The 111490-nt window shown below is 73.0% G+C and carries 100 protein-coding genes, 1 tRNA gene, 1 pseudogene and 1 riboswitch (1 of these 103 cut by a window edge); of the genes and pseudogenes, 51 read left to right on the top strand and 51 right to left on the bottom strand.

Annotated features, from left to right (window positions below):
* From ACIPXB_RS26135 to ACIPXB_RS26125, 3 genes are all read right to left on the bottom strand, one after another.
* Window positions 1–1014, bottom strand: the 5' portion of a protein-coding gene (locus ACIPXB_RS26135; RefSeq protein WP_401453811.1) for a PP2C family protein-serine/threonine phosphatase. The gene continues 312 nt to the left of window position 1, outside the view; only the first 1014 of its 1326 coding nucleotides appear in the window; its start codon is at window positions 1012–1014; its stop codon lies off the left edge, out of view.
* A 367-nt stretch (window positions 1015–1381) separates the two neighbouring features.
* Entirely contained in the window at window positions 1382–2539 is a 1158-nt protein-coding gene (locus ACIPXB_RS26130) for an NlpC/P60 family protein (RefSeq protein ID WP_401453810.1), read from the bottom strand.
* A 173-nt stretch (window positions 2540–2712) separates the two neighbouring features.
* Window positions 2713–3519 (bottom strand): class I SAM-dependent methyltransferase, encoded by an 807-nt coding sequence (locus ACIPXB_RS26125; RefSeq protein WP_401453809.1) that lies wholly within the window; start codon window positions 3517–3519, stop codon window positions 2713–2715.
* A 282-nt stretch (window positions 3520–3801) separates the two neighbouring features.
* On the opposite strand from ACIPXB_RS26125, the gene mshA reads away from it, so the two are divergent.
* Both mshA and ACIPXB_RS26115 read left to right on the top strand, forming a co-directional pair.
* Window positions 3802–5175 carry a D-inositol-3-phosphate glycosyltransferase gene (gene mshA / locus ACIPXB_RS26120; protein WP_401453808.1) on the top strand — a complete coding sequence of 458 codons (1374 nt, stop codon included), beginning with the start codon at window positions 3802–3804 and terminating at the stop codon, window positions 5173–5175.
* Window positions 5168–5674: a YbjN domain-containing protein gene (locus ACIPXB_RS26115; RefSeq protein WP_401453807.1), complete on the top strand. Its 507-nt coding sequence runs from the start codon at window positions 5168–5170 to the stop codon at window positions 5672–5674. Before mshA ends, ACIPXB_RS26115 begins: the two co-directional genes overlap by 8 nt.
* 47 nt (window positions 5675–5721) lie before the next feature.
* Here the strand turns inward: ACIPXB_RS26115 and ACIPXB_RS26110 are convergent, their stop codons facing one another.
* Window positions 5722–7080: an MDR family MFS transporter gene (locus tag ACIPXB_RS26110; protein WP_401453806.1), complete on the bottom strand. Its 1359-nt coding sequence runs from the start codon at window positions 7078–7080 to the stop codon at window positions 5722–5724.
* A 175-nt stretch (window positions 7081–7255) separates the two neighbouring features.
* Between ACIPXB_RS26110 and ACIPXB_RS26105 the strand changes: the two genes are divergently transcribed.
* Entirely contained in the window at window positions 7256–8017 is a 762-nt protein-coding gene (locus ACIPXB_RS26105) for a phosphoglyceromutase (protein ID WP_401453805.1), read from the top strand.
* A gap of 183 nt (window positions 8018–8200) precedes the next feature.
* Here the strand turns inward: ACIPXB_RS26105 and ACIPXB_RS26100 are convergent, their stop codons facing one another.
* Both ACIPXB_RS26100 and phoU read right to left on the bottom strand, forming a co-directional pair.
* Window positions 8201–8347 (bottom strand): hypothetical protein, encoded by a 147-nt coding sequence (locus tag ACIPXB_RS26100; protein ID WP_401453804.1) that lies wholly within the window; start codon window positions 8345–8347, stop codon window positions 8201–8203.
* A gap of 101 nt (window positions 8348–8448) precedes the next feature.
* Complete coding sequence (gene phoU / locus ACIPXB_RS26095; protein WP_401453803.1) at window positions 8449–9126, bottom strand: phosphate signaling complex protein PhoU; 678 nt, start codon at window positions 9124–9126, stop codon at window positions 8449–8451.
* A 199-nt stretch (window positions 9127–9325) separates the two neighbouring features.
* Between phoU and ACIPXB_RS26090 the strand changes: the two genes are divergently transcribed.
* Entirely contained in the window at window positions 9326–10549 is a 1224-nt protein-coding gene (locus ACIPXB_RS26090) for a sensor histidine kinase (protein ID WP_401453802.1), read from the top strand.
* Window positions 10546–11226: a response regulator transcription factor gene (locus ACIPXB_RS26085; RefSeq protein WP_007265514.1), complete on the top strand. Its 681-nt coding sequence runs from the start codon at window positions 10546–10548 to the stop codon at window positions 11224–11226. The genes ACIPXB_RS26090 and ACIPXB_RS26085 overlap by 4 nt, the downstream gene beginning before the upstream one ends.
* 120 nt (window positions 11227–11346) lie before the next feature.
* Here ACIPXB_RS26085 and ACIPXB_RS26080 read toward each other — a convergent pair whose 3' ends face one another.
* Window positions 11347–12045 carry a DUF461 domain-containing protein gene (locus tag ACIPXB_RS26080; protein ID WP_401453801.1) on the bottom strand — a complete coding sequence of 233 codons (699 nt, stop codon included), beginning with the start codon at window positions 12043–12045 and terminating at the stop codon, window positions 11347–11349.
* A 604-nt stretch (window positions 12046–12649) separates the two neighbouring features.
* On the opposite strand from ACIPXB_RS26080, the gene ACIPXB_RS26075 reads away from it, so the two are divergent.
* The 6 genes from ACIPXB_RS26075 to ACIPXB_RS26050 all read left to right on the top strand — a co-directional run bounded on the left by ACIPXB_RS26075 (window position 12650) and on the right by ACIPXB_RS26050 (window position 19215).
* Window positions 12650–13132: a CarD family transcriptional regulator gene (locus tag ACIPXB_RS26075; RefSeq protein WP_401453800.1), complete on the top strand. Its 483-nt coding sequence runs from the start codon at window positions 12650–12652 to the stop codon at window positions 13130–13132.
* A gap of 326 nt (window positions 13133–13458) precedes the next feature.
* Window positions 13459–14244 (top strand): 2-C-methyl-D-erythritol 4-phosphate cytidylyltransferase, encoded by a 786-nt coding sequence (ispD, locus tag ACIPXB_RS26070; RefSeq protein ID WP_401453799.1) that lies wholly within the window; start codon window positions 13459–13461, stop codon window positions 14242–14244.
* Window positions 14234–14803 carry a 2-C-methyl-D-erythritol 2,4-cyclodiphosphate synthase gene (gene ispF, locus ACIPXB_RS26065; RefSeq protein ID WP_401453798.1) on the top strand — a complete coding sequence of 190 codons (570 nt, stop codon included), beginning with the start codon at window positions 14234–14236 and terminating at the stop codon, window positions 14801–14803. Before ispD ends, ispF begins: the two co-directional genes overlap by 11 nt.
* Window positions 14804–14910: 107 nt before the next feature.
* The gene (cysS, locus tag ACIPXB_RS26060) at window positions 14911–16314 is read left to right on the top strand and encodes a cysteine--tRNA ligase (protein WP_401453797.1); all 1404 of its coding nucleotides are present in this window, start codon (window positions 14911–14913) and stop codon (window positions 16312–16314) included.
* Window positions 16315–16423: 109 nt separating this feature from the next.
* Window positions 16424–17380: a 23S rRNA (guanosine(2251)-2'-O)-methyltransferase RlmB gene (rlmB, locus tag ACIPXB_RS26055; RefSeq protein WP_401453796.1), complete on the top strand. Its 957-nt coding sequence runs from the start codon at window positions 16424–16426 to the stop codon at window positions 17378–17380.
* A gap of 245 nt (window positions 17381–17625) precedes the next feature.
* Window positions 17626–19215 (top strand): DoxX family membrane protein, encoded by a 1590-nt coding sequence (locus ACIPXB_RS26050; protein ID WP_401453795.1) that lies wholly within the window; start codon window positions 17626–17628, stop codon window positions 19213–19215.
* A 142-nt stretch (window positions 19216–19357) separates the two neighbouring features.
* Here ACIPXB_RS26050 and ACIPXB_RS26045 read toward each other — a convergent pair whose 3' ends face one another.
* From ACIPXB_RS26045 to ACIPXB_RS26030, 4 genes are all read right to left on the bottom strand, one after another.
* Entirely contained in the window at window positions 19358–20146 is a 789-nt protein-coding gene (locus ACIPXB_RS26045; protein WP_401453794.1) for an NDP-sugar synthase, read from the bottom strand.
* A gap of 112 nt (window positions 20147–20258) precedes the next feature.
* Complete coding sequence (locus ACIPXB_RS26040; RefSeq protein WP_401453793.1) at window positions 20259–20672, bottom strand: hypothetical protein; 414 nt, start codon at window positions 20670–20672, stop codon at window positions 20259–20261.
* Between the two features lie 232 nt (window positions 20673–20904).
* Window positions 20905–22593, bottom strand: a complete 1689-nt coding sequence (locus tag ACIPXB_RS26035; RefSeq protein WP_401453792.1) for a hypothetical protein — start codon at window positions 22591–22593, stop codon at window positions 20905–20907.
* A gap of 86 nt (window positions 22594–22679) precedes the next feature.
* Complete coding sequence (locus tag ACIPXB_RS26030) at window positions 22680–23768, bottom strand: ABC transporter ATP-binding protein (RefSeq protein WP_401453791.1); 1089 nt, start codon at window positions 23766–23768, stop codon at window positions 22680–22682.
* A 194-nt stretch (window positions 23769–23962) separates the two neighbouring features.
* Here ACIPXB_RS26030 and ACIPXB_RS26025 point away from each other — a divergent pair.
* Window positions 23963–24039: transfer RNA gene (locus ACIPXB_RS26025), tRNA-Thr, on the top strand.
* A 68-nt stretch (window positions 24040–24107) separates the two neighbouring features.
* Here the strand turns inward: ACIPXB_RS26025 and ACIPXB_RS26020 are convergent.
* Window positions 24108–24593, bottom strand: a pseudogene (locus ACIPXB_RS26020) (tyrosine-type recombinase/integrase); the annotation flags it as partial.
* A gap of 839 nt (window positions 24594–25432) precedes the next feature.
* Between ACIPXB_RS26020 and ACIPXB_RS26015 the strand changes: the two are divergent.
* On the top strand, window positions 25433–25903 hold the full coding sequence (locus ACIPXB_RS26015; RefSeq protein WP_401453790.1) for a hypothetical protein: 471 nt from the start codon (window positions 25433–25435) through the stop codon (window positions 25901–25903).
* A 53-nt stretch (window positions 25904–25956) separates the two neighbouring features.
* Here ACIPXB_RS26015 and ACIPXB_RS26010 read toward each other — a convergent pair whose 3' ends face one another.
* From ACIPXB_RS26010 to ACIPXB_RS26000, 3 genes are all read right to left on the bottom strand, one after another.
* Window positions 25957–27303 (bottom strand): ricin-type beta-trefoil lectin domain protein, encoded by a 1347-nt coding sequence (locus ACIPXB_RS26010; RefSeq protein ID WP_401453789.1) that lies wholly within the window; start codon window positions 27301–27303, stop codon window positions 25957–25959.
* 917 nt (window positions 27304–28220) lie between these two features.
* Complete coding sequence (locus ACIPXB_RS26005) at window positions 28221–29189, bottom strand: GntR family transcriptional regulator (protein WP_401453788.1); 969 nt, start codon at window positions 29187–29189, stop codon at window positions 28221–28223.
* A gap of 7 nt (window positions 29190–29196) precedes the next feature.
* Window positions 29197–29421: a hypothetical protein gene (locus ACIPXB_RS26000; protein WP_401453787.1), complete on the bottom strand. Its 225-nt coding sequence runs from the start codon at window positions 29419–29421 to the stop codon at window positions 29197–29199.
* A 664-nt stretch (window positions 29422–30085) separates the two neighbouring features.
* On the opposite strand from ACIPXB_RS26000, the gene ACIPXB_RS25995 reads away from it, so the two are divergent.
* Entirely contained in the window at window positions 30086–30841 is a 756-nt protein-coding gene (locus ACIPXB_RS25995) for a GntR family transcriptional regulator (RefSeq protein ID WP_401453786.1), read from the top strand.
* Between the two features lie 679 nt (window positions 30842–31520).
* Here ACIPXB_RS25995 and ACIPXB_RS25990 read toward each other — a convergent pair.
* Complete coding sequence (locus ACIPXB_RS25990; RefSeq protein ID WP_401453785.1) at window positions 31521–31985, bottom strand: hypothetical protein; 465 nt, start codon at window positions 31983–31985, stop codon at window positions 31521–31523.
* Window positions 31986–32161: 176 nt separating this feature from the next.
* Window positions 32162–33559, bottom strand: a complete 1398-nt coding sequence (locus ACIPXB_RS25985; RefSeq protein WP_401453784.1) for an NAD(P)/FAD-dependent oxidoreductase — start codon at window positions 33557–33559, stop codon at window positions 32162–32164.
* Between the two features lie 306 nt (window positions 33560–33865).
* On the opposite strand from ACIPXB_RS25985, the gene ACIPXB_RS25980 reads away from it, so the two are divergent.
* The 3 genes from ACIPXB_RS25980 to ACIPXB_RS25970 are packed head-to-tail and all read left to right on the top strand — an operon-like array spanning window position 33866 to window position 36177.
* Window positions 33866–34453, top strand: coding sequence for a DsbA family protein (locus ACIPXB_RS25980; protein ID WP_401453783.1), 588 nt, complete (start codon window positions 33866–33868; stop codon window positions 34451–34453).
* 24 nt (window positions 34454–34477) lie between these two features.
* Window positions 34478–35374 carry an aminoglycoside phosphotransferase family protein gene (locus ACIPXB_RS25975; protein ID WP_401453782.1) on the top strand — a complete coding sequence of 299 codons (897 nt, stop codon included), beginning with the start codon at window positions 34478–34480 and terminating at the stop codon, window positions 35372–35374.
* Between the two features lie 47 nt (window positions 35375–35421).
* A complete protein-coding gene (locus ACIPXB_RS25970) occupies window positions 35422–36177 on the top strand; it encodes a pentapeptide repeat-containing protein (protein ID WP_401453781.1) in 756 nt (251 codons plus the stop codon).
* A 55-nt stretch (window positions 36178–36232) separates the two neighbouring features.
* On the opposite strand, the gene ACIPXB_RS25965 is transcribed toward ACIPXB_RS25970, so the two are convergent.
* From ACIPXB_RS25965 to ACIPXB_RS25950, 4 genes are all read right to left on the bottom strand, one after another.
* The gene (locus ACIPXB_RS25965; RefSeq protein ID WP_401453780.1) at window positions 36233–36736 is read right to left on the bottom strand and encodes a hypothetical protein; all 504 of its coding nucleotides are present in this window, start codon (window positions 36734–36736) and stop codon (window positions 36233–36235) included.
* Window positions 36737–36749: 13 nt separating this feature from the next.
* Window positions 36750–36893 (bottom strand): hypothetical protein, encoded by a 144-nt coding sequence (locus ACIPXB_RS25960; RefSeq protein ID WP_401453779.1) that lies wholly within the window; start codon window positions 36891–36893, stop codon window positions 36750–36752.
* 281 nt (window positions 36894–37174) lie between these two features.
* Complete coding sequence (locus ACIPXB_RS25955; protein WP_401453778.1) at window positions 37175–37798, bottom strand: response regulator; 624 nt, start codon at window positions 37796–37798, stop codon at window positions 37175–37177.
* Window positions 37795–38955, bottom strand: a complete 1161-nt coding sequence (locus ACIPXB_RS25950) for a sensor histidine kinase (RefSeq protein WP_401453875.1) — start codon at window positions 38953–38955, stop codon at window positions 37795–37797. The genes ACIPXB_RS25955 and ACIPXB_RS25950 overlap by 4 nt, the downstream gene beginning before the upstream one ends.
* 415 nt (window positions 38956–39370) lie before the next feature.
* Here ACIPXB_RS25950 and ACIPXB_RS25945 point away from each other — a divergent pair, with 415 nt between their 5' ends.
* Window positions 39371–39895 carry a heme-binding protein gene (locus ACIPXB_RS25945; RefSeq protein WP_401453777.1) on the top strand — a complete coding sequence of 175 codons (525 nt, stop codon included), beginning with the start codon at window positions 39371–39373 and terminating at the stop codon, window positions 39893–39895.
* Between the two features lie 19 nt (window positions 39896–39914).
* Window positions 39915–41348, top strand: a complete 1434-nt coding sequence (locus tag ACIPXB_RS25940; protein WP_401453776.1) for a M1 family metallopeptidase — start codon at window positions 39915–39917, stop codon at window positions 41346–41348.
* Between the two features lie 192 nt (window positions 41349–41540).
* On the opposite strand, the gene ACIPXB_RS25935 is transcribed toward ACIPXB_RS25940, so the two are convergent.
* Entirely contained in the window at window positions 41541–42116 is a 576-nt protein-coding gene (locus ACIPXB_RS25935) for a TerD family protein (RefSeq protein ID WP_401453775.1), read from the bottom strand.
* A 143-nt stretch (window positions 42117–42259) separates the two neighbouring features.
* Between ACIPXB_RS25935 and arfB the strand changes: the two genes are divergently transcribed.
* On the top strand, window positions 42260–42688 hold the full coding sequence (arfB, locus tag ACIPXB_RS25930; RefSeq protein ID WP_401453774.1) for an alternative ribosome rescue aminoacyl-tRNA hydrolase ArfB: 429 nt from the start codon (window positions 42260–42262) through the stop codon (window positions 42686–42688).
* A gap of 102 nt (window positions 42689–42790) precedes the next feature.
* Here the strand turns inward: arfB and ACIPXB_RS25925 are convergent, their stop codons facing one another.
* Complete coding sequence (locus tag ACIPXB_RS25925) at window positions 42791–43342, bottom strand: flavin reductase family protein (protein ID WP_401453773.1); 552 nt, start codon at window positions 43340–43342, stop codon at window positions 42791–42793.
* A 299-nt stretch (window positions 43343–43641) separates the two neighbouring features.
* On the opposite strand from ACIPXB_RS25925, the gene cdgB reads away from it, so the two are divergent.
* Both cdgB and ACIPXB_RS25915 read left to right on the top strand, forming a co-directional pair.
* Complete coding sequence (gene cdgB / locus ACIPXB_RS25920) at window positions 43642–45453, top strand: diguanylate cyclase CdgB (RefSeq protein ID WP_401453772.1); 1812 nt, start codon at window positions 43642–43644, stop codon at window positions 45451–45453.
* 79 nt (window positions 45454–45532) lie between these two features.
* On the top strand, window positions 45533–46564 hold the full coding sequence (locus ACIPXB_RS25915; RefSeq protein WP_401453771.1) for a CBM35 domain-containing protein: 1032 nt from the start codon (window positions 45533–45535) through the stop codon (window positions 46562–46564).
* 72 nt (window positions 46565–46636) lie between these two features.
* Here the strand turns inward: ACIPXB_RS25915 and ACIPXB_RS25910 are convergent, their stop codons facing one another.
* From ACIPXB_RS25910 to ACIPXB_RS25900, 3 genes are all read right to left on the bottom strand, one after another.
* The gene (locus ACIPXB_RS25910) at window positions 46637–47554 is read right to left on the bottom strand and encodes a 1-phosphofructokinase family hexose kinase (RefSeq protein ID WP_401453770.1); all 918 of its coding nucleotides are present in this window, start codon (window positions 47552–47554) and stop codon (window positions 46637–46639) included.
* A 92-nt stretch (window positions 47555–47646) separates the two neighbouring features.
* Window positions 47647–48807: an N-acetylglucosamine-6-phosphate deacetylase gene (gene nagA, locus ACIPXB_RS25905; protein ID WP_401453769.1), complete on the bottom strand. Its 1161-nt coding sequence runs from the start codon at window positions 48805–48807 to the stop codon at window positions 47647–47649.
* Window positions 48807–49739 carry an ROK family protein gene (locus ACIPXB_RS25900; RefSeq protein ID WP_401453874.1) on the bottom strand — a complete coding sequence of 311 codons (933 nt, stop codon included), beginning with the start codon at window positions 49737–49739 and terminating at the stop codon, window positions 48807–48809. Before ACIPXB_RS25900 ends, nagA begins: the two co-directional genes overlap by 1 nt.
* Before the next feature lie 273 nt (window positions 49740–50012).
* Here ACIPXB_RS25900 and ACIPXB_RS25895 point away from each other — a divergent pair, with 273 nt between their 5' ends.
* The 3 genes from ACIPXB_RS25895 (at window position 50013) to otsB (ending at window position 52588) form a co-directional block, all read left to right on the top strand.
* Window positions 50013–51245: an extracellular solute-binding protein gene (locus ACIPXB_RS25895; protein ID WP_401453873.1), complete on the top strand. Its 1233-nt coding sequence runs from the start codon at window positions 50013–50015 to the stop codon at window positions 51243–51245.
* Between the two features lie 99 nt (window positions 51246–51344).
* On the top strand, window positions 51345–51581 hold the full coding sequence (locus tag ACIPXB_RS25890; RefSeq protein WP_401453768.1) for a DUF3263 domain-containing protein: 237 nt from the start codon (window positions 51345–51347) through the stop codon (window positions 51579–51581).
* A 125-nt stretch (window positions 51582–51706) separates the two neighbouring features.
* On the top strand, window positions 51707–52588 hold the full coding sequence (gene otsB / locus ACIPXB_RS25885; protein ID WP_401453767.1) for a trehalose-phosphatase: 882 nt from the start codon (window positions 51707–51709) through the stop codon (window positions 52586–52588).
* A gap of 42 nt (window positions 52589–52630) precedes the next feature.
* Here the strand turns inward: otsB and ACIPXB_RS25880 are convergent, their stop codons facing one another.
* Together ACIPXB_RS25880 and ACIPXB_RS25875 are read right to left on the bottom strand one after the other, a co-directional pair.
* Entirely contained in the window at window positions 52631–54097 is a 1467-nt protein-coding gene (locus ACIPXB_RS25880; RefSeq protein ID WP_401453766.1) for a trehalose-6-phosphate synthase, read from the bottom strand.
* Between the two features lie 143 nt (window positions 54098–54240).
* On the bottom strand, window positions 54241–55239 hold the full coding sequence (locus ACIPXB_RS25875; RefSeq protein ID WP_401453872.1) for a glucosyl-3-phosphoglycerate synthase: 999 nt from the start codon (window positions 55237–55239) through the stop codon (window positions 54241–54243).
* 165 nt (window positions 55240–55404) lie between these two features.
* Window positions 55405–55560: riboswitch (SAM riboswitch) on the top strand.
* Between ACIPXB_RS25875 and thrC the strand changes: the two genes are divergently transcribed.
* From thrC to groL, 4 genes are all read left to right on the top strand, one after another.
* Window positions 55554–56858 (top strand): threonine synthase, encoded by a 1305-nt coding sequence (thrC, locus tag ACIPXB_RS25870; protein WP_401453765.1) that lies wholly within the window; start codon window positions 55554–55556, stop codon window positions 56856–56858. Its footprint overlaps the riboswitch before it by 7 nt.
* Window positions 56859–56903: 45 nt before the next feature.
* Window positions 56904–57182: a MoaD/ThiS family protein gene (locus ACIPXB_RS25865; protein WP_401453764.1), complete on the top strand. Its 279-nt coding sequence runs from the start codon at window positions 56904–56906 to the stop codon at window positions 57180–57182.
* Between the two features lie 383 nt (window positions 57183–57565).
* Window positions 57566–57772 (top strand): cold-shock protein, encoded by a 207-nt coding sequence (locus tag ACIPXB_RS25860; RefSeq protein WP_189949539.1) that lies wholly within the window; start codon window positions 57566–57568, stop codon window positions 57770–57772.
* A 345-nt stretch (window positions 57773–58117) separates the two neighbouring features.
* Window positions 58118–59740, top strand: coding sequence for a chaperonin GroEL (gene groL / locus ACIPXB_RS25855; protein ID WP_401453763.1), 1623 nt, complete (start codon window positions 58118–58120; stop codon window positions 59738–59740).
* A gap of 86 nt (window positions 59741–59826) precedes the next feature.
* Here groL and ACIPXB_RS25850 read toward each other — a convergent pair whose 3' ends face one another.
* Complete coding sequence (locus ACIPXB_RS25850; protein ID WP_401453762.1) at window positions 59827–60399, bottom strand: Uma2 family endonuclease; 573 nt, start codon at window positions 60397–60399, stop codon at window positions 59827–59829.
* Window positions 60400–60537: 138 nt separating this feature from the next.
* Between ACIPXB_RS25850 and ACIPXB_RS25845 the strand changes: the two genes are divergently transcribed.
* Complete coding sequence (locus ACIPXB_RS25845; RefSeq protein WP_401453761.1) at window positions 60538–61137, top strand: phosphoribosylanthranilate isomerase; 600 nt, start codon at window positions 60538–60540, stop codon at window positions 61135–61137.
* Window positions 61138–61165: 28 nt separating this feature from the next.
* On the opposite strand, the gene ACIPXB_RS25840 is transcribed toward ACIPXB_RS25845, so the two are convergent.
* The 4 genes from ACIPXB_RS25840 to murQ all read right to left on the bottom strand — a co-directional run bounded on the left by ACIPXB_RS25840 (window position 61166) and on the right by murQ (window position 65457).
* Window positions 61166–61960 carry a DUF4328 domain-containing protein gene (locus ACIPXB_RS25840; RefSeq protein ID WP_401453760.1) on the bottom strand — a complete coding sequence of 265 codons (795 nt, stop codon included), beginning with the start codon at window positions 61958–61960 and terminating at the stop codon, window positions 61166–61168.
* A 225-nt stretch (window positions 61961–62185) separates the two neighbouring features.
* Window positions 62186–62683: a hypothetical protein gene (locus ACIPXB_RS25835; RefSeq protein ID WP_401453759.1), complete on the bottom strand. Its 498-nt coding sequence runs from the start codon at window positions 62681–62683 to the stop codon at window positions 62186–62188.
* Between the two features lie 171 nt (window positions 62684–62854).
* Complete coding sequence (locus ACIPXB_RS25830; RefSeq protein WP_401453758.1) at window positions 62855–64510, bottom strand: PTS transporter subunit EIIC; 1656 nt, start codon at window positions 64508–64510, stop codon at window positions 62855–62857.
* 17 nt (window positions 64511–64527) lie between these two features.
* On the bottom strand, window positions 64528–65457 hold the full coding sequence (murQ, locus tag ACIPXB_RS25825) for an N-acetylmuramic acid 6-phosphate etherase (RefSeq protein ID WP_401453757.1): 930 nt from the start codon (window positions 65455–65457) through the stop codon (window positions 64528–64530).
* Window positions 65458–65710: 253 nt separating this feature from the next.
* Between murQ and ACIPXB_RS25820 the strand changes: the two genes are divergently transcribed.
* Window positions 65711–66091: a hypothetical protein gene (locus tag ACIPXB_RS25820; RefSeq protein WP_401453756.1), complete on the top strand. Its 381-nt coding sequence runs from the start codon at window positions 65711–65713 to the stop codon at window positions 66089–66091.
* Window positions 66088–66366: a DUF4031 domain-containing protein gene (locus ACIPXB_RS25815; RefSeq protein WP_401453755.1), complete on the top strand. Its 279-nt coding sequence runs from the start codon at window positions 66088–66090 to the stop codon at window positions 66364–66366. Before ACIPXB_RS25820 ends, ACIPXB_RS25815 begins: the two co-directional genes overlap by 4 nt.
* Window positions 66367–66382: 16 nt before the next feature.
* Here ACIPXB_RS25815 and ACIPXB_RS25810 read toward each other — a convergent pair whose 3' ends face one another.
* Both ACIPXB_RS25810 and ACIPXB_RS25805 read right to left on the bottom strand, forming a co-directional pair.
* Window positions 66383–67618, bottom strand: a complete 1236-nt coding sequence (locus tag ACIPXB_RS25810; protein WP_401453871.1) for a Cmx/CmrA family chloramphenicol efflux MFS transporter — start codon at window positions 67616–67618, stop codon at window positions 66383–66385.
* 122 nt (window positions 67619–67740) lie between these two features.
* Window positions 67741–68427 carry a hypothetical protein gene (locus ACIPXB_RS25805; protein ID WP_401453754.1) on the bottom strand — a complete coding sequence of 229 codons (687 nt, stop codon included), beginning with the start codon at window positions 68425–68427 and terminating at the stop codon, window positions 67741–67743.
* A gap of 141 nt (window positions 68428–68568) precedes the next feature.
* On the opposite strand from ACIPXB_RS25805, the gene ACIPXB_RS25800 reads away from it, so the two are divergent.
* Window positions 68569–69270 carry a copper homeostasis protein CutC gene (locus ACIPXB_RS25800; protein WP_401453753.1) on the top strand — a complete coding sequence of 234 codons (702 nt, stop codon included), beginning with the start codon at window positions 68569–68571 and terminating at the stop codon, window positions 69268–69270.
* A gap of 501 nt (window positions 69271–69771) precedes the next feature.
* Here the strand turns inward: ACIPXB_RS25800 and ACIPXB_RS25795 are convergent.
* Complete coding sequence (locus ACIPXB_RS25795) at window positions 69772–71745, bottom strand: HelD family protein (protein WP_401453870.1); 1974 nt, start codon at window positions 71743–71745, stop codon at window positions 69772–69774.
* A gap of 502 nt (window positions 71746–72247) precedes the next feature.
* Here ACIPXB_RS25795 and ACIPXB_RS25790 point away from each other — a divergent pair.
* The gene (locus tag ACIPXB_RS25790; protein WP_401453752.1) at window positions 72248–72433 is read left to right on the top strand and encodes a hypothetical protein; all 186 of its coding nucleotides are present in this window, start codon (window positions 72248–72250) and stop codon (window positions 72431–72433) included.
* Window positions 72434–72494: 61 nt separating this feature from the next.
* On the opposite strand, the gene ACIPXB_RS25785 is transcribed toward ACIPXB_RS25790, so the two are convergent.
* From ACIPXB_RS25785 to ACIPXB_RS25775, 3 genes are all read right to left on the bottom strand, one after another.
* Window positions 72495–74141 carry a DNA repair helicase XPB gene (locus ACIPXB_RS25785; RefSeq protein ID WP_401453751.1) on the bottom strand — a complete coding sequence of 549 codons (1647 nt, stop codon included), beginning with the start codon at window positions 74139–74141 and terminating at the stop codon, window positions 72495–72497.
* A 115-nt stretch (window positions 74142–74256) separates the two neighbouring features.
* Window positions 74257–74724 carry an NUDIX domain-containing protein gene (locus ACIPXB_RS25780; RefSeq protein ID WP_401453750.1) on the bottom strand — a complete coding sequence of 156 codons (468 nt, stop codon included), beginning with the start codon at window positions 74722–74724 and terminating at the stop codon, window positions 74257–74259.
* Between the two features lie 78 nt (window positions 74725–74802).
* Window positions 74803–77334 carry a helicase-associated domain-containing protein gene (locus tag ACIPXB_RS25775; RefSeq protein ID WP_401453749.1) on the bottom strand — a complete coding sequence of 844 codons (2532 nt, stop codon included), beginning with the start codon at window positions 77332–77334 and terminating at the stop codon, window positions 74803–74805.
* Window positions 77335–77430: 96 nt separating this feature from the next.
* Here ACIPXB_RS25775 and ACIPXB_RS25770 point away from each other — a divergent pair, with 96 nt between their 5' ends.
* Both ACIPXB_RS25770 and ACIPXB_RS25765 read left to right on the top strand, forming a co-directional pair.
* On the top strand, window positions 77431–78396 hold the full coding sequence (locus ACIPXB_RS25770) for an HAAS signaling domain-containing protein (protein ID WP_401453748.1): 966 nt from the start codon (window positions 77431–77433) through the stop codon (window positions 78394–78396).
* Window positions 78397–78720: 324 nt separating this feature from the next.
* Complete coding sequence (locus ACIPXB_RS25765) at window positions 78721–79398, top strand: HAD family hydrolase (protein ID WP_401453747.1); 678 nt, start codon at window positions 78721–78723, stop codon at window positions 79396–79398.
* A 211-nt stretch (window positions 79399–79609) separates the two neighbouring features.
* Here the strand turns inward: ACIPXB_RS25765 and ACIPXB_RS25760 are convergent, their stop codons facing one another.
* Window positions 79610–79867: a hypothetical protein gene (locus ACIPXB_RS25760; protein WP_401453746.1), complete on the bottom strand. Its 258-nt coding sequence runs from the start codon at window positions 79865–79867 to the stop codon at window positions 79610–79612.
* 192 nt (window positions 79868–80059) lie between these two features.
* Between ACIPXB_RS25760 and ACIPXB_RS25755 the strand changes: the two genes are divergently transcribed.
* Complete coding sequence (locus tag ACIPXB_RS25755) at window positions 80060–80443, top strand: cold-shock protein (RefSeq protein WP_322975534.1); 384 nt, start codon at window positions 80060–80062, stop codon at window positions 80441–80443.
* A gap of 83 nt (window positions 80444–80526) precedes the next feature.
* Here the strand turns inward: ACIPXB_RS25755 and ACIPXB_RS25750 are convergent, their stop codons facing one another.
* The 4 genes from ACIPXB_RS25750 to ACIPXB_RS25735 form a co-directional block, all read right to left on the bottom strand.
* Entirely contained in the window at window positions 80527–81390 is an 864-nt protein-coding gene (locus ACIPXB_RS25750; RefSeq protein ID WP_401453745.1) for a 1,4-dihydroxy-6-naphthoate synthase, read from the bottom strand.
* Complete coding sequence (locus ACIPXB_RS25745) at window positions 81371–82102, bottom strand: futalosine hydrolase (RefSeq protein WP_401453744.1); 732 nt, start codon at window positions 82100–82102, stop codon at window positions 81371–81373. The genes ACIPXB_RS25750 and ACIPXB_RS25745 overlap by 20 nt, the downstream gene beginning before the upstream one ends.
* Before the next feature lie 8 nt (window positions 82103–82110).
* Window positions 82111–82611 carry a DUF2771 domain-containing protein gene (locus ACIPXB_RS25740; protein ID WP_401453743.1) on the bottom strand — a complete coding sequence of 167 codons (501 nt, stop codon included), beginning with the start codon at window positions 82609–82611 and terminating at the stop codon, window positions 82111–82113.
* A 160-nt stretch (window positions 82612–82771) separates the two neighbouring features.
* Window positions 82772–84133, bottom strand: a complete 1362-nt coding sequence (locus tag ACIPXB_RS25735; RefSeq protein ID WP_401453742.1) for an MFS transporter — start codon at window positions 84131–84133, stop codon at window positions 82772–82774.
* 375 nt (window positions 84134–84508) lie between these two features.
* Here ACIPXB_RS25735 and ACIPXB_RS25730 point away from each other — a divergent pair, with 375 nt between their 5' ends.
* From ACIPXB_RS25730 to ACIPXB_RS25710, 5 genes are all read left to right on the top strand, one after another.
* Window positions 84509–85426, top strand: coding sequence for a DUF3027 domain-containing protein (locus tag ACIPXB_RS25730; protein ID WP_401453741.1), 918 nt, complete (start codon window positions 84509–84511; stop codon window positions 85424–85426).
* 171 nt (window positions 85427–85597) lie between these two features.
* Window positions 85598–86947, top strand: coding sequence for an ATP-grasp domain-containing protein (locus ACIPXB_RS25725; protein WP_401453740.1), 1350 nt, complete (start codon window positions 85598–85600; stop codon window positions 86945–86947).
* On the top strand, window positions 86944–88206 hold the full coding sequence (locus tag ACIPXB_RS25720; protein ID WP_401453739.1) for an MFS transporter: 1263 nt from the start codon (window positions 86944–86946) through the stop codon (window positions 88204–88206). The genes ACIPXB_RS25725 and ACIPXB_RS25720 overlap by 4 nt, the downstream gene beginning before the upstream one ends.
* Window positions 88207–88363: 157 nt before the next feature.
* Window positions 88364–89560 carry an ATP-grasp domain-containing protein gene (locus ACIPXB_RS25715; protein WP_401453738.1) on the top strand — a complete coding sequence of 399 codons (1197 nt, stop codon included), beginning with the start codon at window positions 88364–88366 and terminating at the stop codon, window positions 89558–89560.
* Window positions 89561–89700: 140 nt separating this feature from the next.
* Entirely contained in the window at window positions 89701–90171 is a 471-nt protein-coding gene (locus tag ACIPXB_RS25710) for a Rieske (2Fe-2S) protein (protein ID WP_401453737.1), read from the top strand.
* 30 nt (window positions 90172–90201) lie between these two features.
* On the opposite strand, the gene ACIPXB_RS25705 is transcribed toward ACIPXB_RS25710, so the two are convergent.
* Window positions 90202–91290: a WD40 repeat domain-containing protein gene (locus tag ACIPXB_RS25705; RefSeq protein ID WP_401453736.1), complete on the bottom strand. Its 1089-nt coding sequence runs from the start codon at window positions 91288–91290 to the stop codon at window positions 90202–90204.
* An 86-nt stretch (window positions 91291–91376) separates the two neighbouring features.
* Here ACIPXB_RS25705 and ACIPXB_RS25700 point away from each other — a divergent pair, with 86 nt between their 5' ends.
* The 3 genes from ACIPXB_RS25700 (at window position 91377) to ACIPXB_RS25690 (ending at window position 93614) form a co-directional block, all read left to right on the top strand.
* Window positions 91377–92060 carry a GDSL-type esterase/lipase family protein gene (locus tag ACIPXB_RS25700; protein WP_401453735.1) on the top strand — a complete coding sequence of 228 codons (684 nt, stop codon included), beginning with the start codon at window positions 91377–91379 and terminating at the stop codon, window positions 92058–92060.
* A complete protein-coding gene (locus ACIPXB_RS25695; protein ID WP_401453869.1) occupies window positions 92003–92560 on the top strand; it encodes a Uma2 family endonuclease in 558 nt (185 codons plus the stop codon). Before ACIPXB_RS25700 ends, ACIPXB_RS25695 begins: the two co-directional genes overlap by 58 nt.
* Window positions 92561–92621: 61 nt before the next feature.
* The gene (locus tag ACIPXB_RS25690) at window positions 92622–93614 is read left to right on the top strand and encodes an aldo/keto reductase (RefSeq protein ID WP_401453734.1); all 993 of its coding nucleotides are present in this window, start codon (window positions 92622–92624) and stop codon (window positions 93612–93614) included.
* A gap of 216 nt (window positions 93615–93830) precedes the next feature.
* On the opposite strand, the gene thpR is transcribed toward ACIPXB_RS25690, so the two are convergent.
* The 3 genes from thpR to ACIPXB_RS25675 form a co-directional block, all read right to left on the bottom strand.
* On the bottom strand, window positions 93831–94409 hold the full coding sequence (gene thpR / locus ACIPXB_RS25685) for an RNA 2',3'-cyclic phosphodiesterase (protein ID WP_401453733.1): 579 nt from the start codon (window positions 94407–94409) through the stop codon (window positions 93831–93833).
* 141 nt (window positions 94410–94550) lie between these two features.
* The gene (locus ACIPXB_RS25680; protein WP_401453732.1) at window positions 94551–96032 is read right to left on the bottom strand and encodes an MFS transporter; all 1482 of its coding nucleotides are present in this window, start codon (window positions 96030–96032) and stop codon (window positions 94551–94553) included.
* 39 nt (window positions 96033–96071) lie between these two features.
* Complete coding sequence (locus ACIPXB_RS25675; protein ID WP_401453731.1) at window positions 96072–96509, bottom strand: MarR family winged helix-turn-helix transcriptional regulator; 438 nt, start codon at window positions 96507–96509, stop codon at window positions 96072–96074.
* 133 nt (window positions 96510–96642) lie between these two features.
* Here ACIPXB_RS25675 and ACIPXB_RS25670 point away from each other — a divergent pair, with 133 nt between their 5' ends.
* Window positions 96643–96825, top strand: coding sequence for a hypothetical protein (locus ACIPXB_RS25670; protein ID WP_031146958.1), 183 nt, complete (start codon window positions 96643–96645; stop codon window positions 96823–96825).
* 21 nt (window positions 96826–96846) lie between these two features.
* Here the strand turns inward: ACIPXB_RS25670 and ACIPXB_RS25665 are convergent, their stop codons facing one another.
* Window positions 96847–98301 (bottom strand): NCS2 family permease, encoded by a 1455-nt coding sequence (locus tag ACIPXB_RS25665; protein WP_401453730.1) that lies wholly within the window; start codon window positions 98299–98301, stop codon window positions 96847–96849.
* Between the two features lie 141 nt (window positions 98302–98442).
* On the opposite strand from ACIPXB_RS25665, the gene ACIPXB_RS25660 reads away from it, so the two are divergent.
* The 3 genes from ACIPXB_RS25660 (at window position 98443) to ACIPXB_RS25650 (ending at window position 102837) form a co-directional block, all read left to right on the top strand.
* The gene (locus ACIPXB_RS25660; protein WP_401453729.1) at window positions 98443–98742 is read left to right on the top strand and encodes a DUF2530 domain-containing protein; all 300 of its coding nucleotides are present in this window, start codon (window positions 98443–98445) and stop codon (window positions 98740–98742) included.
* A 144-nt stretch (window positions 98743–98886) separates the two neighbouring features.
* Window positions 98887–101370 (top strand): HAD-IC family P-type ATPase, encoded by a 2484-nt coding sequence (locus ACIPXB_RS25655; RefSeq protein ID WP_401453728.1) that lies wholly within the window; start codon window positions 98887–98889, stop codon window positions 101368–101370.
* A 15-nt stretch (window positions 101371–101385) separates the two neighbouring features.
* Window positions 101386–102837 carry an MFS transporter gene (locus tag ACIPXB_RS25650; protein WP_401453727.1) on the top strand — a complete coding sequence of 484 codons (1452 nt, stop codon included), beginning with the start codon at window positions 101386–101388 and terminating at the stop codon, window positions 102835–102837.
* 80 nt (window positions 102838–102917) lie between these two features.
* Here ACIPXB_RS25650 and ACIPXB_RS25645 read toward each other — a convergent pair whose 3' ends face one another.
* Both ACIPXB_RS25645 and serC read right to left on the bottom strand, forming a co-directional pair.
* Window positions 102918–106073 carry a sacsin N-terminal ATP-binding-like domain-containing protein gene (locus ACIPXB_RS25645; RefSeq protein WP_401453726.1) on the bottom strand — a complete coding sequence of 1052 codons (3156 nt, stop codon included), beginning with the start codon at window positions 106071–106073 and terminating at the stop codon, window positions 102918–102920.
* A gap of 196 nt (window positions 106074–106269) precedes the next feature.
* On the bottom strand, window positions 106270–107388 hold the full coding sequence (gene serC, locus ACIPXB_RS25640; RefSeq protein WP_401453725.1) for a phosphoserine transaminase: 1119 nt from the start codon (window positions 107386–107388) through the stop codon (window positions 106270–106272).
* 70 nt (window positions 107389–107458) lie between these two features.
* On the opposite strand from serC, the gene ACIPXB_RS25635 reads away from it, so the two are divergent.
* A complete protein-coding gene (locus ACIPXB_RS25635; RefSeq protein WP_401453724.1) occupies window positions 107459–110275 on the top strand; it encodes an FAD-binding and (Fe-S)-binding domain-containing protein in 2817 nt (938 codons plus the stop codon).
* 47 nt (window positions 110276–110322) lie between these two features.
* Window positions 110323–111258 carry an EamA family transporter gene (locus ACIPXB_RS25630; RefSeq protein WP_401453723.1) on the top strand — a complete coding sequence of 312 codons (936 nt, stop codon included), beginning with the start codon at window positions 110323–110325 and terminating at the stop codon, window positions 111256–111258.
* The last annotated feature ends 232 nt before the right edge of the window (window positions 111259–111490 follow it).

Raw genomic sequence — 111490 nt, 5'->3', positions numbered from 1 at the left:
GGGGAGCAGCCCGAGGGCCGGGCCGCTGTTCTCGTACGGCAGCAGCCGCGCCGGGCGCCCCGGCCGGGCTATCAGCGGGGCCGGGTGGCCGGCCAGGCACAGGCCGGCCCGGCGGCCGTCCGGGGAGATGTCGACCGTGCAGACCGTCGCGAAGATCTCCTCGCAGGGGCGCTCGGCCTCCAGCACCTGCTGGAGCGTGGACAGCAGCGCGTCGCCGCACAGGCCCGCCAGCGTCAGCGCCCGCCAGGCGATCCGCAGCTCCACGCCGAGGGCCGCCTCGTCCGGGCCGTGGCCGCAGACGTCGCCGATCATCGCGTGGACCGTGCCGTCCGGGGTGCGGACGGTGTCGTAGAAGTCCCCGCCGAGCAGGGCCCGGCTGCGGCCGGCGTGGTAGCGGGCGGCGAAGCGGAGGTCGGAGCCCTCCAGGAGGGGGTTGGGGAGCAGGCCGCGCTCCAGGCGGGCGTTCTCCTGGGCCCGGAGTTTCGATTCCGCGAGCTTGTACTGCGCGATGTCGGCCCGCTTGCGCTCGACGGCGTAGCGGATGGCGCGGCTCAGCAGCCGCTCGTCCAGCTCGTCGCGGAAGAGGAAGTCCTGCGCGCCGACCCGTACCGCCTCGGCGGCCCGCTCGGCGTCGGCCTCGGCCGTCAGGACGAGCACGGCGTGGCGCGGCGCGATACGGAGCACCTCGCGGAGGGTGGCCAGCTCGTCGACCGCGGTGTCGGCGCCCGCCGTACGGGTGCCGGGGCCGCCCGGCAGCGCCAGGTCGAGCAGGATGCAGTGGACGTCCGGCGTGAGGAGACGCGTCGCCTCGGTGAGGTTGCGGGCGTTCCGCAGCCGGATGCGGTGACCGTCGGCGTCGAGGATCTCCGGGACGGTGAGACCGCCGGCGGGGTCGTCCTCGATCACCAGCAGGGTCAGGGCCTGCGGTGCGGCTGCGGTATGCGAGGCGGACAGAACGGCCTGACCGCTCTCCACGGCCGGGGTGTCCCTCTGCCGCGGTACGGGTACGGGCATCGTTTCCGGTTCCTTCCCTCCCCCCGAGGCTGCGCTCGTGGCAGACCCTAGCGGGAGCGGACGGGCCAGCGGAATGCCATGGCCGGCCCCGGCCCCCGGCATATGCCGTTATCCGCCGCGAAGTCCCAGGTCGCGCGATGACGTACATCACGGTCCGGCAACGTCACAGGCCCACGCCACCCACGGACTCCCCGCACCCTCCGCACTCCCGCGACTCCCTTCCGTGCCCCCGGCTCCGTGGCGAGCGCCGCACGCGGTCCCGACCCCGGCTTCCCGACCCCGGCTTCCCGGCCCCGGCTGCTCGGGCCCGGCTGCTCGGGCCGGCTTCTCGGGCCGGCTTCTCGGCGGGAGGCTTTCGCCCGGCCCGCTACGCCTCCGGGCGGACGATGGCCTTGATGGGCATCGAGCCCGCGCCCGCCATCGTGATGTTGCGGCCGGGGCGGGGGGCGTGGACCATCGCGCCGTCGCCGACGTACAGGGCGACATGGCTCGCGTCGTCGAAGTAGATGATCAGGTCGCCGGGCCGCATGTCCTTGACCGCGACCTTCGGCAGCAGCCGCAGCTGCTCCTGCGAGGTCCGCGGGATGCCCTTGCCCGCCGCCCGCCACGCCTGCGAGGTCAGCCCCGAGCAGTCGAAGGACCCCGGCCCCTGCGCACCCCACGCGTACGGCTTGCCTATCTGGGCGGTGGCGAACTGCACGGCCTTCTTCCCGGCGTCCGTGGCCGTGCCGTTGATCTCCTTCAGCACGCCCGTGGACAGCCAGGCCGTCTGCGCCTTGTACTGCGCTTCCTGCTCGAGCTGGAGCAGCCGGGCCTTCTCCTCGGCCTCCAGCTTGCTCTCCAGCTCCTCCGCCGCCTTGATCTTGGTCTCGACCTGCTTCTTCGCCTCTTCCGCCTTGACCCGGTTGGCCTCCAGCGTCTGCCAGCGCATGCTCGCGTCGATGGCGTACTGCTGCAAGTCCTTCTGCGTCCGCGTCAGTTCGGTGACCGTGTCCGCCGTGGCCTTCTGGCCCTGGCGCAACAGGTCGGCGCCGATGAGGAACTGGCTCGGATTGCTGCTCAGCGCCAGCTGCGCGCTCGGCGGCATGCCGCCCGAGCGGTACTGGGCGCGCGCGGCCGCCCCCGCCTTGTTCTTCAGCGTGGCGATCCGCTCCTGCCCCTCCTGCACCTTCTTCGCGATCTCGACGATCTTCTCGGACTGCGCCTTGGCCTCGCTCTCGGCGAGGTTGTACGCGTCCGTGGCGGTGCCGGCCTGGCGGTAGAGCTCCTCTATCTCCTTGCGGACCTGCTCCAGCGACTTGCCCCCGCGCGCCCCGGGCCCGGCGGGCGTCGTGGAAGGGGTGCCGCCCGGCGACGTGGCACCCGGTGACGTGCCGCCCGGCGTCGTACGGCCGGGCGCCGGCGGGGGAGTGGGTGCGGCGTAGGCCGTCCCCGAGATCCCCGTGACGCCGGTGACCGCCACTATGGCCATGGCGCAGAGCAGTGTGAGCGCCGATGCGCCGTGCAGCCGCAGCCGTCGGTTCATGGTCCGGACCCCCCAGCAGATCTGACTATCCGTCAGTAGCTTCCATCACCCCGGGGATGGTGGCACGACTCGGCGAAATCCAACAGACGTGTGGATGTCATTCCGGATCATGTCCCGCTCCCCCACGCGGCTCAACGGGCCGCATCCGCTCCCGGTTCCCCCACCGGCCACGCTCACCCGTTCGGACGCAGCGCGTCCCATCGCACCGTCAGTTCCCCCTGCCGCCACCGCCGCGGACCGTCCGTCAGCGGCCAGTCCGCCGCCAGCGACCGCGCCGTACGGATCCACCGCTGCCGGGCGCCCAGCGACGCGTACGGCGCGGCCGCCGCCCACGCGCGGTCGAAGTCCCGCAGGAACGCGTGCACCGCTTCCCCCAGCACGTTCCGGTGGATCAGCGCCTTCGGCAACCTCTCCGCCAGGTCCGACGGGCGCTCCAAGGAGCCCAGCCGGGTCGCGAACGTCACCGTGCGCGCCCCCTCGGGCCCCAGTGCGACCCACACGTGCCGCCGCCCGATCTCGTCACAGGTCCCCTCGACCAGCAGGCCGCCCGGCGCCAGCCGTGCGCACAGCCGCCCCCAGACCTCCTCGACCTGCTGCTCGTCGTACTGCCGCAGCACGTTCGCCGCCCGGATCAGCGCCGGCCGCTCCCCGCCGTCCAGCGGCACCTCGAACCCGCCGTGCCGGAAGGTCAGCCCGTCCCGCTCGTACGGCTTGGCGCCCGTGACCCGCGCCGGTTCGATCTCGATGCCGACGACCCGCACGCGCGGGGCCGCCACCCGCAGCCGGGACAGCAGCTCGACCGCCGTCCACGGAGCCGCCCCGTACCCCAGGTCCACGGCGACCGGCGCATCCGCGCGCCGCAGCGCGGGCCCGTGCGTGACGGCGATCCAGCGGTCCATGCGGCGCAGCCGGTTCGGATTGGTCGTCCCGCGCGTCACCGTGCCCACGGGGCGGCTCGGGGGAGGGGTGCGGGGGGCCATGAGCCGAGAGTAAGCGGAGTGACCCGCCCCGATAAAAATCCGGCAAACCGCGGAGCAATCCGGTCCGGGCGGAATGCCGGGCGGGTCCGTGCTGGTTGCACCTGGCGAAAGGGCGCCGCCGGCGTTCCTTCAGCGATGCCCGTCAGTACCAGTCAGTACCAGTCAGTACCCAGTACCTGTCAGTACCCAGTACCTGTCAGTACCCAGTACTGCCGGTACCCGTCAGTGCCCGTTCCGTACCCACCAGCCGCTCCAGATGCCCCGACCGAGAGGACTGCTCCCTTGAGTCAGTACGTGTCCCGGCTCGGAGGCAGGCTCGCCGCCGGCCGCATGGCCCGCCACACCGACGGCCCCCGCCTGCGCCTGCCCGCCGTCGGGCACCACCGCAAGCCGCGCCGCGTGGCCATGCTCAGCGTCCACACCTCGCCCCTGCACCAGCCCGGTACGGGCGACGCGGGCGGCATGAACGTCTACATCGTCGAGCTCGCCCGCCGGCTGGCCGCGATCAACATCGAGGTCGAGATCTTCACGCGTGCCACGGCCGGCGGCCTCCCGCCCGCCGTCGAGCTCGCGCCCGGCGTGCTCGTACGGCACGTCGACGCCGGTCCGTACGAGGGCCTGGCCAAGGAGGAGCTGCCCGCCCAGCTGTGCGCCTTCACCCACGGCGTCATGCAGGCGTGGGCCGGCCACCGCCCCGGCTACTACGACCTCGTCCACTCCCACTACTGGCTCTCCGGCCACGTCGGCTGGCTCGCCGCCCAGCGCTGGGGCGTACCGCTCGTGCACGCCATGCACACCATGGCCAAGGTCAAGAACGCCGCGCTGGCCGCGGGCGACACGCCCGAGCCGGCCGCCCGCGTCATCGGCGAGACCCAGATCGTGGCCGCGGCCGACCGGCTGATCGCCAACACCGCCGAGGAGGCCGACGAGCTCGTACGCCACTACGACGCCGACCCCGGCAAGGTCGCCGTCGTCCACCCCGGCGTCAACCTCGACCGCTTCACCGTCGGCGACGGCCGGGCCGCGGCCCGCGCCCGCCTGGGCCTGCCGCAGGACGCCCTCATACCGCTCTTCGCGGGCCGCATCCAGCCGCTGAAGGCCCCCGACATCCTGCTGCGCGCGGTGGCGGTCCTCGTCGACCAGGACCCCTCGCTGCGCCGCCGGCTCTTCGTCCCCGTCGTCGGCGGGCCCAGCGGCAGCGGGCTCGCCAAGCCCGAGGGGCTGCAGAAGCTCGCCGCCACGCTGGGCATCGCCGACCTGGTGCACTTCCACCCGCCGGTCGGCCAGGACCGGCTCGCGGACTGGTTCCGGGCCGCGTCCGTGCTGGTCATGCCGTCGTACAACGAGTCCTTCGGGCTCGTCGCGATCGAGGCGCAGGCCACGGGCACGCCGGTGCTCGCCGCCGAGGTCGGCGGGCTGCCGGTGGCCGTCAACGACGGGGTGACCGGCCTGCTCGTACCCGGCCACGACCCGGCCGACTACGCCGCACGGCTGCGCGCCTTCGCCGACGACCCGGGGCTGGCGGAGCGGATGGGACGGGAGGCGGCGCGGCACGCGCGGTTCTTCGGCTGGGACACCGCCGCGGCCGGCACGGCGGACGTGTACACAGCGGCGATGCATGATCACCGCCGTCGCGTACGCTCCCACCATGGCTGACGTGGCTGACCCCGCCGATCGCTCGGCGATCATCGAGCGCACCCTGACCGACGCCGAGCTGGAGTGGGAATCCCCCGAGCCCGGCTCGTACGTGGTCAAGCTCCCCGGGACGCGCAAGCTGTCGACGACCTGCTCGCTGCTGGTGGGCCGGCACTCGCTGTCCATCAACGCGTTCGTGATCCGGCATCCGGACGAGAACGAGGCCGGCGTCCACCGCTGGCTGCTCGAACGCAACCTCAAGCTCTACGGCGTCTCGTACGCCGTGGACCAGCTCGGCGACGTCTACCTGGCGGGCAAGCTCCCGCTGTCCGCGGTCACCCCCGACGAGCTGGACCGTCTCTTCGGCGTCGTCCTGGAGGCGGCGGACGGCGGCTTCAACACGCTGCTGGAACTGGGCTTCGCGAGCGCGATCCGCCGCGAGTACGCCTGGCGCGTCTCGCGCGGAGAACCCACCCACAACCTCGACGCGTTCCGCCACCTGACCCAGCCGTCCCGCTGACCGGGGGCCCCTGCCCCTGACCCCGGAGCCGGCCCCTACCCCTACCCCTACCCCTGGACCCGAGCCGGCTCCGGCTCCGCCCCCGTGGCCGGTCCCGCGCCCCCGGCCGTTCCCGCGCCCCCGGCCGGTCCCGCCACCACCGCCCCCTCCGCCGCCGGTTCCGTCTCCGCCGGAAGGTCGCGCATCAGCGCCCAGTACCCCAGGCCCGCCACCGTCCCCAGCACTCCCGTGGCCGCCCACAGCCACCCCGCCCCGTACCGGTCGATCACGAAGCCCGCCATCAGCGGGGCCACCAGCGAGGCGACCGCCCACGACATCGTGTAGACGCCCTGGTAGCGGCCGCGTCCGTGGACCGGGGACATCCGGACGACCAGGCCCATCTGGGTCGGGGAGTTCACGATCTCCGCCAGCGTCCAGACGAGCACGGTCAGCGCGTACGCCCACAGCGAGCCCGCGAAGGCGGTCAGCGCGAAGCCGTAGCCGGCCAGGACCGACGAGACGACCAGCAGCTTCTGCGGGTCACGGTGCTCGATGAGGCGGGTGACCGGGAGCTGGAGGACGACGATCAGGATGCCGTTGACGGCGACGACCAGACCGTAGTCGGCCGGCGAGAAGCCCTCCTGGCCCATGGCCACGGGCAGGCCGACCGAGCCCTGCGTGAAGATCAGCGAGATCAGGAACGACAGGCCGACGATGCCCATGAACCGCCGGTCGCGCAGGACGCCGCCGAGCCGGACCTCGTCCGCGTCGCCCGCACCCCCGCCGGAACGTTCCTTCGCCGCTCCGTCCCCCGCTCCCGTCCCCGCGCGCTCCGGACGGGACTCGGGCAGCTTGACGTACACCAGGACCGCGCAGACCAGCGTCAGCGCCGCCTCGCCGAGGAAGCCTGCGAGGTAGCTGTACTCGGCCACGAACCCGGCGGCCGTCGAGCTGATCGCGAAGCCGAGGTTGATCGCCCAGTAGTTCAGCGCGAACGCCCGCACCCGGTCCTCGGGCCGGACGATGTCGGCCATCATCGCCTGCACCGCCGGGCGCGAGGCGTTGGAGGTCATGCCGACCAGCAGGGCCACCGCCGCGATCGCGGCCGGGTGCTCCATGAAGCCGAGCAGGGCCACCGAGAACGCGGTCGAGGCCTGCGCCGCCAGCAGCGTGGGCCGGCGCCCCAGCCGGTCCGTCATCACGCCCGCGACCAGCGAGGAGATGACCCCGCCCAGGCCGTGCAGGGCGACGACGAGGCCCGCGAAGAAGGCGGAGTAGCCGCGGTCCAGGGTCAGGTACATCGTCATGAAGGTGGCGACGAAGGCCCCGAGGCGGTTCACCAGGGTGCTCGTCCACAGCCACCAGAAGGTGGGCGGCAGGCCGGACACGCTCTCGCGCGCCGCCCGTCTCACAGAGGCAACGGACATACGGAAATCCCCCCGGCGGCGTCAAAGGCGGCGTGACAGGCGTAAGTGGCGCTCAACAGGGCCGCACGTTACAGACGGCCTCGTGACCCCCGCCAGTGAATTGACGCCGCCCGTCAATCCACCGGGCCCCGGCGCCGCGCGCGAGCGGTCCGGCCCGTCCATTAGGCTCGTACGCATGGCCGACGCACCGTACAAGCTGATCCTCCTCCGCCACGGCGAGAGCGAGTGGAACGCGAAGAACCTGTTCACCGGCTGGGTGGACGTCAACCTCAACGAGAAGGGCGAGAAGGAGGCGGTCCGCGGCGGTGAGCTGCTCAAGGACGCCGGCCTGCTGCCCGACGTGGTCCACACGTCCCTCCAGAAGCGCGCCATCCGCACCGCGCAGCTCGCCCTGGAGTCCGCCGACCGCCACTGGATCCCGGTCCACCGCTCCTGGCGCCTGAACGAGCGCCACTACGGTGCGCTCCAGGGCAAGGACAAGGCCCAGACCCTCGCCGAGTTCGGCGAGGAGCAGTTCATGCTGTGGCGCCGCTCCTACGACACCCCGCCGCCGGCCCTCGAGGACGGCACCGAGTTCTCGCAGTCCGAGGACCCGCGCTACGCGACGATCCCGCCGGAGCTGCGCCCGAAGACGGAGTGCCTGAAGGACGTCGTCGTCCGCATGCTCCCGTACTGGTACGACGGCATCGTCCCGGACCTCCTCGCGGGCCGCACGGTCCTGGTCGCCGCGCACGGCAACAGCCTGCGCGCCCTGGTCAAGCACCTGGACGGCATCTCGGACGCCGACATCGCGGGCCTGAACATCCCCACCGGCATCCCGCTCTCCTACGAGCTCGACGCCGACTTCAAGCCCCTCAACCCGGGCGGCACCTACCTCGACCCGGCGGCCGCCGCGGCCGCGATCGAAGCCGTCAAGAACCAGGGCAAGAAGAAGTAAGCACCGCGATCATGCCCCCGACCTGCGCACACGGCGCAGGTCGGGGGCATTCGTTTGCGTGCGGCGGTGCACATCCGCTCAAGCCGCCGGGGAGCCGTAGCCGGCTGGCGGCCGCAGGTCACACCGACGCCCCCGGCCGCGGATCGTTTCGCGGGCGGGGGCGTCGGTGGGGGGTGGGCCGGGTCAGCCGCACTGGCACGGGGCGCCGGACTGGCAGCCGCAGCCGCAGCCCGAGCCGCAGCCGCACGCCGCCAGCAGTGGCAGGCGCACGGGTTCGGTTGCGTCCTGCTGGTCATGCTCCGGGGTGATGGGGACGGGGGAATCGGGCATGGTTCCTCCTCGCAGGCGTACGGGGTCGGGTCGTACTGCCTTTCGCCTCATTCATGCCCAGCCGCACCGGCGCGTCAACGGCGCATTGGGGCTCGCACCCCTCAGACGCCCTCGACCGTGATCGGCGGCTGCAGCTCGTCCGCGTGCTCGCCCGTCACCAGGTAGACGACGCGCTTGGCCACCGACACCGCGTGGTCGGCGAAACGCTCGTAGTAGCGGCCCAGCAGCGTGACGTCCACGGCCGTCTCGATGCCGTGCTTCCAGCGGTCGTCCATCAGGTGCTGGAACAGCGTGCGGTGCAGCTGGTCCATCTCGTCGTCGTCCGTCTCCAGCTGGAGCGCCAGGTCGACGTCCTTGGTGATGATGACCTCGGCCGCCTTCGCCATCAGGCGCTGCGCGAGCTGGCCCATCTCCAGGATCGTCGCGTGCAGGTCCCGCGGCACCGCGGTGTCCGGGAAGCGCAGCCGCGCCAGCTTCGCCACGTGCTGCGCCAGGTCGCCGGAGCGCTCCAGGTCGGCGCTCATGCGCAGCGAGGTCACCACGATGCGCAGGTCGGTCGCGACCGGCTGCTGCCGGGCGAGCAGCGCGATGGCCCGCGCCTCCAGGTCGTGCTGCAGGTCGTCGACCTTCTGGTCCGCCGCGATCACGCTCTCGGCGAGCTTCAGGTCGGCGTCGAGCATGGCCGTCGTCGCCCGCCCGATCGCGGAACCGACCAGCCGTGCCATTTCGACCAGGCCTTCCCCGATCGAGTCCAGTTCCTCGTGGTAAGCGTCCCGCATGGTGGCTGTCCCTCTCTTGCCTTCTCGCCCGGGGGCCGGGGCCGGTTGCCCCACGTTGACACGTTCACCCGGAAACGCGTCCGACTCCGGCATCACAAATGAATCAACTCCGTCGCCACGGTGAACTCTGGGCGACGACTGTTCGAGACGCCACCCGAACGGCTGTGGAACTGTCGTCGTGCCTGCTTAACCTGGATGCATGGACGTGAACGCGGCGGTCGCCGCAGCGGCAGCGATCGCCGGGTTGTGCACCGGCGTGATCGCCATGCTGGCGTTCCGCTGGAGCGAGCGCGACCAGGCCCGCCCGACGCGGAGCGCCATGCGCCCCGACATCAACGCGGTGCTTCCGCCCGGCGTGGACACCGTCCTCTCCGTGCTGCGCTCCTCGGCCGTCGTGCTCGACGAGGGGGACGCGGTCGTCAAGGCCAGCTCCGCCGCGTACGCCCTCGGGCTGGTGCGCGGCGGCAAGCTCGCCGTCGAGCCGATGCTCCACATGGCCCGCGACACCCGCCGCGACGGCGAGATACGGCAGGTCGAGCTGGACCTGCCGCGCCGGGGCACCGGCCGCGGCGAGGCCCTGGCGGTCTCCGCCCGGGTGGCGCCGCTCGGCTCCCGGCTCGTGCTCCTGCTGGTCGAGGACCTCACCGAGGCCCGTCGCATCGAAGCGGTACGGCGCGACTTCGTCGCGAACGTCTCCCACGAGCTCAAGACGCCCGTGGGAGCGCTCTCCCTGCTCTCGGAGGCCGTCATGGACGCCTCCGACGACCCCGAGGCGGTCATGCGCTTCGCCGGCCGCATGCAGATCGAGGCGACCCGCCTGACCAACCTGGTCCAGGAGCTCATCGACCTCTCCCGGGTCCAGAACGACGACCCGCTGGAGGACGCGGAACCCGTACGGGTGGACACGCTGGTGGCCGAGGCCATCGACCGCTGCCGCCACACGGCGTCCTCCAAGCAGATCACCATGGCCTCGGGCGGCACCGCCGACCTGCGGGTCCGGGGCAACCGCGGCCAGCTCGCGGCGGCCCTGGGCAACCTCGTGGAGAACGCGGTGAACTACAGTCCGGCCCGCACCCGGGTCGGGATAGCCGCTCGCCGCGTCGCCGCACAGGGCGGGGACCTGATCGAGATCGCCGTGACCGACCAGGGCATCGGCATCCCCGAGAAGGACCGGGAGCGCATCTTCGAGCGCTTCTACCGCGTCGACCCGGCCCGCTCCCGTGCCACCGGCGGGACCGGCCTGGGCCTCGCGATCGTGAAGCACGTGGCCGCCTCGCACGGCGGGGAGGTCACGGTGTGGAGCTCCGAGGGTCAGGGCTCCACGTTCACCCTGCGGCTTCCGGAGGCTGCCGCACCGGCTCCGGCCAGACCCGTGCCCCAACCAGAACCTGCCACCACCCCTGCCCCGGAGGTCCTTCCGTGACCCGAGTGCTCGTCGTCGAGGATGAGGAATCCTTCAGCGACGCCCTGTCCTACATGCTCCGCAAGGAGGGCTTCGAGGTCGCCATCGCCGCGACCGGGCCCGACGGGCTGGACGAGTTCGAGCGCAACGGCGCCGACCTCGTTCTCCTGGACCTGATGCTGCCCGGGCTGCCCGGCACCGAGGTCTGCCGCCAGCTGCGCGGCCGCTCGAACGTGCCCGTCATCATGGTGACCGCCAAGGACAGCGAGATCGACAAGGTCGTCGGGCTGGAAATAGGAGCCGACGACTACGTGACCAAGCCCTTCTCCTCGCGGGAGCTGGTCGCCCGCATCCGCGCGGTGCTGCGGCGCCGTGGCGAGCCGGAGGAGGTCACCCCGGCGGCCCTGGAGGCCGGCCCGGTGCGGATGGACGTCGACCGCCACGTGGTGACGGTCGCGGGTGCGAAGGTGGACCTCCCGCTGAAGGAGTTCGACCTCCTGGAGATGCTGCTGCGCAACGCGGGCCGCGTGCTCACCCGCATGCAGCTGATCGACCGGGTCTGGGGCGCGGACTACGTCGGAGACACCAAGACCCTCGACGTCCACGTCAAGCGCCTGCGCGCCAAGATCGAGCCGGACCCGGGCGCGCCGCGCTACCTGGTCACGGTGCGCGGTCTCGGCTACAAGTTCGAGCCGTAGACCGGCCGGCCGGCCGACCGGCCGCGGAGCGGATCTGAGCCCCGACCGCACGTGTACGACGAGGAGGGCCCCACCCGGTGATCCGGGTGGGGCCCTCCTCGTATGTCCGCTTGCGGCGCGTCAGTGGCCGGCGCCGGTCGAGGCCGAGCCCGAGGGGGTGCCCGAGGGGGAGCCCGACGGGGTGCCGGTGGCACCGCCCGCCGGCTTCGACGGCGTACCCGAGGGGCTGCCCGACGGCGACGCGCCGGGGCCGGTGGACGGGGTGCCCGAGGGGTTCGCGCCCGCGGCCGGGGAGGCCGCCGGGGCCTCGGACGGGCCGTAGGCCGCGTAGTAGCCGGTGGACGGGACGACGAAGGCCTCCAGCGCGACGTCACCGGTGGAGCTCAGCTGGAAGACGACCTTCTGCGCGTCGCCGTCCTGTACGGCCTCGCGGCCGCCCTCGATCACGGCCGAGGCGTTGCCCTTGCCGCCCAGGACCACCGAGCCGCCGGCCGGGACGGTGATCTTGCCGCCGCCCGTCGCGGGCTTCAGCTCGACCTTGCCCTTGGCACCCGGGAGGGTGATCGAGTCAAGGGTCTGCGGCTTGTCGCCGGCGTTGAAGACGGTCGCCGACACGACGGCCGGGCCCTTCTTCTCCTTCTCGCCCTGGGTGATCACCAGAGCGTTCTGGATCTTGATGTCGCCCTTGGTGACCGCCGCGTTGTCCGGCTTGATCCCCAGCGTCTGTGCGTTGTTGCCCGCGGCGCAGGCGGCGAGCGATCCGATCGAGAACACGGTGGCGACGGCGGCGAGGGCGCCGCGTCGAAGGCTGCGGCTCACGGCGGCGGCAACTCCTTGGACGTACGGACGGAGGGTCGTGGAGGCGGGAGGTAAAGCCGCCCTAAGGGTGTGTCAGCGCGCTTAGGTTACCGAGCCGCCACCCCGCCCCCGCACCCGACCCTCCGGCCACGGTGACCGGGCGGTTCGCCCGGCCGTGCAGGGGGTTCGCGCGACCGCCCTTGCGGACGTGTTCGTTTATCGGCCGGCGGCCACTCCTGATCCACTGCTGATCCACTCCCGATCCACCGATGATCAATTTCCGGGATTCCTTCGAACGGTGCTTCGTGATCAATTCCGGATTGGGCCGGAACCCGATCGGTACGGTGTCCCGCCAGTCGGACGGAGTAGTTCGGTATCGCGCCTTCGAAACCGGCAAAACGGGACGTACATCACGTCGGCGGGGTCGCCCGTCAGGTGTAACGTGGTCGTTTCCCCCCGTCCGCGTAGCGCCTCCGACCTGCGAATACCCCCTTCCGGAAGCCCTCCGCAGCACGTCCCCGGCGCTGTTGTCAAGCCCTGAGATATGCCCTGACCTGCGAAAACGCCATTCAGAACAGTCAGTTCTCGTGTTACCCTGGATAGCCACGGAAGGGGTACCTGTCACATGACGTTCAAGGTTGGCGACACCGTGGTCTATCCCCATCACGGGGCCGCGCTGATCGAGGCCATCGAAACTCGCCAGATCAAAGGCGTGGACAAGACCTACTTGGTGCTCAAGGTCGCCCAGGGCGACCTGACGGTTCGTGTGCCTGCGGACAATGCGGAGTTCGTCGGCGTTCGCGATGTAGTCGGCCAGGACGGGCTGGACCGGGTCTTCAAGGTGCTTCGTGCACCGTACGCCGAAGAGCCGACGAACTGGTCCCGGCGCTACAAGGCAAATCTGGAGAAGCTCGCTTCTGGCGATGTCATCAAGGTCGCCGAAGTGGTGCGCGACCTGTGGCGTCGTGAGCGCGAGCGCGGGCTGTCCGCGGGTGAGAAGCGCATGCTCGCGAAGGCGCGTCAGATTCTGGTGAGCGAGCTCGCGCTCGCGGAGAACACCAACGAGGACAAGGCCGAGGCCCTCCTCGACGAGGTCCTCGCGTCCTGACGCGACGAACCGTTCCACACAGTGTGCCGCGGTGCCCGATGACCGTGCCTCTCATGTCCTCACCGGACTGAGGGGCCTGTCGCCGGGCGCTGCGGCATGTCTGGTTTCTTCACCCCACGCGCCTACCGCACGCCACGCGCCTGCCGCACGCCACGCGTTCCCACCCGGCGCGTCCTTCGTTCCCTGGTGTGCCGGGTCCGGGCAGCCGGCTCGACCGGTCGTCACGGAAGGGGCGAGGGCAGCGCACCCGGCACCCTTCAGGCCATACCCACGTCGGCCGAAGTCACAAACCTGGCCGAGTTCCCGGAGCTAGCGGAGCCATCCCGATGTATGACGACTCGCGCCCCGAGCGCCCCGCGCCCCCCACGCGTCCCGAGCGCCCCCACCGCACGGCCGCGGTGATCCCCGCCGCCGGCCGCGGCGTACGGCTGGGCCCCGGCGCGCCCAAGGCCCTGCGCGCCCTCGGCGGCACGCCGATGCTGATCCACGCCGTCCGCGCCATGGCCCGCTCCCGCGCCGTCTCGCTCGTGGTCGTCGTCGCGCCGTCCGACGGCGCCGCCGAGGTGAAGAACCTCCTCGACGAGCACGCGCTGCCCGACCGCACCGACATCCTGGTCGTCCCCGGCGGCGACACCCGCCAGGAATCCGTACGCGCGGGCCTGGACGCCCTCCCCGAGGACGTCACCAGCGTCCTCATCCACGACGCCGCCCGCCCGCTCGTCCCCGTCGACACCGTCGACGCGGTCGTCGAGGCCGTCCGCGAGGGCGCGCCCGCCGTCGTACCGGCCCTGCCGCTGGCCGACACCGTCAAGGAGGTCGAGCCCGCCGGCCGGCCCGGCGCGCCCGAACCGGTCGTCGCCACCCCCGAGCGGTCCCGGCTGCGCGCCGTACAGACCCCGCAGGGCTTCGACCGCGCCACCCTGGTCCGCGCCCACGAGACCATCGCCGTCAACGGCGAGGGCGCCACGGACGACGCCGGAATGGTGGAAAAGCTGGGGGTGACCGTCATGGTCGTCCCCGGCCACGAAGAGGCCTTCAAGGTCACCCGCCCGCTCGACCTGGTCCTCGCCGAGGCCGTACTCGCCCGCAGGAGGGCCACCGATGTCTACTGACCCCGCAGCCACCGCGGACGCCGCAGCCACCGCGGACGCCGCGGCTCAGGGAGCTCCGGCCGCCCCGCTCGTCCCGCGCGTCGGCATCGGCACCGACGTCCACGCCTTCGAGCAGGGCCGCGAGCTGTGGTGCGCGGGCCTGCTCTGGGACGGCCCCGAGAACGACGGGTTCGGACTGGCCGGGCACTCCGACGGCGACGTCGCCGCCCACGCCGCCTGCGACGCCCTCTTCTCCGCCGCCGGCGTCGGCGACCTCGGCGCCCACTTCGGCACCTCCCGCCCCGAGTGGTCCGGCGCCTCCGGCGTCACCCTGCTCGCGGAGGCCGCCCGTATCGTCCGCGCCGAAGGCTTCACCATCGGCAATGTGTCGGTGCAGGTCATCGGCGTACGGCCGAAGGTCGGCAAGCGCCGTGACGAGGCCCAGAAGGCGCTCAGCGAGGCGGCCGGCGCCCCCGTCTCCGTCTCCGGCACCACCACCGACGGCCTCGGACTGACCGGCCGCGCCGAAGGACTGGCCGCCATCGCGACCGCCCTGGTGTACCGCACGAGCGGAGCCTGAGCCCCGCAGGCACGGCGCCCGCGCCCCGGTGGCCCTGTGACAACAAACGCGCCCCGCGCCCCGAAAGGGTCGCGGGGCACTGCCGTACGCGCACTACCCTGGATGCCGTGACTATTCGCCTGTACGACACCAGCGCCCGGCAGATCCGCGACTTCACCCCGCTCGTGCCGGGCTGCGTCTCGATCTACCTGTGTGGTGCCACCGTTCAGGCGGCCCCGCACATCGGGCACATCCGCTCCAACCTGAACTTCGACATCATCCGCCGCTGGCTGACCTACCGCGGCTACGACGTCACGTTCGTCCGGAACGTCACCGACATCGACGACAAGATCATCGCGAAGGGCGCCGAGCAGGGCCGCCCCTGGTGGTCGATCGGCTACGAGAACGAGCGCGCCTTCAACGACGGCTACAAGGCCCTGGGTTGCCTCCCGCCGACCTACGAGCCGCGCGCCACCGGCCACGTCCCCGAGATGATCGAGATGATGCGCGGCCTCATCGAGCGCGGCCACGCGTACGAGGCCGACGGCAGCGTCTACTTCGACGTGCGGTCCTTCCCCGGCTATCTGGAGCTGTCCAACCAGGACATCGACGACCTGCGCCAGCCGAAGGAAGAGGGCATCACCGGCAAGCGCGACCCCCGCGACTTCGCCATGTGGAAGGCCTCCAAGCCCGGTGAGCCGGACTGGGAGACCCCGTGGGGCCGCGGCCGTCCCGGCTGGCACCTGGAGTGCTCGGCGATGGCCCACAAGTACCTGGGCAGCGCCTTCGACATCCACGGCGGCGGCCTGGACCTGATCTTCCCGCACCACGAGAACGAGATCGCCCAGGCCAAGGCGTTCGGCGACACGTTCGCGAACTACTGGGTGCACAACGCCTGGGTCACCATGTCCGGCGAGAAGATGTCCAAGTCCCTCGGGAACTCGGTCCTCGTCTCCGAGATGGTCAAGCAGTGGCGCCCGATCGTCCTGCGCTACTACCTCGGCACCCCGCACTACCGCTCGATGATCGAGTACAGCGAGGAGGCCCTGCGCGAGGCGGAGTCCGCCTTCGCGCGCATCGAGGGCTTCGTCCAGCGCGTCGTCGAGAAGGCCGGCGGCCCCGTCGAGCCCGCCGCCGAGGTCCCGCTCGCCTTCGCCGAGGCGATGGACGACGACCTGGGCGTCCCGCAGGCGCTCGCGATCATCCACACCGCGGTCCGGCAGGGCAACAGCGCCCTGGCCGCCGACGACAAGGACTCCGCCATCGCGCGCCTGGCCGAGGTACGGGCCATGCTCGGCGTCCTCGGCCTGGACCCGCTCGACGAGCACTGGGCCGGCGAGTCCGACCGCGGCGACGACCTCCACGGCGCCGTCGACACCCTCGTACGGCTGGTCCTGGACCAGCGCGAGTCCGCTCGCGCCCGCAAGGACTGGCCCGCCGCCGACGCCATCCGCGACCAGCTCCAGCAGTCGGGCCTGGTCATCGAGGACAGCCCGACGGGACCCCGCTGGACGCTCGGCCCGCGCGGCTGAGCACCTCGGGGACCCGCTGAGCCCAGCTGAAGGTGCCGCCCGCCCGGTGGGGGCGGCACACTGGGCATACATACGCACTTTTCTTTACAGATAACAGAGACAGGTAGTCATGGCCGGGAACAGCCAGCGCAGGAACCGTCGCACGTCCAACAAGAAGGGCGCGACGGTCGGCAGCGGTGGCCAGCGTCGCAAGGGCCTCGAGGGCAAGGGCCCCACGCCCAAGGCCGAGGACCGCAAGGGCCACAAGGCGTTCCGCGTCTCCAACGCGATGGCGCGCCAGGCCGCCAAGCGCCGCCCCGCCCCGCGCCGCGGCGGCCCGAAGGGCACCAGCGAGATGGTCGTCGGCCGCAACCCGGTCTTCGAGGCGCTGCGCGACGGCGTTCCGGCCACCACGCTGTACGTGCAGCAGTTCATCGACAACGACGAGCGGGTCCGCGACGCGATCCAGCTCGCCTCCGAGCGCGGCAACATCAACCTGATGGAGGCCCCGCGTCCCGAGCTCGACCGCATGACCAACGGGCTCAACCACCAGGGCCTGGTCCTCCAGGTCCCGCCGTACGAGTACGCGCACCCCGAGGACCTCACCGCCGAGGCGTACGACGAGGGCCAGGACCCGCTGATCGTCGCCCTCGACGGCGTCACCGACCCGCGCAACCTCGGCGCGATCGTCCGCTCCGTCTCCGCCTTCGGCGGCCACGGCGTCGTGATTCCCGAGCGCCGCGCCGCCGGCATGACCGCCGGTGCCTGGAAGACCTCGGCCGGTACCGCCGCCCGTACGCCGGTCGCGCGGGTCACCAACCTGACCCGCGCCCTGCAGGACTACAAGAAGGCCGGCATCACCGTCGTCGGCCTGGCCGCCGAGGGCCAGCACGAGATCGGCGACCTGGAGGCCCTGGGCGGTCCCGTCGTCATCGTCGTCGGTTCCGAGGGCAAGGGCCTGGGCCGGCTCGTCGGCGAGACCTGCGACTACCTGGTGCGGATCCCGATGCCGGGCGGCGCCGAGTCCCTCAACGCCGGTGTGGCCGCCGGTGTGGTCCTGTACGAGGCGGCCCGCCGCCGCGCGTAACCGGTCGGGCGCGTGACCGTCCGGCGCGTGACCCGTACGGTCCGCCGCCGTCCGGTCGGGTTCCGGCCGTTCGGGTCGGGCCCCGCGCGCCAAACCCTCCCGTGCCCGTGTCGCCCGCGCAGGGTGACACGGGTACGCCGGACGGGGCCGGGGGCGCCTCCGAATGGCCGGAAAAGATCGTTTGACGGGCCTCGGACAGATCCCCGAAGTCAAGGCAGTGTCCTAAACACTGATCACTCGGTTAGATGAGTGTGGACACCAGAACGCCCCGGTTCGACGACCAGCCTGCGCTGAGCATGGTCAAGGTGCCGTGCGACCCCGCACAGGTCATCGTCAACCACGCCAGCTTCCGCGTCCGGCTCGCACCGAGCCCGAGCGCGCGTCCCAGGATCCCGGACACTTCAGGCCGTATCCCGGCCCTCAGCGGCGCGGTGGTCGCCGCCGCCGGCGCCACCCGCCGCCGCGCGCCGGTGGTGTGGAGCGGCAAGTCGGGCCCCGGCGGCGACGCCGCGGCTGCCACCGGCGGACTGCTCCAGGCCGTCCGTGAGGCCGGCCGCGGCCACGACGGCTTCGGCGACGGGTTCGACGGCGGCGCCACCCAGGTCATCCCGCGGATCGACCTGGACCACGACCTCGCCGAGGACACCCTCCCCACCCCGACCGTCATCGGCCAGCGCAGCTACGGCGACCCCGACGAGACGCGCGCGATGGCCCCCGTGCGCGATCTGCCGTACGCGCACCAGCCCCCCTACGGCGGCGGTGGCGGTCCGGGCGACGGGCCCGCGGCGGCCGGTGCCGAACGGGCCGGCCGGGCCGGCTCCGACGCGCGCGGGCAGGCCTCGTACTACCCGGGCCGCCGGATGAACCTCGGCGTCGTGCTGCTCCCGCTGCGCGTCTTCCTCGGCTTCATCTCCATCTACGCGGGCATGGGCAAGCTGTGCGACCCCGTCTACTTCGACGGCGGCGAGCGCGGCTCCATGGTCACCTGGCTGCGCACCCTGCACCCGTGGGCCCTCGCCGAGCCGCTGCGCGACTTCGCCCTCGCGCACCCGGTCGGCGCCGGGCTCACGGTGGCCTTCCTCCAGGTCATCGTGGGCGTGCTGACGGTGCTCGGGCTCTGGCAGCGGTTCGCCGCCTGCTTCGGGGCCCTGCTCTCGGCCGCGCTGCTGATGACGGTGAGCTGGAAGACCGTCCCCGCCTACGACGCGCCCGACATCATCTACCTGGCCGCCTGGAGTCCGCTGATCATCGCGGGCGCCCCCGTCTACTCCCTCGACGGGCGGCTCGCCGGCGAGGCCTGGCGCACCCTCGGCCCGCGGTCGGAGGTCTGGCGCCTGCGCCGGCGCGTGCTGCGGCGCGGTGCCGTGATGGCCGCCGTCGTCTGCGGTCTCACGCTGATCGTCGGCTCGCTGCTCGGCGGCGCCGTCCGCTCCACCACCGTGGTCACCGTCCCCGGCCCCGGCCAGGCCCCGTCCAACTACCTGCCGGGCCAGCCCCTTCCGCAGGAGCCCTCGACCTCCCGCAGGCCGGTCCAGCAGCAGCCGGTCGCCCCGGCCCAGCCCTCTGTGAAGCCGTCGGAGCCGGCCAAGGCCGGCCGGAGCACCCCGGGGGCGGTGACCGGCCGCGAGAGCGCCGGCGCCGAGTCCCCGACCGCGACCCGCGGCAGCACCTCCGGCCAGCAGACTCCGCGCACCTCGCCCCGCCAGTCGACCCCGCAGCAGCGGGCGCCGTCCTCGTCGGCGGGCAGCGGCAGCGGCAGCGGCACCCGCGGCGGTGGCGGCGGGGAGTCGCCGTCGAAGCAGCCGGGCCTGGTGGGCGGCCTCCTGGGCGGCTGACCCTCCCGGTTGCCGGTTACCGCTTCCTGGTAACCGGTTGCCGGTTCCGGTTCTCGTCCGGACCGTACGTACGTCAGGGCCCGGTGCGCCGCTCGCGCACCGGGCCCTGACGCGTACGTACGGGCAACACCCGCGGAAGCCCTCAGGGGCCCGTCTGGGCCGCCAACTCCCGTGCGGCCTCGGTCAGGTCCTTCGCCGTGTCGATCGCCCGCCAGTAGGCGCCCTGGGGCAGCGGGAAGCCCGCCAGCCGCCGCTCGCGGGCCAGCCGCGGGAAGGTGGTCCGCTCGTGGTCGCCGAAGTCGGGCAGCAGCGCGGCGAATTCGGGGGCGAAGACGTACACGCCGGCGTTGACGGGATACGGCGACGGCGGGGCCTCGATGAAGTCCAGAACCTGTCCGAACTCGTTGGCCTCCACCACGCCCCACGGCAGCCGGGGCCGGGCCAGCGCCAGCGTGGCCAGGGCGTCGCGTTCCACGTGGAACATGGCCATCTCGCGCAGCGAGAACCGGGTCCAGATGTCGCCGTTCGTCGCGTACCAGGGCCGGTCCGGGTGCGGCAGCCGGGCCGCCGCGAACTTCAGCCCGCCGCCGCGGCCCAGCGGCTCCTTCTCCACCACGGTCGTGACGCGCAGCGGGAGTTCGGCCGACTCCAGCCAGTCCTGCAGGACGCCGGCCAGGTGCCCGCAGGAGACCACGGCGTCCGTGACCCCTTCGGAGGCCAGCCAGGCCAGCTGGTGTCCGATGATCGGCGTGCCGGTGCCCGGGATCTCCACCATCGGCTTGGGCCGGTCGTCCGTATACGGCCGCAGCCGCGAACCCTGGCCACCCGCCAGGACGACGGCCTGGGTGGGGGTGGCCCGGTACGCGGCCGCGGGAACGGACTCGGTGGTGGGGCGGGGCGTCGCGGGAAGGGACGCGGAGGGTTCCGTCATGGCAGCAGCCTAGGCAGCCGTGGGGGCGGCCGGGCCGGGTGACGGCCGTGACGGTGCCGGACGGTGCCGTGGCGGGCCTTCGGGGTGTCCGTCAGCCGCCTTCGGGGTCCCGTCAGCTGATGGAGGCGACCCCGGCGGCGTAGGAGGTGTCGCACACCGGCCGGGCGTGGGACTGGGCCCTCGTCGGCCCGTACGCCTCCACCGCGGCCCGGCCGAGCGCGCGGGCGATGCCGGCGCAGTGCTCGGCCAGTGACGGCCGCTTGTCCACCTCCTGCTGGAGGTGGGTGAGGACCACCCCCGGCTCCTTGCCCTGCTGGAGCTCGCTGAGCAGCTTCTCGCGCAGCACGTCCTGCGCGGTGCGCGGCTTGGCGGGCACGGAGACGTCCTCGGCGGAGGCGGTCAGGATCTGGGACGGGGTGTTGTCGGCCCAGGGGACCATGGTGACCGCGAGGGTCCCGGACAGGACCAGGACGACGGGCAGGACCAGGGCGAGGGAACGGCCGATACGGCGAGCAGTGTGGGTCACGAGGGCGAGAGTAGCGCTCGGTGAAGATTTGGCGACATTTAGTCACCCTGTCGGGGGATGGTTCGACGTGGCTTTTCGAATGGGGTGTTGACGTACGGGGACTCGAAATGCGCCGGTCTGCCGGGGAGTTTGGCGACCTGTCCCGGCGGGCGGCGGGCGGCGGGCGGCGGGCGGCGGGCGGCGGGCGGGGGCGCGGGGGCCGTCCTCCCGCCCGGCCGTGATTCCTGCCCGCTCACCAAGACAGGTATGCCCGGTAGTTCGTGACCCCCGGCAGGTCCGGGAGCCGGACGGGCCGCCAGCCGCGCGCGTGGGCGGGGACCGGCCGGTCGCCGGCCGTCAGCACCACCACCGGCCGGTCGCGGGCCGTCCGCACCAGCTCCGCCGCCGTGACGCTGGCGTCGTGCCCGCCGGTCTGCCGCGAGGAGCACCCCAGCCGGAACGCCACCCGCACCGCCTCGTGCCCGCTCACCACGCACGGGGGCCGCACCCCCTGAGCGGTGAGTTCCTTCGCCACCGCGGTGAAGGCCACGTGGTTGGCCCGGACACGGGTCACCACCGCGTGCAGCACGGCGTACTGGACGGCGAAGTGTCCGGCGAGCACCACGGCGAGCAGGGCGAGGGGCAGCCGGGCGGCCGCGCGGTTCCAGCCGTCGGACCGGATCCGCTGGACGAGCGCGACCAGGCCGGCCCCGGCGGGCAGGGCCAGCAGGGCGTAGGAGGGGAGCAGGAAGCGCGGTGCGGCGTACCCGAGGAACAGCAGGTACGGCAGGGCCAGCGCGGTCGCCGCCGCCGTGGCCAGGACCAGCGCCGGCACGGCGGCAGGCCGGTCGGCCCAGGTCATGTGGACCCTCGCCGACGCGGCCGGCCCGGCGTCGGCCTCGGTCACGGAGCCGGCCACGGCGGCCGCGTGCGCCGAGCCGGCGGCCATGTGCGCCGAGCCGGCGGAGGCGTCGGTGGGCGGGCCGCCCCCTCGGGGCCGCCGTTCCCACCCCGCCTGCCGCCTTCCGCGTACGGCGGCCCAGAGGCCGGCCGCGACCGCGGGCGGCACCAGGAACCACCACAGCGCCGTGACCGGCCGCCGCCACGGCACCCCGGCGCACGGCCGGCACAGGGTCCGCCCCTCCAGCCCCCGTACCTGGTCGGCCAGGGCCGGCCGCCACTCCAGGCCGCCCTGGATCTCGGCGGCCCGCCGCAGCCGCGCCGCCGTACCGCCGTACCGCCACTCCGCCTCGACGATCCATTCCGCCGCCCCCAGGGCGGCGCCGGCCGCCACCGCGAGCAGCAGGACCGGCCGCCGCCAGGGGCGGACCAGGGCCGCGGCCGCGGTCAGCGCGCCCGCCAGCCACAGCGCGTCGGAGGGGCGCAGCAGGGCCACCGCGCACAGGGCGGCCGCGAGCCCGCACAGCGGCCACCGGGCCCGGGCGGGGGTGGGGGCGGTCGCGGCGCGCAGGAAACAGCCGACGGCGGCCAGGACGCCGTAGGCCACCCACAGGTTGGGCATCGCCTGCGGTCCGTAGAGGAGGGTGATCCACAGGCCGGTGAACAGGGCGGCGGCGGCCGTCAGCACGGACGCGGGCAGCAGCGGCCGCCACACCCGCAGGCAGAGCAGGAGCGCGGCCCCCGACATCAGGGCGAGGCTGGCGTGCAGGACGGTGGGATCGGCCGTCCACCAGGTCACCGGGGCGACGAGGAAGGTGATGCCGCGGGCCCTGGGGGCGCTGAAGAAGGCCGCCGGGGCGTGCGGGTCGACCTGGCTGACGTACACGGTCTCGTCCCAGCCGAGGCCGGTGCCGGGGACGACGAGCAGCAGCTGGAGGAGGGTGTACGCGGCGGCGACGGCCGCCGGGCCGTGCCGCAGCGGGTCGGGGCGGGCGTGGCGGGCGGTCCACTGTCCCGGCAGGGGATCCAGGCGCAGGTCCATGGGACCACGCTGCGGGCCCGGGGGGCGGCGGGCGAGCGGAGGGGGGCCGTCCGGTCCCCCTCCGCACCTTTCGGGTGCCTCAGTCCTCAGTCGGCGAGGCGCTCGCCGGTCGAGGTCGAGAACACGTGGATCTCGCCGGCGCGCGGGGTCACGTGCAGGACCGAGCCCTTCTCGGGCACCTGACGGCCGTTCACGCGGACCACGAGGTCGCCGGCCTTGGCGCCGACCTCGGCCGTGCCGTACACGTACCCGTCGGCGCCGAGCTCCTCGACCACGTTGACGGTGACGGCCAGGCCGCCCTCGTCGGAGAGGTCGAAGTGCTCGGGGCGCACGCCCACCGTCACGGTGCGGTCGCCGGCGTCGGCGGCGGCCGACAGCGCCTCGCGCGAGACCGGGACGACGCTCTCGCCGAACTTCACGCCGCCGTCGGTGATGGGCACCTCGACCAGGTTCATGGCGGGCGAGCCGATGAACCCGGCGACGAACAGGTTCGCCGGGCGGTCGTACATGTTGCGCGGGGTGTCGACCTGCTGGAGCAGACCGTCCTTGAGCACGGCCACCCGGTCGCCCATGGTCATGGCCTCGACCTGGTCGTGGGTGACGTACACGGTGGTGATGCCCAGACGCCGCTGGAGGCCGGCGATCTGCGTACGGGTGGAGACGCGGAGCTTGGCGTCGAGGTTCGACAGCGGCTCGTCCATGAGGAAGACCTGCGGCTGGCGGACGATGGCGCGGCCCATGGCGACGCGCTGGCGCTGACCGCCGGAGAGGGCCTTGGGCTTGCGGTCGAGGTAGGCGCGCAGGTCGAGGATGTCCGCGGCCTCCTCCACCTTCTTGCGGATGGTGGCCTTGTCGACACCGGCGATCTTGAGCGCGAAGCCCATGTTGTCGGCGACGGACATGTGCGGGTAGAGCGCGTAGTTCTGGAACACCATCGCGATGTCCCGGTCCTTGGGCGGCAGGTGCGTGACGTCGCGCTCGCCGATGCGGATGGAGCCGCCGTTGACGTCCTCCAGACCCGCGAGCATGCGCAGGGAGGTCGACTTGCCGCAGCCGGAGGGCCCGACGAGGACGAGGAACTCGCCGTCCTCGATGTGCAGCTCCAGCTGGTCGACGGCGGGCTTGTCGCCGCCGGGGTACAGCCGGGTCGCCTTGTCGAAGGTGACAGAAGCCATGGTGATGCATCCCTTCTACCGGCAGGAACGTGCCGGACGATCCGAGTGGAAGGAGTGTCTGGTCTAGTCCATGAAACGGACCGCTGGTGACGCTACCCGCCCCCGCCCGTCCTGTCAGCACCCGCGGGCCAGCGCGCCCGTGAGATTTCCGACAGCCACCCGCCCCGGCCCTGGGTACACTGCACGGGCAGCATGCCTCCTTAGCTCAGCTGGCCAGAGCACCGCTCTTGTAAAGCGGGGGTCGTCGGTTCGAACCCGACAGGGGGCTCCAGGGAAAAGGCCCCTCGCCGATCTTGGCGAGGGGCCTTTGACATCCACGTCTGACATCAACGGGGACGGTCACCGACGACCGGGACGTCTGCGGAGCAGCTGGTCCATGTGGCTCATGGCCGCGCGCTGGGTGTCCTGCACCACGTGCGCGTAGACGTTCATCGTGACGCTGATCTGACTGTGCCCGAGGATCTCCATCACGACCCGGGGCGGGACGCCGGCCGCGGTGAGGAGCGTGGCGGTGCCGTGCCGGGCGTCGTGCAGCCGGACCGGGCGGAGCCCGGCGCCCTGAGCCACGCGGATGAAGGACCGGTAGACGTTGCGCGGCTCGACGGGCCGACCGGTCCGGGTCGTGAAGACATGACCGGAGTCGTGCCAGTCCTTGCCCGCCGTGGCCCTGGCCTCGGTCTGCCGCATCCGGTGCCAGCGCAGCGGCGCGACGCACAGGGAGGGGATGGGTACGACCCGACGTCGGCGGCTCTTGGGGTCGGCGTCGTAGAGGACGCCGCGACGGCGCTGGGTCTGGTTGCGGACGTGGATCACCCGCTGGTCAAGGCACCCGCCGCGCACAGCGCGGCGAGCGCGCCCGTCGCCCGGGCCTGCGCTCCTGTCTCCGCCCCGCTCCACCCCGGCCGCCGACCCGCACGCCGAAGATCCGGCAAGGGGCTGATGGGCGGGAGACTCGCTCCGAGGCTGGGCGTCGCCAACTGCACGACAGCCTTCGCCCCGACCGTGCTGCCAAGCCGAGCATGACGACGACGCCCGCCCGCACCAACTCAGGCCTATGCCGTATCCGCCGAGTTTGTCTGACCAACTCCGGCCCCCCGAAGGCCTGACCCGGGTGCACCAAGGCCCGCTGCCATGAGTAGGTCAGAACGATGTCTCCGGCGGGGGCGCTCAGGCTCTGGGATGACCGAGGCCGGCCGTGCGGGTGCGGGCCGGTTTGTGGTGGGGGCGGGGCTGTCATCCCGTCTGCCGTCGACCCAGGCAAGCCGAGCAGACACGGGTCCTGGCGTCCAGGTCGTTCGTACAGTGGCGCGCTCCACCTGGACGCCAGGACCCGTGCCCGCTCCACATACGTGTGGGTCGACCGCAGACGGGATGACAGCAGGGACGTGATGCGGCGTGCGCCGAGCGGGATGCTCCAGGGCCCTGTTGGAGGAGTACAGACTCGTCTCGGCCGAAGGCATGCGTCACTCGCACTGTTCACGAAGCGACTGTTAAAGATCTCCGCCAGATGGTGGGCCAGTCCGTTCTCAATCTTCCAGTGAGCGGCAGTCAGCACGATGCCAGGCGCTGACTCCAGGCCGGATGCATACCCCCGCCTCGCACTCGTTCACGGCCGAGAATAGTATTTTCAAGAGAAACCCGCACCCCGTCGGTATCCTCTAGCCATGTCAGATGACGCCCTGTACGCGGCAACGTTTCACCTTCCCGTTGACCGCTGTATCTTCGGAATCCAGGAGTCCAGGTCGGGCGAAGAGTATTCGGCTCCCGCCTGGCTGGAACTCGAGATTGACGAAGTTCCGGTTAGAATGTCCCGCGGCGCTGTCCGGTTCATGAGCCTCATCGGAACCCACTCTCCCCTGATCACAGTCGAAATTCGAAAGAATCTCTCCAAGGTTCCGTCTCGGGACTTCGATCTGATCGGGAGTGGCCGCTACCTAACGTTCAGTGGGGATGCAACCTTCCTCACGATTGATGGCCCGCACGCGTCATTCTCCCTGAGGCCGTATAGCGAATACGAGCTTAACGTGTGGCGTAAAGGGGGTGATACGGCACGCGAGCGGCATGAGGAATTGATGGGGACGGTGTATCCCATCGAAGGGCTCGAGGAATATCTGATCCAATTCACCGAGCGGTAATGCAATGCGGGGCCTGCGGAATGCACCCCGCAGGCCCCGCATCCACCCTCGGGCTATCCGATCGCCCGCCACTTCTGATTATCCGCCCCATTGCAGTGCCAGAGGATCAGTGGAGTGCCGTTGCTGGTACCCCAGGCATTCACATCCAGGCAGAGCCCTGACGGGACATGGAATATCATCGGCGCGGAGGTTGGAATAGAGGTTCCCGCTACCCACTTCTGTGAAGCAGTGCCTGAGCAGGCTTGACTGGTAACCCTTGTGCCTGGCGTGCCCGCCCCACCGTCCAGGCAGTTGTTTCCGAAGACTCGCAACTGATTGTCGTCATTGTACGTGAGGTCCTGATTGGGGCCGCCCCAATAGTCCCAGATCTGAACCGAGGCGCCGTTAGCCCAGCCCCCGACGTCCAGAGCCTTGCCTGAGTGCATCGAGAGGAGTGATCCAGGGACGAGCTTGCCTTGATTCAGGATCTGTACCTGAAATTTGTCACCATCCAGGATTCGTTCCTGCGAATACCATGCGGCCAGCTTTCCACCTGCACTACCGTTCACCACACCAGGAACGTAGCGGACGGAGAAGTTCTCCCCGGAGCCGGCTCCTTCTTTGGTGGACGCGAAAGGAAACTCATCGCATTGGTAGGTGGGGTCACCTTTCACGAGGTTTTTGCAAGCGGCATCCTTTGCTTTTGTGTTGGCTGCCTGGATTCTCCTGGAATCATCGTTGAAGTCGGAGTAGTTTCGGGTGAGCATGGAGGTGCTGCTGTACGCCCCCGGAATCTTCTTCGCAACGTCGACTCGGGGTTCAGTGCTCAGCGGGTTGACATAAGCAGAGAAGATATGCTCCGCTACCTGCTTCACGCTGGCATCGTCGTAGTCATAGGTGAACCAGGGAATTATTCGGTTGAAGATCGCACCTTCCGCACCCTGACTCCCGAACTTCTCGAGATATTTGGCGGAATCCATTCGCATCGCCTGCTCGGGCGCGTGATGCCAGTCAGACGTGCCTTTAGGGCCGCTCACTTTCCAGTTGCTCTGGAAGTTGCAGAACAGAGGCTTGTCTATTCTGGCTTGATCGCCCTGCAGGGCATGCCCGATAACATCGTAGGAGATGTACGTATCTCCCCATGAAGCAAGGGGTTCGACGTAGGATGATGACGATCCAAATGTCGTAGTGCAGGCACCGGGGTGCCCGGCTGCCGACGGTGACATAGTCATTGAGGCACCGACGAAGGTGCCCGTCACTGTCACCTCGGTGACTTTTGTGTGAATGGTTCCGACCCGCTTTTCGCCGGACCCTTGCCCGACTTCGGTTTCCTTGAACCTCACCTGCCCCTCGACACGCCCCGCTCCGTCGAGCTTGGTCAGAGTGTTGTAGCCCCACCGGCAGAACTCGAAGTGATTCATCACGTGGCCGAATCCATAGGGATCATGTCCCTTTTGATCGGCGTTGCACGCGTTAAAGTCTGGCAGACCTGCCACCCTTGGTGAGGCGGGCTGAGAAGTGCCGTCAGCGGCATAATGGTCCCTGCTGCGCTCTTTTGTTAACCTCTCGTATTCTGGTGTGGGAATTGCGGGACGAGGAGGTTCCTTGGACCCTTCAACACGTAAGGGTTGAAGGGGTTTACGGCTCACCCCAAAGGGTGCGCCGAGCAGCTCGAGTTTCGGCGGCTCCGCCGACCTAGACCAAATCCATTCGCCTGCCTCTTTTTCCTTCGCCACTGCACTCGGAGAAAACAGTGTCGTTATCATCGCGGCCAGACAGAGAACAGCTGCAGCGGCTCGACCTATTCGCACAGTCACTCCCCCCACTACTCGTCAGTGATGCATCGGTAGCATAGTGAGGGGATCCAATTTTTCGCTCGCTAGATCGATTGTTGGCGCGAATTCATCACCCTGCATTGAGTGTCGGCTGAAACCTGTTCGAGGTGAACAGTGACCCAGACGAAGGGGCGGCCGTGTTTGCAGCGAGCGCCGTGTTTCACGCGTAGTTACCAAACTTGCATGCGTGATGTGGGCCACCCGTCCATGACCAGGACGGTGTCGGCGCTCAGGTCTCGGTCTGAGCTGCCGCCGCGGCAGGAGTGGGCGTCTCCAGCCGGGAGCTGACCGAGGCCTATTCATGGACTAGTCGGCTGCTACGGGCCCATGCTGAGCCCTGAAATGCAGAAACGCCTGAGACGCACGGGCCCTCTGGAGCCGTGGAAGGGAAGCCCCGAAACGGGCCGGGGCTTCTCGTCGTTGGAGCTTCTTGGTTCGTTGGCCGAGAACCGTCCCGTGCAGTGGGGCTCTTTCGGCCGGCGTTATCGCTGTCCGTGACTGGCTCAGTGGCGGTGGCTGCGGCTTTCTGCCACGCGCAGGGTGTCCTGCAAGGAGCGGGCGAGGTCCGTGGCCAGGGCGCGGAGGTCCTCCGAGGTGGTCTCGTCGGCGCGGAGTATCGCGGACGCGTCGTCCAGGAGGTCGACGGCCGAGTCGAGTTGGAGGGCTTCGGTGGTGTCTGCGAGGCGGGACAGGAGGCTGTTGCTGTTGTCGGTGCTCAGGAAGCACGGCTTGCCGTCGGGGCCCGACCACGGGAGGAGCCGTAGCTGGTCGTGGGGCGTCATGCGTCCGTCTCGCTCTCTTCGGTTGTGGGGTGGGTGGTGAAGACAGCGTTGGTGCTGTCGCCCGGGTGGGTTTGAAGTGCGGCTTCGATGACGCCCCCTGGCGTTGGTGGCCACCCTGGTGATCGCGAGGACGGGCAGAGTGGGGCTGATGCGGAGGGTTGTCGCTTCCTCTGGGGTGGGGAGGCGGGCCGTGACTGTCTCGCGGATCTCCGTCCAGCCGGTGCTTGTCCCGCAGGGCCAGGGCGACGAGCCGGAGAGTGTGGCCGGCGCCAGGTCGCGGGGGACGTAGATACGGGCCAGGCCTCGGGGGGTCTGGTCCTCGTGCGTGATGCACAGGAACTCGGTCAGGAGGCTGTTCGACGTGACCTTGAGCAGGGTCCTGAGGTGGCCCCGGGCGCGGAGGTTGGTGGTGCGGACGGTGATCTGGAGGGGCGGGTCGAAGAAGGTCCGGCCACCGCCGGCGTACGTGATGTGGCGCCGTGGGGGACGGACGAAGTTGCCCTTGCCGTGGACCTTGTCGATGAGGCCCTCTGCCTGGAGGAGTGCCAGGGCCTGCCTCAGGGTTGGGGTGCTGGCCTTGTAGTGGGCCGCGAGCTGCGGTTCTGAGGGCAGGCGTTCGCCGGGGTTGAGGCGGCCGGTGGTGATCTGCGTGCGGAGATCTGCGGCGATGGTGTCGCGGAGGGTGGGCACGGGTTGGTCACCACCTTCTGAGGACTCGGAGGGCGATGAGGCGGGTGCGACGGTGCATCGTCAGTTGCTCGCCCGTCTCGAAGAGGAGACGTTTGGCGCCGCGGGGCAGTTGGCGGATGTCGATCACTCGGTGCGGCTGGCCGCCGACCTGGATGACGTCGCCGCGCTGCACGTTGGTCGAGGTGATCTCCACCCGGGAGGCGATGGCGCCGCTGGGGGTCCATGACGTCATCCCGTTGCCTCCGTGGGCACGTGACGGGTGGCCGGCGCGTGGCAGGAGCAGGCGCACGCCTCGTAGATGACGGGGATGCCGAGCGGGGCCGTGGCCGGGGAGGAGTGCGCGCAGTCGTGGTGAGTGCCGATGCGGCATGCGGTCGAGTGGTACGGCGCTGCCTTCGCGTGAAGCATCAGGAAGCCTCCGCCGGCGAGAGGTGCTGGCGGGCCGTGGACGGTAAGGGCGTGCGGCGGTGAGGGCTTCCCGGGCGCCGGCCTCTGGTGGGTGGCGCCGCGCGGCGGATACGGTTGAGCACGCTGATCAGCTCCTATCGCTGATGGCCAGGTCCCCGGACGTCGCCCGTAGCGGGGACCGCTTTGTGTACGGCGGCCCATAAGGTGCGGCCGTTCTCGCTGCTGGCGTGGAGGCCGAATCGGTCTGCCTGCGCCACCACGTCCAGGGCCTCCCGCCATGCCTGCGCGGGGAGGGGTTCCGGCACCTCCGCTTCGATCGTCGTCCGGTGGGCGTGCGGCTCCACGCGCGTGATGAATCGGAGGGCGGACAACCCGGCGGCGATGTTCTCGGCGCTTGGCTTCGAAGCGGGCACAGACGAGCCTCCGTTGCCGGATGATGACACTGCGTGAAGCTAGTTAACTAGATTAGAGTGGACTAGATTTTCCATATGCCTGAGCAGCCGCCATACCTCCGCATCGCGGATGTCCTTCGAGAGCGGATCGCGGCGCACGAATGGGCGCCGGGGGATCGGCTCCCCTCACGAGCCCAGATCGCCCAGGAACACGGCGTTGGCGACAACGTGGTGCGTCGGGCGCAGGAGTTGCTGATCTCTCAGGGCGTGCTGGAGGGGCGTGCGGGGTCGGGGACGTACGTCGCCGAGCCGCGGCAGCGGGTGCGGGTGGTTCGTTCCGTGGCGCGGGAGCAGGGCGGTGGATCGCCGTTCCGGTCCGACATGAGGGCCATGGGCAGGCTCGGGGACTGGGAGAGCCGCATGGAGGCCAAGGTCCCGGCGCCGGCCGAGATCGCCGCGCGGCTCGGGATCGCCGAGGGGGACCTGTGCGTGCGGACCACGTACGAGTTCCTCGCGGACGGTCGGCCCGTGCAGCTGTCGACCAGCTGGGAGCCGTACGACCTCACCGGCGGGACCATCGTCGTCCTGCCTGAAGGCGGGCCGCACGCGGGCGAGGGCGTCGTGAACCGGATGGCCGTCATCGGCATCACGGTCACCCACGCCGTGGAGCAGCCCGAGCCGGCGCATGCGACCGCGGAGGAAGCCACGCTCCTCGGGATCCAGAAGGGGTCCTTCGTGACGCGCATCCGGCGGACGTACTACAGCGACGAGGGGCGGCCCGTCGAGACGGCGGACATCGTCGTGCCCGCCACGCTGTGCGAGATCGTCTACGAGGTGCCCGTCAGCCGGTAGTGGCGGAGACTGCTCGCGGCAGCCGAGGTATGTTGCGCCTCATGTCGAGTGGACCTCCCATCTGTCCGTCGTGCGACGAGCCGATGCAGTGGCACGGGTTTCTCCTCTTCCAGCGCGAGGAGGACGACAAGCGCGCCTGCCGAGCCTTGTGGCGTTGTGCGGAGCGGCACTTGTGGTGGCACTGGGCCGATCGGCCGGACGAACCAATGGAGGTCTGCCCGATGCCCGAGATGTTCCGCTGGCATCCACGAGTGACGTCAACGGTGGTGGACAGCGGCAGCGTTCCGCGGTCCGGCGAGGGCGCATCGGGCGTGGGGTGTGGGTGCCCGGCAGGGGCTTGATCGAACTTGTAAAGCGGGGGTCGTCGGTTCGAACCCGACAGGGGGCTCCGTGGGTGAAGGCCCCCCGCCGATCATGACGGGGGGCCTTCGACATCCGGAAGACCGTCGCCTACCTGGTTCCGGCCGAGTGGTTCGAGCAGATGGCCAGCCAGCAGCAGCCGGACGAGGTCCGGCAGGACGCGGCCTGACCCTCCGCCCAAAGAGCCCCGGATCGTGCCCGCCTCTTGGCCGGCGGACGGGGCTGGCCCGTCTACACCTTCATACGCGGACACGCCGAACCCCGGATCGTCGTGACCGAAGCCTTCTGGGCCTGACCCCGACGCCCCCGCAACCCTGCGTCAGTTGCTCTTGGTCATCTGTACCGTGAAGCGGACGTCCTTGCCGGAGTTGTACAGGGTGCGGTCCCACACCGACATGCGGGTCTTGGTCTGAAGTCTCAGCTGCAGGACCTCGCTCGCGTTGTTCCACTGGAAGTCGGCGAACCGGAAATTCCTTTCCGGAGTTCCTTTCAGCTCCGTCGAGCCGTAGTTCCACGGACAGTCGCGCCGCGCATTGTTCTTGCACGTGGACCAGGCTTTGAGGTAGAGGCGGCAGTCGTTTCCGTGCCAGACGTCGATACGGCTCAGCCGGTCGTCGGACGAAGTCCATTTCCCGGTGAAACTGTTGGCGACGCACAGGGCGGACGCGGGGCCCGCCGAGGCGAGCGTGACGGTGGCCGACAGGGAAAGGGTCAGGGTGGTGGCCGCGAACAGGGCCGTGGTGCGGCGGCGCAGTGCGCCGCGGGCAGGCGTGACGTGTGGCATCGCGAACCTCCGGCAGCGTGTACTCACGATGGACTCATGCCATGGCCCCCGACTTTTCCAGCCCAGCACCCCTGGATTCTGATCGCAATTCGGAAAGCCTCGTCCGGTGCGGTGTTCAACGGTTTATGCGTTCCATTGTGGACCGGTTGATGAATGCAAACGCGAATGCGCCGGCGTCAGTGGCGGCCCGCGACGCGGTCGGCCAGGCGGGCCAGGGGGGTCGTGGTCGGGGTGTGGGTGCGGGACTCGCGGCGGTCGGCCTCGCGGTAGGCCGCGTAGAGGGTGTGGACGCCGAGCCAGCGCAGGGGTTCCGGTTCCCAGCGGCGGACGCGGTGGTCGACCCAGGGGAGCGTGGTCAGTTCGGTGGGGCCGGCCTGGCCGGAGTCCTGCTGGACCAGGTCGCGCAGGGTGCGGGCGGCGAGGTTGGCGGTGGCGACGCCGGAGCCGACGTATCCGCCGGCCCAGCCGAGGCCGGTGCTGCGGTCCAGGGTGACGGTGGCGCACCAGTCGCGGGGGACGCCGAGGACGCCGGACCAGGCGTGGGTGATCTCGACGCCGGTGAGGGCGGGGAAGAAGGAGGTCAGGAGGCTGGTCAGGGCCTCGATGGTGGCGGGCTGGGTGCGGCCGTCGTTGTCGGTGCGCGAGCCGAAGCGGTACGGGACGCCCCGGCCGCCCAGCGCGATGCGGTCGTCGGCGGTGCGCTGGGCGTACATGTAGGCGTGGGCCATGTCGCCGAGCGTGGCCCGGTCGTCCCAGCCGAGCTGCTCCCACGTGGACGCGGGCAGCGGCGCGGTGACGATCATCGAGGAGTTCATCGGCAGCCAGGCGCGCTTGTGGCCCTTGAGGGAGGCCGTGAACCCCTCGGTGCAGCGCAGGACGTACGGCGCGCGGACGGTGCCGTACGGGGTGACCGCCCGCTTGGGGGCGATCTCGGTGACCGGAGTGGACTCGTGGATGACGACGCCCAGGCGTTCGCACGCGGCGGCGAGCCCGGTGACCAGCTTGGCGGGGTGGATGCGCGCGCCGTGCGGGGTCCAGGACGAGCCGATGGCGTCGGCGACGTTGACGCGGGCGCGGGTGTCGCGGGCGCCGTAGAGCTCGCGGTCGCTCTCGCCGAAGGCGAGTTCGGCCGCGTGGAAGGCCTTCAGGCGGCCGAGCTGGGCGGGGGTGCGGGCGACTTCGAGGACGCCGCCGCGGTGGACGTCGGCGTCGATGCCCTCCTTGGCGGCGACGTCGATGACCTCGGTGACGGTGTCGTTCATGGCCTGCTGGAGGCGGAGCGCGGCGTCGTGGCCGTGCAGCCGCGCGTACCGGTCGCGCCCCGCGATGCCGTTGTAGAGCCAGCCGCCGTTGCGGCCGGAGGCGCCGTAGCCGCAGAACTTCTGCTCCAGGACGGTGATCCGCAGGAAGGGCGCGGCCTGCTTGAGGTAGTACGCCGTCCACAGGCCGGTGTAGCCGCCGCCGACGATGACGACGTCGGCCGTGGCATCGGCGGTGAGGGGCTCGCGCGGCGGCGGGATGCCGTCGGTCGCGTACCAGAAGGAGATGCCGCCGTTGATCGTCGCGCTCGTCATGGGGGAGTGGTACACCGCGTTCCGGACGCCTGTCCAGGGTGGCCCCCCGACGTAAGGAAGGTGTTGTGGTTCCGGGACTTTGGGCCTGGAACGAAGGTCGATTGGTGAGGATTCCTGGCGAATTGCGGTTCTAGGGTGGGGAGGGTCATTTCTGTCGGTCTGGTGGTTTCGGTGAGAGGGCTGGTTCTCGTGCGGGGTCGCGGGCGTGCGGTGGCGGTGGTGGCCCTCGTGGCGCTGCTCGGTGGGTCGGCCGTGGGGTGTGGAGGGCGGTCCGGAGGCGCCCCGGAAGGGGCCGGGGGCGGGGTCGTGCGGACCAGCCCGATCGCGGGGGAGCTGGCGGGGCTGCCGGCGGCGGTGGACGGGGCCAAGGTCGTGGTGGGGAGGGCCGATGCCCCGCACACGGCGCAGGTGCTGGTGGATCCGCGGTGCGGGTACTGCGCGACGTACGAGGCGGGCGGCGGCGAGACGCTGCTGAAGCTGGCCGCGCAGGGGAAGGTGAAGATCGAGTACCTGCTGGCGTCGTTCCTGGACCAGGGCGGGGCCGGCGGTTCGGTCAAGGCGGTCAACGCGCTGCGGGCGTCGGTGGACGCGGGAAAGTTCGCCGAGTACCACGCGGCGGTCTTCGCCAGCCAGCCGTCGGGCGCCTTCACCGACGCACACCTGCTGGCCGTCGCGGACGCGGTGCCGGGGCTGCGCGGGGACGCCTTCGACAGGGCGGTGAAGGACATGACGTACCGGGGGTGGGTGGCGGACGCCGAGAAGGCCTTCGAGGCCACCGGGGCGCAGGGCACGCCGCTGGTGCTGGTGGACGGCAAGGCGGTGGGGGCCAAGAACGGGGCGATGTTCGGCGCGAAGGCGTTCGGGGAGGCGTTGCACGGCGTCGGCGTCGGGTAGGCGGACGGGCCCTAGGGTCGGGGCATGGTCGAGATTCCTGAGGAACTGGCCCGCGCGCAGCTCACGTACAACGGCGAGGCGGGACGGGCCTTCATCGAGGAGCTGCCCGCGCGGGCGGCGCGGTTCCTGGAGCAGTGGGGGCTGCGGCGGTCGGGACCCGGGATGCACGGGGTGACCGCGCTGGTGCTGCCCGTCGTACGGGCGGACGGGTCGCCGGCGGCGCTGAAGATGCAGCTGCTCGACGAGGAGAGCGCGGGGGAACCGGCCGCGCTGCGCCGGTGGGACGGCGACGGCAGCGTACGGCTGCTGGAGCACGACGAACCGACCGGGACCCTGCTGCTGGAACGGCTCGACGAGACCCGGCACCTGTCGCGGCTCGCGGCGGCCGACCCGCGCCGTGCCGTGGGGGTGATCGCGGAGCTGCTGGCGCGGCTGACGGCCGTACGGGCGCCGGACGGGATGCGCGCGCTGGGCGACATCGCCGCGCGGATGCTGGCCGATGCGCCGGACGCCGTACGGGAGTTGGCCGACCCGCGCGAGCGGCGGCTGCTCGCGGACTGCGCGGCGGCGCTCGCGGAGGTGGCGGGCGAGCCGGGGGACCGGCTGCTGCACTGGGACCTGCACTTCGACAACGTGCTGGGCGCGCGGCGGGAGCCGTGGCTGGCGATCGACCCGAAGCCGCTGGCGGGGGACCCGGGGTTCGACCTGCTGCCGGCGATCGACAACCACTTCGTGGCCGGGGACGTCCTGTGGCGCTTCGACCTGATGACGGAGGTCCTCGGACTGGACCGCGAGCGGGCGGGGGCGTGGACGCTGGGGCGGGTGCTCCAGAACGCCCTGTGGGACATCGAGGACGGGGAGCGGGCGCTGCGGGAGGAGCAGGTGCTGGTGGCCGAGGAGCTGCTCGGGCTGCGCGCGTGACGCGTCCGTCCCGCGCCGTTGTCAGTGGCGCGGGTCAGGATGGGGGGATGGCAGGCGGCGCGCAGAACCCGAAGAACAACACGAAGGACGCGAAGAGCGCGAAGGACGCGAAGAGCGCGAAGAACGCGAAGAAGCAGGCGGTGAAGGCGGCGCGGCGGCCGCAGGTGCGGCTGCCGGAGCTCACCGCGTACGCCGCCGGTGCCGGCGCGGCCGCTGCGCTGGAGCCGGACGGGGACTACGACGCGCTGGACTTCGCAGGGCTGGACCTCCGCGGCCAGGACGGGGCGGGGGCCCGGTTCATGGACTGCCGGCTCGCGGGGTGCCTGCTGGACGACACCCGGCTGCGGAAGGCCCGGTTCCTGGACTCGGTGTTCGACGGGGTGCGGGGGGTCGGGACCGATCTGGCCGAGGCCCTGCTGCGGGACGTGGAGGTGGCCGAGGCCCGGCTGGGCGGGGTGCAGATGCACGGGGCGGTGCTGGAGCGCGTCCACGTCCGGGGCGGGAAGATCGACTACCTGAACCTGCGGGCGGCCCGGCTGAAGGACGTGGTGTTCGAGGGCGTGGTGCTGGTCGAGCCGGACTTCGGCGGCGCGGTGCTGGAGCGGGTCGGGTTCCCCGGCTGTGTGATCGGGGGAGCCGACTTCTCCGGGGCGCGGCTGGCGGAGGTGGACCTGCGGGAGGCGGCCCGGGTGGACGTCGCCCGCGGCCTGGACCGGCTGGCCGGGGCCGTGATCAGCCCGGCGCAGCTGATGGACCTGGCCCCGGCGTTCGCGGCGCAGCTGGGGGTGCGGGTGGAGCCGTAGGGGACGCGGGCGGGGGTGCGGGAGGGCGTGCGGGAGAGGGTGCCGGCGGGGCCCCTCACGCGGTTACGCGGGGGAAGCGGGACTGGAGGGTCCAGATCGCGGGGTTGTCGGCGAGCCCGTCGTGCATGTCGACGAGGTCCGCGATCAGGTCGTGCAGGAAGTCGCGGGCCTCCCGGCGCAGCAGCCGGTGGCTGAAGGTGAGCGGGGCCTCCTCCGCAGGCATCCAGTCCGCCTCGATGTCCACCCAGCCGAAGCGCCGCTCGAAGAGCATCCGGTCCGTGGACTCGGTGAAGTCGAGTTCCGCGTACTGGCGGTTCGACGAGCGGCTGCCGCGCGGGTCCTGGTCGAGCTGCTCGACGATGTCGCACAGCGCCCAGGCGAAGTCGAGCACCGGCACCCATCCCCAGGCTGTGGACACCTCCCGGTCCTCCTTGGTGTCGGCGAGGTACACGTCGCCGCAGAAGAGGTCGTGGCGCAGCGCGTGGACGTCCGCGGACCGGTAGTCGGTCTGCGGGGGGTCCGGGAAGCGCCGGGAGAGGGAGTAGCCGATGTCGAGCACGTCTTCGATGGTGTCACGTCGTGGGGACGGGTGCCGCCGGGGTGTGCGGGCCGGCGGCCGGGGCGCGGGCGGCGACCGCGGGTGCGGCGACCGTGGGTGCGGGGACCGGTCCGGCCGTGGCCGGCGCGGCCTGGACGGCGAGGGCGGCGACGGCCACGGCGGCCGCGGTGGCGGCGAGCAGGGCCGGGCGGCGGCGGGCACCGGTGCGGGGGGTGAGGTGGGTCGCTCGGGCTCCTTCGCTGGGCCTGGGCGGCGGCGCGAGTGAGCGTGCCGGCGGAATCCGGGGTTGGGCAGAGCCGGGACGGGCCCGGGGTGCCGGTTGTCCGAAGAGAGGGCACGACTGTCCGGTTGCCGACGTTGGAGGCAAATGTTCCGGAGGTGGGGCCGGGGGCGGGCGCGGCCCGGCGCCCTCTCCGCGCCCGGTCCGGGAGGGCGCGGCTACGACGGCAGCAGGCGCTGCTCCTTCGCCACCGACACCGCTCCCGCGCGCGTGTCGACGCCGAGCTTGTCGTAGATCCGTCCCAGGTGGGTCTTGACCGTGGCCTCGCTGATGAACAGCGCCCGCGCGATCTCACGGTTGCCCAGCCCCCGGGCGAGCTGCCCCAGGATGTCCAGCTCACGTTCCGTCAGGGTGGGCCGGGTGCCGCGCATCCGGGCCATCACCCGGTTCGCGATCGGCGGCGAGAGGGTGGTGTGCCCCTGCGCGGCGGAGTGGATCGCGGCGAACAGTTCCTCGGGCCGCTCCGCCTTCAGCAGGTAGCCGGTCGCGCCCGCGCCGATGGCGCGCGTGATGTCGGCGTCCGTGTCGTACGTGGTGAGGACCAGGACGTGCGGCGGGTCGGCGATGGCGGTGATCCGGCGGGTGGCCTCGACTCCGTCGATGCCCTCGCCGAGCTGGAGGTCCATCAGGACGACGTCGGGCCGGAGTTTGGCGGCCAGGGCCACCGCCTCCTCCCCGCTGCCGGCCTCGCCGAGCACCTCGATGTCCGGTTCGCTGCCGAGGAGGGCCAGCAGGCCGGCACGGACGACGACATGGTCGTCGCACAGCAGGATCGTCGTCATGGGGCGGGCTCCGTGGGGGTGTTGAGGGGTACGGCGGCCGACAGGACGGTCCCCTCGTCGGGGGCCGACTCGATGGTGAGCGTGCCGCCGAGCTGCCCGACCCGCGCGCGCATCGCCGGCAGCCCGTGGCCGCGGCCGGTGGCGCCGTCGGCGCGGGTGGTACCGGCCGTCCGCGGCTCGGCGAAGCCCCGGCCGTCGTCGGCGACGTCCAGGACGACCTGGTCGCCGAGGAAGGACAGGGTCAGCGCGGCGGCCCGGGCGCCGGAGTGTTCCCGTACGTTCGCCAGCGCGCCCTGGGCGATGCGCAGCAGCGCGGACTGGGTGCGGTCCGGGAGTGGGACGGGCGCGCCCTCCAGGTGGAACCGGACGGTGATGCCCGGACCGGCGTCCAGGGCGCGCAGCGCGTCGGGGAGGGCCTCCGGGCGGCCGGAGCCGTCGGCGAGCTCGGGGGGCGCGAGGTCGTGCACCAGGCGGCGGGCCTCGGCGAGGCCGCGGGCGGCGATGTCGGTGGCGGTACGGACGTGCGCGCGGGCGGTGCCGGGATCGGTGTCCCAGGTGCGGTCGGCGGCCTGCAGCAGCATCTGCTGGGAGGACAGGTGCTGGGCGAGGGTGTCGTGGATCTCCATCGACAGCCGCTGGCGCTCGGCGAGGGTGCCCTCGCGGCGCTCGGTGGCGGCGAGCTCCCGGCGGGTGCGGATGAGGTCGTCGATGAGGGCGCGCTGGGCCTCGGCCTGGCGCTCCATGTGGACGAACACGGCGGTGGCGAGCGCGGCGACCGCGGGCGGGGCGAGCAGCAGGTTCGGGTCGAACTGCTTGGCCAGCTTGAGCTGCGCGATCACGACGAAGACGGTGAGCAGGGCGACGAGGGCGATCGCCGCGCGGGGCGGGAGGGTGCGCAGGGCCGTGTAGAAGAGCGGGACCGCGCACCAGGCGAAGCTGGGGGCGAGGACCACCAGGACCACCCAGGTGGCGACGACCAGGCCGAGCCAGAACAGCCGGCGGACGGTGGGCGCGGCGCCGAGGGCGGGGCCGAGGACGTACAGGGCTGCCAGGGCGATGCCGAGGGCGATGATCCAGGGGGTGCGGGGTTCGCCGGGATGGCGCAGGAGGAAGCGGGAGAGGGAGGCGGCGAGCAGGAGGAAGAAGGCCGTGTGCATGACGGCGGCGAGGGCGCGGGTGCGTTGCGCTTCGCTCACGGGGGGCGGGCTCCTGTCGGATCTGTACGTGTCGTGCCGTGTGTGTCGTGCCGTGTGTGTCGTGCCGTACGGGCGCACGTACGTACGTCCATCGTGCCTCGGGGAGGCGGGGCGGGCGGGGGCGGACAAGCCGGTCCGGGGGGTATCCGGACAGCACATACGCGGGTGGCGCCCGGCGCATCAGCCGATCGGTTGATACGGGGGTCAGCCGGTCCGGGCGGGGAGGCGAGCCGGTCCGGGGACCGGTCGCAGGCGGGGGCGGCACCACGATGGAAGGGCGGCGAGCGCGCCGGCCGAAGCGAGCGAGCCACCCCAGTCAGCCACCCAGCCCCCAGCCACCCAGCCCCCAGCCACCCAGCCACATGGAGTAGCCGATATGAACACCCGCACCCGCGTCCTCACCGGTACCGCCCTCGCCGTGGCCCTCGGGGCCGGCGCCTTCGGAGCCGTCAGCGCCACCGCCGCGCCCGCCGCCAAGAAGGACGACGACAAGAACTTCACCACCTCGACGCACCTCACCGTCGACGCCGCCGCCCGCGCCGCCCAGGCCGCCCTGGACGCCGCGAAGAAGGAGAACCAGAAGGTCACCGTCGCCGTCGTGGACCGCAACGGCAACACCATCGTCACCCTCCGTGGCGACGGCGCCGGCCCGCAGTCCTACGAGTCCGCCGAGCGCAAGGCCTTCACCGCCGTCTCCTGGAACGCCCCGACCTCCGTGCTCGTCGGCCGGCTGGCCCAGGCCCCCAACCTCAAGGACATCCCCGGCACCCTCTTCCTCGGCGGCGGCGTGCCGGTCCAGGCGGGCGGCGCCCCGGTCGCCGGTATCGGTGTCGCCGGTGCCCCCAGCGGCGACCTGGACGAGAAGTATGCCAAGGCCGGCGTCGAGTCGCTGTCCGAGTAAGGCGCTTAGGATCGGGCGCGTGGTCCACCGCGCGCTCGCTCTCCGCTCCGTCTCCGCCGCCCCTGCCGCCGTCGCCGCAGCCGTACTCCTCGCCCTCACCACGGCGTGTACGGGCGGCACGGTGCAGGGGCGGCCCGGTGCGTCGGGGCTGCGCGACCCCTACTTCCCCAAGGCCGGCAACGGCGGTTACCAGGTGGAGCACTACGACCTCCGCCTCGCGTACGAGCCGGACAGCGGCAGCCTCGACGGCGTGGCCACCCTCACCGCCAAGGCCACCCAGGGCCTCAGCTCCTTCAACCTCGACCTCGACGGCATGACCGTCCAGGGCGTCACCGTGCAGGGTGAGGGCGCCCGTTTCAACCGCACCGGGCACGAGTTGACGGTGCGTCCGGCCGACGACCTGAAGAAGGGCGAGACCTTCCGTACCGAGGTGCGCTATTCGGGCCGGCCCAGGACGCTGGAGGATCCCGACGGCTCCCAGGAGGGCTGGATCCGTACGGAGGACGGCGCCGTCGCCGTCGGCGAGCCGCTGGGCTCCATGACCTGGTTCCCCGGCAACCACCACCCCAGCGACAAGGCGACCTACGACATCACGGTCGACGTGCCCCGGGGGTACGAGGCGGTGTCCAACGGCGAGTTGCGCTCCCGTACCGAGGACCCCGCCGGCGGGCGGACCGTGTTCGCCTGGCACGGGACGGAGCCGATGGCCGGCTACCTGGCGACCGTGGCCATCGGGAAGTACGCGATCTCGACCGGACGCAGCCGGACGGGTGTACCGGTCTACAACGCCGTCACGCCCGGCGAGGCCGCGGACAGCGCCGCGCCGCTCGCGCGGATCCCGGAGATCGTGGACTGGGGCAGCCGCCGCTTCGGGCCGTACCCCTTCTCCTCCGCCGGGGCGATCGTCGAACCGGCCGGGACCCTCGGCTACGCGCTGGAGACGCAGACCCGGCCGGTCTACCCCGGTGCGCCCGCGCTCGAGATCGTCGTGCACGAGCTCGCGCACCAGTGGTACGGCAACTCCGTCTCGCCGAAGTCCTGGAAGGACATGTGGCTCAACGAGGGCTTCGCGACCTACGCCGAATGGCTGTGGTCCGAGGACCACGAAGGCATCACGGCGCAGGAGCGTTTCGAGGCCTTCCTGGCGGGTGACACGGACGTCGATCCGGCCGCCGGCACCGAGTGGGACGCCTTCCCGCCCGCCGCCCCGCCCGCTGCGGGGCAGATCTCCGGTGAGCCGGTCTACTACCGGGGCGCGATGGTCCTGCACCGGATCCGGCAGGAGGTCGGCGACGAGAAGTTCTTCGCCCTGCTGCGCGACTGGGCCACCGACCACCGGGGCGGGAACGTCTCCACGGCCGACTTCACCGCCTACGCGGAGCGCCGGACCGGGCACGACCTGCGGAAGGTGTGGGACGTGTGGCTGTACGGCAAGGCCCGCCCCACGCTCTGACAGCCCGGCCCGGCGCGTCACCCGGCCCGGCGCGTCACCCGGCCCGGCGCGTCACCCGGCCCCGGGCCGTCCGGGCACGTCGGTGCCCCTCCTCCGGGCCGTGGGGCCGCGGAGGGGAGGCCCGACGTGCGGCCCTGCCCGGACCGGGTCGGACCCGGATCAGAGCCGGATCAGAGCCGGATCAGAGCCGGATCAGACGTTGACGCCGAAGTCCTGGGCGATGCCCGCGAGGCCGGAGGCGTAGCCCTGGCCGACGGCGCGGAACTTCCACTCGGCACCGTTGCGGTACAGCTCGCCGAAGACCATGGCGGTCTCGGTCGCCGCGTCCTCGGAGAGGTCGTAGCGGGCGATCTCGGAGCCGCCGGCCTGGTTCACGACGCGGATGTACGCGTTGCGGACCTGGCCGAAGTTCTGGCTGCGGGACTCGGCGTCGTAGATCGAGACCGGAAAGACGATCTTGTCCACGTCGGCGGGGAGGCCGGCCAGGTTGACGTTGATCGCCTCGTCGTCGCCCGCGCCCTCGCCGGTGCGGTTGTCGCCGGTGTGGACGATGGTCTGGTCCGGGGTGGACTTGTTGTTGAAGAAGACGAAGTGGCCGTCGGAGACGACCTTGCCCATCGCGTTCACCGCGATCGCGGACGCGTCCAGGTCGAAGTCGACACCGGTCGTCGTCCGGACGTCCCAGCCGAGGCCGACCGTGACGGCCGCCAGGCCCGGCGCCTCCTTGGTGAGCGAGACGTTGCCGCCCTTGGACAGGCTTACAGCCATGGGATGTCCCTTTCCTCGTCTGCGTGCTGGGTGGAGCTTTGCGGTCAAGTTACCGCTCACCTTCATAACGCCGGGAGATGCCCGACGGGTTCCCGCGCGAAATGCGGGTGACTGCGGCGTGGCGGGGGCGGATCATAGGGGACATGCCTGGTCCCTATGTCATCCGCGGTTCCGTCGTGCTGCCCGAGGCCGAGCTCACGTGGCGCTTCTCGCGGTCCTCGGGGCCGGGGGGCCAGCACGTGAACACCTCCGACAGCCGCGTGGAGCTGCTGTTCGACCTCGGCGCGACGAAGGCACTGCCGGACGTGTGGAAGGAGCGCGCGCTGGAGCGGCTGGCCTCACGGCTGGTCGACGGCGGCGTGGTCGTCGTACGGGCCTCCGAGCACCGGTCGCAGTGGCGCAACCGCGAGATGGCGCTGGTACGGCTGGCCGCCCTGCTGGCGGAGGCGACGGCGGCACCCCCGAAGCCGAGACGGGCGACCCGGATCCCGCGGGGGATCAACGAGCGGCGCCTGCGCGAGAAGAAGGCCCGCGCCGAGACCAAGCGCGGCCGCTCGGGCCGCGACTGGTAGACCCGGGAGCTCCGCCGACCCGGAACGCCCCGCCGCATCCCAGGACGCCGGATCCCAGGACGCCGGATCCCCGGGCCCGGATCCCCGGGACACACGATCCCGTTACGCGCCCAGGTGGCGGTAGCGGCCGCGGAAGTACGTCAGCGGGGAGCCGCCCGGGGACGGGAGCGAGGCCGTCAGGACGTGGCCGATCACCAGCGTGTGGTCGCCCGCCGCCACCCGCGACTGCGTCCGGCACTCCAGCGTCGCCAGCGACCCGCCGATCAGCGGGGCCCCCGTCCGCTCGCCCCGTGTGACCGGCAGGTCCGCGAAGAGCAGCCGGTCGCTGATGCGGCCCTTCATCGCGAAGCGGCCCGCCACCTTCAGCTGGTCGTCGGCCAGCACCGACACCGCCCACAGCGGCTGATCGGCCAGCAGGTCGTCCATGCGCGACCCCTCCCGCAGGCTCACCAGGACCAGCGGCGGGTCCAGCGAGACGGACATGAAGGCGGTCGCGGTCATGCCCACGTCCTCGCCGCGCGGCCCGTCCGGGGCCAGGGGCGGCTCGTGCGCGGTGACCAGCACCACACCCGCCGCCAGGCGCGACATCGCCGCCCGGAACTCGTCGTTGCTCACGGACACAGGATGAGCCTTCACAGGGGTCGTCTTCAGCACACCGCGACGCTAGTCTCGGCCACCCGCGCGGCACATCGGGCCCGAGTCCGAGCCGCACCACCGCCCCTCGGCCTAGGCCGTGCCGCCAAAATTCCGCCCGAGGTCCCGCCCGCGCCCGCCGGCCGCGCCGGAGCACTCCCATCACATCATCAGATCGTGTGACTTGAGTCACAGAGGGCAAGATTTGTTGACCCTGTGTACCTGCGGCACAGCTCACTGTGATTCAGTGGACGGGACACCGCAACGAAGCGCCGATGACACACCTGGAGTTGCTGTCGAGGTCTCGGGGAGAGCGAGCAATGGAGACCGAGTCGGAGCCGTACGTCCGTCTTGCGACCCTGCGGCAGCTGCACCAGGTGGTGGCCGAACTCAACACGGCCCGTAGCCTGGCGGACACTCTGCAGACGGTCGTGGACGGCATCGTCGTGGGCCTCGGCTACGAACTCGCCGCCGTCAACCTCGTACGCCCCGACGGTGATCTCGTCGTCGCCGCCTTCGCCGGCGACCCCGCCGCCGAAGCCCTGATCACCGGCCGTGTCGGCTCCCGCGCCTCCTGGGACCGCCGCCTCACCATGGGCGAGTGCTGGGACGGCCTCCGCTTCATCCCGCACACCGAGGGCTGGGTCCTCATCGAGGACGACGTGCCCCAGTGGCACACCGACGGGCCGGACCCGCGCTTCGCGGACGAATGGCACCCCGAGGACCGGCTCTACGCCCCGATGTACGCCTCCGGCGGGGAACTGCTCGGCGTCATCTCGGTGGACAGACCCCGCAACGGGCGGCGCCCCGGCGCGTGGGGCCGGGAAGCGCTCCAGATGTACGCCTTCCAGGCCGCCATCGCGATCAGCAACGCCCGGCTCCGCGCCAACATGCAGCGCGCCCTGGTCCGCCTGGAGCGCGAGCAGCAGGCCCTGCGGGCCAGCGAGGAGTCCTTCCGGCAGGCCTTCGAGTACGCGCCCAGCGGCATGGCCATCGCCGAGATGGGCGGCGACCAGCACGGCCGGCTGCTGCGCACCAACGACGCCCTGTGCCGGCTGCTGGGCCGGCCCGCCTCCGTCCTGCGCCGCTATGCCTTCTCCGACCTCGTCCACCCCGAGGACATCGGCACCCTGCTGCGGACCTCCGCCGAGGGCGGCCGCGCCGAGCTGCGCCTGGGGCGCCGCGACGGCACGTACCTGTGGGTGAGCCTGCGCAACTCCGTCGTCGCCGACGCCGCCGACGGGCCCCGGTTCCTGCTCACCCACGTCGAGGACATCGAGGAGCGCAAGCGCCACGAGCTCCAGCTCGCGCACCGCGCCAGCCACGACTCGCTCACCGGCCTGCCCAACAGCGCGGAGCTGCGGGCCCGGCTCTCCGCCCGGCTGTGCCGGCTGCCGCAGTCGGTACGGGCGACCGCCGTGGAGGCCCTCGACGCCGCCTTCGAGGGCCGTCCGGCGGGGGAGGCGGACCACGGCCCCGGATACGGCCCCGGATACGGGCCCGGATACGGCCCCGGACCCGGCCACGAGCACGGCTTCCGGCCCGACGGCTATCCGGAGCCCTTCGACTACGCCGGGACGGCCCCCGGAGGCGGCATGGGCGCCGGACCGGGCATGGGTCCGGGCCAGGGCCAGGGCGGGGGCCCAGAGGCGATGGGCGCGATGGGGGCGATGGGGGGCGCGTACGAGCACCACGTGCACGCGGTGGCGCCCGCGACCGACATCGACGACGGCACCAAGGGCCTGGCCGTCCTCTTCTGCGACCTCGACGGCTTCAAATCGATCAACGACCGGTTCGGGCACCACACCGGTGACGCGGTCCTGATCGAGGTGGCCCGGCGGCTGTCGGCGTGCGTCAGGGACGGTGACACCGTCGCTCGGCTGGGTGGTGACGAATTCGTCGTCCTCGCCGACGGGCTCGGCTCGGCGGACGCCGCCGATCTCGCCGTACGGCTGCGCAACGCGATCATCCCGCCGATCCGGGTGGACGGCCGGGCGGTCCGTGTGGGCGCCAGTTTCGGCATCGGATGGGCCTCCTGCGGGATGTCGGCCGAGGAAGTGCTGCGCTCCGCCGACCAGCGGATGTACATCGAGAAAAGGTCGCGTTCCAAGGCCCACCGGCGGGCCGGCTGATCTCGCCGGACGGTCGGCGGATCGCCTGGAGTGCGCCTGTTCGAGGTAGGCTCCCGGGGGTCGAAAGGAGTGACCTGCGATGACGACGCCCGCGAACAACGGCCCGAACGGTGGGGCGAACCAGCCCGAGGACGACGACCCGTTCGGCTACCTCTACGCGGACGGCCAGGCCAACGGTGCCGCCCCGCCCCCGCCGGGCGGTGGTTACGGCTACCCCGGCCCGACGGTCGGCGGTCACCCCGGCACCCAGCCAGGCGTTCCCCGTACGTCCTACAACCAGGTGCACACGGTCGGCGAGCGGCGCAACGCCGGTCAGCGCGGCCAGGTCCCGCAGCAGCAGGCCCCGGCGTACCAGGCGCAGTACCAGGCCCCCGAGACGCTCCAGGCGGGCGGCTACGGCGTGCCCGCGCAGGGCCAGCCCCCGCTCCCGCCGCAGCACCAGACCCAGCCGACGGCCACGCCCGGCGGCAGCGGCGGTGGCAACGGCTCCAGCCGCAAGGGCCTGCTGATCGCGGCGGTCGCCGTGGTCGCCGCGGTCGCGGTCGGCATCGGCGCCGCGCTGACCTTCGGCGACGACGAGAAGGACAAGGGCAAGGGCCAGGCCGACAAGCAGACGGGCGGCCAGGCCCAGAGCCCGGCCCCGCAGAGCTCCGCCCCGGAGCCGAAGAACTCGCCCTCGCAGGAGGCCCAGCTGCCGAAGGCCGACGCCGCCAGCACCGGCTTCTCCCTCGCCGGCGGCGCGCAGGTGCAGACGGCGATCCCGGGCGCCAAGGGCCAGGGCGGTCAGTACGTGGGCGGCCTCAACGCTGCCGGCGCGTCGGTGACATGGACGCTGGACCTGCCCAAGGGCGGCGAGTACAAGCTGAAGATGACGTACGGCGTGCCCGGCAAGGACGCCAACATGACGCTGACCACCAACGGCACGGCGTCGACCCGGCCCATCAACATGAAGAACTTCTCCCTCGCCAAGCCCGGCGAGTGGGACAAGGGCTGGACCAACACGTACTCGATCGTGCAGCTCAAGGCGGGCACGAACACCATCAAGATCAGCTGCGAGACGGGCAACTCCTGCGACGTCAACCTCGACCAGCTCTGGCTGGAGCGCGGCTGAGCCGAGCCCGGTGCGGCCGAACCGAGCAGGGCCGAACCCGGCTGAGCCGAACCCGGCCCGGCCGCACGCCGGCTAAGGCGCCGTCACCTTCACCGACCCCCGTACCTCTTCGTAGGTGCGGGGGTCGAACTCTCCCGCCGCCGGGGCGTGCACCGTCGCCGCCGACAGGGCGACCGCGCGCGCCAGCCGCTCCGGCCAGTCCAGGCCCTCGGTCAGCGCCGACAGCAGGCCCGCGACCACGGAGTCACCGGCTCCGGTGGGGTTGCCGGTCAGCGCGCGCGGTGGGGCGGCCTGCCAGGTGCCCTGGGCGGTGGCCGCGAGCAGTCCGTCCGCGCCGAGCGAGGTGATCACGGCGTGGGCGCCGCGGCGGCGGGCGTCGCGGGTGGCGGGCAGCGGGTCGCGGGAGCCGGTCAGTTCGGCGAGTTCGGCGGCGTTCGGCTTGATCATCTCGGGGCGGGCCGCGACCCCGCGGCGCAGCGGTTCACCGCTGGTGTCCAGCAGCACCGGTACGCCGGCCGCGCGGGCCGCCCGGACCAGGACGGCGTACGCGCCCACCGGGACGCCCGGCGGCAGGCTGCCGCACAGGGCCACCGCGCGCGCCGGGCGCAGCAGGTCCTCGTACCGGTCGCGGAAGGCGGCCCACTCGGCCGGCGTGATGTGCGGGCCCGCCTCGTTGAACTGGGTGGTGTCGCCGGCGCTCTCGTCCACCACGGCCAGCGTGCGCCGCGTGGTGCCCGCGCACGGCAGCAGGGCGTCCACCACACCGGGAGCGCCGGCCAGCAGGCCGCGCAGGACCTCGCCCACCGGGCCGCCCGCGAAGCCCGTGGCCGTGACCTCGCAGCCGAGTGCGCCCAGCACCCGGGCCACGTTGACGCCCTTGCCGCCCGGGCGTTCGGTGACCTCGGAGACCCGGTGCGAGGCGTGCGGACGCATCCGCGGCACGCGGTACGTGACATCGAGCGCGGTGTTGAGCGTGACGGTCAGGATCATGGCACCCCCCGGGTTTCTCGGTGCCGGGATCATGCCAAACACACGGCGGCGGGCCCAGTCCCCGGTCCGGCCGCCGTGCCCCGTCCACCCCCTCAGCGCAGCCCGGGAAGGGGGCTGACGATCCATTCGCCGCGCCGCATGACGCCCTTGAGGTCGAAGTCGGCGTCCAGGACCACCAGGTCGGCGTACTTGCCGGGCTCCAGCGAGCCGACTTCGTCGTACAGTCCGATGAGCTTGGCGGGATTGGCGGAAATCGCCTGCACCACCGACTCCACGGGCAGCTTGTCGATCGTCACCGACCGCTTGAACGCGGTGTCCTGGGTGAGCGTCGACCCGGCGATCGAGCCGCCCTCGACCAGGCGCGCCACGCCGTCCTTGACCTCCACCTCCAGCGGACCGAGGTGGTAGACGCCGTCGCCGAAGCCCGCCGCGTCCATCGCGTCGGTGATCAGCGCGACCCGGCCGGCGCCCGCGTGGTGGAAGGCCAGCTCCAGCATCGCCGGGTGCAGGTGGGTGCCGTCGTTGATCAGCTCGACGGTGACCCGCTCGTCCTCCAGCAGTGCGGCGATCGGGCCGGGCGCGCGGTGCTCCATGCCGGGCATCGCGTTGTAGAGGTGGGTGGCGACGGTCGCGCCCGCGTCGATGGCGCGCCGGGTCTGCTCGTACGTCGAGTCGGTGTGCCCGATCGCCGCGATGACGCCGTGCTCGGCGAGCAGCCGTACGGAGTCGAGGCCGCCCGGCAGTTCGGTGGCGAGCGTGAACATCCGGGCCGCGCCGTGGGCGGCGTCGACGAGCTTGCGGACCTCCGCCGGGTCGGGGTCGCGCAACAGGTCCTCCTTGTGCGCGCCCTTGCGGCAGGCGTTGATGAAGGGGCCCTCGAAGTGGATGCCCGCGATCTCGCCCGCCTGCGTCAGCTCGGCCAGCAGCCCGGCCCGCCGGGCCAGTTCGTCCAGTTCGCCGGTGACGGTGGAGGCGAGCAGGGTGGTGGTGCCGTGCTCGCGGTGGGTGCGTACCCCCCGCAGGACCTCCTCGGCCGTGCCGGAGGTGAAGGACGCGCCGCCGCCGCCGTGGTTGTGCATGTCGACGAAGCCGGGGACGATCCAGTGCCCGGACAGGTCCACCAGGCCGGCCCCCTCGGGGGCGCTGCCCGCGATGCGGGGGCCCTCGACGATGACGCGCCCGCCGTTGACCGTCCCGGTGGGCAGCACCACCTTGGCGCCGGAGAGAACGGTGCTGTGTGCGCTTGGGGACATCAGGCAGGTACCTCCGTGGCGAGTAGGTCCCAGGCGAGCAGCCCTGCGCCCAGGCATCCGGCGGTGTCCCCGAGGGCGGCCGGAACGATGTCGGGCAGCCGCTGGAACGTCACGCGCTCCTTGACGGCCGTCCGCAGTGGTGTGAACAAGGTTTCCCCCGCCTCCGCGAGGCCGCCACCGATGATCAGCGTGCGCGGGTCCAGCAGGGTGAGGGCGGTGACCAGGCCGTCGGCGAGGGCGCCGACGGCCGTCTCCCAGACCTCCCGGGCCCGCTCGTCGCCGGACCGCACGGCCGCGGCGCAGTCGGCCGCGTCGGCCTCCGGATCGCCGCAGACGGCCGCCCAGGCGCGCGAGACGGCGGCGGCGGACGCCAGGGTCTCCAGGCAGCCGCGCTGCCCGCAGCCGCAGGCGGGGCCGCCGGGGCGGACCACGATGTGCCCGATCTCGCCCGCGTAGCCGTGCGCGCCGGCCTCGATGCGCCCGTCGATGCCGATGGCGCCGGCGATGCCGGTGCCCAGCGGGACGAAGAGGAACCGGTCGGCGCCGCGGCCGGCGCCGATGCGCCCCTCGGCGAGCCCGCCCGTGCGCACGTCGTGGCCGAGGGCCACCGGGATGCCGCCCAGGCGGCTGCTGAGCAGGGCGCGCAGCGGTACGTCGCGCCAGCCCAGGTTCGCCGCGTAGACGGCGATCCCGTGCTCGGAGTCGACGATGCCGGGGACGGCGACGCCGGCGGCCGCGGCGGGCACGCCGAAGCGCTCGGCGCCCAGGGCGCGCAGGTCGGCGGCGAAGCCGAGGATCGACTCGACGACGGCGTCGGGGCCCCGGTCGCGGCCGGTCGCGCGGCGTGCCTGGTGCAGCAGGCCGCCGTCCTCGGCGACGAGGGCGGCCTTCATCCCGGTGCCGCCCACATCGAGGGCGATGACGTGTTTCACGGGTTTCACAGGGACAGTCTCGCGTGCTCGGCGGGGAAAGGTCTAGTCCATTGGGGGGCTTTGTTGAGTGGCCATACAAAATCCGGGCGGTGTCTGGCCTCCGGTTGTGGGCGGGCCGCCAAAGTGGTGTAGACCTTATGTGCATCGTACGTACACATCAGGGGTGGACAGAGAGCTGTGAAGGCCGGAAGCCGTAGTCGAGACCGTCGGAACCACCGGAACCGCCGGAACCGGAGCCTGGCCGCGACGGGCGCCGTGCTGTCGCTGTCCGTGATGCTGTCGGGCTGCGGCAGCCTGGGCCTCTCCGGGGACAACGAGGTGACCCTGCGGGTCGTGGCGGCCGACTACGGCGACAATCCGTCGAACTCGTCCGCGAAGTACTGGAAGGACCTCGCCGCCGCCTTCGAGCAGGACCACAAGGGCGTCAACGTCGAGGTCAGCGTCTACTCCTGGTCGGAGGTCGACGCCAAGGTCGCCGACATGGTCAAGGCCGGCAAGGCGCCCGACATCGCGCAGATCGGCGCGTACGCCCAGTACGCGGCCGACGGGAAGCTCTACACCACCGACGAGCTGCTCTCCGTACAGACCGAGGCCGACTTCCTGGGACCGCTCGCCGACGCGGGCAAGGTCAGGCGGGTGCAGTACGGCATGCCGTTCGTGGCCAGCACGCGGCTGCTGTTCTACAACGAGAAGCTGTTCGCCGACGCCGGCATCACGGCGGGCGGGCGCGCCTGGCAGCCCCGGACGTGGGCGGACCTGGAGGCGGCCGCGAAGAAGCTGAAGGCCGCGAACGTCCCGACCCCCTTCGCGCTGCCGCTGGGCCGCGAGGAGGCGCAGGCCGAGACCATGATGTGGCTGCTCGCGGGCGGCGGTGGCTACACCGACGGCGAGGAGTCGTACGCGATCGACTCCCCCGAGAACGTCAAGACCCTCGAGTTCCTGCGCGACAAGCTGGTCGGACAGGGCCTGACCGGCCCCGTCGAGCCGGCCCGCCTCGACCGCCAGGCCGCGTTCGACGCCTTCGCCAGGGGCGAGGTCGGGATGCTCAACGGGCACCCGACGCTGATGAAGCAGGCCGCGGCCAAGGGGATCAGGTTCGGCATGGTCGAGCTGCCGACGGTCGACGGCGCCGACAAGCCGACGATGGGCGTCGCCGACTGGATGATGGCGTTCAAGGGCGCGCACCGGAAGGAGTCCGGCAAGTTCCTGGACTTCGTGTACGAGGCGAAGAACCAGACCACGTTCACCAGCGCCTACGACCTGCTGCCGGTCACGAGCAGCGGCTTCCGCGCGGTGAACGCCAGCACCGGCGGCGGCAGCACCCCGCTGAAGACCTTCCTCCAGGCCCTGCCGGGCTCGCGGCTCTACCCGGCGGGCAAGAACTCGTGGCCGGGCGTGAGCGAGAGCATCAAGCAGAACATCGGCAAGGCGGTCGCCCCGGGCGGCCAGCCGTCCCGCACGCTGGGCGAGATCGCCACGTCGGCCCGCGCGGACGACGCCAACTGAGCCCCACGGGGCCGGACCCTCCGGCCCCCGGGCCCGGGGCGCCGGTACGGCTGTCCGGGCCCGGGGAGGGCTGTCGGAGCCCGGCGTTAATGTGGCCGTATGACGGACGACGCGCAGCTGACGGCGACCGAGGCCGCCGTGCTCGCGTACGAGGCGCGCACCTGGCCGGGTCCCGGTGCCAAGGAACGGGCGATACGCGAGGGACTGGGGCTGACCCCGGTCCGCTACTACCAGCTGCTCAACGCGCTGATGGACGACCCGCGCGCCCTCGCGCACGCCCCCGGCACGGTGAACCGCCTGCGCCGCATCCGCGAGGCCCAGCGCGCCCGCCGGTAGCGGTGCGCCCGCCGGGCCCGTCCCGGCCCCTCGCCGAAGGCCGGCCTCCGGCGCGGCCCGGGTGGGCCCCGGTCCTTCTGCCAAGGGCTGGGCGGGTGGCGGGCGGCGCCGGTAGGGTCGTAGCCATGGGGAGCAGCCATCCGCACGACCTGCCGAACCATCTGCCGGTGCCCGCCACCGCCGCGGGACGCGAGGGACTCCAGGCCCTCTTCCGCGCACCACGCCGTTCCGTGGTGGCGCTCGACTTCGACGGCACCCTCGCCGACATCGTCCCCGACCCCGACCAGGCCCGCGCCCACCCCGACGCCGTCCCCGCCCTGTCCGCGCTCGCGCCGCGGGTGGCGGCCGTCGCCGTGGTCACCGGCCGGCCGGCCGGGGTCGCCGTCCGCTACGGCGGCTTCGCGGGCGTGCCGGGCCTGGAACACCTGGTGGTCCTCGGCCACTACGGGGCCGAGCGGTGGGACGCGGTCAGCGGCATCGTCCACACCCCCGCCGAACACCCGGGCGTCGCCGCCGTGCGCGCCGAACTGCCCGGGTTCCTGGACTCCATCGGCGCGTGGCGGGGCACCTGGATCGAGGAGAAGGGCCGGGCGCTGGCCGTCCACACGCGCCGCGCCGAGGACCCGGCAGCCGCCTTCGAGGCGCTGCGGGAGCCCCTCTCCGAGCTGGCGCAGGCCCACGGGCTCATCGTGGAGCCCGGCCGGGCCGTCCTCGAACTGCGCCCGCCGGGCATGGACAAGGGCGTCGCGCTCACCGAGTACCTGGACGAGACCGGCGCCGGGGCCGTCCTGTACGCGGGCGACGACCTCGGCGACCTCGCCGCCTACGCGGCGGTCGAGAAGCGCCGTACGGACGGCCTGCCCGGCCTCCTGGTGTGCAGCGGCTCCGCGGAGGTCCCGGAACTGGCCGCCCGCGCCGACCTGGTGCTGTCGGGCCCGGGCGAAGTGGCGTCGTTCCTCGCCGCCCTCGCCGAGGAACTGCGCACCCGCGACGGCGACCCGGCCTAGGCAACCGGGGCCAGGGCCGGACAGACCTGCGCCGGACCGGCCCTAGCCCCGGCGCGGGCCGCTCTCGCGGACGTCCGCCAGCTGGGACCGGAACCACGCGGCCGGCGGGAGGGACGTCGCCTTCTCCGCCAGGCGGCGGGTGCGGGCCGTGCGTTCCTCCTCCGGCATCGACAGGGCGTCGTGCAGGGCGTCCGCCGTTTCCGAGATGTCGTACGGGTTCACCGTCAACGCGTCGGCGCGCAGTTCCTCGTACGCCCCCGCGCCCCGCGACAGCACCAGCGCGCAGCCCGCGTCCGAGACCACCGGGATCTCCTTGGCCACCAGGTTCATGCCGTCGGCCACCGGGTTGATCAGGGCCACGTCCGCCAGCCGGTACGCCGCCAGCGAGCGTGCGAAGTCGTCCTTGACGTAGAGGTGCACCGGATGCCAGTCCTCCGTCGCGAACTCGGCGTTGATCTCCTCGGCCAGCTCGCCCACCCGCGCCGTGTAGTCGCGGTAGACCTGCAGGTCCTGCCGCGAGGGGTACGCGAAGACGAAGTGGACGACCTGCCCCCGCCACTGCGGGTAGACCTCCAGCAGCTCCCGGAACGCGAGCAGCCCGCGCACCACGTTCTTCGACAGCTCCGTGCGGTCCACGCGCACGATCGTGCGGCAGCCGCCCGCCTCCGCCCGCAGGGCCGCCAGGCGCTCGTCGACCTCCGGCCGGCCGGCCAGCGCCCGCAGGTCCTCGCCGTCCACACCCAGCGGGTACGCCACCACGTCCGCCCGCTTGTGGCGCGGCGCCGAGCGCCGCACCTGCGTGACGTACCGCTCCTGCGGGCCGGCGGAGAAGTGCGGGTCGGCGATCCCGGTGGCGTCGTCGAGGTGGCACGCGGCCAGGAACCGGTTCGCCCATCCCCAGGTGTGGAAACCGACGACGTCCGCGCCGAGCATGCCCCACAGCAGCTCGGCGCGGATCTCGTCGGGCAGCATGTCCAGCTGGTCGGCCGAGGCCCACGGGGTGTGCGAGAAGTGGCCGATCCGCAGGTCGGGGCGCAGGGTGCGGAGCTGGTTGGGGACCAGGGCCAGGTGGTAGTCCTGCACGAGCACGGCCGCGCCCTCGGCCGCCTCCTCGGCCAGCGCCTCGGCGAAGGCCCGGTTGTAGGCGACGTAGGAGTCCCACCGGTGCCGGAAGGCGGTGTCGAAGACCGGCTCGCGCGGGATGTCGAACAGGCCGTGGTGGGTGAACCACAGCACCGAGTTCGCGATGCCGTTGTACGCGTCGTGGTAGACGGCGGGATCGATGTCCAGCATCCGGACGCCTGGTTCGGAAACGCCCCGGCGGACCGCCTCGCGGTCGGCGTCGGAGAGGGCCGCGCAGATCCACAGCGCCTCCGGCTGCTCCGCGAGGGCGGCGGAGAGACCGGAGACGAGACCGCCGCCGCCGCGCCGGGCGTCGAGGGTGCCGTCGGGGGCGAGGGCGTACGTGAGCGGGCCGCGGTTGGCGGCGACGAGTACCTGGGAAGCCATGCGGCCAACCTAGCCGGGGCCGCTCCCGCTCAAACGTCCGTACCGCAGCCCGCGCCGCGGCGAGACCAACGCCACTCCCGGCCGGTCGGCCGCGGGGTCAGGGGGGTCACGGGGGTCAGGGGGGTCCGCGACGTCGCCCGCGCTCACGCCACGCGGTGCGGCGCGTACTCCTCGATGTCGAGCATCGGCGGCCGCTCCTGCGTGTCCACCGGGTACGTGTGCGGTACGAAGCCCTCCGGTCCGCGCTCGAACTGCGTCAGCTCCGGCCGTACGGCGGGGTACCCCCGGCGCTGGCCGGGGGAGTGCCCGGGCGAGAGCCGCAGCTGCGCCGTGCGGTAGATCGCGGCCGCCATCCGGCCCAGCGCCAGGCCGTCCTGGTGCCGGTGCAGCCGTACGCCCACGTCCACCTGGGCCAGGGCGTCCAGGCCCACCGTGTGCAGGGCGTCGACCAGCAGGCCCAGCTCCACGCCGTAGCCGACGGGGAAGGGCAGCCGCTCCAGCAGGGAGCGGCGCACGGCGTACTCGCCGCCCAGCGGCTGGACGAAGCCGGCCAGCCGCGGCCAGTGCAGGTTCAGCAGCGGGCGCGCGACCAGCTCGGTCACCCGGCCGCCCTGCTCGCCCCGGCCGGGGGTCGTGCCGGGTCCCGCGCCGAGCGGGCGGTCGTACATCGCCTTGACGAACTGCACGTCCGGCTCGGTCAGCAGCGGGCCCACGATCCCCGACACGAACACCGACGAGAAGTCGCGCAGGTCGGCGTCGACGAAGCAGACGATGTCGCCGCTCGTCACCAGCAGCGAGCGCCACAGCACCTCGCCCTTGCCCGGCAGCGCCGGGATCCGCGGCAGTATCGCGTCGCGGTGCACCACCCGGGCGCCGGCCGCGGCGGCCACCTTCGCGGTGCCGTCGCTCGAGCCCGAGTCGACCACCACCAGCTCGTCCACCAGAGGGAAGGGCAGTGCCTCGATGAGGTCCCGCCGGATCGTCTCCACGATCGCCCCGACCGTGGCCTCCTCGTCCAGCGCGGGCAGCACCACGCTGACCGTCGTCCCGGCTGCCCGTTTCGCGGAAACCAGCTGGTCGAGCGGTCGGTCGGCGGCGGCCCAGGAGCGGTCGGCCAGCCAGCGCTCCACCTCTTCCAGCACCTTCAGCACTCCCCGGTGTGATCCATCTCGCGGATCGGACGGCTGTCTCAACGGCCCGACCCTTCAGTTACAGTCTTGAACAACGCGAAGGACCCTCGCACGTCGGGGGCCCTCGTGCACAAACGCCCGGACCCGCGCCTAGGAGCGCGACGCCCGGTGCCATACCGCTCATCCAGAGGGGCAGAGGGAAACGGCCCGTTGAAGCCCCGGCAACCCTCCAGTCGGTTCTCGCGACTGCGTACGCAACACGCAGCGAGGTCCCCGGCTAGGGAAGGTGCCAAATCCGTCTCGTGGCGAAGTGCGTCACGAGGAAGATGAGGAGAAAGGGCCTCGCCGTCATGGCTGCACAGACCGCCGGAACCACCACCACCGTCGACCTCGGTCCCGCGACCGCGCTCTCCTGTCGCGAATGCGGTACCCGTTTCGAGCTCGGCCCCATTTTCGCCTGTGCCGAGTGCTTCGGTCCGCTGGAAGTGGCCTACGAGCTCCCGGCCGGTGACCCCGAGGCGCTGCGCGCCGCGATCGAGGCGGGCCCGAACAACATCTGGCGTTACGCGCCGCTGCTGCCCGTCCCCGCCGACGTGGCCGGCAAGCCCAGCCTGAACCCCGGCTTCACCAAGCTCGTCGACGCCGAGAACCTGGCCAAGGAGCTCGGCGTCACCGGCAAGCTCTACGTCAAGGACGACTCCGGCAACCCGACGCACTCCTTCAAGGACCGTGTCGTGGCCATCGCCGTCGAGGCCGCCCGCGCCTTCGGCTTCACCACCCTGTCCTGCTCCTCCACCGGCAACCTGGCCGGCGCCGTCGGCGCCGCCGCCGCCCGCGCCGGTTTCCGCTCCTGCGTGTTCATCCCGCACGACCTGGAGCAGGGCAAGGTCGTCATGGCCGGGGTCTACGGCGGTGACCTGGTCGGCATCGAGGGCAACTACGACGACGTCAACCGCTTCTGCTCCGAGCTCATCGGCGACCCGCTGGGCGAGGGCTGGGGCTTCGTCAACGTCAACCTGCGGCCGTACTACGGCGAGGGCTCCAAGACCCTCGCGTACGAGATCTGCGAGCAGCTCGGCTGGCGGCTGCCCGACCAGATCGTCGTCCCGATCGCGTCCGGCTCGCAGCTGACGAAGATCGACAAGGGGCTGCAGGAGCTCATCAAGCTGGGCCTGGTCGAGGACAAGCCGTACAAGATCTTCGGCGCCCAGGCCGAGGGCTGCTCCCCGGTGTCCACTGCCTTCAAGGCCGGCCAGGACGTGGTCCGCCCGCAGAAGCCGAACACCATCGCCAAGTCGCTGGCCATCGGCAACCCGGCCGACGGCCCCTACGTCCTGGACATCGCGCGCCGCACCGGCGGCTTCGTCGAGGACGTCACCGACGAGCAGGTGGTCGAGGCCATCAAGATCCTCGCGCGGGCCGAGGGCATCTTCGCGGAGACCGCCGGCGGAGTGACCGTCGGCGTGACGAAGAAGCTCATCGAGAACGGTGTCCTGGACCCGTCGTTGACCACCGTGATCCTGAACACCGGTGACGGCCTCAAGACCCTGGAGGCGGTCGCCGCCGACAGCGGCCAGACCGCCACCATCCGCCCGAGCCTGGACGCGTTCCGCGCCGCCGGCCTGGCCTGATCCCCCTCTCCTCTCTCTCCTGCACCACGGAAAGGCGGTAGCGCCATGAGCGTCAACGTCCGTATCCCCACCATCCTGCGCACGTACACCGGCGGCCGGGCCGAGGTCCCCGCCGAGGGCACGACCCTGGCCGAGGTCATCGAGTCCCTGGAGAAGAACCACCCGGGCATCGCCGCGCGCGTCCTGGACGACCAGGGCAAACTGCGCCGGTTCGTGAATGTCTACGTCAACGACGACGACGTGCGCTTCGAGGGCGGTCTGCAGACGGCGACGCCGGACGGCGCGGGCGTTTCGATCATCCCCGCGGTGGCCGGCGGCTGCTGACACGCGCAAGCATCTGAATTGCCCCTTCCGCAAAAGCGGAGGGGGCAATTCTGCTTGCTTGGGCGCGGTAGAGTTGGGGAAGTCCCACGCCCTGTTCTTGCCCGCCGCATATGGCGGCGCCGCGGCATGGTCGACATTGGGTCAATGTGCGCGCGCGGTATGGGGCTTTGGCGCGATATGCCGGGTCCGAGTTGCCCTGGAATATGCCAACTTTTCACTGGATTTCAGCGTATCCGCGTGTCCAGAATTCTCGTCGGAATGACCTGTTGCAGACAGCACTGGTGCAGATACATTCAGCCGCGGTCGAGGCGTTCCGGCGCAAGTTCTGACCCGGGACCGCGAAGTGCGGTCCTGCGCAAGGGCCAGTAATAGGGGAGTTAGGCATGGCTCAGGGCACCGTCAAGTGGTTCAACGCGGAGAAGGGCTACGGCTTCATCGCGGTCGACGGTGGTGCGGATGTGTTCGTCCACTACAGCGCGATCCAGATGGACGGGTACCGCACCCTTGAAGAGGGTCAGCGGGTCGAGTTCGAGATCTCGCAGGGCCAGAAGGGTCCGCAGGCGGACATGGTCAAGCTCGCCATCGGCTAGTCCCGGCGCGATCGACCACCACCGGCAACGTACGAGGGGCCCGCATCCCGGAGGGGGGTGCGGGCCCTTCGCATGCCCGGGCACCGCCGGGGCGGCCGGGTCCGTTTCCCGGGAGCCGCTTGCACTCGAGGGGGGCGAGTGCTAATCATTGGCGTTAGCACTCTCCGGGGGAGAGTGATAAAGACGAGGACCGGGTCGGTGAGGCCCGCAGGCCCGGCGGGAAGGAACCGCGGGGCAGGCAGGCCGTCCGTCGCGGGCGCCACACGGTCCGAAGGCAATCCTTCCCCAAGCTCTCAACTGCGTTCGAGCAGGGGAGACCCCATCCGTCCGGGAGGACCACTTCACATGGCCAAGATCATCGCGTTCGACGAGGAGGCCCGGCGCGGTCTCGAGCGCGGCATGAACCAGCTCGCCGACGCCGTCAAGGTCACCCTTGGCCCCAAGGGCCGCAACGTCGTCCTTGAGAAGAAGTGGGGCGCCCCCACGATCACCAACGATGGTGTGTCCATCGCCAAGGAGATCGAGCTGGAGGACCCGTACGAGAAGATCGGCGCCGAGCTGGTCAAGGAAGTCGCCAAGAAGACGGACGACGTCGCCGGTGACGGTACGACCACCGCGACCGTCCTGGCCCAGGCGCTCGTCCGCGAGGGCCTGCGCAACGTGGCCGCCGGCGCCAACCCGATGGCTCTGAAGCGCGGCATCGAGAAGGCCGTCGAGGCCGTCTCCGGCGCCCTGCTGGAGCAGGCGAAGGATGTCGAGACCAAGGAGCAGATCGCTTCCACGGCCTCCATCTCCGCCGCCGACACCCAGATCGGCGAGCTCATCGCCGAGGCCATGGACAAGGTCGGCAAGGAAGGCGTCATCACCGTCGAGGAGTCCCAGACCTTCGGTCTGGAGCTGGAGCTCACCGAGGGCATGCGCTTCGACAAGGGCTACATCTCGGCGTACTTCGCCACCGACATGGAGCGTATGGAGGCGTCGCTCGACGACCCGTACATCCTGATCGTCAACTCCAAGGTCAGCAACGTGAAGGACCTCCTTCCGCTGCTGGAGAAGGTCATGCAGTCCGGCAAGCCGCTGCTGATCATCGCCGAGGACGTCGAGGGCGAGGCCCTGTCGACCCTGGTCGTCAACAAGATCCGCGGCACCTTCAAGTCCGTCGCCGTCAAGGCCCCGGGCTTCGGCGACCGCCGCAAGGCCATGCTGGGCGACATCGCCATCCTCACCGGTGGCACGGTCATCTCCGAGGAGGTCGGCCTCAAGCTCGAGAACGCGGGCCTGGACCTGCTCGGCCGCGCTCGCAAGGTCGTCATCACCAAGGACGAGACCACGATCGTCGACGGTGCCGGTGACAGCGACCAGGTTCAGGGCCGCGTCAACCAGATCCGCGCCGAGATCGAGAACTCCGACTCGGACTACGACCGCGAGAAGCTCCAGGAGCGCCTGGCGAAGCTCGCCGGTGGCGTCGCCGTCATCAAGGCCGGTGCCGCGACCGAGGTCGAGCTCAAGGAGCGCAAGCACCGCATCGAGGACGCCGTGCGCAACGCGAAGGCGGCCGTCGAGGAGGGCATCGTCGCCGGTGGTGGCGTGGCCCTGCTCCAGGCCTCCGCGGTCTTCGAGAAGCTGGAGCTCTCGGGTGACGAGGCGACCGGCGCCAACGCCGTGAAGCTCGCCCTGGAGGCCCCGCTCAAGCAGATCGCCGTCAACGGTGGTCTCGAGGGCGGCGTCGTCGTGGAGAAGGTCCGCAACCTGACCGTGGGCTGGGGCCTGAACGCCGCGACCGGCGAGTACGTGGACATGATCGCCGAGGGCATCATCGACCCGGCGAAGGTCACGCGCTCCGCGCTGCAGAACGCCGCGTCGATCGCCGCGCTCTTCCTCACCACCGAGGCCGTCATCGCCGACAAGCCGGAGAAGGCCGCGGCCGGTGCTCCGGGCGGCATGCCGGGCGGTGACATGGACTTCTGATCGGCCCCGCGCTGATCGGCTGTTCTCCGACCGAGGGCGGCACTCCCCATCAGGGGGGTGCCGCCCTCGGGCGCGTTCGCCGGGCGCTAGAAGCCGGAGGTGTCGATGTCGAAGCCGAACGGCTCCGGCACGCCGAGCGGCTTGCCGAAGGGCACCGTCTTGCGCGACTGGTACCCGTGCGGCGAAGGATCGGCGAAGCAGGTGATCTCCGAGCCCTGCATGTCGACGACCAGGTGGACAGGGACGAGCGAGCCGTAGACGTCGAGCTTCTCGGTCCAGTCCGCGTCCCTGGTGGAGATGGACGTGAACTCGGCCACCAGGGAGAGCGCGGCCCCGTCCAGATGCCGCCCGTCACCTTCGAAGTTGGCCTTCTCGACCACATAGAGATCGGGGCCGTAGGCGCGCCCGGCTGCGGGGAACTCGAAGAGGAACGGACCGATGTCCGCGACGTGCCCCTCGGGGGCGTGGGCCTGGAGCTGCTCGCGCAGCGCCGTCATGGGCAGGTAGTAACGCCGCATGGACCACGGTGACACGATGATCTTCCCCCGGATGAGCTCGGCCTTGAAGCCGTCTGGCGTATCCATCTCCTCGACCGTGCGCAGGAGCGTCTCGAACGTCGGCGGTGCCGCCTGCTCTATCGGTGTGGGCCGTTCGATCATGATCGCCACCGTTGTCCTCCGCGTGAACGTGCTGTGCGTGAACCCGTGCTCACTCCAGGCTGGCCGCGCGGGGGCGGCCGTGCCCGGGTGCCGAGACGGACCGCCCCTCGATCGGGTCGGTTTGGTTGACTGGACGGCATGGGTGATCTCTTCGTCAAGATCTGCGGGCTCCGGACCGACGCGGACGTCGACGCCGCCGTCGCCGCCGGGGCCGACGCCGTCGGGTTCGTCTTCGCGCCCGGCAGTCCGCGTACGGTCGACGCCGCCACCGGGCGGCGGCTGGCCGCGCGGGTGCCGGCGCACGTGCTGACGGTCGGGGTGTTCCGCGGGCAGCCGGTCGACGAGGTGCGGCGGTTCGCCGAGGAGAGCGGCGTACGGGGCGTGCAGCTGCACGGGGACGAGGGCCCGGAGTACTACCGGGCGCTGCGCACCGAGGGCCGGACCCTGCTGCGGGCCACCGCCGAACACGTCCGGCGCTGCGGCGAGTACGGCGAGGACCTGCTGCTGCTCGACGCCCCCGACCCCGGCTCCGGCAAGCCGTGGAACTGGGGCTCCGCCGACTTCACCGCCCCCGAGGGCCGCTGGCTGCTCGCCGGTGGGCTGACCCCGGTCAACGTCCGCGAGGCCGTCGCCGTGACCGGCGCGTGGGGTGTGGACGTGTCCAGCGGGGTGGAGAGCGCGCGCGGGGTGAAGTCCCCGGACCTGATCCGCGCGTTCGTCGAGGCCGCCCGCGGCTAGCGGCCCGGTGGCGTCCGGGCCGGCCCCGTCAGGCCCGCGCGTACGGGCCCTCGGTCGCCATCGTGTTCTGCATCGCCGTCAGCCTGCGGACGAAGAGGACGGCGAGCACGCCGGCGACCATGGTGACCAGGTCGGCGGCGATGCCGAGCCGTCCCGCCGGGAGCAGCTCGTCCACGGTGTCGGCCGACATGTAGATCCTGCTGAAGACACGCCCCAGGATCGCCCCCAGGACCCAGAACGCCCACCAGGACATCAGCAGGGCGACGGGCGCCGGGCGGTCGGAGCCGTCGGGGCCGCGCTGGGTGCTGGCCCGCCAGGTCTGCAGGGCGATCCGGCAGGGCATGACCAGGTTCGCCACGGGGACGAACCAGGCGCCGATGGCCCAGCCGCGGCCCAGGGTGAAGCCGTCGGGGCGGAAGATGCCGCCGTTGCTCCGTACGCGGTGGAACCAGATGATGAAGACGACGATCGTGGGCAGCACCGTCAGCAGCTGGAGCAGTCCGGCGAGGATGGTGAGCGCGGGGGACAGGCCGAGTTCGAGGTCGTCGAAGTGGACGTCCCCCGAGAACCCCCGCAGCCACGCCTGCTCGTACGCGCCGGCGCCCGCGGAGAAGAGGTGTACCGCGGTCGCGGCGCCGAGCAGCCAGGTCAGGGCCGTCGCGAGGCCCTGCGGGGAACGCAGCACGTCGTGGGGGGCCGGCGCAACCATGTGGACGGGCCCGCCGGGGTAGGGATGGCCCTGCTGGGGGACCTGGTACGGGGCCGGTCCGGGCTGCGGGAACGGCTGCGCGGGCGGCGGTGAGCCGGGCGGGCTGAAGGACATGACGGGTGGACCCCCACGGGAACGGATGACAGGCGGAAGGCCACCGCCGGGCGGGCGGGGGCCCGGAGAAGATATGCCGGTCCCGGTCCCGGAGTCCAGACGGTTTCCGCTGGTCAGAGCGTCAGAGCGTCAGAGCGTCAGGGCGGCTAGGAGGCGAAGTCCTTCAGGGCCTCGGTGTTCAGGGTGATCCCGACGGGGGCGGGGTCCGGTAGCGGGCTGTAGGGGTCAGAGCTTGAAGAGGACGCCGCGCCAGGTCCAGCCGGCGGCGAGGACGGCGTCGCGCAGCGGCAGCCGCATGTCCGAGGAGCGCCAGCAGGACGTCTGGACCAGGCGGCGGCGGCCGTCGGGGCCGCGTTCGACCGTCCACTCCTTGGAGACCGTACGGACCGGGCCCCGGGTCCACTTGGCCGCCACGGCCGGTCCGGAGCCGCCGCTGCCGCGCCGCGTGACCTCCCGCTGGAGTTCGAGGGCGCGGACCTCGCGGCGGTCCGGGACCAGGCGCAGGCGTATCTGGTAGACGCGGTTCACCGAGGTCCCGGGCCCGGATTCGCGGACCCGCCACTCCGCCAGGACGTCGGCTCCGACGAGGGCGCCCTCCCGCACGGTGAAGGGTCCCTCGGGCGGGTCGAGGGCGAGGAGCGCGGCCCGGAGTTCCTGGGTGGGGCGCGGTACGACGCCGCTCGCGGGGTGCTTCGTACCCGTCAGCATGTTCATGAGGCCCATCGGGTCAATCTACGTCCCCGGACGCGCGCAGGCGGGCCAGGAGGTCCTGGGCCTGCGGGCTGTCGGCGTCGAAGAACTGGGTGGCCAGATCCGGCGTCACCGCCGGTCCGGTCAGGCGTACTTCGTGGCAGGAGAAGCAGAAGGACGCCTCGGCGCGCGGCGGGCGAGTGGTCAGCGGACCGGAGTTGTCGCAGGGGCCGGAGCCGCGGCTGGAGCCTCGGCCGCGGCCGGGGTGGTGCCGGGGTCCGGGCCGGGGTCCGGGCCGGTGTCGAGGTCGGCGAGCATCCGGCGGGTGAAGCCGAAGAAGTACGTGGCGAGGAAACCGGTGACGTAGCCGACGCCGAGGCCCGCGGCGTACACGGCGAGCGTCGCGCCCATGCCCGACGAGCCGTCCAGGAGCGGGAACAGGGCCCAGCCGGAGGGGCCGATGGCGGTGGCGCCGACGGCCACGCCGAGCTGGTGGAGCAGGCCCACGAAGGCGCCGCCGGCCGCGCCGCCGATGCAGGCGGTGACGAAGGGGCGGCCGAGGGGGAGCGAGACGCCGTAGATGAGGGGTTCGCCGACGCCCAGGAACCCGGCGGGGAGCGCGGACTTGACGGTGGCGCGGATCGAGGGGTTGCGGGGCAGGCGCAGGTACACGGCGACCGCCGCGCCGACCTGGCCGGCGCCGGCCATGGCGAGGATGGGGAGCAGGACGGTGTGGCCCTGCTGCTCGATGAGGGTGGTGTGGATGGGGATCAGGGCCTGGTGCAGGCCCAGCATCACCAGGGGGAGGAACAGACCGCCGAGGACGAGGCCGGCGAGGGCGCCGCCGGAGCCGAGGAGCCAGCTCGCGAACGTACCGATGGCGCGGGAGACCTCGCCGGCGGCGTACATCAGCCCGTAGAGGGTGATCAGGCCGGTGACCAGGACGGTCAGGGTCGGGGTGAGGAGTACGTCGAGGGCCTCGGGGACGCGGCGGCGGCACCACTTCTCGACGTGGACGGCGAGGAGGGCCGCGGCGAGGGCGCCGAGGACGCCGCCCTGGCCGGGGGAGAGGGGCTGGCCGAAGACGGTGATCTTGGCGACGCCCGGGAAGACGATGACCGCGGCGACGGCACCGCCGAGGACGGGCGTGCCGCCGAACTCCTTGGCGGTGTTGTAGCCGACGAAGACGGCGATGAGGGAGAGGAAGCCGGAGGCGATGGCGGCCAGGGCGGGGACGAGGGAGGGGAGCTGCCCGAGGTTGGTGAGCAGGCCGCTGAGGCCGGCGATGATGCCGCAGCCGATGAGGGCGGGGATGAGCGGGACGAAGATGTTGGCGATGCGGCGCAGGGCGAGCTTGAGCGGGGTGGCGTTGCGGGCCTTCTGAGCGGACCTCAGGGCGGCGCCGCGGGCGGCGAGTTCGGCGGCGGTGACGCCGGGTCCGGTGGCGGTGACGCCTTCGGTGGCGGTGACGCCGGGTCCGGTGGCGGTGACGCCGGCTCCATGCGCGGGTGCGGTGCTCCGGCCCGCCTCGACGAGGGCTTCGAACTCCGGGGTGACGCGGGCGACGGCGCCGGGGCCGAGGACGATCTGGTACGTGTCGTCGTCGACGACGCCGAGGACCGCGGGGAGGGCGCGCAGGGCCTCGTCCTGGACGAGGGAGCGGTCGCGCAGGCCGAGGCGCAGGCGGGTCATGCAGTGCGCGACGGAGGTGACGTTGTCCGGGCCGCCGACGAGGGGAAGCAGCGCGGCGGCGGTGGCGCGGTGCTTGTCGCTGCTCGGGTTGCCGTTCGGGGCGCTGCTCCGGTCGCCGGTCCGGTCACTGCTCCGGTCGCCGGTCCGGTCGCTGTCGTCAGGAGCCATGGTGGTCGTGCCCTCGCCTAGGCGGTCGTGGGGTGGAGGGGCGTGAGCGCGGCGCGGAGGTGGCCCCCGGTCGCGTCCAGGCGGCGGGCGGCCTCGGCGGCGTCGGTTCCCGTGAGGAGGACGAGGATGGCGTGCTTGACCTCGCCGCCGGTGGCGGTCAGGGCCGCCTCGATCTCGTCGTCGGGGGCGCCGGTGGCGAGGGCGACGATGCGGCGGGAGCGGGCGCGCAGCTTCTCGTTGGAGGCGCGGACGTCGACCATGAGGTTCCCGTACGTCTTGCCGAGGCGGATCATCGTGATCGTCGAGATCAGGTTCAGGACGAGCTTCTGGGCGGTGCCGGCCTTCAGCCGGGTGGAGCCGGTGAGGAGCTCCGGGCCGACGACGACCTCGATGCCGTGGTCGGCGGCCGCGGCCAGCGGGGAGCCGGCGTTGCAGGACAGGCCGACGGTGAGCGCGCCGCGCGTACGGGCGAAGGTGACGGCGCCGACGGCGTACGGGGTGCGGCCGGAGGCGGAGATCCCGACGACGGTGTCGCGGGGGCCGAGGCCGAGGGCGGTGAGGTCGGCGGCGGCGAGCTCGGCGGAGTCCTCGGCGCCCTCGACGGCCGTGACGAGGGCGGTGGGGCCGCCCGCGATCAGCCCGACGACCTGGGCGGGGTCGGTGTTGAAGGTGGGCGGGCACTCGCTGGCGTCCAGGACCCCGAGCCGGCCGGCGGTGCCGGCGCCGGCGTAGACGAGCCGGCCGCCGTCGGTCATACGGGCGGCGATGGCGTCGATGGCGTCGGCGATGTGCGGCAGCCGGGCGGCGACGGCTGCGGGGACGGTGGCGTCCTCGGCGTGCATGGTGCGGACGAGGTCGAGGGTGGAGAGCCGGTCGATCTCGGCGAGTTCGGGCCGGAAGGCCTCGGTGGTGAGGGTGTCGAGCTGGGCGCGGAGTTCGGCGTACACGGGGCTCCTGGGATGCGGCTGCGTACGGTGTCCGTCCGGTGACGGTCCGGTGGTGGGCCGGTGACGGCGCGGTCGTGGCCCCGGGCGGGCGGGGTGGCGGTCCGGTGGTGTGTCACGGGGTGCGTCAGGGGCCTCGTCACCTCGGAAACGTATTTTCAGGCGGACCGAGGGTCAAGGAGCCACAAGGCCAGGTGGGGCAGATGGCCCTTCGCCGGGCCTTCGTCCCCGGGGGTGCGGGGTTCACAATGGGCCCATGGACCACGCGACCCCCATGGAACAGGCGCTTCACGCCGCCCGCGCTCTGGTACTCGCCGATCTCGTCGCGGGCGAGGTCGCCGAGTCCGATGTCGTCTCCCTCGTCGAGGACTCGGTCGTGCACCGCCGCTGGTGGGTGGAGCAGTGGCCGGAGGGCCTCGACTACCTCCCCGGGCTCGTCGCCCAGGACGTCCAGGACGCCCTCCTGGAGAGGTACGGCCGCTGGCCGCTCTGTCCCGTCTGCAGCCACGGCGACCCGCACGCGCTCGACATCGAGCCCGAACTCGGCCCCGACCCGCACTGGGTGTGCGGCAAGGCGGGCGTGAAGGTCGCCGCGGTCGGTGCGCTCGGCCCGGTCCTCGGAGGCTTCGCCGAGTGACGCTGTACATCGACCCGCCCACCTGGCCCGGTCACGGCCGCATGTGGTCGCACCTGGTCAGCGATGTCTCGTACGACGAACTGCACACGTTCGCCGCCTCGATCGGCTGCCCGCCCAAGGCCTTCGACCGGGACCACTACGACGTCCCGTCCTACCGTTACGACGACGCGGTGGCGGCCGGCGCCGTACAGATCGGCAGCAAGGAACTGGTGCGCCGGCTCACCGAGGCCGGTCTGCGCCGCCCCAAGCACCGCCCGCCGGCGCCGCAGCGGTAGCCCTCGCCCTGGGGGGCTACGGGGCCGGGGCGCGATCGGGGCAGGGGGACGGGTCCGCCGACGTGGCCGTCGCCGAGGACGCGATCACGCGGGTCGGGGTGGGCGGCGTACGGCGGTGCAGACGCAGGGCGACGGCCACCAGGGCCAGGGCCGCCACCGTCATCGCCGCGCCCGCCCAGGCGGTGGCGGCGAAGCCGGCGCCCGCGTCGATGACCGTGCCGCCGAGCCAGGGGCCGCCGGTGTTGCCGAGGTTGAACGCGGCCGTGGTCGTCGCGCCCGCCAGCGTGGGGGCGGCGCCGGCGACGTTGAACATGCGGGCGTTGAGCGCCGGGGCCGTGAAGAACGCCGAGACGCCCAGCAGGAACGCCAGCGCGACCACCGCCACCGGTACGGGCGCCAGCAGGGCGAGGGCGGCCAGGAAGACCGTGGACGCCGTGATGCCCCAGATCAGCACGCCGAACAGGTGCGCGTCCGCGACCCGCCCGCCGATCGTCGTACCCACCAGCGCGCCGACCCCGAACAGGCCCAGGATCCACGGGACCCACGCCGAGTCCAGCCCGGCCACGTCCGTCAGCAGCGGTGAGAGGTAGCTGAACGCGCAGAACACGCCGCCCGCGGCGAGCGCGGTGACGCCGATCGACAGCCACACCTGGCGGTCACGGTAGATGCGCAGCTCGCGGCGGAGCGTGGGCCGTTCGGCGGGCAGCGGGATCCGCGGGATCAGGGCGAGGATGCCGACGAGCGCGACGGCGGACGCCGCGCCGACCGACCAGAAGGCCGAGCGCCAGCCCAGGTGTTCGCCGAGGAAGGCGCCGGCCGGGACGCCCAGCACGTTCGCGATCGACAGACCGCCGATCATCACGGCCATCGCGCGGGCGCGCGCGTCCGTGGGGACCATGGCGATGGCGACGGCCGCGCCGACGGCCCAGAAGCCCGCGCAGGCGAGGGCCGACACGACGCGGGACGCGAACAGCAGCCCGTACGAGGGGGCCAGCGCGCCCGCGACCTGGCCGAGGCCGAAAAGGGTGATGAGCGCGATCAGTGTGGTGCGGCGCGGGAGGCGCAGCGTGGCCACGGCCAGCAGCGGCGCGCCGATCACCATGCCGATCGCGAAGGCGGATATGAGCAGTCCGGCCTGCGGGATGGTGACGTCCATGTCGTCGGCGATGGGCGGCAGCAGCCCGGAGAGCATGAACTCGCTCGTGCCGAGCGCGAAGACGGAGAGACCCAGGACGTAGACGGCGACGGGCATGCGGGTACGGGCGCGGGACCGGGGACGGGAGTTCTTGTCGGCAGCAGGCATATGGGTGATCAACCGACGCGAACCCCATTGCATTCCCCCTACACGCACCCGCCCGGCGGGCTAGGTGTGGGCTAGGTGGTCTCGGAGAGCTCCGCAAGCTCGGCGGCGAGGTTGCGGCGGGCCGGGCCCTCCCAGTGGGCGGTGCCGTACGGGGTGCGGAAGAGCCGCGGGAGATCCAGGAGCTGGCGCAGGACGGCGGCACGGCCGGCGCGGAAGGCGTCCGGCGGGACGAAGCCGTACTCCTCGCGCACGGCGGCGACGTACGCCGCGTACGCGTCCGGTGAGCCGGCGAGGACCGCGAGGTCGGCGTCGCAGAGCACCTCGCCGTCGGTGTCGCCGGGGGCCGGGTCGTGGGTGACGGTCAGCCGGACCAGGCGTGCCACCTCGGCGGTGCGGTCGGCGTCGAGGCCCAGCTCGGGCAGGGCGCGCTCGGCGAGGGCCGCGCTGCGCTCCTCGTTCTCGGAGCGGTCGGGGCGGTAGACGGCGTCGTGGAACCAGGCGGCCAGGCGTACGGCGTCGGGGTCGGCGGCGTGCGCGGCGAGGGTGTCGACGTGGTCGAGTACGGCGGTCAGGTGGGCGGTGGTGTGGTAGCGGCGCTGCGGTTCCGCCCACGCGGCCAGCAGGCGGTCGGCGTACGGCCCCGGGTCGCGGCGGGCGCCGGCCGCGGTGGCGGTGGCGGCCCAGCGGCGCCGGAGCCGCTGCTGGTCCGGTCTGGTCTCGGATGCGGATGCGGATGCGGATTCGGATTCGGATGCCATGCGGACAGTGTGGCGGGGGCGGCCGGGTGCGCGTCAGGGGCTGGCGTGATTGTGCTGGTGGTGCGCGGGAGCGGGCCCGTACCCTGGATATTGGACTAGACCTATTGTGCATACCAGCCGCTTACCGAAGGATGGGGTCAGATGAGCAACCGTGCGCTGCTGGAGGTGATCGCCCTCGACGCGCAGGACGCGATCGCGGCCGAGGCCGGAGGGGCGGACCGGCTGGAGCTGGTCACCGACATCGCGGCGGACGGGCTGACCCCGTCGCTCGCGACGTTCGCGGCGGTCCGCGCGGCGGTCGGCATCCCGGTGCGCGTGATGCTGCGGGCGGCGGACGGCTTCGCGGCCGGCGACGCGGCGGCGGTGGCGGCGCTGGTGGCGCAGGCGCGGGCGCTGCGGGCGGAGGGGGCGCGGGAGTTCGTCCTCGGCTTCCTGAACGCGGACGGTACGCCGGACCTGGCGGCCGTGGAGGCACTGGCGGAGGCCCTGGAGGGCTGCCGGTGGACGTTCCACCGGGCCATCGACCGCGCGGCGGACCGGGACGGCCTGCGCAAGGCGCTCGCGGAGGTGCCGGGGCTGGACACGTACCTGACGGCGGGCTCGGCGCGGGGCGTGGCGGACGGGCTGCCCGTGCTGGTCACCGAGGCGGCGGCGGGCCGGCGGGGCGAGCCGGGGTACGGGGCGCGGCTGCTGGTGGGCGGCGGCCTGGAGCTGGGGCACCTCCCGGTGCTGCGGGAGGCGGGGGTGGACGCGTTCCACATCGGCGGAGCGGCCAGGCCGGACGGCTGGGCCCGCCCGGTCTCCCCGGCGGCGGTAACCCACTGGCGCAAAGCCCTGGACTGACCCCCGTCCCACGGCGCCCCTCACCGTTCGCCGGAGCCCCCGCGCTGCTGTCTGCCGGGCTGGCCCCGCCCTGCCCCCGGCAGGGCGGCCGTCCGCCGGGTCGGCCTGCCTTGCCGTCTGCCGGGCTGGCCCGCCTTGCCGTCCGCCGGGTCGGCCTGCCTTGCCGTCCGCCGGGCTGGCCTGCCTTGCCGTCTGCCGGGCTGGCCCGCCTTGCCGTCCGCCGGGTCGGCCCGGCCCTGCCTCGGCCGGTCGGCCCACTCTGCCTCGGTCGACCGTTCAGCGCCGCCGGGCACCAATCCAGCCTCGCCGGCGTTTGAGGCGCGGGGGCGTGGGGGCGGAGCCCCCGCAAGGCCGGCCGTGTCCGGGGCCCGGCCCGGAACCACCGGCACCCTTCCCACCGGTGCGCGGGGGACGCGGGACGGCGGCCCCGGGCCGGCGGCCCGGCGGCGGCCCCGCCCTCGGCCCGGTCGGCGCTCGGGGCCGCGCAGCCGCCGGCCGGGGCTACGCCGCCAGCGCGGCCGGCAGCGGGGCCGCGTGCAGCGCGGTGAGCCCCGAGACCGCTCGGGTCAGGCAGACGTACAGCCGGCGCAGCCCCGTCCGCTCGTCCGGTTCGCCCGCCACGATCGCCGCCGGCTCGTCCAGCACGACGTAGTCGTACTCCAGACCCTTCGCCAGCGACGCCGGCACCAGCGTCAGCCGCGCCGCCGCCGTCGTCTCCTCGCCCGGCGCCAGGTACGCCAGCCCCGCCTCCTCCAGCGCCCGCGCCAGCTCCGGAATCCGCTCGTCCGCGGCGATCAGACCGATCGACCCCTCGTACGCCAGCGAGGCCCGGCAGGCGTCGACCACCGCCGCCGTCAGGTCCGGGACCGGCGAGACCGTCAGCGAGCCCGGCGTCTCACGCACCGAGGACACCGCCGCCAGCCCCGGCGAGATCGCCGGCAGCAGCCGCGACGCGTACGCGATCACCTCGCGCGGTACGCGGAAACCGGCCGTCAGCTCCTCCAGCACCGCCTCCGGCTTGCCCAGGTGCTCCAGCGCCTCCGTCCAGCTGCGCGTGGCCCACGGCGTCGTGCCCTGCGCGAGGTCGCCGAGCACCGTCGCCGAGCCCGTCGTACAGCGCCGGCCCACCGCCCGGTACTGCATCGGCGACAGGTCCTGCGCCTCGTCGAGGACCACGTGCCCCAGCGACGGCGTCCGGTCCACGAGGTCCGCCGCCTCGTCGATCAGGACCAGGTCCGCCGCCGACCACTTCGCCGACTTCACGCTGCGGAACGGCTTCGCCCACAGCAGCAGCCCCTGCTCCGCCTCCGACAGCACACCCTCCGCGTGCTCCGCCAGGAACTCCGCGTCCGACAGCAGCCGCAGCACCAGCTTCGCCGGGTCCACCACCGGCCAGATCGCCTTGACGGCCGCCTTCACGGCAGCGTTGCGCGCCACCGCGTCCTGCACGCGGTCGTCCGGCGCCTCGCCCGCCTGCTCCATCCGTACGAGCACCGTGTGCGCGATCCGCTGCGGCAGGGCCTCGCGGGCCGCGCCGTAGCGGATGTCGCGGGCCAGCAGCTCCTCGACGATCTCCGTCAGCTCGTACGCCGGGACGCGCCAGCGGCGCGAGCCGCGGACCACCATCAGTGCCTCCGACGGCAGCGTGACGTGTGACCGTACGGCCCGACGCAGCACCTCCGCCATCCGGGCGTCGCCCTTGACGACCGCCGTCGCCGCCGCGTCCGTACCGCGGATCTCCAGGCCGCCCGCCACCAGGTCCTCGACGGTGGCCTGCTTGACCTCCAGCTCGCCCAGGGCGGGCAGGACCTGCTTGATGTAGTGCAGGAAGGAACGGTTCGGCCCGATGACCAGCGTGCCGGTGCGGGCGAGCCGCTCGCGGTGGGCGTAGAGGAGGTACGCGACCCGGTGCAGGCCCACGGCCGTCTTCCCGGTGCCGGGGCCGCCCTGCACGCAGACCGAGCCGGACAGGCCGGAACGCACGATCTCGTCCTGCTCGGGCTGGATGGTGGCGACGATGTCGCGCATCGGGCCGACGCGTGGCCGCTCGATCTCCTGCTGGAGCAGCTTGCTGACGGCCGCGGCCTCGCCGGGGTCGGACAGGTGCTCGTCCTCGTACGCGGTGAGCTCGCCGCCGGTGTAGCCGAAGCGCCGGCGCAGCCCGATGTCCTGCGGGTCCTTCTTGGAGGCGCGGTAGAAGGGCTGGGAGACCGGGGCGCGCCAGTCGATGACCATGGGGTCGCCGTCGGCGTCGTGGACGTGGCGGCGGCCGATGTAGAACTGCTCGCCCTCCGCCCCCTCGGCCTGGTCCGCGCCGGGCGCGTGCAGGTAGTCGAGGCGGCCGAAGAAGAGCGGGGTGTGGGAGAGGTCGGCCAGCGCCTTGATGCGGTCGTCGATCTGGGCCTGGAGGACGAGGGAGTTGACCCAGTTCGCGGTGACGTCGCGGATGTCGAGGGACTCCACGTCCTCGCGCATCGCGCGCAGTGCGGAGCGGGAGGCGGCGAGATGGGCCCGCTCGCGGCCGAGCGGATCGCTCGCGTCCGCGGTGGCGGGGTCGGTCCCGGCGTCGGGGTCGGTCTCGGCGGCGGGCACGGGCACGGGCGCGGACACGGAACTGCCTCCAGGTGAGCTGCGTGACGGACGACGGGTACGGCGGTACGGCGGTACGGCAGATGCCGACCGGTTCCGACCGGGCGGCGGCTCTCCCCGGCAGCGCGACGGTGCGACGATGCGACGGTGCGGCGGCGGGAGGCGGCAAGAGCGGAGATTGTAGTCCCGGTGGCCACGGGGCGCGAATGGTTTTACGGGCCGGTAGTCCCTCCTGGGTAGGGGGTCCGTCCGGGTGCTGTACCGGGGAGTGTCAGACCTCGGACAGAGCCACTAGGGGACGGCATAGATCGCCGGTATGAGGCGGCGGCCCTGGTGGTTCAGCCCGTAGACCGATGCGCGGGCCCGGCCGAAAAGCGACCATGGATTCATGAGCACCGCAACCTTCACCCCGACCCAGGGCGGCCGCCCTAGCGGCGCCACCGCCACCTCCGACTCCCACCCGCGCCACCGCGTCGGCAGCGTGCTGCGCGCGGCGAAGGTCTTCGCCGCCACGGCCGTCAGCGTGGTTCTGCTCGGTGAGTACGCCGAGGACAAGGACCTCATACGCCGCTGACCGGCCGCTGCCCCCGCAGCCGGTCAGCACCCGGTCCCGGCCGCTCAGCCTCCCCGCCCCCTCAGTCGCCGGCGGCCAGCAGCTCGTCGGCGTCCAGGATCCGGTAGGCGTAGCCCTGCTCGGCCAGGAAGCGCTGGCGGTGGGCCGCGAAGTCCTGGTCGATGGTGTCGCGGGCGACCACCGAGTAGAAGCGGGCCTCGTGACCGTCGGCCTTCGGCCGCAGGACACGGCCCAGGCGCTGGGCCTCCTCCTGGCGGGAGCCGAAGGTGCCGGACACCTGGATGGCCACGGTGGCCTCGGGCAGGTCGATGGAGAAGTTGGCGACCTTGGAGACCACCAGGACGCTGATCTCGCCCTCACGGAAGGCGTCGAAGAGCTTCTCGCGCTGCGCGTTCGACGTCTCGCCCTTGATCACGGGGGCGTCCAGGTGCTCGCCGAGCTCGTCGAGCTGGTCGATGTACTGGCCGATGACCAGGGTCTGCTCACCGCGGTGCTTGCGCACCAGCGCCTCGGTGACCTTCCGCTTGGTGGCGGTGGTGGCACAGAAGCGGTACTTCTCCTCGGTCTCGGCGGTCGCGTACGCCAGCCGCTCGGACTCGGTCAGGTTGACCCGTACCTCGACGCAGTCGGCGGGCGCGATGTAGCCCTGGGCCTCGATCTCCTTCCACGGCGCGTCGAAGCGCTTCGGGCCGATGAGGGAGAACACGTCGGACTCGCGCCCGTCCTCCCGGACCAGGGTCGCGGTCAGACCGAGCCGCCGCCGCGCCTGGAGGTCGGCGGTGAACTTGAAGACGGGCGCGGGCAGCAGGTGCACCTCGTCGTAGACGATCAGGCCCCAGTCGCGGGAGTCGAAGAGCTCCAGGTGCGGATAGACGCCCTTCCGCTTGGTCGTCAGCACCTGGTAGGTGGCGATGGTGACCGGCCGGATCTCCTTCCTCGTCCCGCTGTACTCACCGATCTCGTCCTCGGTCAGCGAGGTGCGCCTGACCAGCTCGTGCTTCCACTGACGGGCCGAGACGGTGTTGGTGACGAGGATCAGCGTGGTCGCCTTGGCCTCGGCCATCGCACCGGCGCCCACCAGGGTCTTGCCGGCGCCGCAGGGCAGCACGACCACGCCCGAGCCGCCGTGCCAGAAGCCCTCCACGGCCTGGCGCTGGTAGGGGCGCAGCGACCAGCCGTCCTCGGCGAGGTCGATGGGGTGCGCCTCGCCGTCCACGTACCCGGCGAGGTCCTCGGCCGGCCAGCCCAGCTTGAGGAGGGTCTGCTTGATCTGGCCGCGCTCGGAGGGGTGCACGGCGACGGTGTCGGCGTCGATGCGCGCGCCGACGAGCGGGGCGATCCGCTTGGAGCGCAGGATCTCCTCCAGCACCGGCCGGTCGGTGCTGGTCAGGACCAGGCCGTGGACGGGGTGCTTGGACAGGGTCAGCCGGCCGTAGCGGGCCATGGTCTCGGCGACGTCGACGAGGAGGGCGTGCGGGACGGGATAACGGGAGTACTCCACGAGCGCGTCGACGACCTGCTCGGCGTCGTGCCCGGCGGCGCGCGCGTTCCACAACCCCAGCGGGGTCACCCGGTAGGTGTGGATGTGCTCCGGCGCCCGCTCCAGCTCCGCGAAGGGCGCGATGGCCCGCCGCGCGGCGTCGGCGAGCTCGTGATCGACCTCGAGGAGGAGGGTTTTGTCGCTCTGGACGATGAGTGGCCCGTTCACCTGGCGTGCGTCCCTTCGGCAGCGTGACCCCCGTGTGCGGGTGGCCAAACCTCCAGTCTGCCGTATCCCGCCGCGGTCCGGGCATGGCGGCGCAGGCCGGCGCCGTGGCCAGGCCCTACCGCACGACCGGGCCGTCGCCCGTCCGCCCGTCGTCGATCCGCCTGCGGACGGCGGGGACCATGGGGAGCCCGTCCACCTCGTCGGGGGCGAACCAGCCGACCTCGGAGGACTCGTCCGATACGCGGAGCGCACCACCGACCGGCCGGGCCAGCAGGCAGATGGAGAACTCCTGCCGGACCTCGCCGTCGTCGTAGGCGAAGACGTGGCGGGGATTGGTGTACGTCCCGACGATGCCGGTGATCTCCACGGTGACGCCGGTCTCCTCCAGGGTCTCGCGGACCGCGCACTCCCCGATGGGCTCACCCGGCTCCATCGTCCCGCCGGGCAGGGCCCACATCCCGTTGTCGGTGCGCCGTTGCAGGAGCACGCGCCCCGCGTGGTCCACGACGACCGCCGACGCCGCCGGCACGAGACTGTTCGCCTCGGGGGCGCCGGGATCGTCCTCGTAGTCGCGCCGGGGCATCCGGTTCGACCTCCTCCGTGGTGGTGCGTGTTCCCTGAGGGGCGGGCCGTCGGTTCGCTGGGATGCGGGGCCCGGGGGTCAGATGTGTTCGTCGGCCAGTTCGGCGACGCCCGTGATGCGGTGCAGGGCGTAGGTGCGGACCTCGTCCGCCGTGTGGTCGTAGCCCGTGACGAAGCCGCCCTCCACGCGGACCGGGGCGATCACGCGCTGGCTGGCGGCGCCGTCCGCGTTGACGTAGCCGATCCAGACCGCCGAGCCGGTCAGGGCGGCCGCCTGGACCGTGGCGAGGGTCTCCGCGGCGCTGGTGCGCGGGAGTTCGCCCGCCGGGCTCGCCGGGCCCGCCGTCGGCGCGGGTTCCTTGCGGACGGCCGTGGCCGCCCGATCACCGGCGCGGATCGCCCGTACCGCCGCCGCGAGCAGGGTGGCGTCCGGCAGCGGCGGGCCGTCCGGGACCGGCGCGGGCGCCGAGCGGGGCGGGGTGCGGTGGGCGTCGGCGCGGGCGACCAGCACGTCACCGGTGGCGGACTCGGCGGCCGGCGCGTACCCCATGGCGCGCAGCCCGTCGAGCAGTGCGGTCGGGTCGGCCTGCGCGGCCAGCACCGTCGGGGCCAGCCGGCGCAGCCCCAGGCCCGCCGAACGCTTGTCGGCCAGGATCTCGTTCAGCATGCCGTCGTCGTCGCAGCGGACGTACGACGAGGCCGCGCCGACCCGCAGGTGCCCGTGCCGGCGCGCGACGTCGTCGATCAGGTAGGCCAGCGGCTGCGGCACCGGCGTGATGCTGTGCTCGGCCAGGAAGGCGTGCAGGTCGGCGGCGGCCCGCCCGGCGTCCAGCGCGCGGCGTACGGAACCCGGCGTGAACCGGTAGACGGTGGCGCCGCCCTTGGACTCCACGTCCGCGAGGACGGCCAGCGTCTCGGCCAGCGGCCGCCGCAGCGGGCCCGGGGCCACGGCCGTCAGGTCGGCCTGGAGCAGCACGTGGTCCACCGGCTCCGGCAGCAGCGGCGCCAGCACGGGGGCCGGGTCCGCGCCGTCCAGCAGGGCCCGCCCGGCGCCCGCCAGCGCACCGCGCCCGGTGACCCCGATCAGCTCGGCCTCGGCCAGGGTCCAGCGGGCCAGCCGGGGGCGCAGCTCGCCGGTACCGCCGCGCAGCGGGCGTTCCCAGTCGAGGCGTTCGAGGAGGGCGGCCGGATCGGCGCTGGCGCCCTCGGGCAGCTCGGCGAGCAGTTCCAGGACCCGGCGGCGGACCTCGGGGGCGGCCGAGCGGTCCAGGTCGGGGCCGAGCGCGGACAGCGTGCGGCCCTTGGCGTCCTGTTCGCCGACCAGCCCGGCCGTCCGGGTGGCGGGCAGCCAGGCCACGGCGAGCGCGGCCCAGCGTTCGGCGGGCGGCCGCTCGGTCCAGTCGTCGAAGGCGGGGGTGGGGGCGTAGCGTTCGTCGGCCTCGCCGTCGCTGGCCAGCAGGCCGGCGGCGTAGGCGAGTTCGATCCAGAACGCGGCCGTCGGCTCGGGCACGTCCAGGACGGCGGCGATCCGCTTGAGGTCGCGTACGGCCAGCCCGCCCGCCCGCAGCACGGCCGGACCGGCGTGCTCCCAGGACTTCACCAGCTCCTCGACGGTGCCGATCGCGGCGAGCGCCTGCCCGGCGGCGTTGGCGTCCACAAGGTGTGGACGGTGCTCGTGGTCGGCGGCGACGGCCGGCGCGACCGGCTCGACGGCCCGGTGCGCCCGTCCGCCGCGCAGGTGCAGGGCGACCTCGCGCGGCAGTACGACCGTACGCGCGGACGCGGGCAGCAGCAGCCCGCGGTCGCGCAGCCAGCGCACCGGCGGCGCCGGATCGGGCGTCACCTCCCCGTAGGGCGGCCCCCACACCAGCCGGCCCAGCACCTGGTGGGCCTCGGCCGGGGCCTGGTCCAGCAGCGCGGACATCCGCCGCCGGTCGGTGAACAGGGCGGTCAGCGCGGCGACCGCGGACACCGGGTCGTGGGTGGCCGTCAACCCGGCCGCCGCGACGATCTCCTGGACCCGGGTCGGCGACATCCCGGCGGTCGCCTCGGCGACGGTCGGCCCGAGACCGGTGGGCGAGGGCCGGGAGGGGGCGGGGGCGAGCAGTTCACGGGCGGTGCGGACCAGGCGCAGCGTGTCGTCGCCGCCCCAGACGACGGCCTGGTCGCGCAGGGTGCGCAGGGCCCCGGGCAGGGCGCGCCGGACGGCGTCGGGGTCGGGGCCGGGGTCCGGAGCGGGTTCGGGGGCGGGTTCGGCGTCGGTGCCGGTGCCGGGGCCGGTACCGGTCAGCAGGGACTCCAGTACCTCGTACGGGCACGGGTCCGGGGCCACCGCCAGCGCCTCGGCGGTCTGGAGCGCGAACCGGTCCAGACGTTCCAGGGCACGGACGACCGAGGCCCGGGTGCCGGCCCGGGTGGCCAGCTGGGTCATGTCACCCGGCACCGGGTTGAGCAGGTCCGGGCGCGCGTACAGCAGGGCGGCGAGCGCCGCGTCGTCGCGGGTGCGCAGTGCCTCGGCGAGCGAGCGCGGTACGCCGCCGCCCGCCGTGGCGCTCTCCGCGGTGCTTGCCTCAGGCACGGTCGCCTCCTGGTCGCGTCGGCCGGTCCCCATCCGGCCAACGTTATCCGCTGTGCCCACGGCCGCTCCACGGGCGCACGCGCTACCTTTCGGGAGGGCGGTGCGGGAGGGCGGTAGGGAGGAGCCGGCGTGGGGATCGAGAGCGACCATCTGGTCTACGCGTATCTGAGCGAGGTGGGGGATCTGGCGCAGCGCAGCCAGTTGCCGTCCGGCGAGCGGATGCGGCTCGTGGCGGGGCTGCGGGACGAGATCGACCGCAGGCGCGCGCGGTTCGAGCCGGAGACGGTGAGCTCCGTACGGCAGATCCTCGACCGGCTCGGTACCCCCGAGCAGGTGCTGGCCGAGCACACGGCGCTGGCGGCCCGGGGACCGGTCGCGGAGCCGGGCGGCGGCGGGGTTCCCGCGCAACGGGGTCCGGAGCGGCCCCGGCCCGCGACGGTGGGGCTGCCGCCGCACATGGCGGGCGAGAAGGAGCTCGGGCCGGAGCCGGACTGGTGGCGGATGAGCAAGGCTCCGGGGCCCTATGGGGTGGGGCAGATCGAGGTCGAGGGGTTCGCCGGGGGGATCGAGTACCCGCGGGCGCCGGAGCGGGAGCTGGAGGCCGACGAGCCCGGGCCGGAAGAGGAGCGTGAGCCCGAGGCGCCGCAGAAGCGGTCGATCGTACGGGTGCTGCTGGAGCGGCGGCGGGCGCGGAAGGCGGACGCGGCGGCCGGTGCCGGGGCTGGGGCCGGGGGTTCGGGCGCGGGCGCTGCCGCCCGCCCCAAGCCGCACGGGTTCCTGCTGCTGGCGGCCGCCGTGCTGGCGGTCGGGGTGGTCACCGGCTACTGGATGCTGCTCGCCTTCGGCTGGGCGATCGCGTACGCCTCGCGGGTGCTCGGGCCGACCGAGAAGAAGTGGGTGGTCTTCGGGCTGCCGGGCGCGGTGTTCGCGGCGGCGGTGGTGTGGGTGTGGGGACGGCTGAACGGGCGGTGGGGGGAACCGCTGGTCGATACGGATCTGGGGTCGGCGTTCCAGGGGCTGTGGCCGTGGATCGTGCGGGGGGCGGCGGTCGCGTCGGCGCTGTATCTGGTGTGGCGGGCCCGCCGCCGCCCCTGACCCGACGGATGGCCGGATCCCGGGGGCCCCGCCCCCGCGCCTCAAACGCCGGCGGGGCTGGGTGGGGTGCCCGGTGGTGCCGGAGGGCTGCCCGGGGCTGGGTGGGGTGCCGGGCGGCGCCGGAGGGCTGCCCGGGGCTGGGTGGGGTGCCCGGTGGTGCCGGAGGGCTGCCCGGGGCTGGAAATGGGGTGCCCGGTGGCGCTGGATGGCTGCCGGGGGGTGGAACGCCGTCCGGCGGTGGTTGGGGCGGGGGCTTCACGGGGCTGTAAGGCGGGCCTCGGGCCATGTTCCCCTGATGTCCGTACCGATCGGCACAATGGCGGCATGAGCTCCGAGACTGCCCCCCGCGTCCTGACCGTCGGTTTCGACCTGGACATGACCCTCATCGACTCGCGCCCCGGGATCAAGGCCACCTACGAGGCGCTGGCGGCGGAGACGGGCGCGTACATCGACGCCGACGAGGCCATCACCCGCCTCGGGCCACCGCTGGACGAGGAGCTCGCGTACTGGTTCCCCGAGGCCGAGATCCCGGCGATGGCCGACCGCTACCGCGAGATCTACCCCACGCACGCCATCGCGGCGACCCCGGCCATGCCGGGCGCCCGCGAGGCGATCGAGGCGGTCCAGGCCATTGGCGGCCGCGCGATCGTCGTCACCGCGAAGCACGAGCCGAACGCCCGGCTGCACCTGGCGCACCTGGGCATCGAACCGGACGCCGTCATCGGCTGGCTGTGGGCGGAGGCCAAGGCCGGCGCCCTGCGCGAGTACGACGCGCAGATCTACGTCGGCGACCACGTCGGCGACGTCCGCGGGGCCCGTACGGCGGGCGCGCTGTCGGTGGCGGTGCCGACCGGCCCGTGCCCGGAGCCGGACCTGCTCGCCGCCGGCGCGGACGTCGTCCTGCCGGACCTGACCGCGCTCCCGGCCTGGCTGGCGGCGTACGTCGAGGCGCGGGGCGAGGGCACCTCCGAGCCGACGGCCGACACGGCGGCCCAGGCGTAGGGCCTGTCCGGCGGATCACGCCCGGCCTGGGCCGGCTCACGTCCTGCCCGGGCCTGTTCACGCCCGGCTCGCCCCGGGCCATGCCCGGGGCGGGAAACATCCCGCCGGGCGACGCCCGCGTCCCGCCGGGTCAGGCCAGGTTCCGCCCGGTAGACGCAGATCCTGCCCCGGCCCCGGTCCCGCCCAGGTCGGCCCAGGCCCGCCCCCCCCTTCAGCCCCGGGGCTGGGACGCGCGGGCCGTGCGGCGTTGGGACGCGATGCCGCGCATCACGCCGGCCGCCGCGATGGCGAAGCCGACGCCCATGAGCATGCACACCGCCCACGCGTACGACGGGAACGGGTCGGTGTCGAGGAAGAGCGGGGCCATGGTCGCCAGCGTGGCCACGGCGCCCACGATGAAGACGATGCCACCGGCCTTGACCAATGCGTCGCCCGGCCGCGCTTCGTCGGGAGAAGGAGTAGCAGTCACCTCACCAGGGTAGTTCCCTGGCCGAAGCGTCCACCAGGAAGGACCGGGGGACGTCTTGTCAGGCGCCCCGCGACCATTAGCCTGGAGGAGGCGGGTCACAGATGACCCGCTGCACTGCTATCCGGAGCCGTTTCTTTCGGTGCAAACCGGACGGCAATTCGGACCCGACGAGCACAAGGACAGAGGACGGACGTGCCTACCGGCAAGGTCAAGTGGTTCAACAGTGAGAAGGGCTTCGGCTTTCTCTCCCGAGACGACGGCGGAGACGTCTTCGTCCACTCGTCGGTGCTCCCTGCCGGGGTCGATTCCCTCAAGCCCGGCCAGCGCGTCGAGTTCGGTGTCGTCGCCGGCCAGCGCGGCGACCAGGCGCTTTCGGTGACGGTCCTGGACCCGGCACCGTCGGTCGCGGCCGCCCAGCGCCGCAAGCCGGACGAGCTCGCCTCGATCGTGCAGGACCTGACGACCCTGCTGGAGAACATCACGCCGATGCTGGAGCGGGGCCGCTACCCCGACAAGGTGCACGGCACGAAGATCGCGGGCCTGCTGCGCGCGGTCGCGGACCAGCTCGACGTCTGAGCCGCCACCGCCGCCCAGGTCAAACGGCCGTGCCCCGCCCCTCGAAAGAGTGGCGGGGCACGGCCGTTCGGTCAGGTGAGCGCTTACGGGAACGCCAGGGCGTTCGGGGCGATGGGCGGGACCAGGCCTTCCGCCGCCGCCCGCGTGAGCAGGCCGCGTACCGCCGCGTAGCCGGCGTCGCCGAGGTCGGCCGTGAACTCGTTGACGTACAGCCCGATGTGCTGGTCGGCGACCGCCGGGTCGAGCTCCTGCGCGTGCGCCCGTACGTAGGGGCGGGAGGCCTCCGGGTCGTCCCAGGCCATCAGGACGGACGTCCGGGCGGCCCCCGCCAGCGCGCGCAGGGTCGCGGCGCCCAGCGAGCGCTTGGCGATGATCGCGCCGAGCGGGATCGGCAGCCCCGTGGTGTCCTCCCAGTGCTCGCCCATGTCGGCCAGGCAGTGCAGCCCGTAGTTCTGGTACGTGAACCGGGCCTCGTGGATGACCAGTCCCGCGTCCACCTTGCCGTCGCGCACCGCGGGCATGATCTCGTGGAACGGCAGCACGACCACCTCGCCGACCCCGCCGGGCAGCACGTCCGCCGCCCACAGCCGGAACAGCAGGTACGCCGTCGAGCGCTCGCTCGGCACCGCCACCGTCTTCCCCGTCAGGTCCACCCCCGGCTCGCGGGTGAGCACCAGCGGCCCGCAGCCGCGTCCCAGCGCCCCGCCGCAGGGCAGCAGCGCGTACTCCTCGAGGACCCAGGGCAGGACGGCGTAACTGACCTTCAGTACGTCGAACTCGCCGCGCTCGGCCATGCCGTTGGTGAGGTCGATGTCGGCGAAGGTCACGTCGAGCGCGGGTGCGCCGGGGACGCGTCCGTGCGCCCACGCGTCGAAGACGAAGGTGTCGTTCGGGCAGGGCGAGTAGGCGATCCGCAGCGGGTCACGGTCACCGGCGGGCGTCTGCATGGCGTTCTCCCCAGTTCGCGAGTACGGGCCCCAGCGTGCGGAATCCCGCGGTCAGGGCGGCGAGCGCGTCCCCGATCCGCCAGGCGTCGCGGTCGCGCGGGCCCACGGCGTTCGAGACGGCCCGGACCTCCAGGACGGGCAGCCCGTGCGCGGCGGCGGCCTCGGCGACCCCGAACCCCTCCATGGCCTCGGCCCCGGCCAGCGGGTGACGGGAGGTGAGCTCGGCGGCCCGTTCGGCGGTGCCGGTGACGGTGGAGACGGTCAGGACGGGGGCGAGCAGCGCGCCGGTGGCCTCGGCGGCGCGGGCGGCGAGATCGGCGGGCGGCAGGTGCACCGAGTGGCCGAAGCCGAGCTCGGTGACGGTGGCGAAGCCCTCGGGCGTCTGCGCGCCCAGATCGGCGGCGACGACGGCGTCCGCGACGACGAGGGAGCCGGGCGGGGCGGCGGGCGCGAACCCGCCGCCGATGCCCGCGCTGACGACGACGTCGTAGTCGGCCCGTGCCAGGGCGGTGGCCGTCCCGGCCGCGGCGGCCGCCGGTCCCACACCGGCGACGAGCACGTCGACGGCGAGGCCGGGAAGGTCGCGGCGGGAGACGGGGTATCCGCCGGGAAGCAGGCGCGGCTCGGGTGCGGGGGTGTCCGGATGAGGGGTCAGACCGGCGACGACGGAGTCGGCCTCCGCCGTCACCGCGGTCACGACGAGCGCGCGCACGGGTTACGTCACGACTTCACGTTGAGCTTGAACGACCAGATGGACGCCGGCTTGCCCTCGTCGTTGAACTGCATGATGGACAGGACCTTGGACGGCGGGGCCTGGCCGCCCTGGCCACCGGTGCCGAAGATGTCGACGTTCGGGAAGCTCTTGTAGGTGTTGGTGGAGGTGTCGGTGATCGGCTGCCCGTCCAGGAACGCCGACCACTTCTTGCCGTCCTCGACCATCTCCGGCTCGACACCCATGCGCAGGGTGTCGCCACGGGTGTAGTCGATGTTCTTGGGGTCCGTGGGCTCGGTGATGCACTGCTGGACCTTCTCCAGCGAGGCGAGCTCCGCGGCGTCCCGGCAGTCGGCTCCGGCCTCGGTGGTCACCGAAGTGCTGCCGACCGTCACCGTCGCCAGCGGCGTCGGCTTGTCGCAGGCGGACAGGACGAGGAGGCCGGCGGATACGGCTCCGAGGGCCGCGACGCTGCGGCGGCCCCTACCCGAGAAAAGCGGTGCGGTCATGAGCCGAAGGCTATCGGGCCGATCTGTCCTGTACACCACGGGGGCACCACGCCCCGCCGACCGGCCCCGGAAGGGCCCGTACGAGACCCCGGACGGGCCCCGCGGCGGCGCGAAGCCCGGAAGGGCCCGGACGCGCGCCGTGACGCCCGCCCCGGAGGGCCTACGCCACCCGGGGGCGGGCGGAGTCCTGCCGGCGGCGGGTGGGGGAGAGCAGGCCGCGGAAGGCCATCACCGTGCCGGCCGCCACGATGGACGCGGCCACCGACATCCCGAGGACCCCGTTCAGCGGCAGCGCGATCCCGATCGCCCCGCCCACCACCCACGCCATCTGGAGCAGCGTCTCCGAACGGGCGAACGCCGACGTACGGACCGCCTCGGGCACGTCCCGCTGGATCATCGCGTCCAGGGACAGCTTCGCCAGCGCCTGGCAGAAGCCCGCCGTCGCGGCCAGGACGGCCATGAACAGCGCGGAGAAGAACAGCGCCGCCAGGACCGCGACCCCCAGCGTCACCGCCAGCACCGCCGCCACGATCGCCTCCGGGGCCCGCGCCCGCAGCCACGCGCCCACCGCCGTGCCGCACGCGTTGCCCAGGCCCGCCGCGACGCCCACGATGCCCAGGGACACCGCCGCGCTCTGCCCCGCCACCGGGTGCTCGCGCAGCAGGAACGCCAGGAAGAAGATCAGGAACCCGGACAGCCCGCGCATCGCGGCGTTCGCGAACAGCCCGCACAGCACCGACGGCCCCACCGTCCGCAGCCCCGGCTTGCGCGAGCGGGGCTCGTGCGTGGAGAGCCGGGCCCGGGTCTCGCCCTTCGCCTCGTCCACCTTGTGGGGGAGCGTGGTCGCGGCGACCGTCCCCGCCACGAAGATCGCGCAGGCGCCGTACAGCGGCCACTCGGGCCCGATCATGTGCAGCAGCGCCGCCACCGGCGCGGCGGCCCCGGTGGCCAGCAGGCCCGCCAGCGTCACCCGCGAGTTCGCCTTGACGAGTGAGAACCCCCGCGGCAGCAGCCGCGGCACCACCGCGCTGCGCACCACGCCGTACGCCTTGGAGGCCACCAGGACGCCGAGCGCCGCCGGGTACAGCTCGAGACCCCCCGTCGCGACCGCGCCCGACATCATCAGCGCCAGCAGCGCCCGCGCCAGCATCGAGGCCGCCATCGCCGCCCGCCGCCCGTGCGGCAGCCGGTCCAGCAGCGGGCCGATGACCGGCGCGAGAAGGGCGAACGGCGCCATGGTGATCAGCAGGTACAGGGCCACCCGGCCGCGCGCCTCGTCCGTGGGCACCGAGAAGAACACGGTGGACGCCAGGGCCACCGTGATCATGACATCGCCGGCGCCGTTGACGGCGTGCAGCTCGATCAGCTTGCCCAGGCCCGATTCGCCGGCCCCCTGGGCGTGCGTCGCCCGCCGGATCCCGCGCGCCGTCCCCGTGATCGGCTGGTGCAGGGCGCGCCCCACCGTCCGGCCGGCCCTCCGGACCCGGCCGGAGCCGTCGTCGGACGACCGCGCGGGTGCCACCTGGCCATAGTGCCCCACGGCGGGCCCCCGGACTCCTCGCGGCACGGATCCGGCGCCACGGACCGGCCCGCCGCACCCCGCCGCCGACCCCCTGGAGCAGGTTCCGGCGTCCGCGAATCGGACTTGCATGTGGGCCCAGGGCTGCGAAGGAGGTAGCGTGCGTAGCGCGCCACCGGCGGTTGCTCTTGGCCGCGCGCCTCTTCGGCATCCCGCAGAATGGATGCAGTAGGTGCGCCCGAGGCCGATCGGGTGCGGACGTCGACGCGGCCCTCTGGTCCGCTCCGCCCGCGCCACGTGACGACAGGACCGACGGGTCGTTCAGGACGACAGTACGGACGGCGCACTCGTGAGACGGCGTAGGAGAGAACGAGACCAGTGAGTGCTGCGACGACGCGAAGCCGTACCCCGCGTACCCCCGACCGCCTGTGCGCCGAGGCCGTAGACCTCGCCCGCGCCGCGGCCGAGGAGGCCGCCGCCCCCGGAGTGGTGGGCGAGCACGTGTCCGTGATCGCGGAGGGCGACCGCGTCGTCACGCACTTCTTCGAGTGCAAGGAGGCGGGCTACCGCGGCTGGCGCTGGGCCGTCACCGTGGCCCGCGCCTCCCGCGCCAAGGTCGTCACCCTCGACGAAACGGTGCTGCTGCCCGGCTCCGACGCCCTCCTGGCACCCGAGTGGGTGCCCTGGAGCGAGCGGCTGCGCCCCGGCGACATGGGCCCGGGCGACCTGCTGCCCACCGACGCCGAGGACCTGCGGCTGGAGCCCGGCTACTCCGGCGAGGACGCCCCGCCGCCGAACTCCGTCGTCTCCGAGGAGATGGCCGAGCTCGTCGAGGCCGAGGACGCCGACGTCACCGACCGGGCCTTCGTACCCGAGCGCGGCTCCATCACCTCCGTCGCCGAGGAGCTCGGCATGCGCCGGGCCCGCGTGCTGTCCCGGTACGGGCTGCACACCGCCGCCGACCGCTGGGACGAGACGTACGGCGCGAAGACCCCGATGGCGCAGGCGGCGCCCGCCTCCTGCGTCTCCTGCGGCTTCCTGGTGAAGATCGGCGGCTCGCTGGGCCAGGCCTTCGGTGTCTGCGCCAACGAGTTCGGTCCGGCCGACGGCCGGCTGGTCTCCCTCTCGTACGGCTGCGGCGGCCACTCCGAGGCCGCCGTCATGCCCAAGCCGCCGCGCCCGGCCCCGCCGGTGCTCGACTCGATGCACGCTGACGAGTTCCCGCTGCGCCCGGCCGAGGACACCGGTTCGGTGCCCCTGGCGGACGACCAGGCGGCCGATTTGGGTCACTCGTAGGGACCCTCCCGCCCCGCTGAGGGGCAGTCACGGCACCGCGTATTCCGGTTGTTGCGCAGACCCGAACCATGACGGGTCTATGGCCGGATGTGTGCGGCGCGCGACATTCGTGGGGCGGACCGGAACCCGGTCCGCGCGCGGCATCCGCACCCACCCCTCAGCGAGGCATTCATGACCCAGCCCGCCCCGTCCGTCCCGCCCGCCCCGCCGGCACCGTCCGTCCCGCCCGGCATCACCCATGTGCTCGTGGGCTACAGCCCGGTGATGCTGGCGAAGCTCGACGCGGCCCTGCCCGAGAACAGCGTGCTCGTCGTGGAGGAGCCCGCCGTCGTGGCCGCGCGCGGCATCAACGACCTGGCGCGCACGCACCGTTGCGTGGGCGGGCTGCTCACGGCCCCCAGCCAGGACGAGGAGCACCCGGAGCGGACCGTCGCCACCGTGCCCCGGCCGCCGCACGTGCGCGCCGTGGTCCCGGTCGTGGAGTACGGCGTCGTGGCCGCCGCCGCCCTCGCCGAGGCCTGGGGCCTGCCCGGCGCCGGCCCGAAGGCCGCCCGCGCCCTGCGGGACAAGGCGCTGCTGCGGGCCACGGTCGCCGGCACCGACCTCGCCCAGCCCGCCTGGGCGCCCGCCCGAAGACACCAGGACGTCGACGCCTTCCGCGCCGCGCACGGCGGCGCCTGCGTCCTCAAGCCCGCCAACCGGCAGGCCAGCCTCGGCGTGCAGGTCCTCGACGCCGCCGACGACACCGCCGCCGCCTGGGCGCACACCACCACCGCCGACGAGGCCTCCTTACGCGCCGCCTACCCCGACGCCGCCCGTTACCTCGTCGAGCAGCGGCTGTACGGTCCCGAGGTCAGCGTCGAGGCCGTGGTCCACGAGGGCCTGCTGGGCTTCACCAACATCACCGCCAAGACCGTCCAGGACTCCCGCCACCCCGTCGAGACGGGCCACACCCTCCCGGCCGGGCTGCCGGAGCCGCAGGCCGCCGCGCTGCGCGGGGCGGTGGCGGTGCTGGTCGCGGCCACCGGCTTCCGCTCGGGCGTGCTGCACTCGGAGTGGATCCTCCACGAGGGCCGCCCCCACCTGGTCGAATGCGCCGGCCGGCTGCCCGGCGGCGGGATCACCGCCCTGATCGACCTCGCGTACGACACGGACATCCTGGCGGCACTCCTGGCCGTCCTGGACGGCAGCGACACGGGCCACGGGCCGGGCGCGGGGGGCGCCGTGCCGCTGCCGCCGCTGACCGCCGTCCGGGGGGCGGCCGTACGGTTCCTGCGCGCCGCCGCCGGGCAGGTCGCCGACGTGCGCGGGGCCGAACCCGCACGGCTGGCGCCCGGCGTCCACGAACTGCACCTGGCCGTCGCGCCCGGCCACACCGTGCACACCGTCACCAGCTCCTGGCAGCGCGCCGGTTACGTCATCGCCACCGGCCCGGACGCCGCCGCGGCCGCCCGCAACGCCGAGGCCGCCGCCGCCCTGGTCACCATCGAGACCACGCCCGCGCCCGGTGGTGGCCGGTGAAGCGGATCGCGCTCTCCGACTACGTCCCCGCCACCCGCGCCGGCCGCACCTTCGCGCTGATCTCCCTGATCAACGCCGTCGGCACCGGGCTCTTCCTGGCCGGCTCCACCGTCTTCTTCATCCGTTCGGCCGGGCTCTCCGCCCCGCAGATCGGCACCGGCCTGGCCGTCTCCGGCGTCGCCGGCTTCCTCGCCACCGTCCCCGTCGGCGCGCTCAGCGACCGGATCGGCGCCCGGCGGACCCTGATCGCCCTTCAGGTCTGGCGGGCCGGCGGGTTCCTCGCGCTGACCCTCGTGCACGGTCCCGTCGGGTTCACCGTCGTGGCCTCCTGCCTCGCCGCGGCCGAGGGCGCCACCATGCCCATCACCCAGGCGGTGGCCTCCGACACCACCGAGGAATCCGACCGCACCCGCACCATGGCCATCATCCGTACCGTGCGCAACGTCGGCTTCTCCGTCGGCGCCCTGCTGGCCGCGCCCCTGCTCGCCTCCGGCAGCACCGCCGCCCTGCGCGCCCTGGTCTGCGGCACCGCGGCCGCCTTCCTCGCGTCGGCGGCCATGCTCGGCCGGCTGCGCCTCGTACGCACCGGCGCCGTCGCGCGCAAGGTGGGCCCGCTGACCGCCATCAGGGGCTTCCGCGACGGCCGCTACCTGGCCCTGGCCGCGCTCAACGGCGTGCTCAACCTGCACACCACGATCCTGGCGGTCGGGCTGCCGCTGTGGGCCGTGCAGGCCACCGGGGTCTCCGCCGGGTTCGTGCCGGTGCTGGTGCTGGTCAACACCGTGCTGTCGATCGCCTTGCAGGTGCCGGTCTCCAAGGGCGCGGAACGTCCGGGCGGCGCGGTCCGCGCGCTGCGGCTGGGCGGCCTCGCGCTGGCCGTGTGCTGCGCCGGCCTGGCAGCGGCCGACGGCAGGCCGCCCTGGGCCGCCGGGGCGCTGCTGGCAGCGGCCTGCGTGGCCCTGACGTTCGGTGAGATGTGGCAGGCCGTCGGCGGCTGGGACCTCTCCTACGAGTTCGCGCCCGAGGACCGCCGGGGCGTCTACCTGTCGGTGTTCAGCCTCGGCAACACCGGCCAGCGCATCGTCGGCCCCGCCCTGGTGACCGGCGTGGTCATCGCCGCCGGCCCGGCCGGCTGGGCCGCGCTCGGCCTGGTCTTCTGCCTGGCCACCGCCCTGGCCGGGCCGGTCACGCGGGCGCTGGAACGGCAGCGGGAGGCGGCCGCCGGGGCCGCGCCCGCCGCCGCGTACGCACCTCACTGACCGGCACCGAGAACCGAGCGGCACCGAGAACCGAGCGGCACCGAGAACACGGCGTCGCCGAGAACCCGAGCGTCGCCGAGAACCCGAGCGTCGCCGAGAACCCGAGCGTCGCCGAGAACCCGAGCGTCACCGAGAACCGAGCGAGAGGACAGGCGTGGTGAAAGATCTTCTGGTCGTCGGCGTCGGCACGATGGGCCGGCCGTACGTCGACGCCGCGAAGCGGCTGGGCGTCCGGGTCCGCGCGGTCGAGTCCGAGGCCCTCCTCGGCACCCGCCGCCCCGAGGACGCCGACGTCGCGTACTACGCCGTCCCCGACGCCCTGGACGAGTCCTGGCAGGACGGCGTCACCCGGGCGGTCGCCGAGCACACCCCCGACGGCGTCCTCGCCTTCGCCGAGGCCCACGTCCTGGCCGGAGCCCTCGCCCAGGACCGCCTGGGGCTGCCGGGCCCGTCCCTGCACGCCGCCGTCATCTCCCGCAACAAGGCGCTCCAGCGCACCGGTTTCGGTGCGTACGGCGTGCCGCAGCCCGCGTTCCTGCTCGCGCCCCGGCTCGGGGCGGCCCGGAAGTGGATGACCGAGCGGCTCCCGGTGGTGGTCAAGCCGCTCTCGCTGGGCGGCAGCGAGGGCGTCGAACTCGTCAGCACCCCCGCACAGGCCGAGGAGATCGCCGTACGCCGGGGCGGGGAGGGCAAGATCCTGGTCGAGGAGGCGGTCCAGGGTCCCGAGTACAGCTGGGAGGCCCTGGTCCACGAGGGCCGGGTGCTGTTCGAGAACGTGACGGAGAAGGAGACCACCGCCCCGCCGTACTTCGTGGAGCTCTCCCACCGCTGCGGACACCGCTTCCAGGACCCGGTGCTCGCGGCGCGGGTCGACGCGCTGACCGAGGGTGTCCTGCGCGGCCTGGGGATGCGGACCGGGCTGGTCCACCTGGAGTTCCGGGTGGGCGTGGACGGCCCGGTCCTGATGGAGGTCGCCGTGCGCACCCCGGGCGACTTCCTGGCCGAGGCGGTCGGCCTGACGTACGGCTTCGACCTGCACGAGGCCGTGGTCCGGCTCGCCCTCGGGCTGCCGCTGGGGGATCTGGTGCGCACCGAGCCCGTCGCGTACGCGGCGACGTACTTCCCGACCTGCGCGCCGGGCACCGTCACCGCGGTCGACGGGGCCGAGGAGGTCGCCGCCCACCCGGCGGTCGTCCGCGTCGCGCTGCGCAAGGGGCCCGGGGACACGGTGGGCCGGCTGACGTCGTCCTCCCAGCGGCTGGGGCACGTCCTGGTGCGGGCGGACTCGGTGGCGGAGCGGGAGGACGCGCTGAAGTTCGTGGCGGAACGGCTGCGGATCTCCGTACGGAGCTGACCGGCCGGCACACGCGCCGCTCTCCGGTGCGTTCGGAGGAACCTGGACCGGAAACGCCGGGCCGGTCCTGTGAACCGGTCTTGCCAAAGTGACGTGTTGACCTCAGAGTCCACTCCCGGGACCACACAAGGAGACTTCGCATGGCCGACAGCACGCCCCGCCGTACCGTCCTCGCCGCCTCCGCCGCCGCACTCGCCGGCACCGCCCTGGCCGGATGCGGCGGTCAGGGCGGGGACCAGGGCGGCAAGACCGTCCCCGGTGCCGACGCCCCCGCGACCGGCGCTCCGGAGGCCCCGGCCTCCGCCGGCGCGCCGGCGCCGGGCGGGAAAGCGCTCGCACAGACCGCCGACATCCCGGTGGGCGGCGGAAAGATCTTCAAGGACCAGAAGATCGTCGTCACCCAGCCCAAGGCCGGCGAGTTCAAGGCCTTCTCCGCCGTCTGCACCCACCAGGGCTGCGCCGTGACCTCCGTGACGGACGGGAAGATCGTCTGCCCCTGCCACCAGAGCCTGTTCAAGGTCGCCGACGGTTCCGTCGACAGCGGCCCCGCCACCCGTCCGCTGGCCGCCCAGAAGATCAAGGTCGAGGGGGACAAGATCACCCTGGCCTGAGCCGCTTTCGCGGCCGGCCCGGCGCCGTCGCTAGGACCGGTCGGCCCCGCGCCGCCCCAGGAGCCGCTTGCCGCCCAGCAGCAGCACCGCCGCCCCCGCCAGCACCAGCGCCCCCAGCGTGACGTTCCCGCCCTTCCCGGCGGGCGCCGACGGGGCCGCGCCGGGGGCGGCGGGCTGCCCGCCCGACGCGCCCGACGCGCCCGCCGCGCCCGACGTGCCGGGCGCGGCGGCGGCGCGCACCGGGATGGCCACGACCTGGCTCTTCGTGCCCTCGGCGCCGAACATCAGCGTCGAGCCGTCCGCCGAGTACGTCACCGACTCCGCCTGCCCCTGCCACGGCGCGTCCACCCGCTCGCCCTCGCCCTCGGGCCGGCCGTCCTTCCAGGGGTACGTCCGCGCCAGCAGGTAGCCGCGCAGCGTCAGCCGGGTGCCGTCCGGCGAGAACGCCCCGTCCGTCACCCACGGCACGTCGGCGACCCGCCGGAACACGTTCGAGGCCCCGCCGGCCGTCAGTTTCTCCGGGCCCTCGTACAGCCCGCCCTTCTCCTTGTCCTTGCTCGCGATGTACACGCGCCCGGTCACCGGATGCACCATCAGCGACTCGGCGTCGCGCGGGCCGTCGGCGTACCGCACCGTGAACCGGGTCGCCTTCACGGTCTGGTCGCCGAGCCGTTCGGGTTCGGGGAAGCGGTAGATCCAGACGTGTTCCCAGGTGCCGCCCCGGTTGTCGCCGATGTCGCCGAGGTACAGCTGGCCGTCGGGGCCGAGCGAGACCGCCTCGACGTCGCGCGGGGTGCCGATGCCGGTCAGGGTGATCCGGGCCACCGTCTGTCCGGTGGCCGCGTCCACGCCGTAGACGTACGGGCCGTCGTCGCTGTCGTTGTGCGTCCAGTACACGCCCGGGTGGACCTTGCTGGCCGTCAGGCCGCTGGACTCCGTGATGCGGGGGTCCGCGATCGTGAACGACGACGGCGCCCCGGCCGACGCCCCCTCGGCCGCGACGGCGGCCGGGGATCCGGCGAGCACCAGGGCGCCCACGGCGCCGAGGACGACGGCGGACACGGCGGACGCGGCGGACCGCGGGGACACGACGGGCGGAACAGGCGGCAACGGGCGCATGCCCCAAGCGTGCCAGGCCACCCCGCCATGATCGGCGTGTCCGGCATCACAGCAGCGTGCCGCGCCCGATCCGCGATGATGACCGGATGCGTTTCATGTTCGTCGGCGACTCCATGACCATCGGACGCGCCGGCGACTACACCTGGCGCTACCGGATGTGGCAGCACCTCAACGCGACCTTCGGCGGGCCGTACAAGATCGTCGGCCCGCGCTGCGAGGTCTACGACACCTTCGCCGACGCGCCGGTCAGCCACGACTACGCCGACCCCGCCTTCCCCGACGGCGCCCGCCGCCACCTGGCCGGCTGGGGCGAGGGCTGGCAGCACATGGCCCCGCTCATCGGCCCGGCCGCCGCCGCCCACAAGGCCGACGTGCTCCTGGTCTCGCTCGGCCTGATCGACCTCGGCTTCTACACCGACGCCGACCAGACCGCGGCCAACGTCCACCGCTTCGTGGCGGCCGCGCGCGAGGCCCGCCCGGCCGTACGGATGGTCCTGCTCCCGGTCATCCCCAACAGCCGCGCCGAGGCCGACGCCCCCTTCGCGGCCGAGGTCGCCCGCTTCAACGAGCTGCTGGCGAAGGCGGTCGCCGACCTCTCGACGGACGCCTCCCCACTCCTCCTGGCGGCCCGCCCCGAGGGCTACGACATCCACCGCGACACCTACGACGGCACCCACCCCAACGCCTCGGGCGAACACCGCCTGGCCGCCGAATTCGCCTCGGCCCTCCACCAGGCCTGGGACCTGGGCGGCCCGTACACCGGCCACTGACCGCCCCGCTCCCCGCGCCCCGCCTCCGTGTCCGGGGCGCCGGGCCTGTTCCGCAGCGGGACACGCACTGGGAGATCATCCGTTGCATCGTCCGGGCGCTGGAACGGCGATTCGGAGACGACGTGAAGGTGAAGTCGGACGTGCGCATCGACTTCCCCGGCCACCGCAACGCCTTCTGCCCGGATGTCGCCAAGCTCCGGGACGACGCCGTGCAGGATGCCAAGGGGCACGGGGACTACGCGGACGTGGAGTTCATCGCCGAGGTGATCTCCAAGGGCACCGGGATGAACGACTACGGCCCGAAGAAGACCGCGTACGCCACCGCCGGAGTGCCCGTCTACCTCATCGTGGACCCCTACACCGGCAAGTGCGTCGTCCACACCCTCCCCGAGGACGGCGAGTACACGCAGGACGTGCGGGTCGCCTTCGGCGTGGACATCGACCTGACCAAGACCCCGCTGGACCTCACGCTCGCTACGGACGGCTTCCCGAGGGACTGAAGCGCCCGCTTCGCGCGGGGCACTTGCTTCGAGTGCACTCGAAGCAGAAGGCTTGTGCGCCATGAAGTACACGCAGCTCGGACGCACCGGACTCAAGGTCAGCCGACTCGTTCTCGGCACGATGAACTTCGGTCCGCAGACAGACGAACCCACCAGCCACTCGATCATGGACGCCGCCCTCGACGCAGGGCTGAACTTCTTCGACACCGCCAACGTCTACGGCTGGGGTGACGACAAGGGCCGGACCGAGGAGATCATCGGGTCCTGGTTCGCCCAGGGGGGCGGCCGGCGGGACAAGACCGTGCTGGCCACCAAGGTGTACGCGAACATGGCCGGCGACGGGCAGGAGCCGTGGCCCAACCACGACCGGCTCTCCGCGCTCAACATCCGCCGGGCGGTCGAGGCGAGCCTCACGCGGCTCCGCACCGACCACATCGACCTCTACCAGTTCCACCACGTCGACCGGAACACCCCCTTCGAGGAGATCTGGCAGGCCGTCGACGTCCTGATCCAGCAGGGCAAGGTCCTCTACGCGGGCTCCTCGAACTTCCCCGGCTACAAGATCGCCCAGGCCAACGAGACGGCCGCCCGCCGCGGGATGGTCGGCCTGGTCAGCGAGCAGTGCCTGTACAACCTCGCCGAGCGGCGCGCGGAGATGGAGGTCATCCCGGCCGCGCGGGAGTACGGGCTGGGCGTCATCCCCTGGTCCCCGCTGCACGGCGGGCTGCTCGGCGGCGTCATCAAGAAGGAGAGTGAGGGCGGCCGCCGCGCGTCGGGCCGGTCGGCGGACGCGCTCGCCAACACCTCCGTACGCGCGCAGGTGCAGGCGTACGAGGACCTGCTCGACAAGCACGGCCTGGCACCCGGCGAGACCGCGCTGGCCTGGCTGCTGACGCGGCCCGGGGTCACCGGCCCGATCGTCGGCCCGCGGACGCCGGAGCAGCTGCACAGCGCGCTGCGGGCGCTGGAGCTGGAGCTGAGCGAGGAGCTGCTGACGGGCCTGGAGGAGATCTTCCCCGGGCCGGGGGCGTCGCCGGAGGCGTTCGCCTGGTAGGCCGGGCCGGGCCGGGTCCGGGCGCAGGTCCGGGCCCGGGCTCAGGCGCAGGTCCAGGACCCGGTCGCTACTTGAGGGCGGAGGCCGCGGCCACGACGACGAACATCAGCACGAGTACGCCCGCCATCACGCGGTTTCTGGTCTTGGGATCCACCCGTCGAGCGTAACGCGGCCGGGCCCGGCCCCCGTGCGCGGGGGCTGGGCCCGTGGCGTACCTCACGGCCGCTCCGGGCCGGTCAGCGGCCAGGCGCCCACGACCTCGTACCGGGGCTGCTCGCCGGGGACGCCGCTGGTGGGCAGGTGGCTGCGGACCAGGCTCAGCTCGGCGACCTGCCAGGGCGTGCCCTCGAAGGACGCGAGCGCCTCCAGGTACGGGCGCAGGTCGGCGCCGCCCGCCTCGCGGGCCCGGGCCAGGGTCAGGTGGGGCGTGTACCGCCGGTGCTGCTCCATCGGCACCCCGGCCCGGCGGGCGGCGGCGTCGGCCCGCTCGGCGAGCATCCGCAGCGCGTCGAGGTCCCCGGCGGCGCCGGTCCACAGGGACCGGTGGCCGAAGTGGCCGACGCCGTGGAGGCGCAGCGGGAAGGGGGCGGTGCGGTGGGCGGCCCGCTCCAGGCGGGCGTGGAGCTCGGGGAGCACCTCGTCGCGGACCTCCCCCATGAAGGCGAGCGTGAAGTGCCAGCCGGGGCGGGAGGTCCAGCGAAGGGCTTGGGGGGCCGGCAGGCCGGGTGCGGCGAGCGCGAGGCGGAGTTCCTCCATGGCTGCCGTGGACGGCAGCACAGCGGCAAACAGTCTCATGGGGCGACCCTAGGGCGCGGCGCCGGGGTACGGGGCCGGTCGCGGGCCCCGGCCCGGCGGATGCCGGCCCCGCGGCGACGCTCCGGACGCCGGCGGGCCGGACGGCCCGCGCGGCGTCCGGGCGCACCCCGGGAACGGGGGTCAGGCGACCGCCGCCAGCTCGCCGGGGCGGGCCGGGACGTGGCGGTGGACCACCCGGACGCCGTGCCGGTCCAGGCTGAGGCGGAAATTGCCCACGCGGGCCAGGACCAGGGCGATCGCCGCCGCCGCGGCCAGGGACACCGCGCCGCCCGCCGCCATGCCGACGCGTGCGCCGTAGGTGTCGGTCACCCAGCCCACCAGGGGCGCGCCCAGCGGCGTACCGCCGGTGAAGACCATCATGAACAGGGCCATCACCCGGCCCCGCATCTCGGGGTCGGTGGCCATCTGCACGCTGGAGTTCGCCACGACGTTGACCGTCAGGCCGAACATGCCGATCGGCACCAGCAGCGCCGCGAACAGCCAGAAGCCGGGCGCGAAGGCCGTCGCCAGCTCCAGCGCTCCGAACAGCACGGCCGCCGCGACCAGCAGCCGCAGCCGCGCGTGGCCGCGCCGGGCGGCCAGCAGCGCGCCCGCCAGGGAGCCCACCGCGATCAGCGTGTTGAACAGGCCGTACGTTCCCGCGTCCGCGTGGAAGACGTCGTCCGTGAACGCCGTCAGCCAGATCGGGAAGTTGAAGCCGAACGTTCCGATGAAGCCCACCAGCACGATCGGCCAGATCAGCTCCGGGCGCCCGGACACGTACCGCAGGCCCTCCCGCAGCTGGCCCTTGGCGCGCGGCGCCTTGGCGACCGGGTGCAGTTCGTGCGCGCGCATCAGCAGCAGGCCGGTGACGGGCGCGACGAAGGACAGGCCGTTGAGCAGGAAGGCCCAGCCCGAGCCGACCGCCGTGATCAGCAGGCCTGCCACCGCCGGTCCGACCAGCCGCGCGGACTGGAAGTTCGCCGAGTTCAGGCTGACCGCGTTCGCCAGCTGTTCCGGTCCGACCATCTCGGTCACGAACGACTGCCGCGCCGGGTTGTCGACGACCGTCACCATGCCGAGGAGGAAGGCGGTCAGGTACACGTGCCAGACCTGGACGTGGCCCGTCAGGGTCAGGACGGCCAGGGCGACACCGGTCAGGCCCATCGCCGTCTGGGTGGCGATCAGCAGCGGCCGCTTGCGCAGCCGGTCGGCCAGGACGCCGCCGTAGAGGCCGAAGAGCAGCATCGGCAGGAACTGCAGGGCGATCGTGATGCCGACGGCGGAGGCGGAGCCGGTCAGCGACAGGACCAGCCAGTCCTGTGCGATGCGCTGCATCCAGGTGCCGGTGTTCGAGACGAGCTGTCCCATCGCGAAGAGCCGGTAGTTGCGGATCCTCAGCGAGCTGAACGTCGACTTCCTGGGCTTGGCGGGTGTCGCGGGTGTGGCAGGTGTGGCAGGTGAAGCGGGTGTGGCAGGTGAAGCGGGTGTGGCAGGTGAAGCGGGTCTTGCGGGTGGAGCGGTTGATGCCGGCGCATCAGGCGATGCGGTGGCACCGGATGATGAAGTAGCAGGGGTGGATATCTGGCCGGGTGCGGAGTCTGCTCCGTTTCCCGTACTCAAGGGCTCTCGCCTCCTCGCGTCGTACGTCCTACAGGTGCGCTACAGGTGCGCGAGCTTCTCCAGGACAGGTGCGGCCTCGCGCAGCTTGGCCCACTCGTCCTCGTCGAGCTCCTCCGCGAGCCGGGCCAGGAAGGCGTTGCGCTTGCGACGGCTCTCCTCGAGCATCGCCTCGGCCTCCTCCGTCTGGCTGACCACCTTCTGGCGGCGGTCGTCCGGATGCGGTTCCAGCTTGACCAGTCCCTTGGCCTCCAGCAACGCGACGATGCGCGTCATGGACGGCGGCTGGACGTGCTCGCGACGGGCCAGCTCACCGGGGGTGGCGCGGCCGCAGCGGGCCAGGGTGCCCAGGACCGACATCTCGGTCGGGCTCAGCGATTCGTCGACGCGCTGGTGCTTCAGGCGCCGGCCCAGCCGCATGATGGCCGAGCGGAGATCGTTCACGGCGGCAGCGTCGTCGCCATGGGAAAGGTCACGCATGTTCTTTAGATTAACTCATTACCCTGTCTAAGGAAAACCGGGTTTCGACGGGGTATGCGCAAGGTCACTCGTACGGGTGAGCCGCGGCCCGAAAGCGACCCGCGTACGCACCTCCAGCCCCGACTCTTTCGCCATGGGGACACATGTGCTGAGCATGCGCATAGACGGGGAGCTTCTGGAGCGGCTCCGGACTCATGCCGCAAAACGCGGAATGAGCGTCCAGGACTATGTGGTCCGGACGCTCATTCGCGACGACTTCGACGAACGCTTCAAGGCGGCGGTCGACGAGACGGAGAAGTTCTACGGCCTGACGTAGGCCGGGCGGGTGACGGAGCCGCTACGTGAGGCCGAGGGCCGGCATCGCGTAGTAGAAGAGGAACACCGCCGACACCACGTACATGGCCACCGGGACCTCGCGGCCCCGGCCGGTCGCGGCGCGCAGCGCGCAGAAGCTGATGAAGCCGATGCCGATGCCGTTGGTGATCGAGTAGGTGAAGGGCATCATCACCATGGCCAGGAAGGCCGGGACGGCGATGGTGAAGTCGCTCCAGTCGATGTCCTTCACCGAGCCCGCCAGGATCAGGAAGCCGACCGCGACCAGCGCCGGCGTCGCCGCCTGGGAGGGGACCATGGTGGCCAGCGGCGTCAGGAAGAGCGCCACGGCGAAGAGGCCGCCGGTGACGACGTTCGCGAGGCCGGTACGGGCGCCCTCGCCGACGCCGGCGGTGGACTCCACGAAGCAGGTGGTGGCCGACGACGAGGTCGCGCCGCCCGAGGCGACGGCCAGGCCGTCGATCAGCAGCACCTTGTTGATGCCGGGGAAGTTGCCGTCCTCGTCCATCAGCTTGGCTTCGTCGCCGACGCCGAGGATGGTGCCCATCGCGTCGAAGAAGCAGGACAGCAGCACGGTGAAGACGAAGAGGCAGCCGGTGAGCAGGCCGACCTTCTCGAAGCCGCCGAAGAGGCTGACCTGGCCGACGAGGCCGAAGTCGGGCGCGGCCACCGGGTTGCCCGGCCACTCGGGCACGGTCAGGCCCCAGGCCTGGCCCGGCAGGTCCGCCAGCAGCTGGACGGCGACGGCGACACCCGTCATGGCGACGATCGAGATCAGGATCGCGCCCGGGGTCTTGCGGATCAGCAGGGCGAGGGTGAGCAGCACGCCGAGGACGAAGATCAGGACGGGCCAGCCGTGCAGGTGGCCGTTGCCGCCGAGCTGGAGCGGCACGGTGGTGTGCGCGGCGTCCGGGATGCGCGAGACGAAGCCCGCGTCCACCAGGCCGATCAGCATGATGAACAGGCCGATGCCGATCGCGATGCCCTTGCGCAGGCCCAGCGGTACGGCGTTCATGACCCGCTCGCGCAGGCCCGTGGCGACCAGCAGCATCACCACGAAACCGGCCAGGACCACCATGCCCATCGCGTCCGCCCAGCTCATGCGCGGGGCGAGCTGGAGGGCGACGACGGTGTTCACGCCGAGGCCGGCCGCGAGGGCGATCGGGACGTTGCCGATGACCCCCATGAGGAGCGTGGTGAACGCGGCGGTCAGCACGGTGGCGGTGACCAGCTGGCCGCCGTCGAGCTGGTGGCCGTACATGTCCTTCGCGCTGCCGAGGATGATCGGGTTCAGCACGATGATGTAGGCCATCGCGAAGAAGGTGGCGAAACCGCCTCGGACCTCGCGGGCCAGGGTCGAGCCGCGCTCCGAGATCTTGAAGTAACGGTCCAGCGCGGAAGGGTCCTGGGGGGAAGGTTCCGGGGTGGTGGCCGTGGGCGCGGGGGCCGAGGTGCTCATTCGGTCCTCAAAAGTGGTTCGTTTAGTGGGTTCGTACGAGCGAAACCCGTCAGAGGCAAACCGTTTCAGTATGAACACATGAACGAAGTGGCGTCCATCTCCGCGCGTAGATGGCAAATCCGGCCGCCTAGACTGGGCGCCATGGCGAAATGGACCCCCACGCACGAGGCGCCCGAGCCCCTGGAGGGGCCCGTCGTCGCCACCATCACCGGCGGCACGATCCTCTGGTTCGCCATGTTCCTCGTCCAGCTCCCCTTCTACGGCTGGTTCGCCGACCGCGACCTGCTGTGGTGGGTGTGGACCTGCGCCGCCGGCGGCGTGCTCGGCCTCATCGGCATCTGGTACGTCCGCTCGCGCGAAGCCGCCCTCAAGCGGCACGCGGCGGAGCGGGAGGCGGCCGGCGGCGGCGACGGCGACGGCGCCCAGGGCCGGATCGGCTAGGAGCTGTCCGGCACACGCACTACCCGGGGTGCCGTGCGAGGCCCCACCCCGGGCGCTACCCGGGAACGATTCGTCTCATCCTGAAGTCGGATCTTCCGACCGCTCGGCGGGTGAACCGTTCGAACGCCGCTTACCGTCGGAACCATGACGCAGCGGGCGAAGATCGACCACGACGGACCCGAGCGGCGCGACCCCGGCCCGTCCGGTGGCTCGTCCGGCGGCCCGGCCATCGACGCGGGCGCCGAGCTCGACCCCGTACACCCCGTCAAACCGCCCCTGCCCCGGTTCAAGCCCGGCGGCCTGACCACCGCCGAGGTCGCCGAACGCGTCGCGCGCGGCGCCGTCAACGACGTCCCCGTCCGCAGCAGCCGCTCCACCGCCGACATCATCCGGGGCAACGTCTTCACCCGCTTCAACGCCATCATCGGCGTCCTCTGGGTGATCATGCTGATCGTCGCGCCGATCCAGGACAGCCTCTTCGGCTTCGTGATCGTCGCCAACACCGGCATCGGCATCATCCAGGAACTGCGCGCCAAGAAGACCCTCGACGGGCTGGCCGTCATCGGCGAGGCCAAACCCAGCGTGCGCCGCGACGGCCGCACCGCCGAGATCTCCACCTCCGAGATCGTCCTCGACGACGTCATCGAACTCGGACCCGGCGACAAGGTCGTCGTCGACGGCGTCGTCGGCGAGGCCGACGGCCTGGAGATCGACGAGTCCCTGCTCACCGGCGAGGCCGACCCGGTCCTGAAGAAGCCCGGCGACCAGGTCATGTCCGGCTCCTTCGTGGTCGCCGGCGGCGGCGCGTTCACCGCCACCAAGGTCGGCCGCGAGGCCTACGCCGCCCAGCTCGCCGAAGAGGCCTCCCGCTTCACCCTCGTCCACTCCGAGCTGCGCTCCGGCATCTCCACCATCCTCAAGTACGTCACCTGGATGATGATCCCGACCTCGATCGGGTTGATCATCAGCCAGCTGGTCGTCAAGGAGAACAACCTCAAGGACTCCATCGCCCGCACCGTCGGCGGCATCGTCCCGATGATCCCCGAAGGCCTGGTCCTGCTCACCTCCGTCGCCTTCGCCATCGGCGTCGTCCGCCTCGGCCGCCAGCAGTGCCTGGTCCAGGAGCTGCCCGCCATCGAGGGCCTGGCCCGTGTCGACGTCGTCTGCCTGGACAAGACCGGCACCCTCACCGAGGGCGGCATGGACGTCACCGAGCTCCGCCCGCTCGGCGGCGCGGACCCGGCGTACGTACGGAAGGTGCTCGGCGCGCTCGGCGAGTCCGACCCGCGCCCCAACGCCAGCCTCCAGGCGATCATCGACGCCTACCCGGACAGCGAGGAGTGGCGCTGCACCGAGTCGCTGCCCTTCTCCTCCGCCCGCAAGTACAGCGGCGCCAGCTTCAGCGAGGGCGACGGCGAGAACTCCACCTGGCTGCTGGGCGCCCCCGACGTGCTGCTGCCCTCCGGCGACCCCGCCCTGGAGGAGATCGACTCCCTCAACGAGCAGGGCCTGCGCGTGCTGCTGCTGGCCCGCTCCACCCGCGAGCTGGACGACCCCGAGGTCGCCGGCGGCGTCCGGCCCACCGCCCTGGTGGTCCTGGAACAGCGGCTGCGGCCCGACGCCGCCGACACCCTGCGCTACTTCGACGAGCAGAAGGTCCACGCGAAGGTCATCTCCGGCGACAACGCCGTCTCCGTCTCGGCGGTGGCCGGCAAGCTCGGCCTGCCGGGTGCGCAGAACACCGTCGACGCCCGCCGGCTGCCCTCCGACCAGCAGGAGATGGCCGAGGAGCTGGACCGCAACAGCGTCTTCGGCCGGGTCACCCCGCAGCAGAAGCGGGACATGGTCGGCGCCCTGCAGTCCCGGGGGCACACGGTCGCGATGACCGGCGACGGCGTCAACGACGTCCTCGCGCTCAAGGACGCCGACATCGGCGTGTCGATGGGCTCGGGCTCGGAGGCGACCCGCGCCGTCGCGCAGATCGTCCTCCTCAACAACAGCTTCGCGACCCTGCCCTCGGTGGTCGCCGAGGGCCGCCGGGTCATCGGCAACATCACCCGCGTCGCCACGCTCTTCCTCACCAAGACGGTCTACTCCGTCCTCCTGGCCATCCTGGTGGTCTGCTCGCAGGTCGAGTACCCCTTCCTGCCGCGCCACCTGACGCTGCTGTCCACGCTCACCATCGGCGTGCCCGCCTTCTTCCTGGCGCTGGCCCCCAACAAGGAGCGCGCCCAGCCGCACTTCGTCAAACGGGTGATGCGGTACGCGATCCCGGGCGGCGCGATCGCGGCGGTGGCCACCTTCGTGACGTACCTGGTGGCACGCGCCCACTACACGGGGCCGGAAGCGCTTCAGGCCGAGACCAGCGCGGCGACGCTGACGCTGTTCCTGACGTCGATGTGGGTGCTGGCGATCATCGCCCGGCCGTACACGTGGTGGCGGGTGGGGCTCGTCGGCGCGATGGGGCTGTGCTTCCTGATCGTCCTGGTGGTGCCGTGGCTGCAGGAGTTCTTCGAGCTCAAGCTGGTGGGGACGATCATGCCGTGGACGGCCGTCGGCATCGCGGCGGCGGCCGCGGCCCTGATCGAGTTCACCTTCCGCTGGGTCGACCGCAGGTTCCCGGCGTAGGCGGCCGGGCCCGCCATGCGCAGGGAACGGGGCCGGGACCGGGGGGCGGCGACGGCGGTCCTCGCCCTGCTGTCCTTCGCGATGCTGATCGTCTCGCTCGACCAGTACATCGTCGTGGTGGCGCTCCCCGACATCGCCCGGGACCTGGGCTACTCCGCGCAGACGCTCCAGGCCGTCATCAGCGCCTACGCCGTGACCTCGGCCGGGTTCCTGCTCTTCGGCGGGCGCGCCGCCGACCTGCTCGGCCGGCGGCGCGTGCTGGCCACGGGCCTCGCGCTGTACGCCGCGGCGGCGCTCGCCGGCGGCCTCGCGACCGTGCCCGGGACGCTGCTCGCCGCCCGCGCGGTCCAGGGGCTCGGCGGCGCCCTCGTCTTCCCCACCACCCTCGCCCTGATCAACACCACCTTCGCCGAGGGCCGGGCGCGCAACCGCGCCCTGGGGATCTGGGGCGGCGCGGGAGCCGCGGGCCTGGTGATCGGAGTGCTGCTCGGCGGCCTGCTCACGCAGGCCTTCGGCTGGGAGGCGGTGTTCCTGGTGAACGTCGCCCTGGCCGGACCCGCGCTGCTGCTCACCTTCGTGGTGATCCCCCCGGACGGCCCGCGCGAACGGGGCCGCACCTTCGACCTGCCCGGCGCGCTCAGCGTCACGGCGGGCGTCACCCTGATCGTGTTCGCGCTGGTCCAGGGCCCGGCGCTGGGCTGGACCTCGCCCGGCTTCCTCACCGCCGTACTGGCGGGCCTGCTGCTGCTCGCGGCGTTCGCCGTCATCGAGCGGCGCAGCCCGGACCCGCTGGTGCCGCCGCGGCTGCTCGCCAACCCGAACCTGGTGACCGGCGTGGTCATCGCGTTCATGTTCATGGCGACGTTCGGCTCGGTGCTGTACTTCCTGTCCCTCTACTTCCAGGACGTCCTCGGCTACGACGCCCTGCGGACCGGCGCCGCCTTCCTCCTGCCCACGGCGGTGGTGGTCGCCGGCTCCACGGCGGCGGGCCGCCTGGTGACACGCTTCGGCCTCCGCACCACCCTGAGCGCCGCCCTCGCAGCCGGCGCGCTCGGCGCCGTCGCCCTCGGTCTGGCCATCGGCCCGGACGGCTCGTACGCGGAACTGATCCCCGGCCTGGTGGTGCTGAGCGCCGGCGACGGCATCGTCTTCACCGCCATGTTCATCACCGCCGCCACCGGCGTCCCCGACCGCGACCAGGGCACCGCCTCCGGCATCGCCTCCACCGGCTCGGGCGTGGGCGCGGCGGTCGGCCTCGCCGTCCTCGTCCTGATCGCGACGGCCGGTCTCGACGGCCTGACCGGCGAGCAGCTGCGCACGGCCACCGCCGACGGCATCAGCCGGGCCCTGTTCGTGGTGGCGGCCGGCATCGCCCTCACCCTGGCAGCGGCCTGCCCCCGCTGCCCGGCCCCCTCCCTCCCGCTCCCGCTCCCGCCCCCGGTCCCGTACCAGCCCCGCCGCTGCTGACGGTGCCGCCGCCCGTGGCGGCACATGGTGAACGCACCCCGCCCGCCCCACGGGCTTCGGGTGGGCGGGGGTGCCGGCCGTTAGTCGAACCAGCGGTCGCGGGCCAGTTCCGTGGTGCGGGAGGGGTCCTCCAGGAGGGCGGCCACCTCGAAGCGGCGCGGCCACTGGCCCGCCGACCAGGCCAGGCCCGCCGCCACGCCCTCCAGCGTGGCCGCGTGCAGGGTGCCGTCCGGGGTGCGGCGCCAGTCCAGTTCGACGCCGCCCGCGATCAGTTCCTCGTGCTCCAGGTACGTCTCGGGGGTGGCCGGACCCAGCAGGATCCGTACCGACTCCGGGACCTCGTGCTCCTCGCCCGGCGTGGTCACCTCCGCCGGTACGGTCTGCGACAGCCGCCGCACCTGGAGCAGGTCCGCCAGGTCCGCCGCCCGCGCCGGGGCCACCGGCAGCAGGGCCAGGCCCGCCGTCAGCGGCAGCAGGTCGGGCGCGTCGGCCACCAGCGCCTCGGCCGCGTCCACCACGACCACCTCGCCGTCGACCACCGCGCGCAGCTCGTCGGGCAGCGTGACCTGCTCGGGATCCAGGTCGGCCAGCGCCCCGTACAGCGCGTGCAGCTGACGCCCGGTCACCTCCCGCTCCGGGTCCGCGAGCCGGGCCAGCAGCTCCGCCGCACCACCGGGCTCGTCCAGCAGGGCGGCCACCGAGGTCCGTACGCCCAGCGCCCGCAGGACCTGCTCGTCCTCGAAGCCGGTGGCGTCGGCCGCCGTGTACAGGCCCTCCAGCAGCGGATCGCCGCCCGCCGCCCGCAGCCCGGCCGGCCGCCGGCCGTCCAGGACCGGGTGGTCGCGCAGCCACCACGCGGTGTACGGGCGCACGCTCTGCGTCGTGCCGTCCGGCAGCAGCACCCGCACCGGCTGGGTCAGCGCGTCGCGCAGCGGCGGCTGCGCGAGCAGGGCGAGGGCCTGCGGCCAGCAGTCGTCGTCGACCAGGTCCAGGTCCCGTACGGCGACCAGCTCGGTGGCGACCGGCGGCACCGGGCCCTCGGGCAGCTGGTCCAGGACGTCCTCGCACCACACGTCGACCGCGTCCAGCAGGCCCGCGTCGTCCGGCTCGGCGAAGTCCCCCTCGCGCGGTTCCAGTTCGTCCGGGTCCAGGACCACGTCGGTGGCCCGTACCAGCTGGAAGCCGGCCAGCACGCCGACGGCCGTCAGTGTCTGCTCGCTCCAGCGTGCGGCCAGTTCGCCGTCCACGAAGCCGAGCTCGTCCTCGCGGACGACCGCCGCGAACGGGCTCCCGGGCAGCAGGAGTTCACCCGCCGGGACGAGCTCGCCGTCCTCGTCGGGCAGGGCCAGGGCGCCCAGCCACGGCTCGTCACCGGGTTCCAGGCCGGCGTCCCGGACCAGGCCGAGGACGAGCTCGGCCAGCTCCTCCGGGTCCAAGGCCTCCTCGTCCCAGACCTCTCCGGCGTCCAGGGACGCCGCGACGGCGGCCCGTACCTGCGGGGTGGTCAGCACCGCCCGCGGGTTGGCCGCGACCGCGCCGAGCTTCTCCAGCAGCGGGTGCGCGGCGTCCGGGTGCGCGATCTTCAGGCCGATCCGGGTGAGCCCGGCCGGGGTGTCCGGGCCGGGCAGCAGGATGTGCCGGGGCCCGATCGCGACGCGGACCGGGCCGGCGACGGGCTCGCCCTCGCCGGCGGGTTCCGCCGCCAGCGGTACGGGCAGCCCGGTCAGCCGGTCGGGGTCCACCCCGGCCAGCGAGTCGTAGAGCCGGTACCACCACTGCGGCGCCCGGTCGATGCCCGCGATCCGCTCGATCGCGTCGCCCAGCGACAGCCGGCCGACCCCCAGCGCGCGCAGCTCGGAGCGCCGCTCCAGGCCCGCCGGCAGCAGCGTGGGCAGGACATCGGCGAGTACCTGTACGGTCTCCGCGCCGGCGCCCTCGACGACCTCGGCCTCGAACGGGCGCAGCGCGACCAGTTCCTCCGACGGCGCCGCCGGCGCGAGGAAGGCCGTCCGCGGCAGCCGCTGGAGGATCGCCTCGCGCAGCGCGCCGTCCAGCGCGCCCCGGCCCAGCGCGCCGGGCACCAGGTCGACCAGGGCGGTGCTGACCGGCCGCCAGGCGCCGAGCAGTTCGGCGTACGCCTCGGCGGCGCGCTCCACCAGGAAGTCGGTCAGCGGCCCCGGCGCCGGGTGCCGGCGGGCGGTGTCCAGCGGCAGGCTGGCGATCAGCAGCGCCGGGACGCCCAGCGGCTCGTCGGTCGGGGTGGGCGCGTGCACCACGGGCGCGGTCTCCGGGCGCACCGGTGCGCCCTCGGCGTCCACGGGCACCGCCCAGGACACGGTCCAGTACGGGCGCAGCCGCTCCTCCACCGGACGGTCGGCGAGCAGCGCGGGGTCGAGGGTGCCGTGGTGGCGGACGGTGCGCCAGTGGCGTACCTGGCCGGCGGCGCTGTCGTCGATGACGGTGAACGCGCCGTCGGTGCGGCGGGTCAGGGTACGGACGCCCTCGGGGGTCTCGACCACCAGCTCGGCCAGCCCGGGCAGGGTCAGCAGCAGGGCGTCGTCGATCCCGGTGAGCAGCCGGCGGACCAGGTCCTCGGCGGCGGCGTCGCGCAGCGGCAGCACCACCACGGTGTCGTAGCCCTCGGGCGCCGTCCCCTCGGCGGGCAGCGGCAGCCGCAGCAGCGGCACGTGGCCGTCGCGGCGGCGCAGCTCGTCACCGAGACCGGGGCTGAACCGGGCGGTCTCGGCGGCCAGTTCACGGGCCTCGGCCAGGGACCAGCGGACGCCGCCGTGCCGGCCGAGCACGGCGGGCTCGTCGGAGACGGCGAGGACGGCGGCGAAGCCGACGCCGAACCGGCCCACGGACTGCGCGTCCGCACCGGCGGCCGGCTCCCGCTTGGCGGAGGCCCGCAGGGTGCTCAAGGACTCCATGCCGGTGGCGTCCAGCGGGGCGCCGGTGTTGGCGGCGGCGAGCACGGGGTGCCCGCCCTCGACCGGGTGCACGGTGAGCCGGAGCCGGCCGGGCACCCCGGCGCGGGCGGCGGCGTCGGCGGCGTTCTGCGCCAGCTCGACCACGAGCCGGTCCCGGTAGCCGCCGAGTGCCAGGTCCTCCTCGGCGTTGGCGTCCTCGCGGAACCGGGCGGGCGAGGCCGCCCACGCGTCGAGCACCCCGCGCCGCAACCTGGCCGTGCCGAAGGGGTCGACGCCGCCCGGGGCTGCCGTCACTCGCACGCTCACGTGCTGCCTCCTTGATCTGGGATCCCGAAGGTATCGCGGCCGGTGGCCGCGGGCTCAGCCGGTGGGCAGTACCGCGCCGCGCGCCGTCCGCCGGCCCGCCCGGGAACGGCACGGCCCCGGTGGTGAGGACACCACCGGGGCCGTGGCCGTCAGGCGCGGGCCGGCCGACGGCGGCCGCGTCGGTCGCGGACGACCGTCAGAGCTGCTCGATCACGTAGTCGACGCAGGCCGTCAGCGCCTGGACGTCCGCCGGGTCGATCGCCGGGAACATCGCCACGCGCAGCTGGTTGCGGCCGAGCTTGCGGTACGGCTCGGTGTCCACGATGCCGTTGGCGCGCAGCGCCTTGGCGACGGCCGCCGCGTCGATGTCGTCCGAGAAGTCGATCGTGCCGATGACCGACGACCGCTTCGCGGGGTCCGCGACGAACGGGCTCGCGTACTTCGACGCCTCCGCCCACCCGTACAGGTGCGCCGCGCTGGCCGCCGTACGGCCGGTCGCGAACTCCAGGCCGCCCTGGCCGTTGAGCCACTCCAGCTGCTGGTTCAGCAGGAAGAGGGTGGCCAGGGCCGGGGTGTTGTACGTCTGGTTCTTCAGCGAGTTGTCGATCGCGGTCGGCAGCGAGAAGAACTCCGGGACGTGCCGGCCGGAACCGTGCACGCGGGCCGCGCGCTCCAGGGCCGCCGGGGAGAACGCCGCCAGCCACAGGCCGCCGTCCGAGGCGAACGACTTCTGCGGGGCGAAGTAGTAGACGTCGGTCTCGGTGATGTCCACCGGCAGACCACCGGCCCCCGAGGTCGCGTCCACCAGCACCAGCGCGCCCTCGTCGGCACCCGCGACCCGCTTCAGCGGCGCTGCGACACCCGTGGAGGTCTCGTTGTGCGTGAACGCGTACACGTCCACGCCCGCCTCGGCCTTCGGGTCGGGGTGGGTGCCCGGCTCGGAGGAGATGACGGACGGCTCGTCCAGCCACGGCGCCAGCTTGGCGGCCTTGGCGAACTTGGACGAGAACTCGCCGAAGGTCAGGTGCTGCGACTTCTGCTCGATGAGCCCGTGCGTCGCGATGTCCCAGAAGGCGGTGGAGCCGCCGTTGCCCAGGATCACCTCGTACCCCTCGGGCAGCGAGAAGAGGTCCCGGATGCCCTGCCGCACCGAGCCGACCAGGTTCTTGACCGGGGCCTGGCGGTGCGAGGTTCCGAGCAGGGAGGTTCCGGTGGCGGCCAGCGCGTCCAGCGCCTCGGTCCGCACCTTGGAGGGGCCCGCGCCGAAGCGTCCGTCGGCGGGCTTGATGTCAGCGGGAATCTGGATCTCAGCCACGTGCGGAGCGTAGCGGGTCCGCACGCGCGCCCCGGCAGCGCGTCCACCCGATGAGACGACGAGGGGCAGGATGGGAGGCGTGACCGGTCTTGAGCGGGCGCTGCGTGCCGAGGTGCGCGGCGAGGTGGATTTCGGTGCGGCGGCGCGGGCGCTGGTGACCATGGACGCGTCCAACTACCGGCGGGTGCCGCTGGGCGTGGTCGCGCCGCGCGACGCGGAGGACGTCGCCGCGACACTGCGGGTGTGCCGGGAGGCCGGGGTCCCGGTCGTCCCGCGCGGCGGCGGGACCTCGATCGCCGGGCAGGCGACGGGCGTGGGCGTGGTGCTGGACTTCACCCGGCACATGGCGGCCGTCCTGGCGGTGGACGCCGAGGCCCGTACCGCCGTGGTCCAGCCCGGCCTGGTGCTGGACGACCTGCTCGCCGCCGTCCGCCCGTACGGGCTGACCTTCGGCCCCGACCCGTCCACGCACGCGCGCTGCACGCTCGGCGGGATGATCGGCAACAACGCCTGCGGGGCCCACTCGGTGGCCTGGGGCACCACCGCCGACAACGTCGCCGAGCTGGACGTCCTCGCGTACGGCGGCACCTCGCACCGCCTGGCGACCGGCTGGGACGGCGCTCCGGCCGGCCTCGCGGAGCTGGTCGCGGGGAACCTGGCGACGATCCGGACCGGCATGGCCCGCGCGGGGATGACCCGCCGCATCTCGGGCTACGCGCTGGACGCGCTGCTGCCCGAGCGCGGGGTGGAGGCGGCCCGCGCGTTCTGTGGAAGCGAAGGGACACTCGGGGTGGTGACACAGGCGGTCGTGCGCCTGGTCGAAGCGCCGCGCGCGCCGGTGCTCGCGGTCCTCGGGTACGCCGACGAGTCGGTGGCGGCGGACGCGGCCGCCGGGCTGCTGCCGTACCGGCCGCTGACGGTGGAGGGCATGGCGGCGGACCTGGTGCGGGGGCATGGCGGCGGGCTGCCGCGCGGGGGCGCGTGGCTGTTCGTCGAGATGCCCGACGAGGGGGCGGCGCGGTCCGTCGTCCGGGCCGCCGACGCCCTCGACGCGGCCGTGGTCGCCGACCCGGCGGCCCGGCGCGCGCTGTGGCGGATCCGGGAGGACGCGGCCGGGACCGCGACCCTGCTGCCCGGCGGCGGTGCGGCCTGGCCGGGCTGGGAGGACTGCGCGGTGCCACCGGCGCGGCTGGGGGCGTACCTGAAGGAGTTCCGTGCCCTGCTGGCGGCGCACGGGCTGCACGGGACGCCGTACGGGCACTTCGGCGAGGGGTGCGTGCACGTCCGCATCGACTTCGACCTGGTGACGGAGGAGGGGGTGCGGCGCTTCCGCGTCTTCTCGGAGGAGCTCGCGGACCTGGTCGTCGCGCACGGCGGCTCGCTGTCCGGGGAGCACGGGGACGGGCAGGCCCGGGCCGAGCTGCTGCCCCGGATGTACGGGGCGGAGGCCGTCCGGCTCTTCGGCGCGTACAAGGACCTGTGGGACCCGGCGGGCGGCATGAACCCCGGCATGCTCGCCCGGCCGGCGCGGCTGGACGAGAACCTCCGGTTCGAGGTGCTGCGGGGCGCCCCTGGTGAGGGCGGCGGGGGCGGCGGGCTCGCGCGGGAGGTGGTGCGGTGCGTGGGGGTCGCCAAGTGCCGGACGACGGCCACCGGGCCCGGCACGGGGGTGATGTGCCCGTCGTACCGGGTGACGCGGGAGGAACGGCACTCCACCCGGGGGCGGGCGCGGCTGCTGCACGAGATGCTCGCGGGCGAGATCATCACGGACGGCTGGCGCTCGGCGGAGGTCGCCGAGGCCCTCGACCTGTGCCTGGGGTGCAAGGGGTGCCGCAGCGACTGCCCGGTGGGCGTCGACATGGCCGCCTACAAGGCCGAGTTCCTCGACCGCCACTGGGCCGGCCGCCTCCGGCCGCTCGCGCACTACTCGATGGGCGGCCTGCCCGGCTGGCTGCGCGTGGTGGCGGCGCTACGGGCGGCCCGTGCGGCCCGTGTGATCAACGGGCTGGCCAGGCTGCCGGGGGCCGGGCGACTGGCGGGGGTGGCGCGGGAACGGGACCTGCCACGGCTGGCGGAGGAGACGTTCACGCGGGGGATGCGGACCCGGCCCCGCGCCGACGCCGGGGTGCTGCTGTGGCCGGACACCTTCACGGAGTACTTCGCCCCCGAGGCCGGCCGGGCGGCGGTACGGGTCCTCGGCGCGGCCGGGATCGAGGTCGCGCTGCCGGCGGGCCCGGTGTGCTGCGGGCTGACGTACGTCTCCACGGGCCGCCTGGACCGGGCCCGGAAGGTGCTGCGGCGGACGCTGGACGTGGCGGCGGGGGACCGGGGGGTGCCGGAAGCGGTCGTCGTCCTCGAACCGAGCTGTGCGGCGGCCCTGCGGACCGACCTGCCCGCGCTGCTTCCCGGTGATCCCCGCGCTGCCCGGCTCGCGGCGGCCGTACGGACCTTCGCCGAGGTCCTGGAGGAGCGCGCCCCGCGGTGGCGGCCACCGCGCCTGGACCGCCCGGTCGTCGGCCAGACCCACTGCCACCAGCACGCCGTCCTGGGTGACGCGGCCGAGCGCCGGCTGCGCGAACGGGCCGGGCTCGTGGGCGAGCTGAGCGGCGGCTGCTGCGGACTGGCGGGAAACTTCGGCTTCGAGCCCGGGCACTACGAGGTGTCGGTCGCGTGCGCGGAGGAACAGCTGCTGCCGTCGCTGCGCGCGGCCGCGCCCGCGGCCGCCGTCCTGGCGGACGGGTTCTCCTGCCGTACCCAGATCGCCCAGCTGGCCGGCCGCCGGGCCCGGCACCTGGCGGAACTGCTGGCGGAGGCGCTGGAGGAGGAGCCGGGGGCGACGGGGGAGCCGGAGGGGCCGGAGGGGCCGGAGGGGCCGGGGGCGGTGTAAGGCGGAACGCGGCGAATCATTCCTTACCGACCCCTTAACCTGAAGCAATGAGCACCACCCCCAGCCCAACCCCCGCCCCCGCCTCCCCCGCCGCCCTGCCGCTCCCGCTGCCCGAGCGCGGCCGCGGCCCCGCGCGTCTCGGGCCGGTGGGGCTGGTGCTCGCGGCGGGCGTCTCGGTGCAGTTCGGCGCCGCGCTCGCCGTCCTGATCATGCCGCGCGCGGGCGCGGCGGGCGTGGTGACGCTGCGCCTCGCGGCGGCCGCGGTGGTGCTGCTCCTGGTCTGCCGCCCGAAGGTACGGGGCTACTCGCGCGCCGACTGGGGCACGGTCGTCGCCTTCGGCGTGGCGATGGCCGGGATGAACGGCTTCATCTACCAGGCGATCGACCGCATTCCCATGGGGCCTGCCGTCACCCTGGAGGTGCTGGGTCCGCTCGCGCTGTCGGTGATCGTCTCCCGGAGGCTGGTGAACCTGCTCTGGGCGGGCCTCGCCCTGGCGGGCGTGGTCCTGCTGTCCGGTCACGGCGGGGGGTTCGGCTCCCTCGACCTGGTCGGCGCGGCCTTCGCGGTGGGCGCGGGCGCGATGTGGGCGGCGTACATCGTCTTCAGCGCGCGTACGGGCCGGCGCTTCCCGCAGGCGGACGGGCTGGCGCTGGCCATGGTGGTCGCGGCCGTGCTCAGCCTGCCGCTCGGCGTCATGGAGGCGGGCCCGGCCCTGCTGGTCCCGAGCACGCTGGCGCTGGGCGTGGGCGTGGCGGTGCTGTCCTCGGTCCTGCCGTACACCCTGGAACTCCTGGCGCTGCGCCGCCTCCCGGCACCGACGTTCGCCATCCTGATGAGCCTCGAACCGGCCATCGCGGCCACGGCGGGCTTCGTGATCCTGCACCAGGCGATGTCGACGACGGACGCCCTGGCGATCGCCCTGGTGATCGCGGCGAGCATGGGCGCGGTGCGCTCGCAGGCGGGGCGCAGGGAGAAGCGATAGGGGCTCGTCTGCTGAACGGCCCGTAGGGGTGGTGTGGGGCTGGCAGGCTGTGGCGCGCCAGTGGCAGCGGGACGAGCCGAACGGCTCGATCCGCAAGCTCAAGAGAGGCCCGGCTGGGGCCTGTGGGCCACCACCCTCCCCACCCCCCAGGCCACGGCCAGGGCCGCCACGATCAGCAGCCCGCGCCCGCCCTCCGCGGACCAGGGGTCGACGGCCCGCCGTACCGGCCCGC

Source organism: Streptomyces sp. NPDC090022 (assembly GCF_044748145.1).
Taxonomy (GTDB): domain Bacteria; phylum Actinomycetota; class Actinomycetes; order Streptomycetales; family Streptomycetaceae; genus Streptomyces.
This window is presented reverse-complemented; position numbering and strand designations above follow the sequence as displayed.

Bases quoted from the DNA above. Each gene is read 5' to 3' on its own strand.
- ACIPXB_RS26130 (WP_401453810.1), bottom strand. From the start codon at position 2,539: ATGAACCGACGGCTGCGGCTGCACGGCGCATCGGCGCTCACACTGCTC.
- ACIPXB_RS26125 (WP_401453809.1), bottom strand. From the start codon at position 3,519: ATGGCCCCCCGCACCCCTCCCCCGAGCCGCCCCGTGGGCACGGTGACG.
- ACIPXB_RS26115 (WP_401453807.1), top strand. From the start codon at position 5,168: ATGGCTGACGTGGCTGACCCCGCCGATCGCTCGGCGATCATCGAGCGC.
- ACIPXB_RS26110 (WP_401453806.1), bottom strand. From the start codon at position 7,080: ATGTCCGTTGCCTCTGTGAGACGGGCGGCGCGCGAGAGCGTGTCCGGC.
- ACIPXB_RS26105 (WP_401453805.1), top strand. From the start codon at position 7,256: ATGGCCGACGCACCGTACAAGCTGATCCTCCTCCGCCACGGCGAGAGC.
- ACIPXB_RS26100 (WP_401453804.1), bottom strand. From the start codon at position 8,347: ATGCCCGATTCCCCCGTCCCCATCACCCCGGAGCATGACCAGCAGGAC.
- phoU (WP_401453803.1), bottom strand. From the start codon at position 9,126: ATGCGGGACGCTTACCACGAGGAACTGGACTCGATCGGGGAAGGCCTG.
- ACIPXB_RS26090 (WP_401453802.1), top strand. From the start codon at position 9,326: ATGGACGTGAACGCGGCGGTCGCCGCAGCGGCAGCGATCGCCGGGTTG.
- ACIPXB_RS26075 (WP_401453800.1), top strand. From the start codon at position 12,650: ATGACGTTCAAGGTTGGCGACACCGTGGTCTATCCCCATCACGGGGCC.
- ispD (WP_401453799.1), top strand. From the start codon at position 13,459: ATGTATGACGACTCGCGCCCCGAGCGCCCCGCGCCCCCCACGCGTCCC.
- ispF (WP_401453798.1), top strand. From the start codon at position 14,234: ATGTCTACTGACCCCGCAGCCACCGCGGACGCCGCAGCCACCGCGGAC.
- rlmB (WP_401453796.1), top strand. From the start codon at position 16,424: ATGGCCGGGAACAGCCAGCGCAGGAACCGTCGCACGTCCAACAAGAAG.
- ACIPXB_RS26050 (WP_401453795.1), top strand. From the start codon at position 17,626: ATGAGTGTGGACACCAGAACGCCCCGGTTCGACGACCAGCCTGCGCTG.
- ACIPXB_RS26045 (WP_401453794.1), bottom strand. From the start codon at position 20,146: ATGACGGAACCCTCCGCGTCCCTTCCCGCGACGCCCCGCCCCACCACC.
- ACIPXB_RS26035 (WP_401453792.1), bottom strand. From the start codon at position 22,593: ATGGACCTGCGCCTGGATCCCCTGCCGGGACAGTGGACCGCCCGCCAC.
- ACIPXB_RS26030 (WP_401453791.1), bottom strand. From the start codon at position 23,768: ATGGCTTCTGTCACCTTCGACAAGGCGACCCGGCTGTACCCCGGCGGC.
- ACIPXB_RS26015 (WP_401453790.1), top strand. From the start codon at position 25,433: ATGTCAGATGACGCCCTGTACGCGGCAACGTTTCACCTTCCCGTTGAC.
- ACIPXB_RS26010 (WP_401453789.1), bottom strand. From the start codon at position 27,303: ATGAATCACTTCGAGTTCTGCCGGTGGGGCTACAACACTCTGACCAAG.
- ACIPXB_RS26000 (WP_401453787.1), bottom strand. From the start codon at position 29,421: ATGACGTCATGGACCCCCAGCGGCGCCATCGCCTCCCGGGTGGAGATC.
- ACIPXB_RS25995 (WP_401453786.1), top strand. From the start codon at position 30,086: ATGCCTGAGCAGCCGCCATACCTCCGCATCGCGGATGTCCTTCGAGAG.
- ACIPXB_RS25990 (WP_401453785.1), bottom strand. From the start codon at position 31,985: ATGCCACACGTCACGCCTGCCCGCGGCGCACTGCGCCGCCGCACCACG.
- ACIPXB_RS25985 (WP_401453784.1), bottom strand. From the start codon at position 33,559: ATGACGAGCGCGACGATCAACGGCGGCATCTCCTTCTGGTACGCGACC.
- ACIPXB_RS25975 (WP_401453782.1), top strand. From the start codon at position 34,478: ATGGTCGAGATTCCTGAGGAACTGGCCCGCGCGCAGCTCACGTACAAC.
- ACIPXB_RS25970 (WP_401453781.1), top strand. From the start codon at position 35,422: ATGGCAGGCGGCGCGCAGAACCCGAAGAACAACACGAAGGACGCGAAG.
- ACIPXB_RS25955 (WP_401453778.1), bottom strand. From the start codon at position 37,798: ATGACGACGATCCTGCTGTGCGACGACCATGTCGTCGTCCGTGCCGGC.
- ACIPXB_RS25950 (WP_401453875.1), bottom strand. From the start codon at position 38,955: ATGCACACGGCCTTCTTCCTCCTGCTCGCCGCCTCCCTCTCCCGCTTC.
- ACIPXB_RS25945 (WP_401453777.1), top strand. From the start codon at position 39,371: ATGAACACCCGCACCCGCGTCCTCACCGGTACCGCCCTCGCCGTGGCC.
- ACIPXB_RS25935 (WP_401453775.1), bottom strand. From the start codon at position 42,116: ATGGCTGTAAGCCTGTCCAAGGGCGGCAACGTCTCGCTCACCAAGGAG.
- arfB (WP_401453774.1), top strand. From the start codon at position 42,260: ATGCCTGGTCCCTATGTCATCCGCGGTTCCGTCGTGCTGCCCGAGGCC.
- cdgB (WP_401453772.1), top strand. From the start codon at position 43,642: ATGGAGACCGAGTCGGAGCCGTACGTCCGTCTTGCGACCCTGCGGCAG.
- ACIPXB_RS25915 (WP_401453771.1), top strand. From the start codon at position 45,533: ATGACGACGCCCGCGAACAACGGCCCGAACGGTGGGGCGAACCAGCCC.
- ACIPXB_RS25910 (WP_401453770.1), bottom strand. From the start codon at position 47,554: ATGATCCTGACCGTCACGCTCAACACCGCGCTCGATGTCACGTACCGC.
- nagA (WP_401453769.1), bottom strand. From the start codon at position 48,807: ATGTCCCCAAGCGCACACAGCACCGTTCTCTCCGGCGCCAAGGTGGTG.
- ACIPXB_RS25895 (WP_401453873.1), top strand. From the start codon at position 50,013: ATGCTGTCGGGCTGCGGCAGCCTGGGCCTCTCCGGGGACAACGAGGTG.
- ACIPXB_RS25890 (WP_401453768.1), top strand. From the start codon at position 51,345: ATGACGGACGACGCGCAGCTGACGGCGACCGAGGCCGCCGTGCTCGCG.
- otsB (WP_401453767.1), top strand. From the start codon at position 51,707: ATGGGGAGCAGCCATCCGCACGACCTGCCGAACCATCTGCCGGTGCCC.
- ACIPXB_RS25880 (WP_401453766.1), bottom strand. From the start codon at position 54,097: ATGGCTTCCCAGGTACTCGTCGCCGCCAACCGCGGCCCGCTCACGTAC.
- thrC (WP_401453765.1), top strand. From the start codon at position 55,554: ATGAGGAGAAAGGGCCTCGCCGTCATGGCTGCACAGACCGCCGGAACC.
- ACIPXB_RS25865 (WP_401453764.1), top strand. From the start codon at position 56,904: ATGAGCGTCAACGTCCGTATCCCCACCATCCTGCGCACGTACACCGGC.
- ACIPXB_RS25860 (WP_189949539.1), top strand. From the start codon at position 57,566: ATGGCTCAGGGCACCGTCAAGTGGTTCAACGCGGAGAAGGGCTACGGC.
- groL (WP_401453763.1), top strand. From the start codon at position 58,118: ATGGCCAAGATCATCGCGTTCGACGAGGAGGCCCGGCGCGGTCTCGAG.
- ACIPXB_RS25850 (WP_401453762.1), bottom strand. From the start codon at position 60,399: ATGATCGAACGGCCCACACCGATAGAGCAGGCGGCACCGCCGACGTTC.
- ACIPXB_RS25845 (WP_401453761.1), top strand. From the start codon at position 60,538: ATGGGTGATCTCTTCGTCAAGATCTGCGGGCTCCGGACCGACGCGGAC.
- ACIPXB_RS25840 (WP_401453760.1), bottom strand. From the start codon at position 61,960: ATGTCCTTCAGCCCGCCCGGCTCACCGCCGCCCGCGCAGCCGTTCCCG.
- ACIPXB_RS25835 (WP_401453759.1), bottom strand. From the start codon at position 62,683: ATGGGCCTCATGAACATGCTGACGGGTACGAAGCACCCCGCGAGCGGC.
- ACIPXB_RS25830 (WP_401453758.1), bottom strand. From the start codon at position 64,510: ATGGCTCCTGACGACAGCGACCGGACCGGCGACCGGAGCAGTGACCGG.
- ACIPXB_RS25820 (WP_401453756.1), top strand. From the start codon at position 65,711: ATGGACCACGCGACCCCCATGGAACAGGCGCTTCACGCCGCCCGCGCT.
- ACIPXB_RS25810 (WP_401453871.1), bottom strand. From the start codon at position 67,618: ATGCCCGTCGCCGTCTACGTCCTGGGTCTCTCCGTCTTCGCGCTCGGC.
- ACIPXB_RS25805 (WP_401453754.1), bottom strand. From the start codon at position 68,427: ATGGCATCCGAATCCGAATCCGCATCCGCATCCGCATCCGAGACCAGA.
- ACIPXB_RS25800 (WP_401453753.1), top strand. From the start codon at position 68,569: ATGAGCAACCGTGCGCTGCTGGAGGTGATCGCCCTCGACGCGCAGGAC.
- ACIPXB_RS25795 (WP_401453870.1), bottom strand. From the start codon at position 71,745: ATGCGCGAGGACGTGGAGTCCCTCGACATCCGCGACGTCACCGCGAAC.
- ACIPXB_RS25790 (WP_401453752.1), top strand. From the start codon at position 72,248: ATGAGCACCGCAACCTTCACCCCGACCCAGGGCGGCCGCCCTAGCGGC.
- ACIPXB_RS25780 (WP_401453750.1), bottom strand. From the start codon at position 74,724: ATGCCCCGGCGCGACTACGAGGACGATCCCGGCGCCCCCGAGGCGAAC.
- ACIPXB_RS25775 (WP_401453749.1), bottom strand. From the start codon at position 77,334: ATGGGGACCGGCCGACGCGACCAGGAGGCGACCGTGCCTGAGGCAAGC.
- ACIPXB_RS25765 (WP_401453747.1), top strand. From the start codon at position 78,721: ATGAGCTCCGAGACTGCCCCCCGCGTCCTGACCGTCGGTTTCGACCTG.
- ACIPXB_RS25750 (WP_401453745.1), bottom strand. From the start codon at position 81,390: ATGCAGACGCCCGCCGGTGACCGTGACCCGCTGCGGATCGCCTACTCG.
- ACIPXB_RS25740 (WP_401453743.1), bottom strand. From the start codon at position 82,611: ATGACCGCACCGCTTTTCTCGGGTAGGGGCCGCCGCAGCGTCGCGGCC.
- ACIPXB_RS25725 (WP_401453740.1), top strand. From the start codon at position 85,598: ATGACCCAGCCCGCCCCGTCCGTCCCGCCCGCCCCGCCGGCACCGTCC.
- ACIPXB_RS25710 (WP_401453737.1), top strand. From the start codon at position 89,701: ATGGCCGACAGCACGCCCCGCCGTACCGTCCTCGCCGCCTCCGCCGCC.
- ACIPXB_RS25705 (WP_401453736.1), bottom strand. From the start codon at position 91,290: ATGCGCCCGTTGCCGCCTGTTCCGCCCGTCGTGTCCCCGCGGTCCGCC.
- ACIPXB_RS25700 (WP_401453735.1), top strand. From the start codon at position 91,377: ATGCGTTTCATGTTCGTCGGCGACTCCATGACCATCGGACGCGCCGGC.
- ACIPXB_RS25690 (WP_401453734.1), top strand. From the start codon at position 92,622: ATGAAGTACACGCAGCTCGGACGCACCGGACTCAAGGTCAGCCGACTC.
- thpR (WP_401453733.1), bottom strand. From the start codon at position 94,409: ATGAGACTGTTTGCCGCTGTGCTGCCGTCCACGGCAGCCATGGAGGAA.
- ACIPXB_RS25675 (WP_401453731.1), bottom strand. From the start codon at position 96,509: ATGCGTGACCTTTCCCATGGCGACGACGCTGCCGCCGTGAACGATCTC.
- ACIPXB_RS25670 (WP_031146958.1), top strand. From the start codon at position 96,643: ATGGGGACACATGTGCTGAGCATGCGCATAGACGGGGAGCTTCTGGAG.
- ACIPXB_RS25665 (WP_401453730.1), bottom strand. From the start codon at position 98,301: ATGAGCACCTCGGCCCCCGCGCCCACGGCCACCACCCCGGAACCTTCC.
- ACIPXB_RS25660 (WP_401453729.1), top strand. From the start codon at position 98,443: ATGGCGAAATGGACCCCCACGCACGAGGCGCCCGAGCCCCTGGAGGGG.
- ACIPXB_RS25655 (WP_401453728.1), top strand. From the start codon at position 98,887: ATGACGCAGCGGGCGAAGATCGACCACGACGGACCCGAGCGGCGCGAC.
- ACIPXB_RS25650 (WP_401453727.1), top strand. From the start codon at position 101,386: ATGCGCAGGGAACGGGGCCGGGACCGGGGGGCGGCGACGGCGGTCCTC.
- ACIPXB_RS25635 (WP_401453724.1), top strand. From the start codon at position 107,459: ATGGGAGGCGTGACCGGTCTTGAGCGGGCGCTGCGTGCCGAGGTGCGC.
- ACIPXB_RS25630 (WP_401453723.1), top strand. From the start codon at position 110,323: ATGAGCACCACCCCCAGCCCAACCCCCGCCCCCGCCTCCCCCGCCGCC.